We start from the raw sequence: 114284 nt of genomic DNA, 5'->3' as shown, positions 1-114284 counted from the left end.
CCTCCCCTGGTGCGACGGCGACGTGTCGAACCTCCAGGGCGCGCGCTTCTTCGAGCGCAGCCAGTACGTCAACGGCGAGAACCCCTTCCCCTCGATCCAGGTCTCGCACCTCGGCGCGAACCACAACTGGTACAACTCCGTGTGGTTCGCCGACGGCCAGGATGGCACGACGAGCGGCGACGCGGCGTGCGGCGACAGCCGGCCGACGAACGACCGCGCCGTGTCGGAGAACAACCTGCGCCTGTCGGGCGCGGCCAGCTATGACCCGTTCTCGTACCTCATCGACAACAGCGACACCTACAACCCCGAGGTCAACACGAAGATCTCGGGCGACGCCGACCGCATGGGCGCGCAGGAGACGCTGGGCCTCGCGACGATGTCGGCGTTCTTCCGCCGCTACGTCGGCGGCGAGGGCGCGTTCGAGCCATACATGACGGGCGAGCTGTCGACCACCGATTCCCACCTCCAGATCCCGGCCTCCGCCTGCCCCGACATCACGGCGGGCGACGCGGCCATCGACTGCGCCGAGCGCGTCTCGACGACGTACTTCGCCCCGGCGAGCGAGCGCATCGACGTCATCCGCCCCGAGGTGGAGAACCCCCTCACGCTCAACGCGCTCGGCGGATCCCTCAGCGGATCCGGGTTCGCGAACCCGTACCTCGCCGACGGCGGCGTGACCCCCGTGCCCGAGAGCACGATGGGCTACGACTGGTGCAACCCCGAGCCCGACCAGTTCGCGCCCGGCATCCTCGGCATCGACGGGAACCCCTCGGCCGAGAAGGCATGCCCGCTGCCCGCGGCGAGCGCCGTCGGCGGCCAGGACGGCACGCGCGAGAACTCCCCCATCAACCACTCGTACGGCCGCCAGCTGGCCCTCGCGTGGGAGGAGGGGCAGGCCGCGACCCTGACGGCCGAGATCCCCGACGCGTCGAAGGACGTCTCGGGCATGACGGCGCTCGCCCTGAGCGCCGACGTGAACTTCTTCGACCCCCGCAACCCCGGGTACGTCTCGCGCGAGCCGGGCGAGCCGCAGAGCGCGGTGATGTGGGATCCGGCGGCCTCGACGCAGGACTTCGAGATCGTCCTGACCGACACGACGGGCGCCAGCGCGGCGGTCGCGGCGGGCGACGAGCGGTGGGGCAACGCGCTCCACATGTCGACGGGCGACAAGACCCGCCACACGCACGTCGTGCTCGAGCAGATCCGCGTGCCCCTGACCGAGTTCGCGGGGGTCGACGTGTCGTCCCTCGCCTCGGTCGAGCTGCGCTTCGGCACGGACGGCATGCCCGCCTCCGGATCCATCCAGCTCGCCGACCTGCGCTTCCAGGAGGCGGCGACAGCGGATCCGCTCATCCTCTCCGACGGCACGACGCCGAACGCGGGCGCGGGCTTCGGCGCGCCGGCGGAGGGCCCGGATCCGGCCGCCTTCCTGGAGGAGACGGACGTCACGCCGGGCGAGCTGACGCTGCCCGACACCGTGGCGGACGCCGCCTCGAACGTCACGTGGGTCGTCGACGACGACCTGCTGCAGTGCCCGAACGCGAACTTCTCGAGCATCCAGGAGGCCGTGGACTACGCGTCGCCGTGGGACACGATCGTCGTGTGCGAGGGAACGTACGAGGAGTCCTCGACCCCCGTCGCCAGCCCCCGCGTGCCCGTCGCCGACGGCGCGATGAACGGCCTGACGATCGCCAAGCCCCTGAAGATCAAGGGCGCGGGCGCCGACAAGGTCACGATCATGCCCGACCAGAGCCTCGAGACCCTCGCGGGGTCGACGCCGTTCCTCCGCGACGGCGGCGGCAACGTCGTCACCGTGTCGCGGCAATCGCTCGGATCCACCGACACGAACGAGCTCTTCGTCGAGATCTCGGGCGTGACGGTGACGAGCGGATCCGTCGCCGCCGAGGCCGGCGTCGCCTACCTCAACACGGCGGGCCGCGTCTCGGAATCGGTCGTCGGGCCCATCGAGGCCGCCGGGCCGCACGGCTGGGGCGTCGTGAAGACGAACCACCTGCAGGGCGCCGGATCCGGCACCGTCGAGACCGAGCTGACGATCGCGCGCAGCACGGTCGCGGGCGGCGTGCTCTTCGACGGCGGCCGCGGCGCCGACGGCGACCCCGCGAACGACGCCCCGGCCGGTATCCGCCAGCTCGGGTACGTCTCGAACACCGCAGTGGAGGGGTCCGTCACCTTCACGCAGGGCGTCGGTGGCTTCGTGCGCGACAGCCGCGTCACCGAGGGCGTCTCGCTCGTCGAGGCGCCGGACGTCGAGGTCTCGGGCGTCGTCGCCGAGGGCGGGGACGCGGGCGTCGTGCCCGTCGCGGACGCGGCGCCAACGGCCGCGATCGTCGACCCGGGCGCGGGCCTCGTGCTCTCGCCGGGCGACGAGATCGCGCCGCTCGTGCGGGCGCGCGACGACTTCGCCGTCTCCTCCGTCGCGCTCTACGCGGACGGGGAGCTCGTCGGCAGCAGCACCGCGTCGCCGTACCGCTTCGCGTGGGCGGCGACCGAGGCCGACGCAGGCACCGAGGTCGCGCTGACCGCCGTCGTCACCGACGCGGCCGGTCAGCAGACCGAGTCCGAGGCGCTCGTCGTGTCGGTGGCGGGCTCCGGGTCCGGTTCCGACGCGGACGGGGGTGCGTCGGGTGCCTCGGGCGGATCTGACGGAACCTCGTCGGGCGGTTCGGACGGGGCCGCTTCGGGTGGGGCCTCCGCGGATGGGGCGTCCGCGGGCGGGTCGTCCGCGGGCGGGTCGGACGGATCCGGGGATTCCGGGTCCGACGACGAGGCCGCGGGCCCCGCGCTCGCGCTGTCGGCCTCGCGCGTGGCGGCGGGCGGATCCGTGACGATCGACGGATCCGGCTTCGCCGCGGGCGCCGACCTCACGATCGAGCTGCACTCGACGCCGCAGGTGATCGCGACGGTCACGACCGACGCGTCGGGGGCCTTCGAGGTCGCCGTCACGATCCCGGCGGGCACCCCGGCCGGGGACCACACGATCGTCGCGCTGTCGGGATCCGACGAGCTGGCCTCCGCGCCGCTCGAGGTGACCGAGCCGGGCGACCTGCTCGCGACGGGCGGATCCCCGTGGGTCCTCCTCGCCGGGCTCGGCGCCTTCGCGCTGCTCGCGGGCGCGGCCCTCGTGCTGGTGCGCCGCCGGACGCGGACCGTGTAGCGGGCTGCGGTTAGTCATGCGCCGGGGCCCGGTCCACTCTCGAGGTGGGCCGGGCCCTTGCGGCGTGCGGGCGCGGACCGTGTAGCGGGGCGCGCCTGCGGGTCCAGGGGCCCGGCTCACCCTCGCGGTGGGCCGGGCCCCTGCGGCGTGGGCGGGTGTGGGGCGCGGGGCCGAGGGTGGCGGGATCCGCGGCGCGTACGGCCGCGGGTACGGGATCCAGGGCGTGCCGGTACACGACGGGTCCCATCTCACCCTCGTGGCGGGCGAGGCCGCGCAGCGCGCAACACCGGTTGGCGTCGCGCGGAAAGCGGTCCGGGATCCGGTGCGCGCCGCGCCGGCCCCGCACCGCAGCGGCGAAGAGGCGGCGCGCATAAGCCCCGCGTCTCCGCGACTTTGTCCACAACCCAAGATCCAAAAAGTTCTCCCATCGGGCATTCACCCTCCCTCAAATGTCGTACCTCTGTTCTAATCTGGAGGCACGAATCGAGAGGAGGCGGGGAAGAAATGAGCGAACTACTGGCGTCGGTCGCAACGCGCGACGAGATCGCGCGGGCGGAGCGCATCATCTCGCGCCTCGCCGTCCTTTCAGAGCGAGAGGCGCGGATCCGCGGGGCCCGGGCGGCCCTCATGGCCGAGGCATACTCCATCACGCGCGCGCAGACCGAGCGCCTCGCGGGCGCAACGATGAAGGAGCGACAGATGCCGCTGCGGTCGATGGCGGCCGACATCGCGGCCCAAACGCGCGCGACCGATCGCACGGTGCAGAACGAGCTCGGGGCCGCGCACTTCCTCGTCACGTCCTTCCCCGAGACACACAAGGCGCTGGCGGCCGGCGAGATTCACGCGGAGCACGCCGAGACGATCGCGTCGGCCGGGGTGCGCCTCACCGATCCGGAGGAGCGCGCCGCGTTCGAGGGCGACACCCTCGGCGTCGCCCGACATACCACCCCGCACGCCACGCGCACCTACGCCCGCCAGGCCGCGGAACGCCTCGCGCCACTGACCCCGCCGCAGCAACGCGAGCACGCGGCCGGATCCCGACGCGTGTTCGTGGAGGACTACGACCAGGGCGCATCGATGCTCGGCATCATCGGGCCGTCGGCGGAGATCCACGGGGTGTTCGACCGCATCACCCGCCAGGCCCGGGTCCTCCGCGACGACGCCGCCCGCGCCGCGCGCGAGGCCAAGGCCACGCGGGAGCGCCGGGCCGCACAGGAGCGCCGCGCAGCGCAGCGGGGCCAGACCGGGCTGGCGGGCCCGGCCGCGCAGCAGAGCCACGCTGCGCAGGAACGCACGACCTCACGCCACGACCTGGCCGCACCGGCGGGCCCGGCCGCGCAGCCGACGTCGGGCGCCGCGCGCCGCGACGCCCCGCCGGCCCCTCCTGGCGAGTCACCGCCCGCCCCGATCTCCGACGAGCGCACGCTCGCGCAGACCCGCGCGGACCTCGCGCTCGACATGCTGCTCAGCGGCACGCCCGGCCTCGACCACGCGACCGACACGGCCCCGGGCGGGCTCGGCGCGATCCGCGCGCATGTGCAGGTCACGATCCCCGTCACGACAATCACGGGCGCGACCTCCACGAGCGCAGACCTCGATGGGGCCTGCCTCGTGGATCCGGATTCGGCCCGCCGCCTCGCCGGCGGCGCGACGGGGTGGGACCGGCTCCTGACGGATCCCGTCACCGGCACGGTGGTCGCCACCGACCGGTACACGCCAACCGCGGCGCAGCAGCGCCACCTGCGGGCGCGCGACCAGCATTGCCGGTTTCCCGGGTGCCGCCAGCCCGCGAGGCGCTGCGACATCGACCATACGATCGACCACGCGCGCGGCGGCCCCACGAGCCTGACGAACCTCGCCTGCCTCTGCAAGCGGCATCACACGCTCAAGCACGCCACCGAATGGCACGTGTCGCAGGGTCCGGGCGGCCACCTCACCTGGACCTCACCGACCGGCGCCTCCATCGCGGATCCCCCACCCCGCCGCGTCGCCTTTGTCCCCAACGACGGCGACGTCGACGGCGCGCCCGGCCAACGCCGCCGAGGCGGCGACCGCGATGGCCCGCCGCCGCCATCGGGGTGACGAGTGTGGCCGCGCGCCGCGACGCTGGATGCCTGTGAAGCCAGAAGCAGTCGCGCCGCGCGACGCAGCTCGGGCAACGGGAGCGCCGAGCGCCACACCACCGGAACCGGCAGCTCCGATGCGGAGCGCCACCGAAGGCGACAGCGCCAAGCCCAGCATCCCCCGAAGCGGGGGCGTCGAGCCCACACGCGGACTTGAGGCGGCACCTTGGCGCCGTCTCCCCGGCGCCGGCAGAGCGCGTCCCTTCACGCCACCGCCCGCGCCAATACAACGCCAGTCGCGTCCTCACACAGCGGGCCCGCGCCCGCAATGCCACGGCCACCGCGGCGCACCACACCCGACGGCCTGTCCAACCGTGTCCATTCCGTTCTCAGTGCCACGCCCGAAGGGGCCCGAAGCACCGTAAGCACCAGACCTCAGCGCCCGTTCCCATGCCGCGCCGACCGACCCAACCAACTGCGTCCATGCACGAGTCGCTGCCGCGTGCGATCGACGCAAGACACGACGCCCGTGCCCACTCCCGGCACCGCGCCCGACGGGCCCGACCATCACATCCGCGCCGTTCCCGTGCCACGCCCCCGGGCCCGGGGTAGTGCCTCATCCCGATACGGCTGCCGCGTGCGATGGGCTCCATCCACGACGCCCGTGCCCACTCCCGGCACCGCGCCCGACGGGCCCGACCATCACATCCGCGCCGTTCCCGTGCCACGCCCCCGGGCCCGGGGGTAGTGCCTCCCCCCGATACGGCTGTCGCGTGGGATGGGCTCCATCCACGACGTCAATGCAGGTGTCGGCATCCCCCGTCCGGCCTGGGCGGCGCCCCCACCGACGCGCGCGGGCCCTTCGGGGTCGCGCGTCAGACCCGCGCGAGCTCGTCCCCGGCCCACACGGCCACCGTCTCGCTGCCGGGCGCCCCGACGACGTCCAGCGCCACGGGGCCCGCGATCTCGCCCGCGGCCGACAGCGCGGCGCAGCCCACCGACGCGGCGAGGCCGTCGGGGCCGGCCGCCGAGACGGCGAGGCCCGCGCACGATGCGTCGCCGTGGGCGGCGTAAACGGTGCCGTCGACGATGTCGACCGCCACGACGTCCGAGAGGCCGCCGAGCGGGGCCCACGCGCCGTCGCGGAGGACCTGGGCGGATCCGTCACACACGACCGCGACCACCCCGTCGTCCGCGCGCAGCCCGAACGGCTCCGCGCACGGCGCCGACACGTCTACGCCCGCGGCGACGACGCCGGCCCGGCCCGGCGTCACGAAGGACGCGGACGCGAACAGCTCGACCTCGTCGCCCCAGAACTGGCCCTGGCTGAAGGTGCGGATCGCGCGCGTCTCGCACGGATCCGCCTCCGACTCCTCGTCGAGCAGCGACGCGACGATGTCGGCCTGTTCCTCCGCGAACGGATCCAGGCCCATGAGCTGCGTCACCCCGCGGTAGGTGGGCGTGACGTCGGTCCAGGTGCCGCCGCCGTCCGTCGAGCGCTCGAGCAGCGGGGCCACGCCCTCCTGGCAGGATCCGGCGGTGCCGCGCCAGACGATGTCCCCGGCTCCGAGGGCGAGGAAGCGCTCCTCCGCCACCGCCGGGGTGTCGGCCACGACCGTGACCGCGGGCTCGGCCGAGGCCCCGTCGCCCGAGGCCGCGTCGCCCGCGGGGGACGCGCTCGCCGTCGGCGTCGGGGAGGACGCCGACGAGCTCGCGATGGGCGACGCCGAGGGCGCCTGGCCCACGCGGTTCATGGCGTACAGCGAGAGACCGCCGACGGCGACCGCCAGCGCCACCACGCCGATGATCGCGAACACGCGGCCGGCGCCGCCCCTCGCCGCCCTAGCCATTGCCGCGCGCTCTCCTCCCGCGACCCTTCGGGGCTGCCTCCAGCTCGGGCCCATACCCGTACCCGTATCCGTAGCCGTAGTCGCCCGCGTCGGGGCCCGTCAGCGGGACCTTCGTCACGACGATGCCCGCGACCTGCGCGTGCACGGTCTCGAGCACGTCCAGCGCGCCCTGCACCTGGTCGCGCTTCGTGGATCCGGCCGCCACGACCACCATCGCGCCGCTCGTGAACTTCGCCAGCACGGCTGCGTCCGTGACGGGCAGCAGCGGCGGCGCGTCGAGGATGATGATGTCGAGGTCGTTCATGAGCATCTCGACGAGCGCGCGCATGCGCGACGAGCCGAGCAGCTCGCTCGGGTTCGGCGGCACCTTGCCCGACGGCAGCACGTACAGCGACCGCTTGCCCCACTTCTGCAGCACGTCCTGCAGCTCCGCGCGCCCGATGAGGACGTCCGTCAGGCCCACGCCGCCCTCGATGCCGAAGTACTCGGCGACCTTCGGCTTGCGCAGGTCGGCGTCGACGATCATGACGCGCTTGCCCGCGTCGGCCAGCGCGATCGCGAGGTTCACGGCGCTCGTCGACTTCCCCTCCCCCGGCACGCTCGAGGTGACGACGAAGCTGTGGCCCTTCGACTCCGACTCGAGGTCGAGGAACTGCAGGTTCGTGCGCAGGGCGCGGAACGCCTCGCTGCGGGGGTGCTGCGGATCCGCGTGCAGGATCAGCGGCCGCTCCGCCGACTTCGGGTCGAACGGGATCGCGCCGATGAGCGGCCGGTCGGTGATGGTCGCGATGTCGCGCGTCGAGCGCACCCGGGTGTCGAGCACCGTCCGCATGACCGCGAGGCCCACGCCGAGCGCGAGGCCCACGAGCAGCCCGAGCGCAAGGTTCAGCGGCACGTCCGGGCTCACCGGCGCCTCGGGCGCCGTCGCCGCCTGGATCTGCGTCACCTTCACGGGCACCGACGAGCTGTCCGGCAGCGTCTCGACGTCGGTGATCGCCTCCGTGAGGTTCTCCGTCACCGAGTTCGACACGTCGGCCGCCGCCTGCGGATCCGCGTCCGTCACCGTCACCCGGATGATCGTCGTCTCGAGCGCGCTCGAGACCTCCGTGCGCTCGGCGAGCTCGGTCGCCGACTCCGTCAGGCCGAGGTCGGCGATGACCGGATCCAGCACCCGCGGGCTCGTCGCGAGCTGCACGTAGGAGGCGACGCGCTGCTGCGTGTAGGTGTTGCCCTGCGCCTGCTCGCCGATCGTGTCGCCGGCCTGGCTCGAGACGAACACCTCGCTCGTCGCCTCGTACATCGGCGTGCGCGTCAGCGAGAACACGGCGGCCGCCCCGACCCCGACGAGCGCGATCACCGCGATGACGACCCAGTTCTTGCGCAGGATCCGGATGTAGTCGCTCAGTTCCACAGAATTCCCTCGGTACGCGGCGTATCGCTGTCGTGGCGCCGGAGCACCCTCGCACGAGCGTACCGGGCGGCCGCGCGTCGCCCGCGAACCCTCACGCCGCCGTGTCCCCGGGCGCGAGCACGGCCCGGCCCGTCTTCAGCACGATGATGAGGTCGCCCACGAGGCTCCAGTTGTCGACGTACGACAGGTCGAGGCGCACCGTCTCCTCCCACGACAGGGTCGACCGACCCGAGACCTGCCACAGGCCCGTGATGCCGGGCTGGACGAGGAAGCGCCGGTGCACGTGGTCGGCGTACTCGGCGACCTCGCTCGGCAGCGGCGGGCGCGGCCCTACGAGCGACATCTGCCCGCCGAGCACGTTGAACAGCTGGGGCAACTCGTCGAGGCTGTAGCGCCGCATCACGCGGCCCACGCGCGTTACGCGCGGGTCGTCGCGCATTTTGAACATGACGTCGTTGCCCGCGTCGGCCAGGGCCCTGAGCGCGGCGAGCTGCGCCTCCGCGTCGACGACCATCGACCGGAACTTCAGCATCTTGAATTCGCGGCCCTTGCGCCCCACGCGGGTCTGGCGGAAGAGGATCGGCCCCTTCGAGGTCGCCTTCACGATCACCGCGAGCGCGACGAGCAGCGGGCTGAGGCCCACGATCGCGAGCGCCGAGATGACGATGTCGGCCGCGCGCTTGACGAAGCGCTGCCCGTACGAGAAGCGCGGCGTCTCGACGTGGATGAGCGGCGCGCCCGCGGCGGGGCGCATGCGGATCCGCGGGCCCGCCACGTCGGCGATCGTCGGCGCGACGGCGAGGTGGCGACGGCCCTGCTCGAGCATCCAGGAGATCTCGCGCACCTTACCCGGGGGCATGAGGTCGGATCCCGTCACGAGCACCGTGTCGATGTCGCGCGCCTGCACGACCCGCTCGATGTCGTCGAATCCGCCGAGCACCTCGACGCCCTCCTCGGCGAGCGCGGCCGGGTCGGTGCCAACCGGCACGCACGCGCCCACGGGGAGATACCCGGCCCAGCGCACGCGCCCGAGCTCCCGTGCGAAGTGCGCCGACGCCTCCGGGGTCCCCACGAGCAGCACCCGCGAGAGGTAGAGCCCCTGCGCGCGCTGCACGTTGACCCACTGCCGCCACAGCCACCGCGTCGCGAGGAGCACGAGTATGCCGGCCGGCAGGGCGATGAGCAGGTATCCGCGGGAGAGGTTGATCTGGAAGATCACCGCGACGATCGCGACGATGCCGAAGAAGCGCACGCTCGACTCGACCACCCGGCGGTACTCCTCCCACCCGACCGTGATGATCCGCGGATCCCGCGTGTCGCGCAGGGCGAGCGCCGCGAGCCAGCCGAGGACGAGGAGGACCGAGAAGGTCGTGTACGACAGCATGACGTTGCCGCCCGCGACCGACACGTCGGCCTCCGAGTGCGCGCCGAGCCAGCCGATCTGGGTGCCGATGACGACCCAGACGAGCACGAGCGCGTCGGTGACGAACAGGCCGAGCGCGTAGCGGCGCTGCCAGGCGCGGGCGCCCCCGGAACGGCGTTTGGGCGTGACGTCCGCGCGCTCACTCGAGACGACGGTCACGAGGTCACCTTCCGAGGGGATCGAGGATAGGCCCGCCCGCTACCCGGGGTGCCCATGAAGTACCCGTGCAACATATCGCATACAGGTTTCCGGGTGATTCGCCGCACGTAACGAATCACCCCCGGTCACCTCAGGCGAGCGCCAGCCGCGCGACGCGCGCGACCTGCTCGACGCCCGGGAGGAGCTGGGCGAGCGCTTGGTCGTAGACGTCGCGGGAGCGCTGGTAGGGGTCGACGACGTCGTCGTCCGACGGATCCGCCGGCGGATCCACGTCGAACCGCGCCGAGGAGACGAGGTCGAGCGCCCGGCGCAGGCGGCGCGCCGGGTCGGCCTCCCCCGCCACCTCCTGCCGGACCTCGGCGTCGGTCAGGGTCTCGGCCAGGCGCGCGAACTCGCGCGCCGTGAAGGCGACCTTGAGCTTGGCCGGGGCGAGCTCGACGGCCGCGCGCCGGTGCTCGCGCGTCATCGCCAGCACGAGGTCGACCCCCGCGAGCACGCTCTCGTCGAGGTAGCGCGCGCGGTGCGCGGACGCCGCCGACGGGTCGGCCCCGGACTCTTCCGCGAGCCGCGCGGCGTCGGGGGTCATCTCGCGACCGACGGGGGCGCGCACCCCCGCGCTCGACACGTGGATGCCGGTGCCGGCAAGGCGCGCGCCGAGGATCAGTTCGGCCATGGGCGAGCGGCAGATGTTGCCCGTGCACACCGTCAGGATCTCCACCATCACTACCTCCGCGCCCCAGCGTAGGGGCCACGACCGACACGCGCGTGCCGGTACCGTGGTGCGCGTGACCGACGAGCCCGCCGCCCCCGCCCCGACACGCCGCCCGAGCGCGGGCAGCCGCGACGGCGCTCGTGGACGCCCGCGCGCCGACGATCGCCCGGCCCTCGGCAGCCGCACCTGGCTCGAGGGCAGCCGCACGGCGCGCCGGTGGAACGTCGAGCTGCTCGGCTGGGTCGCGATCGGCCTCGGCGTGGGCACGATCGGGTCGATCTTCGTCGGCCGCGCCGTCGTGGGGTTCGCGGGCGTGATCCTCGCCGACGTCGTGCTGTGGGCCGGCATGCTCGCGCCCGTCGTCGTCGCCTTCACGCGCGGCGTCCCGCGGGGTCTCCTGCGGATCCGCGCCCTCGACCTCCTGTGGGCCGTCGGATTCGGGCTCGTCCTACGGGTGGTGCAGGGATGGCTCGCCGTCGCCGCGGGCGATTCCGGCGCGCTGCCGACCTATCCGATGATCAACGGCGCGCTGCCCGACGGCTGGCTGTTCCTCTCCGTGATCTCCCCCATCGTCGTGGCGCCCGTCGTCGAGTCGCTCCTGTTCCACGGCGTCATCGTCGTGGCCGTGTACCGGATCGCGCGGCGCGGGCTCGAGGGCGCCCTGCTGGCGATCGTGTGCTCGACGGCCGCGTTCGTCGCGGTCCACGCCATCACGGTCGGCATCGCCGACTGGGGCCAGACCGCGGCCCTCGCCCTCGTGGGCGCGACGTGCGCGGGCGTCGTCGTCCTCACGGGCCGTGTCTGGACCGCCGTCGGCGTGCACGCCGTGTACAACGCCGCGGGCGTCGCCCTCGCGCTCGCGGGCACCGCGCTCGGATAGCGGACCGGCCCCTCACGTATCCTGTGCCGGTGCCTTCGACCTCCCGCCCCTCCGCCCGCCGCGTCGCCGGACGCTGGGTCGCCGGGGTCCTCGCCGCCCTCCTGCTGATCTTCCTCGCGGGCGCCGTGTGGGTCGGGATCCGCGCCACCGAGGCGATCGATCACGTCGAGCGCGCGCAGGAGATCGCGGGCGACATGGGCGGCTCCCTCGCCGCCGACCCCGCCGCGCTCGCCGACACGGTCGACGACATCGCCGCGGAGACGTCCCGGGCCCGCGAGCTGACGGCGGATCCCGTCTGGCGCGCGTACGGCGCGCTTCCGTGGATCGGCCCGCAGCTCGGCGCCGTCACGACCCTCACGGACGCCCTCGACACCGCGGTCTCCGGCGCCGTCGCCCCGCTCGCGACGACGTTCGCCGACGTCACCGGCGGGCTGTTCTCCCCCGACGGCGGCGCGATCGATCTCGCGCCGCTCGCCGGATCCGCCGAGACGGCCCGCACCGCGAACGCCGAGGCCCAGCGCGCCGCGGCGGCGGTCGCCGCGATCGATACGGCACCCCTCGTGAAGCCGCTGCGCGAGGCCACGGCCGAGGCGGGCGAGCAGCTGGACCGCGTCGCCGACGTCACGGAGGCGCTCGAGAACGCGACGAGCCTCCTGCCCTCGATGCTCGGATCCGACGGCCCGCGCGACTACCTCCTGCTCGCCCAGAACAACGCCGAGTGGCGCTCGCTCGGCGGCATCGCCGGCAACGTCATCCACCTCACGGCGGACGCCGGGCGCCTCGAGATCGCCGACCAGGTCGCGGGCGGATCCTTCGGCCGTGTCACGAGCGCCGCGGACGTCGCCACGGGTGAGCTGCGCGCGATCTTCGGCGACGACCCCGAGTCGTACATGCAGAACGTCACGCAGGTCCCCGATTTCGCCGTCTCGGCCCAGCTCGCGACCGCGATGTGGCAGGCCGAGCACGGCGGCGAGGTCGACGGCGTCATCGCGCTCGACCCCGTGGCGCTGTCCTACCTCGTCGGCGCGGTCGGCGGCGTGGAGCTCCCCACGGGCGGCACGGCGACCGAGGAGACGCTCGTGCCAATGCTCCTCAGCGACCTCTACGCCCAGATCACGGTCCCCGCGGAGCAGGACGCGGCTTTCGGCGCCGTGACCGCCGCCGTCTTCGACGCCGTGATGAGCGGATCCGGCGAGCCCGCCGCCATGATCGAGGCGCTCGCCCGGGCCGGATCCGAGCGCCGCGTCCTCGTCTGGAGCGCGCACGCCGACGAGCAGACCGTCCTCGCGGAGACGACGCTCGCGGGCGGGCTGCCCGAGACCGACACCGAGACGACGGGCGTCGGCGTGTACCTCAACGACGGCACCGGCTCGAAGATGGACTACTTCATGGAGGCGGCCGCGGGCGCCGCCTGGTGCAGCGCCACCGACCAGGCGCGGCTGTCGGTCGGCGTCGAGCTCACGAGCACCGCGCCCGCCGACGCCGCGACCGTGCTGCCCGACTACGTCCTCGGCTCCGCCGCGGGCACCGAGACGATCGGCGGGGTCGAGGCCGGGATGACGCGCACGGTCGCCTACGTGTACCTGCCCGAGGGATCCTCTCCCGGCGACATCGAGGCGAGGGCGGGAGACGCCTCGATCCTCGGTACGCACGAGGGCCGCAGCGTCGTCGCCTGGACGACGGTGCTCGCCCCCGGCGAGACCGCGCGGCTCGAGGTCGCCACGACGGCGCGACGCACGGGCGCGATCGACATCGTTTCGACACCCACCGTTCACCCCGGCGAAATATCACGACTTGACTCTCCTTGTGGATCTCCTGAATAATCAACAGGACTGAGATGTGCGTCGTTTCTGGTTCCCGGGGGCACGCGGACACCACAACGTGAGGATCCACACCACATGAAGACTTTCTCTCTCAAGAAGGCCACCGCGGCGCTTGTCGTCGCGGGCGCCCTCGCGATCGGCTCGCCGGTCGCCGCGAACGCCTACACCCCGTCGACCGACGGCGCCGTTGTCAGCGGTAGCTTCGTCCCCGGCGGTACCGTGACGCTCTCGTTCTCGGGCTTCATGCCCTTCGAGTCGGTCACCATCACGCTCACCGGCCTGTCGGGCGCGAGCCTCGCCTCGGCCGCGGGCGACTCCATCACCACGACCACCGACGCCGACGCCGACGGCGTCGCCACGGTCACGCTCACGCTGCCCGAGGGCGCGTCGGGCGACTTCACCGTCACGGCCGTCGGCCTGGAGAGCGGCGTCACGCAGTCGCAGACCTTCACGGTCGACACGGCGAGCGCGGCCGGCACCGGCACGGCGGGCGACGACTCGCTCCTCGCCACGGGCAACGACGTCACCTCGGGCCTCGGCCTGTGGGTCGGCGGCGGCGCGCTCGTCCTCGCGGGCGGCGCGATCGTCGTGGCCTCCGCGGTGCGCAAGCAGCGCGAGACGAACTAATCTCAGTACCCTGGAAGGGCCCGTCGGCATCTGGCCGCCGGGCCCTTTCTCTGTCCGCTCCTCGAACGAACGGCCCCGTATGACCCCGTCGCCGCTCGTCGTCGCCTTCGATCTCGACGACACGCTCGCCCCCTCGAAGTCCCCCGTCGCCGACCGCGTCGCCGAGCAGCTCGTCGCGCTCGCGCGGCGCGTGGAGGTCGCGATCATCTCGGGCGGGCAGATCGCCCAGTTCCGCGCGCAGGTCGTCGACCGCCTGCCCGACGCGCCCGACGCGCTCGCGCACATCCACCTCCTCCCGACCTGCGGCACGCAGTACTTCCGCCACGACGGCACCGCGTTCCGCGCACTCTACGCGCGCGACCTCACCGCCGACGAGAAGGCCCGCGCCCTCGCGGCGATCGAGGAGGAGGCCGTGCGGCTCGGCTACTGGGAGTCCGAGACCTGGGGCCCGATCCTCGAAGACCGCGGATCCCAGATCACCTTCTCCGCGCTCGGGCAGTCCGCGCCCGTCGACGCGAAGAAGGCGTGGGATCCGACGAGCGCGAAGAAGTCCGCGCTCCGCGACGCCATCGCCGCGCGGCTCCCCGACCTCGAGGTCCGCTCGGGCGGATCCACGTCCATCGACGTCACGCGCAAGGGCATCGACAAGGCCTACGGCATGGAGCAGCTCGCGGCCGAGACGGGCATCGCCCTGGACGACATGCTGTTCTACGGCGACCGGCTCGACCCCGACGGCAACGACTACCCCGTGAAGGCCATGGGGGTCGCGTGCGTCGCCGTCACGGGCTGGGAGCACACGGCCGAGCTGCTCGACGCGCTCATCCCCACCCTCCCCGAGCGGGGCTGAGCGCCCCGGCCCCTCTCGGGCGGCGCGGCGACCCGGCGGCGCGGCGGCTCAGCGCCCGTGGCGCCGGTACTCGGCCTCCACGAGGATCGGCAGGTGGTCGCTGGATCCCTGCGGGAGCGTCGTGACGTCGCCGATCGACAGGCCGCGCGAGGTCACGAAGTCGTAGTGGCCCTTGAAGAAGCGGTACCGCGTGTAGGTGCGCAGGTTGCTGAGGCTGAGGTCGTAGCCGTGCTCGCGCACCTGGTCGCCGAGGCGCTCCTTGAATACGGGGTAGTTGTAGTCGCCGACCATGAACGTCGGGGTCCCGGGGCCGAGCTGCTCGAGCGCCTGCAAGGCCGAGCGGATCTGCGTGCGCCGCAGCGAGTTCGGGGCCGTGAGCGGCGCCGCGTGAAACGAGGCCATCGTGATCTCGCGGGCCGCGTCGATGTCGAACAGCTGCACGCCGAGCAGGCGTTCGTGCGCGGGCTTGAGCACCATGTCGTGGAGCGACTTCTTCAGCCCGAGCGACACCGAGTCGACGAAGCGGAACGCGTTCTCGCGGAAGTACAGGGCGAGCCCGAGGCGGTTGCGATCGGTCGCCGCCGCGAGCCGGAGGCCGTCGATCCGCGTCGGCAGGTCCTCGACGTTCGCCTCCTGCAGGCAGAGAACGTCGGGCTCCCAGCGATCCACGAGCGCGCCCAGCTCGTCGGCCGCCGCGTGCTTGCGCAGGTTGTAGGAAATGACTCGCATCGTGCCCTCACACTAAGCCCCGCGGGTACGGGCCGGATAGCCCTTCGCTATGAGCTTCCCATGACCTCGTCGGCCCCGCGCCGCGCGCGCGTCTGATCGGCCCGCGCCGCGAGCTGATCGTCCACCGGATACCCCACCTCGGCGAGCGTCAGGCCGCGCGCGTCGAGCACCGCGAACGCGCTCGTGCGGGTCAGCTCGTCGCGCAGGCGCGCGACGTCGGCGACCTCGAGGCGGCCCTGGCCGACCGCGACGCACGCGCCCACGAGGGCCCGCACCATCGAGTGGCAGAAGGCGTCGGCGCGCACGTTCGCGACGAGCGCGCCGTCCTCGCCGCGCCGCCAGTCGAACTCGAGGAGGGTCCGGATCGTCGTGGCCTCCTCACGCGGCTTGCAGTAGGCCGCGAAGTCGTGGAGCCCGACGAGCGAGCGCGCCGCGGCGTCCATGGCGGCCACGTCGAGCCGCGCGCGCACGAGCGTCGTGTCGCGGCGGCGCAGCGGGTCGTATCCCGCCGTCTCGTCCGCGATCCGGTACGCGTACCGGCGCCACACGGCCGAGAACCGGGCGTCGAAGCCCGCGGGGGCCGAGCTCGTGCGCGCCACGGCAACGTCCGCGTACGGGCGCAGGACGCCCTGGACCCTCCGGGCGAGAGGTGCCACCGGATCCGCCGGTGCCGCCCCTCCCCGCCGCGGCGCCGCCGCGCGCCCGGCCTGCGCGGCGTCGAGGTCGAGGTGCGCGACCTGGCCGCTCGCGTGCACGCCCGCGTCCGTGCGGCCCGCGACCACGAGCCGGGGCTCGCCGCCGAGCACGCGGCCCAGCGCGTCCTCGAGCGTGCCCTGCACCGTGCGCAGCCCGGGCTGGCGGGCCCATCCGTGGAAACCGGATCCGTCGTACGCGATGTCGAGGCGGATCCGGCGCCCGCCCGCGTCGCCCGTCACGCCGTGAGCCGGGCGAGCGCGTCGATGACGACGCGGGCCGAGCGCTCGGCCGCGTCGTCGATGTGGGTGGCGAACTCGTCGCCGTCCGGCGCGCAGAGGTCGCTGATCGCGCGGCAGGCCGCGAAGCGCGCGCCGTGGTTGTGGGCGACCTGCGCGACGGCCGTTGTCTCCATGTCGACCGAGACGAGGCCGGGGAAGTCGGCGCGGAGGCGATCGGCGATGCCCGTCGTGACGAATTTCTCCCCCGCGCCCATGTCGCCCTCGCGCACATCGATGTCGCCCACGCGCGCGTCCGCGAGCGCCCGGCGGAGGGCCGGATCCGTGCCGTAGACCTCCGGCATCCCGGGCACCTGCCCGAGCGCGTAGCCGAAGGCCCGCGCGTCGGCCTCGACGTTGACCGCCGAGGCGCCCACGACGACCTCGCCCACCCCGACGCCGCGGGCGAGCCCGCCCGCGGATCCGGCGCTGATGAGGACGATGTCGTCGGGCCCGTAGCGGTGGATCGCGCCGGAGGCGGCGTCGGCGGCGTTGACCATGCCGATGCCCGAGCGCACGAGCACGACCGTCGCGTCGCCGAGGACGATGCCGCGGTGCACCGCGCGGCCGACCGCGATGGGGTCGCTCACCTCGCGCGCCGCGTCGAGGAAGGGCTGGGCCTCCTCGTCCATCGCGACCTGGATGACGATCGCGGTCATGCGCCCGATCCGTCCGCGAAGACCGTCAGCCACTCGTCGCGGCGGTCGAGGAAGGCGCGCGCGGCCTCCTGCGCGCCGGCGAGCGTGTGGTTCTCGCCCCAGCCGCACTGCGTCTCGTTCGCGGCGGGCACGCGGTCGGCATCCGCGACGTCGGCGAGCGTCGCGGCGACGAGGTCGGCCACCTCGGCCGGCGTGTGCTCGCCGGAGAGGATGAGGTAGAAGCCGGTCTGGCAGCCCATGGGCGAGAAGTCGATGACGCGGTCGGAGTGGTCGCGGCTCTTCTCGGCGAACAGGTGCTCGAGCGAGTGCACGACGGGCATCTCGAGGTGGGCGACGTTCGGCTGCGCGAAGCGCACGTCGTACTTCACGATGACGTCGCCCGCGGGCAGCGTTTTGCGGTCGGCGAGGCGCAGGTAGGGCGCGGCGACCCGGGTGTGGTCGAGGTTGAAGGATTCGACGTTCATGCGGGCGTTGTCGGTCACCCCTCCAGGCTACCGGGGTGCACTCAGCCGCCGTCGCGCACGCGGCGCACGAAGTCGCGCATGCGGCGGGCCGTATTGTCGATGCGGAAGTCGACGTTCGCGCGGAACTCGCCGGGCGCCAGCGGTAGCGCGAGGCGCACGTTCGTGTGGCAGGAGATGTCGGCGCACATGTAGGTGCCGATCGTCTCCTCTCGGGCGCCCGCCTCGCCGCCCTTGCGCGCGGCCATCATCGTCACCTGGTTGCCGGGCTGCATCGTGCGGCAGATGTTGCAGATGCCGTTGTAGGCGCGCGAGGGCTGCTGGGCCGCGCGCAGGATGATCGCCGTCGGCACGCCGTCCACCTCGGTGACGACGTAGCAGCGCGCGCGGGTCGACGGGTCCCGCCACCCCAGGAAGTCGACGTGGAACCAGTCCACGAGCGGCAGGTCGAGGGGGAGTTCCATGATCTCGAGGTCGCGCTCCGTCGCGTTGACGAAGGCCTCGCGGATGTCGTCGGCCGTCAGCTCCTGCATGATCCGGCCAGTCTAGAAGTAGGATCGCGGCATGGCCGACAGCAGTTTCGACATCGTCAGTGAGATCGACCGCCAGGAGGCGGACAACGCCCTCAACCAGGCCCGCAAGGAGGTCAGCCAGCGCTACGACTTCCGCGGCACCGACACCGACATCGAGTGGTCGGGCGAGCAGATCCTCATCACCGCGAACAGCGAAGACCGCGCGACGGCGGCCCTCGACGTCCTTCAGTCCAAGATGATCAAGCGCGGGATCTCCCTCAAGAGCCTCGACAGCGCGGATCCGTTCGAGAGCGGCAAGCAGGTCAAGATCGTCACGACCCTCAAGGAGGGCATCGCGCAGGACATGGCGAAGAAGATCGGCAAGATCATCCGGGACGAGGGCCCGAAGTCGGTCAAGAGCCAGATCCAGGGCGAGGAGATCCGCGTGAGCTCCAAGAGCCGCGACGACCTGCAAGAGGTCATCGCGCTCCTGAAGGGCAAGGACCTCGACGTGGCGCTGCAGTTCCAGAACTACCGGTAGGTCAGCGGGCGCGGAGGAGGGGCGGCCCCGGCCGCCCCTTTTTCGCACATGCAACGGTTGCACGCAGTGCAAGGGAATTGAACTCTGTTTGCTTTTTGGACGGAGTCCGGGTGAGAATCGCTCGATGGCACACACCGGTGACCACTCCCAGGAGAGAGCCCAGGGCATGTTCGACCCCATCGAGATCGACACCCCCCGCCTCAGCGACGCGGCCTTCCGACACATCGCACTGTCCATCGTCGACGGCCGCCTGCCCCAGGGCGAGCGCGTGCGCGACGAGCAGATCTCCTCCGAGCTCGGCGTCTCGCGCATGCCCGTCCGCGAGGCGATGCAGCACCTCGAGCGGCTTGGCCTGTTGGACGTGCGCGCGAACCGCTACACCCAGGTGTCGCGGGTCACGGACGCGCAGGTCACCGACACGCTCGAGTACGCCGGCCACTACGCGGCCATGACGCTGCGCATGGCGCTCGGCCGCATGGATGCCCGGAAGCGGAGCGTCCTCGCCTCGTCCCTCGCGGAGATCCGCGACCACTTTGCCACCGACGGCGACGCGCCCGCGGCGCGGCTGGCGGTCCTCCACTTGCTCCTGCAGCTGTCGAGCAACGAGGTCGCGCGCCGGTTCGCCGGCGACATCGACCTCGTCACGACGCGCAACCTGCACGGGCGCGGCCTGGAAACGCGAGACGGCGAGGAGCTCGCCGAGCTCCTCGCCGTCTTACCGGACGCGGTGGCCGAGGGAGACGCCGACACGAGCGAGGCGCTCGTGCGCCGGCACTTCGGGGCCTGACGCCCCTCCCGGCCGGACGCTTGCTACCGCCGGCTGCCGCTCACCCTCCGCAGCAGCCACGCGATCACCGCGATGACCGCGATGATGAGGCCGACCCACAGCAGGAACCGCAGCGCCTCGACGACACCACCGACGACGAGCAAGACGACCGCCGCGATGATGATGATCCACAGAAGAATGTTCATGGCCCCACCATAGGGGCCCGGTTTCGCTACCGCGAGAGGGCGTGCGATCTGCCCCCAATATCCGCTCCGCACCGGACGAACCGAGGGGATCCGGAGGGTGAGCACCGCCCGCGCCAACCGGAATCCCGATCGCGCACCATACCGATAACAAGTGTGTGAGCCTCTGTAGGAGCGTCCGATAGCTTCCAGGGGAAGACTTCGCGCGCCCCGCGCGCGACACCAGACGTGGACGTTTCATCCCAGGTTGCGCCCACGCGCCGCGCCTTTGGCGCGGTGGGCCCGCCACCAGCCACTCCCTTTGCCGGCCGGAGGCGGGCCATTTTCGTGCCTTACGCGACGAACACCACGGGAGTCCCGAGCGGAAGCTCGTTGACCGCGAGGAGCGCGTCGTACGCCAGCCGCACGCACCCGTGCGACACCGTCCCCGTGCTCGTCAGGTTGTAGTGGAGGCCGATGAGCCCCCCATCGCTCCCGCCGAACGGCTCGTCCGCGACGTCTGAGTGCAGCGTCGTGAGCTGGATCGTGTAGTCCGCCTGCGTGGGGTCGTCGTAGCGTGCCTGCAGGTACCCCACGGTCCCTACCGGCGTCGGAGTGTCCTCGGCCCCGACGCCCGCCGGGTAGGTGGCGTCCCCCTCGGGAGTCTCCACCGTCATGGATTGCGCAGACACGGAAACCGTCACGCGCGCGGGGAGATCGTGCGCCTCGATCAGCGCGTCGCGCGGCACCCATCCCGCCGACTGGGCCGGTGCACGACCGCCCGCCCGCGAAGGGAGTTCCTGGCGCGACGGCGTCAACACAAGAGCCCACTTGCCGTCGAAAGCGACGGGCACAACGATCGTTGGTTCGTCGAGAAAGTTGAGCGCGGGAATGCGCGCGACAGGATCCGCCCGGTCGGATCCGTAAACGGCGACATCGTCGTCCACCGTGTATGCCTTCTCGATCGAGTCCGCGTCGGCTCCTTCGAACGGGAGAAGCCCGGGGATCACGGCGTCATAGATGGCGGCGGGAAGGGCCGCCATCGCTGCATCGTCCAGTTCGGAAGGGTCGGGGACGCGTGACTCAGCCGGAGCTTCGGTCGGCTCCTCGACCGGCACCGGCGAGGGCGTCGCGCGGGCGCTCACAGGAGGCGTCGCGTCGGACTGAGTCGTGATGACGATGGCCGCCGCGGCGGCGACGACGCACGCGGTCGCTGCCGCGGCGATCATCCAGCCGCGGGCACGTCGCCCCGTGGCTCGGGTCGTAAGCTTCATGGGTTACTCCGCAGTCGTGGCGGCGGGGCGGCCGAAGCCGCCCCGCCTGTGTGAGGGGTGATTAGCCCGAGATCACGGGAAGGTGACGCTCAGGATCGCGCGCAGGCGCATCGTCACCCGCGGATCCACCGGCGGGGGTTCCCCCTGCAGGCGCCCCCTGGCCCGGCAGCGAGACATCGCCTTCGTTCTCCTGAGGGTTCTCGATGGGCTGCTCGGGCTCGGGCAGCACCGGGGCGGGCTCGACAGGCGTCGGGATCGCCGCGGGGTCGTAGTCCAGCGCCGGCGTAATCGTCGGCAGAATGCGGCCGTCGGCCACCTCCTCGAACGCGTACGCCATGCCCAGGAGCTCGGCGTCCTGGAACTCGCGGCCCAGGAGCTGGAAACCGACGGGCGAGCCGTTCTCGTTCGCGCCGGCCGGGAAAATCGCCGTCGGCGCCCCCGAGGCCGAGGACGGCGGGTCGATACGGCCGAAGCTGCGGCTGTTCGCGTCGTTCAGTCCGATGTCGCTGAGCTCCGTCGCGTAAAGGACCGCGTCGACGCCCTCGGCGTCCATCCAGGCGGCGAGCACGTCACGATACGCCGCGCGATAGTCCTCGAACGCCTGCAGCTCCTCGGGCGTCATGCGCTCGCCGAAGCCCCAGCTGACGAGCTGTTCCACGTCCGTCACCGGGCTGTCCGGGTGATCCGCGAGCCACTGCTCCCACCCCTCGACGGAGGTGCTGCCCGTCGTGGGCCGCGTGGGGGCCGCCGGCTCGGCGGAAATCTCCTTGATCGTCGCGCCCGCGGCCTCGAAGGTCGCGAACTGGGCGCGCAGCGCGTCGCTCACCGACGTCGTACCGAAGGGGTCGTCGAATGCGCCTTCGGGCACGCCGATGACCTTGCCCTCCAGTGCGTCCGCGCGGAGCGCCTCCGTCCAATCGGCGGGGCGGTGGCCGTTCGCCACGTCATCGAGGGCGTCCGTAGGGTTGTCCTCGCGCGCGACGGCGTTGAGCAGAATCGCCTGGTCCTCCGGGCTCTGCGAGATGAACCCGACGTAGTCCTGCACCACCGTGAGCGGCATCGTGCCCTGGCTGCTCTGTATGCCGTCGGTGCCGCGCAGGGAGGTCAGGCTCGCGGCGCCCGACGGGCCCCACAGCGAGTCACCCGTCTGCGTGCCGAGCGCCGCGGCCGCGAAGCTCGACGCGACCGAGACGGCGGATCCGCCGCTCGAACCGATCGGGCTCTTCGACATGTCGAAGGCGTTCCACACCTGGCCGTAGTCGCTCTCGCTGTAGAAGCCGCTCATCGCGAACTTCGACAGGTTGGCCTTGCCAAGGATGATGGCGCCGGCCTCGCGGAGCTGCTGCACCTGCCACGAGTCCGTCTCCGGCACGTAACCGTCGAACAAGAGCGAGCCGCCCGTGGTGGGCATGTCGGCCGTGTCGATGATGTCCTTGACCAGGATCGGGATTCCCAACAGAGGCCGATCGTCGCCGGCCGCGCGCGCGGCGTCGGCGTCGGCGGCCTGCTCCATAGCGTCGGGCGCAACGGCCAGGACGGAGTGCAGACCGAGCGGTCCCTGGTCGTACGCAGCGATGCGATCGAGGTAGGCGCGCACGATCTGCGTTGCGTTTGTCTCGCCGGACGCCATGTCGGCCTGAAGGTCCACGATGGTCTTCCCTACGACGTCGTAGGACGACGTCGTGACCGGAGTCGCGGCGGCGACGGCGCCCGTCGGCAGATCCGCGAGGGGCTCGCCCGCGAGGTCCTCGCAGGCCGCGGGGTCAACCCCCGGAAGCGACAACAGGTCGAAGTTCGCGATTGAGCACACCTCGGGGGCGCTCAGGCCGCTCAGATCGGGGGACGCGGCGAGCGCAGCCGCCGTCTCGCCGACGGCCGTGACCTGAGAGCCAGGCTCGACCCCGCCCGACCGCTCCGACAGGCCCGTGACGACGTAGTGCACGAGGGAGGAGGTCTGACCCGGTGCGATCTCGAGCGTCGTCACGAACCCCGGGTGGTTCGCGTCGTCGCCGCTCTCGGCCAGCGGCTCGGTGAACGGCCCCTGCTGGAAGTCGCCCATACGGTCGAGCCCGCCCGCGTATCCGGGGGTGCCGAAGACCGTCGCCGACGGCCCGTTCGCGCTCGCGGCGCCGGGCTCGGAGGAGGACGGCGTGAACCAGGATGCCCACCCGTCTGCCGCGGTCACGCTCGCGTCACCGTCGCCCGTCGTGGCGATCGCCGACTGGTTGGTGCCCGTGGCGTACCCGAGCTCGCCGCCGAAAGCGACCTCGAGCGAGATGGGCTCGCGGCTCGTGTTCGTAAACGTGTCGAAGAAGCGCCCGTAGCCGCCATCCGCGTCGAGGACGAGTTCGCGGCTGACCGCGACCTCGTCGATCTCCACGGCGTTCGTGCTCGTGAAGGCGCTCCGGCCGTCGTACCGGAGCCCGAATCCGCGGAGGAGGATGCCGTTCAGGCGGTCCGTGCTGCCCGCGACGTTCATCCGGATTCCGCCATAGCCGCCGAGAGCGTTGGAGGACGTGTTCCGCACGCTGCCGGTGTCCAAGCCAGGGATCGCGGCGTCGTTGACGTACCACACCTGGCCGTCGGAGAACGTGGAGGAGTTCAGCCCGAAGGCGCTAGCGGGGACGAGTGCTCCCGCGCATACGGCGAGGATGGTGGCGCCGCCGGCGGCGGCGAGGCGTCCTCTTCGCCGCAGGCGAGAAAGTTTGTGCTGTGTCATGTGTCGTTTCTTGTCGTCAGATGGGGAAGGGACCGGAGGTCCCGCCGCCGACGATAGGAACTGCAGAAGCCGCGCACAGTTCCGTGAAACGTCCACGCCATGTGCATGCACCGCACTTAAGCACCCGGTCATGTTTCAATTCCGGGCGGAACAGCCACACGACAGGCCTCCCGCGCGCATGCTCAGCCGGACAATCGCGCACGCTCAGCGTGGCGCGCTCGCCTCACCCCGCGAGCCGACGTAGGCCACGCCGAGGCCCCTGAACGCTCGGGCCGCGTCGTGCACGGCGCCCGACACCAGAGCGCGGAGAGGGAAGTCCGCGCCCCGCGCGGTGGCGAGAAAGATGCGCCGGAAGTCGTCCACCACGACCGAACGGCGCACGCCGGGCGCCGAATCCGAGATACCGAGCGCCGGGATCATGGAGATGACGATCCCGGCGGCGGCGTACGCCTTCGCGACGGCGTGGTCCGTGATCCAGTGCGTCACCGTCGGCGCGGGCAACCCGCGCGTGAGGAAGAGCTGGTCGACCAGGGGCGGGGACCCCACCGTGTTCGTCGGGTGCGACGAGAACGATTCGCGCGATAAGCGCGCGAAGTCTCGGGGGTTTTCGTGCAGGTCGTCGCGGTCCTGGGCAGTGAGCAGGAGGAGCGCATCGGCAAGGAGCGGCTCGACCGCGAGGCCGTCGGCATCGGGCTCCGGATGCCCCCACACCAGCCCGATGTCCGCCTCGCCGCGGCGCAGCGCGTCCGCCACCTCCTCGCCGACCGCATATTCGGACAGGGCCACCGTCACGGCAGGGCTGCGGCGCTTGATCTCGGAGAGTACGCCCGGAATGAGCGTCGCGGACGCGGCACGGAAGTATGCGAACCGCACGATGCCGTCGTCCGCGTGCGCGAGCGCCTCGATCGAACGGCGCAGATAGTCCGCCTCCTCGACGACGAGGCGGGCGCGGTCGGCGGTCATGCGCGCCATCGGCGAGGCGCGTATCGACCGCGCTGTGCGCTCGAACAGCGTCATGCCGAGAGACTTCTCGATCTGCGTCAGGTGCCGCGATACCGCCGTCGCGCTGTACCCGGTGTCGCGCGCGGCCTGCGCAATCGAACCAGCATCGACGACCGCAATGAGACTGCGGAGCGCCGTGAGGTCATCCGTCCACATCGCGAGTCTCCTGGATGTCGATCCGTCTCACCGCGACAACGCCCACGACGCCGATGGCGGCCCACACGACGAGACCGTACTCGAATCCGAGCACATTCCTCGCGGCGAGCGTCGTGGTCGCGACGAGGCTGCTCACGGCGGTCGCGAGGTTGAACGCGAGCCCGCCCGCGCTCGCCCTCACCCGCGCGGGGAAGGCACGACTCATCGCGACGTACACGGGGTTCGCGAAGAGCGCGACGGGGATCGCCAGGAGGACCACACCGCCAATGACGGCGGCGAGGACCCCCGTACGCGCCAGCGCGATCGCGGGAAGCGCCAACACGGCGAGTGCCACGGCGCCCCATCGAACCACGCGGGCTGGCGGGACGTCAGCGAGTGCGCGACCGGCCGCAAGGATAAACGCGATGAACGCGACGTACGCCGCCGCGGAGACCCAGATGGATCCCTCGTTCGGAAGCCCCGCGAGAAGGGCCTCGCTCGTCAGTCCGCCGAGGCACATGGCGATCGTCACGTTGAACGCCAGCGAGACGGCCGCGAGCCACACCATCGCCCGCGGCGCGATCCGGAGCGCCTCGCGCAGCGGCCGCGCGCTTGGCCCGCGCTGGCGAACGGCCTGCGACGCGTCGCTTTCTGGGGCCACAACGCGTAGGGCTATCGCCACGATCCCCAGCGGGAGAGCCAGGAGGAACGGGATCCGCCACCCCCACGCGACCATCTGCTCGGGCGACACGAAACGCGCGATAACGCCCGCGAGGAGCGCCCCCGCCAGCGCCGCCACCCACGGTCCCGTCGCGAGGACGCTCAAGGAGCGCGCCGGACGCGCACCGCCGCGTACCGTCTCTCCGAAGTACGGCACGGCGCTCGGCATCTCGCCTCCCACCGCGAAGCCCTGCGCCATGCGCAACGCGACGAACAGGACGGGCGCCAGCACACCGATCGCCGCGAAGTTCGGAACCAGCCCGATACCGACCGTCGCGGCGCTCATGATGACGATCGTCACGAGGAGCGCGCTGCGACGCCCGCGCCTGTCGGAAAACCTCGCGAGCACGACGCCTCCCACGGGCCTCACGAGAAAGGCAATAGAGAACGTTGCCCACGTCAGCGCGAGTGCGGCGGCGGGATCCTGGTCGGGGAATATGGCCGAGGCGAGGTAGGCGGACAGCACGCCGTAGATCGAGAATTCGTACCATTCGACGAGGTGGCCCGCGAACGCGGCGCGGCGAATTCGGCGGTGCCCCTGCTCGGACACCCCGACGAGAGCAGTCATGGCGACATTTTCTCGAGCCTGTGTTTCCGACGCGTGTCGCGATCGCGGCACCAGAAATTCACCTGCGCGTGACCATTTCGTTCACAACCTCGCCCTAGTCTGGACGCATCGTCCACGACCGCGAGGAGAACGCGTGACATCGACCATCGTCTTCGACTTCGACGGCACCCTCGCCGTCGGCCCCGGCCCCGTTCTGGCGTACGCCCGGGCGGTCGCGGAGTGCGCCGACCCCGAGCTGCTGGCCGAGATCGTCGAGGCGCTGGACACGTTCGAGGAGGACGGATCCGGCGGGTTCCGCGACGGCTACGACGTCGTCGGCACGCTCGCTCAGCGCCGCGGCATCCCCGCGGCCGAGGTGCAGGCCGCCTATCGCCGCAGCCGCGCCGCGCTCGGCACGGACGCGTGCCCCGTCGAGGCGGCGCCCGGGCTCGCCGTCCTGCTGGGGCGCCTCCCCGTGGACACCCGCGTCATCCTCGCGACGAACGCCCCGGCCGACGGCCTGGACCGCGTGCTGGCCGCCTGGGGGCTCGCGGGCCGGTTCGACGAGGTCCTCGCCGAGGTCGGCAAGCCCGCCGGCCTCACGCCGATCATCCGGCGCGCACTGAAGGACGGCCCCGTCCTCGCCGTCGGCGATATCGTCGAGAACGACCTCGCGCCCGCCGCCGCCGAGGGCGCCGCGACGGCGCTCGTCGGCGCCACGTGGCGCACCTCCCCCGCCCCCGCGACGATGCGCGGGCCGAGTATCGGCGACATCGCCGACGAGATCGCCGCCTGGGCGCTCTCCCCCGAGACCCCCGCGCCGTCCGGCGCGGCGACCCCTGCCGAAAGGTGACCCCCATGCGCAAGACCCTGCTCACACCCGTCGCCGCCGGGGCGCTCGTCCTCGGCCTCGCGGGCTGCGGATCCGCCAGCTCCGGAGACGAGGCCGCCGACGGCGCGTGGCCCGAGGAGATCACGATCTCGCTCGTCCCGTCCGTCGAGGGCGAGGACCTCGCCGAGGCACTCGACCCGCTCACCTCCTACCTCTCCGAGGGCCTCGGCATCGAGGTCACGGGCGTCGTCGCGAACGACTACACCGCCACGGTCGAGGCGCTCGGCGCCGACCAGGCGCAGGTCGTCATCACCGACGCCGGCTCGCTCTACAACGCCGTCGAGCGCTACGACGCCGAGCTGATCCTCCGCGACGTGCGCTTCGGGGCAACGAGCTACGCCGCCGTGGCGTACACGAACGACCCCGACACGTACTGCGAGGACGAGCCGGTCATGGCGACCTACGACGCCAGCGGCATCGAGCTGTCGTTCTGCAACGGCACGGAGGAGGCCGCCGCGTCCGCGACCGGCCAGGGCCCCGCCGGCCTCGAGGCACTCGCGAACGTCGACGGCGCCGCCGTCGCCCTGCAGGCCGCCACCTCGCCGGCCGGGTACCAGTACCCCGTCGTCGCGATGCGCGAGCAGGGCATCGACACCGACGCCGACATCGAGCAGGTCCCCGTCGAGGGCAACAACAACGCCGTCCTCGCGGTCGCGAACGGCGACGCCGAAGTCGGCTTCGCCTACTGGGACGCCCGCACCACCGTGACCGAGGAGGTCCCGGACATCGCGGACAAGGCCGTGGCCTTCGCCTACACCGAGATGATCCCGAACGGCGGCGTCGCCGCCTCGTCCACGCTCCCCGACGACCTCGTCGCCGAGCTGACGACCCTGATGGACGACTACGCCGACTCGTCCGAGGAGGCCGCCACGGTCATGTTCGACCTCGTGGGACTCTCGGACTGGACGAGCGAGACCGCCGACGAGGAGATCACCCGCTACGGCGAGATCCTCGAGCAGTTCGCCAACTAATCACGAAAGAGCGCTGCGTGAACGCGAACGATTCCGCGCCGGCGGAGGCCGGGGCTGCCCCGGCCTCCGCGTCGTGGCCCGTCACCCTCGACCGCGTCGCGGTCACCTACCCGGGAGGCACGGCCGCGCTGCGCGGGGTCTCGCTCGAGATCCCCGCGGGCGAGATGGTGTCGGTCGTCGGGCTGTCCGGATCCGGCAAATCCACTCTCATCCGGACGATCAACGGCCTCGTGCCCGCGACGAGCGGATCCGTTCGCGTCGGCCCGCACACCGTCACGGGCCTCACCGGCCGCCGCCTGCGCGAGCTGCGCGGCCACGTCGGGATGATCTTCCAGGGCTTCAATCTGGCCGAGCGCGTCGACGTCTACCGCAACACGCTCGTCGGCCGTTTCGCCCGCCAGGGGGCAGCCCGCGCGCTGTTCGGGATCGCCTCGGCCGAGGACCGCCGGATCGCGCTCGAGGCGCTGGAGGCCGTCGGCATGCTCGAGAAGGTCTGGACGCGCGCCGGATCCCTGTCGGGCGGCCAGAAGCAGCGCGTCGCGATCGCGCGCGCCCTCTCGCAGCAGCCGAGCGTCATGCTCGCGGACGAGCCGGTGGCGAGCCTGGATCCGCCCACGGCGCACGCCGTCATGGCGGAGCTCGAGCGCATCAACGTCGAGCGCGGGCTCACGGTGCTCACGAACCTGCACCTCATGGACCTCGCGCGCGACTACACGACCCGCATGATCGGCCTGCGCGCCGGCGAGATCGTCTACGACGGCCCGGCCGCGGACGCCACCGACGCCGACTTCGAGGAGATCTACGGGCGGCGGATCCAGCCGCAGGACCGCCTCGGGAGATCCGCGTGACGGCGCCCGCCCTCCCTCCCCGCCCGCGCACCTGGCCGCGCCGCGCCCTCGTCGCGGCGGCGCTCGCGGCGTTCACGGTGCTCACGTGCCTGTCCGCGATCGGCGGCGTCGAGCTCGATCTCGCGTCCATCGCGCGCAACTGGCGCAACGGCGCGGAGAATCTCGCGCGCTTCCTCCAGCCCGACTGGGCGTTCCTGCCGCGGACGATCGGCCCCATGCTCGAGACGCTGCAGATGGCGCTCGTGGGCGCCGCCGCCGCCGCGATCTGCTCCGTCCCGCTGACCCTGTGGGCCGCGCGGCCCACGAACCCCTCGGCGCCCGGCCGCGCCGTCGTCCGCGGGATCATCAACGTCGTCCGCGCCGTCCCGGACCTCGTCTACGCCACGATCCTCGTCGCGCTCGTGGGCGTCGGCGCCCTCCCCGGTATCCTGACGCTGTTCCTCTTCGACCTCGGCATCGTCGTCAAGCTCGTGTCCGAGGCGATCGACTCGTCCGAGCACCCCTACCTCGAGGCCGCGCGCGCTGCGGGCGCCACGCAGGGCCAGGCGAACCGGCGCCTCGCGCTGCCCGAGACGCTGCCTCTGTTCGCCAACCAGTGGCTCTACGCCCTCGAGCTGAACGTGCGCATCTCCGCCATCCTCGGCATCGTGGGCGCGGGCGGCATCGGCCGCCTCCTCGACGAGCGCTTCGGCTTCTACGCCTACGACGACGTGTCGATCATCATCCTCGAGATCCTCGTCGTCGTCATCGCCATCGAGTTCTGCTCGAACGCCCTGCGCCGGAGGCTCGCGTGAACGCCCCCGGATTCGCGCTCCCGCCGCGGCCGTCCCGCGCGCCCCAGCTGATCGCCGCCGGCGCCGCCGGGATCCTCATCCTCGCCGCCACCGCGGGCCTCGACGCCGACTGGGCCGAGCTGGCCGCGCTGCCCGGCGCGGCGTGGGAGTACGCGCAACTGATGTTCGCGCCGCCGAACCTCGAGAAGCTGCCCCGCGCGCTGTTCGAGACGTGGCGCTCGATCTCGATGGCGTGGCTCGGCGCGCTGCTCTGCGTCGTCGTCTCCGTGCCCCTCGGCATGCTCGCCGCCCACGGCACCGGCCCTGCGTGGCTCCGCGCGGGACTGCGCGGGCTGTTCGCCGTGATCCGCGCGTTCCCCGAGGTCATCATCGCGCTGATCCTCCTCACGGTCACGGGCCTCACGCCCTTCACGGGCGCGCTCGCCCTGGGGATCGCGGGCATCGGCACGCAGGGCAAGTGGGTCTACGAGACCGTCGAGTCGCTGCGCGCCGACGCTGCCGAGGCCGTCGCCGCAGCCGGCGGCGGGCGGGTCGCGATCATCCGCTGGGCGCTGTGGCCCGCCGCGCTGCCCGCGATCGCTTCCTTCGCGCTGTACCGGTTCGAGATCAACATCCGCATGTCGGCCGTGCTCGGCCTCGTCGGCGCGGGCGGCATCGGGAGCATGCTGGCGAACTACACGAACTATCGTGAGTGGGACACGGTGGGGATGCTCCTCATCGTCGTCATCGTCGCGACCATGCTCGTCGACGCCGTCTCCGGCGCCCTGCGCCGCCGCATCATGGAGGGGACCCGCTCCCGTGGCCTGGCAAGGATCCGCTGACGCACCGCCCACCGCGCGCATGACTGCGCTCGCCCCGTCCCTGCACGCGGGCGAGCTGCGCGTCGCCGAGGCGATCGCGGGCGACCTCGCCTGGACGGTCGAGCGCACGGCGCAGGAGATCGCCGACCACGTCGGCGTCGGGCGCTCCACCGTCGTCCGCCTCGCGCAGGCGCTCGGGTACGACGGCTACCCGCAGCTGCGGGTCGCGGCCGCGCGCGAGCTGGCCCTCGGATCCCCGGATCCGGACCCCTCCGACGGCACGCTCCTCGGCGGCCTGCGCGCGAGCGTCGACCGCTTCGCCGCGCGCGTCGTGCACACCGTCTCGGGCGTCACGGAGGAGTCGCTCGAGGCCGTCGTCTCGGCGCTCGACGAGGCCGGCCGCGTGCTCGTCGTCGCGAACGGGCTCTCCTCGCCCCTCGGCCTCGACGTCGTCCTGCGTCTCACCGCCGCGGGGCGGCCCGCCGAGCTCCTCCCCGACGCCCTCGCGCAGCGCATCGCCGCGCGCCAGCTCGGGCGGGCCGACGTCTGCCTCGTGATCTCCGGATCCGGCGCCAACGACCAGACCCTCCTGGCGCTCGCGGGCGCGCGGGAGGCGGGCGCCCGGGTCCTCGCCATCACCTCGTTCGCGCGATCCGCCGTCGCCGAGGCCTCGGACGCCGCGCTCATCGTGCCGCCCGTGAACGACTCGTTCCGCGACGAGCTCGTGCACACCTCGCGCGCCGCGCTCATGCTCGTGACCGAGGCGCTCGTGGATGCCGTCACGGCCCGCCGCGGCGACCGGGGCCGGGCCGCGCGCGCCGCCGTGCTCGCCGAGCTCGGCACCGCGATCCGGGAGTAGCGGCCCATCCGGTAGGATGAATGCGGGCCTTGGGCGCGAGACGCGTCCGCGCCCGTCGTCGCGGCTGACCTGAGCACCTCGCTCGGCCCGCAATCTTCCGTGGCGAACACGATTCGGCATCCGCCGCTTTCGCCCCCGCATCGTCGCCCTCGTCCCCTTCGCGCGCCCGCGCAGGAGGCGGATCCGCGGTGCCCATCGAGAGACACTCATGACATCTGCCTCCCCGTCCTTCGCCGACCTCGGCGTTCCCGGCTTCCTCTGCGACGCGCTCGTCGCCGAGGGCCGCCCGACCCCCTTCCCGATCCAGCAGGAGACGCTGCCCTCGACGCTCGCGGGCCGCGACGTCCTCGGCCGCGGCAAGACCGGATCCGGCAAGACCCTCGCCTTCGCGATCCCGCTCGTGGCGCGCCTCGCGGCGGGGTCGCTGACGGGCCGCCCCGGCTCCCCCGTCGCCCTCGTGCTCGCGCCGACGCGCGAGCTCGCGACGCAGATCGCGAACGTCGTCACGCCGCTCGCGGCCGCCGCGAACCTCACCGTCACGACCGTGTTCGGCGGCGTCTCGCAGAAGCCGCAGGAGGCCGCGTTCCGCCGCGGCGTCGACATCGTCGTGGCCTGCCCCGGCCGCCTCGAGGACCTCATCGGCCAGAAGGTCGTCTCGCTCTCCCGCGTCGCGATCACGGTGCTCGACGAGGCCGACCACATGGCCGACCTCGGGTTCCTGCCGGGCGTGACGCGCCTGCTGTCCCAGACGCCCGCGGGCGGGCAGCGCCTGCTGTTCTCCGCGACGCTGGACAACGGCGTCGACAAGCTCGCGAAGCGCTTCCTGTCGGATCCCGTGAGCCACTCGATCGACTCGGCCTCCTCGCCCGTGCCCGACATGACGCACCACGTCTACGAGGTCGAGACGGCGGAGGAGCGCACCGCGCTCATCCGCGCGCTCGCCTCGGGCACCTCGAAGCGGATCCTCTTCTCGCGCACGAAGCACCAGGCCAAGCGGCTCGCGAAGCAGCTGACGGCGTCGGGGATCCCGGCCGTCGACCTGCAGGGCAACCTCTCGCAGAACGCGCGCGACCGGAACCTCGCCGCGCTCGCCGACGGCAGCGTCAAGGTGCTCGTCGCGACCGACGTCGCGGCGCGCGGCGTGCACGTGGACGGCATCGACCTCGTCGTGCACATGGATCCGCCCGCCGACCACAAGGCGTACCTGCACCGCTCGGGCCGCACGGCCCGCGCCGGCGCGTCGGGCGACGTCGTCACGATCCTCCTGCCGTCGCAGCGCGCCGACGCGAAGCAGCTCCTGCGCCGCGCGGGCATCCAGGCGAAGCCCCGGGTGGTGACGGCGGAGAGCCCCGAGGTCGTCGAGCTCGTCGGCGAGCGCGCCGCGCACGTCGCGCCCGTCGCGGGCGGGCCCGGATCCGGCAACGCCCCCGCCGCGGGGCAGACCGGCGGCGGCCGCTCGCAGGGCGCCAACGCGCAGCGCAAGCGCGCCGCGCGCGAGGCCCGCGGCGCCGAGAACGGCCAGGGCGGCCGCGGCCAGGGCGGCGGACGCAGCGGCCAGGGCGGCGGACGCGGCCAGGGCGGCGGAGCGCAGGGCGCGTCGGGCTCCGGCGCGCGCCAGGGCGGCAGCGGTCGCCCCGGCAGCGGTCACGCGGGCGCCGGCCAGTCCGGCCAGCGCCAGGGCGCGGCCCCGGCGGGCGGCCAGCGCCGCCACCGCCGCGCGAGCGCCCGCTAACCCCGCCCGCGCTCCCGCGCCGCAAGTCCACAATTCTCCGGCAATTCTCCACGGTATACCGTGGAGAATTGCCGGAGAATTGTGGACTTAGGGGGTTACTCGCCCCGGGAGACCGCGATCATCTCGTCGCGGGGGACGACCTTGATGCGCTCGCGGCCCTCGGCCTCGCCGAGCGACATCTCGTGGGAGTCGAGGCGGTGCCAGCCCTCGAGGTCGGTCCAGGCCACGCCCCGCTCGGTGAGGAGCTGGTCGATCGCCTCCTCCGACGGATCCTCCGGCCGCCACCACGAGCCCTGGTCGTTTACGAGGTGCGTGACCGTCTCCATGGCGTCGCTCTTCGTGTGCCCGATGAGGCCCACGGGGCCGCGCTTGATCCAGCCCGTCGCGTAGACGCCCGGGAGGATGTCGTTCGAGTCCTCGGCGAGCACCTGGCCCTCGTGGTTCGGGATCACGCCGTGGCGCTCGTCGAACGGCACGCCGGGCAGCGGGGATCCGAAGTATCCGATCGCCCGGTAGAGCTGGCCGAGCGGGATCTCCCGCATCTCGCCCGTGCCCACGACGCCGCCAGCGCCGTCGGCCTTTGTGCGCTCGTAGACGAGCGACGCGACGTTGCCGTCGGCGTCCTTTTTCACCTCGACGGGCTTGGCCCAGAAGTGCAGGTGGAGGCGGCGCGACGCCTCGCCGCCCGCGCCGTTCGCGCTCGGCAGCTCGCGCCACTTCTGCAGCACGCGGTCGATGACCTTGACCTGCTTGTTCGTCGCGATCGCGTCCTTCGACGCCTCGTCGTAGTCGAAGTCCTCGTCGTAGACGACCATGTCGACGTCGTTCAGCTCGCCGAGCTCGCGCAGCTCGAGCGGCGTGAACTTCACCTGCGCGGGCCCGCGGCGGCCGAACACGTGCACGTCGGTGACGGGCGAGGCCTTGAGGATCTCGTAGACGTTGTCGGGGATCTCCGTCGGCAGCAGGTCGTCGGCGTGCTTGGCGAGGACCCGCGCCGCGTCGAGCGCGACGTTGCCGTTGCCGATCATGCCGACGTGCGCGGCCGTGAGCGGCCACGTGCGCGGCACGTCGGGGTGCCCGTCGTACCAGCTGACGAAGTCGGCCGCGCCGTAGGACTCGCCCGCATCGATGCCGGGGATGTCGAGCTCCGCGTCGCGCACGGCGCCCGTCGAGAAGATCACCGCGTGGTAGTGCTTCTTCAGGTCGTCCAGCGTGATGTCCTCGCCGAAGCGGACGTTGCCGAAGATCCGGATGTCGCCGCGGTCCAGCACGTCGCGCAGCGCGTTCACGACGCCCTTGATGCGCGGGTGGTCGGGGGCGACGCCGTAGCGCACGAGGCCGTAGGGAGCGGGGAGGTGCTCGAACAGGTCGATCGACACGTCGAAGCTGCGCTCGGTCTTGAGGAGGATGTCGGCCGCGTAGATTCCGGCGGGGCCGGCGCCGACGATGGCAAGACGAAGCTTGGTCATGTGGTGCGGAACTTTCTCTTCAGGGGCGGGTTCGAGCGTCAGCTCGAGCGATCGGCCAGCTGCCGCGCGAAGCGGGTCAGCGCCTCGCGCACCGTGCCGCGCGGCAGGTCGGACAGGGCGTCGACCGCCTCGTTCGTCCAGCTCATCGCGAGCTCGTGCGTCCGGGCCGTCACGGCGTGGTCCCGCAGCTCGGCGAGTTCGGCGTCGAGGATCGCCGGATCCGCGCCCTCGCGGATCCGCTCCACGCCCTCGTCGATGCGGCGCGTCAGGTCGCGGTCTCGCGGATCCGTGCTCGCCTGGAGCAGCAGGTACGGCATCGTCACGACGCCGGCGCGCAGGTCGGTGCCCGGCACCTTGCCCGTGTCTCCGGGGCTTGCCGAGAGGTCGATCACGTCGTCGGCGAGCTGGAACGCGACGCCGACCTTCTCGCCGTAGACCTTGAGCGCCTCGCGGTGGTCGCGCGTGGCGCCCGAGAAGTGGGCGCCGGCCTGCGCGGCGGCGGCGATGAGGGATCCGGTCTTGTCGGCGAGGACCTGGATGTAGAAGTCGATGGGGTCGTCGCCCTCGGCGGGCCCGACCGTCTCGTGGAGCTGGCCCATCACGAGGCGCTCGAACGTCTCGCTCTGCAGGTCGACGGCGTCGGCGCCGTGGCGCCCCATGACCCGACTGGCGCGCGCGAGCAGGAGGTCGCCCGCGAGGATCGCCGTGGAGTTGTCCCACACCTTGTGCGCGGCGGGGACGCCGCGGCGGCGGTCGGCGCCGTCCATGACGTCGTCGTGGTAGAGCGAGCCGATGTGCATGAGCTCGAGGGCCACGGCCGCATCGCGCACGGCGTCGGTCATGCCGTCCCCGAGCTCGGCCGTGAGGAGCACGAGCATGGGGCGCACGCGCTTGCCGCCCGCCTCGTACAGGTAGCGGCTCATGGCGTCGACGAGCGGATCTGCGGATCCGAGCTCGGCGGCGATCGCCGCCTCCACCGCCTCGAGGCCCGTTTCGAGGGTCTCCGCGAGGCGCCGGGCGCGGGGCCCGACGAATACGCGGTCGCTCAGACCGAATCGGCTCGCCAGTTGCGAGCCCGTCGCTGCGGGGCTCGAAGTCACCCGACCAGCCTACCCGCGGCCCGGGGTGCTGTGACGCCCCGTGTCACGCGGCGGCGTCGCCCGCCTTCCGCGCGCGGTGCAGCGCGACGATCCCGCCCGTGAGGTTGCGGTGCTCGACGCCCGTCCACCCCGCCTCGCGCATCCACGCGGCGAGCGTCGCCTGGTCGGGCCACGCCTGGATCGACTCGTTCAGGTAGTCGTACGCGTCGCCGTTGGAGCCCACGAGGCGCGCGACCCGCGGCAGCACGCGGTCGTTGTAGAAGCGGTACAGCGCACGGAAGGCCGCGTTCGGCGGGGTCGAGAACTCGTTGATCACGACGCGCCCGCCGGGCTTCGTCACGCGGAGGAGCTCCCGGAGCGCGCGCTTGGGGTCGTTCACGTTGCGGAGGCCGTACGACATCGTCACGGCGTCGAACTCCGCGTCGCCGAAGGGCAGGTCGGTCGCGTCGGCCTCGACGAAGCTCAGGCCGCGCACGTCGCCGTAGCGGCGGCGCCCCTCGGCGAGCATGCCGGGCGAGAAGTCGGCCGCGACGACCTCCGCGCCCGAGCGGGCGAGGGACAGCGACGAGCGGCACGTGCCGGCGGCGAGGTCCAGGATCCGCTCCCCCGGCTCCGGCGCGACCGCGGCGGTCGTGGCGCGGCGCCAGAGGGCGTCGAGCCCGAAGGTCATCGCCACGTTCGTCAGGTCGTACCGCTTCGCGACCTGGTCGAACATGCCGCTGACGGTCCGCGGATCCTTGCTGAGGTCTGCGCGCGAGGAAGTCACGTCTGGGATTCTACGGCGGCCGGCTGCCTCAGAGATCCAGCTGCGCGAGGACCTCGAACCACGGGTGCGTCGTCTCCTCGTTGAAGGGCGCCTCGCGGGCGATGACGCGGTCCCGGATCTCGGGGGTGATCTTCTCGAGGCGGTTGACGACATGCAGCGGGTAGCCGTACTCGACCCGGTGCTCCTCCCACTCGTCCTCGTCGTCGATGTAGACGCCGCGCGCGTCCGTGCGGCGCACGACGTCGAGGTCCATGTCGATCGCGGTGGGCTCCGCCCCGTCCCACCGCACGTCCCACGCGATGTCGATGTAGATGCGCGTGCGCTGCGGCGGCGCGTTGACCGTGAGCAGCCACTCCGCGCCGTGGTCGCTGCCCGGCGCAGGATCCGGCAGCAGCATGACGCACGACGCCTTCAGCAGCGTGTCGCGGCCGGGGCGGTGGCTGCGCCAGCCCGGGCGCTGCCCGAACCACGCGCCCCACTCGTCGCGACCGAGGTAGACCACGTCGTGCACCCAGTGCGGCCCGCCGTCCCACTTGCGCCAGTTGATGTGGAGCCGGGTTCCGGGAGGGGCCTGCGTGGTCATCCCTCGACCATATGCCGCCGCGCCCGCTCCCAGGCGGAATGAACCCGCTCCTCCCTAGGATCGGGGATGTGACCGAACCGCTCTCGCTCCCCCGCCTCGTCGCCACGACGCGCGAGATCGCCCCCGAGGACACGCTGCTGTACGCCGACCGGGCGGATCCGCTCGTGTGGGCCCGCCGGGGCGAGGGCATGGTCGCCGCGGGGCCGGACCTGCTCCACATCGACGTCGCCGAGGACGGCCGTATCGCGGCGCTCGCCGACCTGTGGCGCGCGATCTCCCAGGCCACGGACGTCGACGATGAGGTGCGCCTCGCGGGCACGGGCCTCGTGGGCTTCGCGGCGCTCGCGTTCGACGACGACTCGGCCGCGCCGTCCACCCTCATCGTGCCGTCGACGATCATCGGGCGACGGGCGGGGCGCGCCTGGATCACGCGGATCCGCATCGACGGGCGCGCGGGCGAGCTGGCGGATCCGCTCCCCCAGCCGCTCGGGCCGTCCTGGTCCGCGACGCTCGGGCCTGGCCGGATGGATCCCGAGGCGCACGAGCGCGCCGTCCGCGACGCGCTCGCGGCGATCCAGGAGGGCGAGGTGTCGAAGGTCGTCGTCGCGCGCGACCTGGTCGGGACGATCCCCGCGCACGCCGACCTGCGCCGCCTCGTGCGCGCGCTCGCGGCGGACTACCCCGACACGTGGACCTACGCGGTCGACGGGGTCGTCGGGGCGAGCCCCGAGACGCTCGTGACGGTGCGGGACGGATCCGTCACGGCGCGCGTGCTCGCCGGCACGCGGCCGCGCGGGGCCAACCCGGCCGAGGACGACTCCGTGCCGTTCGAGCTGTCCACGAGCCCCAAGGACCGCGCGGAGCACGCGTTCGCGGTCGAGAGCGTCCTGGCCGCGCTCGGGCCGCACACCTCGGCGCTCGAGGCGCCGCGGGATCCGTTCACCCTCGAGCTGCCGAACCTCTGGCACCTCGCGACCGACGTGCGCGGCGAGCTGTCGGGCGGCGCCTCCGCCCTCGACATGGTGCGGGCGCTGCACCCGACCGCGGCGGTGGCGGGGACACCGACCGCGGCCGCGCGCGCCGCGATCCGCCGCATCGAGCCGTTCGACCGCGGGCGCTACGCGGGGCCCGTCGGGTGGATCGACGGCGACGGGGACGGCGAGTGGGCCATCGCGCTGCGCGGGGCGCAGTTCGGGCCCGTGCCGGACGGCGGGCCGACCCGGTCCGTGACGGCGCACGCGGGCGGCGGCATCGTCGCCGGGTCCGTCCCCGAGGCGGAGCTGCTCGAGACGCGCGTGAAGTTCCGCCCCATCGTCGACGCGCTGGCGTAGCGCCGTCGGGTCGGGCTGGCGGCGACCTCCGCGGGGCACCCCGCCCCTTTCGGGCAACACAACGCAGTCAACTTTCGGCGCGGTGGGCCCGGATCCGCGGAAGTTCGTCGGCCGGGGTGGGTATTGACTGCGTTGTGTGGGTGCGGCGGCGGCGCCGGGCGGGCGAACGAACGGATCAGCCGGCGAGTCGGGCGGCGGCGGCGCGGAGCCAGCGGGCGGGATCGCCCATGGCGGCCGCGGCGCCGCCCGCGATCTCGGTGAGGGAGGCGGATCCGGCAAAGCCCGCCGTGTCGCCGTCGATCGCCCCCGCGATGAGGAGGGTCGGCACGCCCGCGGCGCGCGCGAGCTCGGCGACGTGGGCGGGCGCCTTGCCCGCGGCCGACTGCCCGTCGAAGCGCCCCTCCCCCGTGATGACGAGGTCGGCGGATCCGATGGCGTCGACAAGGCCCGTGAGGTCGGCGATCCAGGCGGATCCCGGCACGAGGCGCGCGCCCCACACCCGGAGCGCGAAACCCGCCCCGCCCGCGGCGCCGGCGCCGGGCTCGGCCGCGACGGCCTCGGCCCCGAGGATCCGCGCGAGGCGCCCGAGCGCCGCGTCCGCCGCGGCGATCTCGTCGCCCGCGAGGCCCTTCTGCGGCCCGAAGATGGCGGCCGCGCCCGAGGGCCCCGTGAGCGGGTTCGTGACGTCGCTGAGGACCGTCACCCCGCCCGCCGGGAGGGGGCGGAGGCCGTCGAGCTGCGCCCGGTCAATGTCCGCCAGGCCCGCCGCGCCGGGCGCGACCGGCGCACCGGAGGCCGCGAGGAAGCGCGCGCCGAGCGCGGTGAGGAGCCCCACGCCGCCGTCGGTCGAGGCGCTCGAGCCGATGCCCACGACAAGCCGCGACACCCCGGCGTCGAGGGCGGCCGCGATCGCCTGCCCGAATCCGAGCGTCGACGCCTCGAGCGGGCGGCGCGCGTCCCCGAGCAGCTCGATGCCCGACGTGCCCGCGAGCTCCACGACGCCCGTGCCGCCGGGATGCTCGTCGGTCGCGGGCAGCCGGAGCCAGGAGGCGGACACGGCGGATCCGGCCGGCCCCGTCACGCGCACGGGGATCCGCTCCGCCCCCGGCACCGCCTGGGCGAATGCGTCGAGCGTGCCCTCGCCCCCGTCGGCCATGGGGCGGAGGGTCAGGACGTCGCCCGGCGCGGCCGCGGCCCACCCCGCGGCGATCGCGGCGGCGGCGTCGGCGGCCGTGACGGATCCCTTGAAGCTGTCGGGGGCGACGACGATGCGGCGTGACGGGTGCATGGGAAAACGCTATCCCATTGTCTCGGCGAGCCGCGCCTTCTCGTGTGCGACGTCGAAGCGCGCCGGCGGCCAGGTGGGGGCGATGTCCTCCAGCGTCTCGAGCAGGAGCGCCTGCACCGCGAGCCGCGCGAACCACTTGCGGTCGGCCGGCACGACGTACCAGGGGGCGACGTCGGTCGAGGTGCGGCGGATCGCCACCTGGTACGCGTCCTGGTAGGGGGCCCACCGCTGGCGGGCATCGACGTCGCTCGGCGCGTACTTCCAGTACTTCTCGGGCCGCTCGAGCCGCTCCGAGAGCCGTTCGCCCTGCTCGTCGTAGGAGAGGTGGAGGAAGACCTTGACGATCCGCGTGCCGCGGTCGGCGAGCCGCCGCTCGAAGTCGACGATCGCACCGTAGCGCCGCTCGATCTCCTCCGGCGGGGCGAGCTGGCGCACGAGCCCGACCAGCACGTCCTCGTAGTGCGAGCGATCGAAGACCCCGATATAGCCCGGCCGCGGCACGCGCTTCTCCACCCGCCAGAGGAAGTCGTGGGCGCGCTCCTCGGCCGTCGGGGCCTGGAAAGACGCGAGCTCGACGCCCTGCGGGTCCACCCCGCCCACGACGTGGCGCACGATCCCGCCCTTGCCGGCCGAGTCCATGCCCTGGAGGACGAGGAGCACGCCGTCGCCGGATCCCTCCGTGCGCGCCGCGTAGAGGCGCTCCTGCAGGTCGGCGAGGTGGTGCAGGCCCGCGCGCAGGTCGGCCTGGCCGTCGCGCTTATCGCCGGCGTACCCGGGGGTGGACCGCGGGTCCCCGTTCGCGAGGACCACGTCGGCGCCGGCCCGCAGGCTCGTTCGGGCGTCGGCCGTCCACTTCACCTGGCTCTTCGCGGGCATGGGCCCATTCAAGCGGGCGCCCGCCCCCGGCACAACGCGGCCGCGGGCAGGCGGTGGGTGCGCGGCAGCCGGGGCCCGGCTCATCGCGGGAGCGGGACCTCCACGATCTGCGGGCCGTCGACGGGGGCGGTGAGCGCCTGGTCGAGCGCGGAGCGGGTCGTGGCGACGACGTGCCCCCACCCGTAGGCCCCCGCGAGCTGGGCGATGTCGGCGGACTGCGGCGTGTACTGCACCCGCGTCATGGCGTCGGCGCCCGCCGCGCGCGCGACCTCCAGCCCGTCGAAGATCGTCCCGCCGCCGTCGTTGCCGACGACGACCTGGATCCGCGGGCGCGCCTCCGCGTCCGGGAGGAGGAGGGATCCGACGTCGTGGAGGAACGCGAGGTCGCCGAGCAGCACGCGCGTCACGCCGGGGCCGCCGCCCGCGGCGAGGGCCAGCGCCACGCCGAGCCCCGTCGCGATCGTCCCGTCGATGCCCGCGAGCCCGCGGTTCGCGTGCACGCGCACGCGCTTGCCGGACAGGACGTCGTCGGCGACCCGCACGAGGCGACTCGAGCCGAACACGAGCCGGTCGTGCGGCCAGGTGGCGCGCCAGAGCCCCGCGACGAGCTGCGCGCGGTCGAGCGGCGTGCGCACGGCCGCGAGCTCGGCCCGCACGGCCCCGAGGCGCTCGCGCGGTTCGTACGAGGCGAGCCCCGCGATGTCGGGCGCCGGGGTGTCCAAGTCGGTCGTATGCGCGCGCGAGAACGCGGCCCATGCCTGAAGCCAGGCGCGGTCGGGCTCCCCGGTGGCCACCGCGACGGCGTCGGCCTGGCGGGTCGCGCCGTTGAGGTCGAACGCCACACCCGTGCCCCGCAGCGCGACGACCTCGACGTCGGGGCGCGAGAGCAGGCCGGTCGCCTCGCGGGTGAGCGTCGGGTGCCCGACGACGACCGCGCGCTCGACGCGCCCCCCGAGGGACGGATCCGCCAGCGCGGCCCGCGCGCCCTGCACGACGCGCCGCCCGAAGCGCGCGCCGCTGACGATCTCGGCCACGAGCGGCCAGCCGCCCTGCCGGGCGATGAGCTCGGCGTCCTCGCCCGCGCCCTCGCCGGCCACGACGATCGTGCGCGGGCCCTGCTCGAGCGTCACGGGGGCGGGCGGATCCGGGATCAGCGCCCGCGCTATCCGGAGCGCCTCCGCATTTCCCCCGCCGTCCGCGAACCACTCCGGGAGCGGGCCCGCGAGCGGCTCCACGAAGGGCAGGTTGAGGTGGGCCACGCCCTGCACGGACTCCCCCGCCGCCGCGACGAACGCGCGCGCCGCGAGCTCGACGAACGCGCCCTCGTCGCCGCCCGCGGGTACCGGGGCGTCGACCGCGAACCGCGCCGCCTCGCCGAAGATCCCGGGCTGGGCGGTGGTCTGGTTCGCCCCCACGCCGCGCAGCTCCGGCGGGCGGTCGGCCGTGAGCAGCAGCAGCGGGATCCCCGAGTGGTGCGCCTCGAGCGCGGCGGGCAGGAGGTTCGCGACCGCCGTGCCGGAGGTGCAGATGACGGCGGCGGGGACGCGGGTCTCGCGCCCGATGCCGAGGGCCGTGAACCCCGCCGAGCGCTCGTCGATGCGCACGTGCAGGCTCGCCCGCCCCTGACGCTCGAGCTCGGCGGCCGCGAGCGCGAGCGCCTGCGAGCGGGATCCGGGGCTGACGACGAGGTGTCGCACGCCGAGCGTGACGAGGGCGTCGAGCAGCGCGGCCGCCGCGGCCGAGGCCGGAGACGCGGGGGCGCCCTCAGGCGCGGTCATCGCGCCGATCGTCCGCGTCGTCTTCGCCCCGCTCGTCGCCGGGCTCCGAAGCGTCGCCGTCCGGGGCGTCGTCGTCCGAGGCCGCCGCGTCGCGCGCGTCCTCCTCGCCGCGCGCGGGCCCGTCGAACTGGGCCTCGAGGTCTGCGATATCGTCGGCGTCTTCGCCGCGCGCGGGGCGCTCGAACTGCTCCTCCGCGTCGAGCATCGCGAGCTCCTCCTCGAGCCGACGGATCCGCTCGTCCGCCGCCGACAGGAAGCCCTGGTCGTCGTCCGGTCCGACGGGACCCGTGGCGACGGGCCGTTCCTGGCCCGGGCGCGCGCGGCCGATCGTCCACCACAGGATCCCGCCGATCACGGGGACGAGGGTGATGACGACCCAGGCACCCTTGGAGACGCCGCGATGGCGGGTGTCGGGCTGGACGGCGCAGTCGACGATGCTGAACACCGTGAAGACGACCGCGGCCACCGCGAGGACGATGAGAAGACGGGCCACCCCCTCATCCTACGAGGCGTCGCGGGCGGGCGGATCCGGGCCCTACAGCTCCGCGTCGTGCTCGATCGGCGAGAAGGTCGCGGGCGCGTCGCTCGGGGCGGCGTCCACCGTCTCGGTGGCGTCGTCCTCGCCCGTGATGCGCGCGACGGCGTCGTCGAACTGGCGGCGCAGGGCGGCGCGCCCCGCCTCGCCGTCCCCCGCGCGGATGGCGTCGATGAGCGCCCGGTAGGTCGTCGAGACCGTGCGGCGCACGTGGTACCCGTCGGGGGCACTGAGGCTTGCGATGCGGGTCTCGGCGAGGAGCGTCTCCATCGTCCGGAGCAACCGCGGCGAGTCGATGAGCTCGACGAGCGTGCGGTGGAAGGCGATGTCGGCGTCGCCGATCACGATCGCCTCGTCCCCCGTCGACACGGCGACGAGGCGCGCGAGCGCGGCCTCGAGCTCGGCGACCGCGACGACCGCGGGCTCCGCGGCGAGCCGCGTGACGGCGTGCGCCTCGACCGCGTAGCGCGCCTCGTAGAGGTCGGGCACCTCGGCGACCGGGATGCGGCGCACGCGCAGGCCGCGCCCCGGGATCGACACGAGCAGCCCCTCCTGCACGAGGCGCTGCGCGGCCTCCCGGAGCGGCCCGCGGCTGACGCCGAGCTGCGACGCGATCTCGATCTCGCCGATGGGCCCGCCAACCGCGAGGTGCCCCTGGAGGATCGCCTTGCGCAGCTCGATGACGATGAGGTCGACCGTGGACATGCGCGCCACCGGGACGACCGAGCGCGCGGCGTGCGTGTGCGACAGCGAACCCCTCATGACAGGGCCTTTCTTGTGCGGACTGGAACCGTCGTGACATTCTCCCACGTCCGAAAGTCTGCATGATTGTCGACATTCCGACAATTGGATTGCCCTCACGTCGACACTGTGGCAGTGTGGCGACGTTCCTGCCGCGGCGCCCCGCACCGGCGCGCGGCTCCACAGCGAGAGGAATCTCATGACCCCCAGGCGCACGCTTACGACGACCAGCCTCGCCGGGCTCGGCATCCTTGCCCTCGGCCTCGCCGGCTGCACCTCGACCGCCCCCGACGGCGACGACGCCGGCAGCACGCTCGAGCGGCTGCAGGAGGACGGCACCATCACCCTCGCGATCGCGTCCGAGCGCCCCTACTCGTGGGTCGACTCCTCGGGCGAGCCCACGGGCGCCACGATCGCCATGCACGAGGCGATCTTCTCCGCCCTCGGCATCGACAACATCGAGGTCGAGGAGGTGGCCTGGGACAACCTCATCCCGGGCCTGAACGCGGGCCGGTGGGACGCCGTCAGCGCCGGGATGTCGATCCTCCCCGAGCGCTGCGAGCAGGCAGCCTTCAGCGACCCCGAGATCATGTACACGACGGCGCTCGCCGTGCCGACGGGCAACCCGCAGGGCCTCAGCGACCTCGATTCGGTCGCCGCGGCCGACGGCGTCACGCTCGCCGTGCAGTCCGGCGCGATCGAGGACGGCTACGCCGAGGAGCTCGGCATCACGGACGTCGTCGAGGTCGACTCGGCGACGAACGGCCTCGAGACCGTGCAGTCCGGGCGCGCCGACGCGTTCGCGCTGACGGCCGTCTCGCTCAACTGGATGACCGAGGACATGGACGACCTCGAGACGACGACCGCCTTCGTGCAGAGTCTCGACGGCGTGGAGCAGGTCGGCGCGGGCGCCACGGTCTTCCGGCCGGGCGACACCGAGCTGCTCGAGGCCTACAACGAGGAGCTCGCGAACATCACGGGCGACGAGGCGGCGTACCTCGACCTCGTCGAGCCGTTCGGCTTCACGGCGGAGAACCTGCCGCCCGCCGACCTGACGACCGAGCAGCTGTGCTCGGGCGACCTGTCCTGACGCGCGGGACCACCCCCTCGTGACCGACGACTTCGCTGCGCTGGGCGCCGCGCTGCCCCGGATCCTCGACGGCCTTCTCATCACCGTCGAGCTGACCCTGGGCGGCGCGGCCCTCGCGCTCGTCATCGCCATCGCGCTCGGGCTCGCCGCCCGGGCGCGCAACGTGGTGCTGCGCGGATCCGCCCGCACCGTCATCGAGTTCTTCCGCGGCACGTCGCTGCTCGTGCAGCTGTTCTTCCTCTTCTTCGTGCTGCCGCTGCCGCCGTTCTACCTCGAGCTCGAGCCCGTCGCGGTCGGCATCGTCGGCCTCGGGCTGAACTACGGCGCGTACGGCGCCGAGGTCGTGCGCGGATCCATCAACTCGGTCCCCGCGGGCCAGTGGGAGGCCACGACGGCGCTCAGCATGTCGCGCAGCCAGCGCATGCGCCGCGTGATCTTCCCGCAGGCGTGGGCGCTCATGCTGCCCTCGCTCAACAACCTCCTCATCCAGCTGCTGAAGGGGACGGCCGTCGTCTACCTCATCACGATCGTCGACCTCACCGCCGAGCTGAACCGACTGCGCGTGGACACCGACGTCTTCTTCGCCTACTCGTTCGGCCTCATCGTGTACTTCCTGCTCGCGTCCGTCCTGTCGTTCGGCATGTCGCTCCTCGAGCGCCGCGCAAAGCATCGGCTCGGTCGCGGGGACGCGCCCCGCGGGATCTTCGGATCCGCCCGCTCCGCGAAGGGGGCGAACGCCTGATGGCCGGCGACACCCAGCTCTGGAACTGGGAGCACGCGTGGGCCGCCCTGCCCGACATGCTGTGGGCCTTCCTCACCGTCACGCTCGTCGTGACGATCGCCGGCAGCGCGATCGCGGCGGTGCTCGGGCTCGTGATCGCGCTCGTGCGGCGCTCCGCTCCCCGCCCCGTCGCGGGCGTGGTCACCTTCGTCATGGACTTCATCCGCATGACGCCGCTCGTCGTGCAGCTGTTGTTCGTGTATTTCGCCTTCACGAGCCTGGATCCGCTCGTCATCGGGATCGCCGTGTTCGGGATCCACTACGCGACCTTCATGGCCGAGGTCTACCGCGCGGGCATCGAGTCGGTGCCTTCCGGGCAGTGGGAGGCGGCGACCGCGCTGTCCCTCCCCCGCCGGCGCACCTGGACGGCGGTCGTCATCCCGCAGGCGGTGCGGGCCACCGTCCCCGCGCTCGGCAACTACGTCATCTCGATGTTCAAGGAGACGCCGTTCCTCGCGGCGATCGCCGTCACCGACATGGTTCGCGCCGCGCAGCTCTACGGCGGCGAGAACTTCCGCTACGTCGAGGCCATCACGCTCGCGGGCGTGCTGTTCCTCGTCGCGAGCTATCCCACCTCGTTGCTCATCGCGCGATTGGAGAAGCGCCTTGCCTACTGACCTCCCCACCCACACGGGGGCGATAACGCTCGCGGACGGCGACGTCCCGGCCATCCGCTTCCAGAACGTCGTGAAGCGCTTCGGCGACAACACCGTGCTCGACGGGCTCGACTTCACGGTCCGCAAGGGCGACCGCGTGACGCTGATCGGCCCGTCCGGATCCGGCAAGACGACGATCCTGCGGCTCGTGATGACCCTCGAGGAGGCGACCGACGGCTACATCCTCATCGACGACCAGCCGCTCACGCACGTCCTGCGCGGCGGCCGCCGCGTCGCGCTCAAGGACAAGCACCGCACTCGCATGCGCACGCGCATCGGGATGGTCTTCCAGCAGTTCAACCTGTTCCCGAACATGACGGTGCTGGAGAACATTATCGAGGCGCCCGTGCACGTCCTCGGCCGTTCGAAGGCCGAGGCGACGGCGCGCGCGCACGAGCTGCTTGAGCAGGTCGGGCTCCCCGACAAGGCGAACGCGCACCCCACGTCGCTCTCGGGCGGTCAGCAGCAGCGCGTCGCGATCGCCCGCGCGCTCGCGATGGATCCGGAGATCCTGCTGCTTGACGAGGTCACGAGCGCGCTGGATCCGGAGGTCGTCGGCGAGGTCCTGCAGATCCTGCGCGACATCGCCGAGACGACCGACGTCACGATGCTCATCGTCACCCACGAGATGCAGTTCGCGCGCGACGTGTCGAACCGGGTGATGATGTTCGACGGCGGCCGCATCGTCGAGGAGGGCGAGCCCAACGAGATCTTCCAGAACCCCCAGGAGGAGCGCACCCGCGACTTCCTCTCAGCGGTGCTGTAGCCGCGGCTGGGACAATGGGCGCGTGAAGCTCCGGTCCGTTCTCTCCTACTCGCTCCTGCGCCTGGCGTTCTTCGCCGTGCCGCTCGGGGTCATGCTGTTGTTCCCCGTGTTCTGGGACCTGTGGTGGCTCGCGGTGATCTTCGCGACGCTCATCGGGCTGAGCCTGTCGATCATCTTCCTCGGCGGGAAGCGCGCGGAGGTGTCCGCGGGCCTCGCCGACCGGCAGGCGCGCCGGCAGACCCCGACCGCGCGCGAGGTCGACGACCAGGTCGAGGACGAGGCGAACGCCGAGGCGATGCGGGAGTCCGGATCCGAGGATCCGCGGGCGTAGCCCGGCTCAGCCGACGAACCCCCAGGCGAGGAAGACGCCCACGATCGGCGAGGAGATCGAGGTCAAGGCGAGCGCCGTGACGAGCTCGCGCGGGGTCTTGTAGCTCCACACGATCGCGATGGCGGGGCCGGCGGTCAACAGGCCGAAGAAGGCCAGCCAGGCGATGGGATAGAACACCGCCAGCCACGCCACGATGCCGAAGGCGCCGGCGAGGAGCACGGTGTAGAGAATCTGCGTGCCGCGGCGACCGATGACCACCGACAGCGTGCGCTTGCCGGCCGTGCGGTCCTGCTCGATGTCGCGCAGGTTGTTCGCCAGCAGCACCGCGCAGGCGAGGAGCCCCGCGACGACGGCGCCGAACCACGCCTCCTGCGGGAGGTCCTGGGCCTGGACCCACGTCGTTCCGAGCGTCGCGACGAGGCCGAAGAAGACGAAGACGAAGACCTCGCCGAGCGCGTTGTAGCCGTAGGGGCGCCGGCCGCCCGTGTAGAACCAGGCGGCGACGATGGAGGCGGCCCCGACCGCGAGCAGCCACCACTGGCCGGTGCGGATCACGATCGCGAGCCCCGCGATCGCGGCGAGGCCGAAGAAGGCGAGCGCCACGGCGAGGACCCGGCGCGCGGGGATCCGGCCCGAGGCCGTCAGGCGCGCGGGGCCGACGCGGAAGTTATCCGTGCCCTTGACCCCGTCCGAGTAGTCGTTCGCGAAGTTCACGCCGATCTGGAGGAAGACGGCGACCGCGAGGCACGCGAGCGCGATCATCCCGTGGAACAGGTGCTGCGGATCCGCGAGCACGGCGGCGCCGGATCCGATCACGACGGGCGTCACCGCGAGCGGCAGGGTGCGCAGGCGCGCGGCGCCGATCCAGTCGCCGAGCGTCACGGGCCCGGCGGGGCCGCCCTCGGCGCGGGCGCGCTTGGCCGGGTTACCGCTGACGTGCCAGGTGTTCTTCGCGTGTGCCACGAGGAGCCATGCTACGCGGCCAGCATGTCGGTCAGCGCGCGGCGGTCCGGCTTTCCGCTCGCGAGCCGCGGCATCGCGGCGACCGTCACGACGCGGTCGGGCCGGGCGGGCTTGCCGATCGCGCGCTCGGCGGCGGCGCGCGCCGCGGCCAGGGCGCCGTCCGGCGCCGCGCCCTCGACGACCACGACCGGGGTGGCGCCCCAGCGGGGGTGCGGCGCGCCCACGACCACGGCGGCAGACAGCCCCGGCACCTCGCGCACGGCGTGCTCGACGCGATCGAGCGAGACGTTCACGCCGCCCGAGACGATGACGTTGTCGATGCGCCCCGTCACCGTCACGACGCCGCCCGAGAACCCGCCCGCGTCGCCCGTGCGGTACCAGCGGACACCGGACGGATCCGTCACGAACGCCGCGGCGGTGCGCTCCGGGTCGCCGAGGTAGCCGTCGGCGAGGGTCGGGCCGGCGATGCGCAGCTCGCCGCCCACGGCCCCGGCCCGCACCCCGTCCAGGGGGACCCCGTCGTAGACGCACCCGCCGCTCGTCTCGGTCGAGCCGTAGGTGCGCACGACCCGCGCGCCAAGCGCGAGCGCGCGGTCCCGCAGCGCGTCGGGCAGGCGCTGCCCGCCGACGAGGATCGCCTCGAAGCCCGCCAGCGCGGCCGCCGCGCGCGGATCCCGCTCGGCCGCGTCGACGAGCGTGATCAGCTGCGCGGGCACGAGCGAGGTGAAGGTCGGCACGCGCGCGCCGCCCTCGAACGAACGCATGCCGCTCGCGGCATGGACGAACGCGTCGGCCGTGAACCGGCCGGCGAGGATCGCGGGATCCCGGCCCGCGACGAGCGCGCGGACCATGACCTGGACGCCGGCGATGTACCCGCCCGCGAGCGGAAGGAGCCACTGCCCCTCGCCGATGCGCCGGGCGGTCGCGAGTGCGGAGGAGGTCAGGGCCGCGCGCGAGAGCGCGACCGACTTCGGCACGCCCGTCGAGCCGGACGTCGTGAGCACGACGGCCGTTCCCGGCGGGACCTCGCGCGCGAGGCCCGCGGAGGCGCCGAGCGCGACCGCGGGGCCCGCCCCCAGCACGGCGCCGCGCAGCGCCCGCAGCACGACCCGCGGGTCGTCGGACGAGACCGGTTCGAGCCGCATCAGAAGTGGTACGGGAAGGCCGACCAGTCGGGGTCGCGCTTCTCGAGGAACGCGTCGCGCCCCTCGACGGCCTCGTCCGTGCCGTACGCGAGCCGCGTGGTCTCGCCGGCGAACAATTGCAGGCCCGCGAGGCCGTCGTCCGCGGCGTTGAAGGCGTACTTCAGCATGCGGATCGCGGTGGGCGACTTCGTCAGGACCGTCCGCGCCATCGCGATCGCCTCCCGCTCGAGGTCCGCGTGGGGCACGACCCGGTTGACCGCGCCCATCTCGTAGGCGCGCTGGGCCGAGTACTCCTCCGCGAGGAAGAACACCTCGCGCGCGAACTTCTGCCCGATCTGCTTGGCGTAGTAGGCGGATCCGTAGCCCGCGTCGAAGGATCCCACGTCGGCGTCAGTCTGCTTGAAGCGGCCGTGCTCGCGCGAGGCGATCGTCAGGTCGCACACCGCGTGCAGCGAGTGCCCGCCGCCCGCCGCCCAGCCCGGGACGACGGCGATGACGACCTTCGGCATGAAGCGGATGAGGCGCTGGACCTCAAGGATGTGAAGGCGCCCGGCCCGCGCCGGGTCCGTGACGGCCCGCTCGTCGTCGGAGTACTTGTAGCCGTCGCGCCCGCGGATCCGCTGGTCGCCGCCCGAGCAGAACGCCCAGCCGCCGTCCTTCGGGCTCGGGCCGTTGCCCGTCAGGAGCACGCACCCGATGCGCGGATCCGTGCGCGCCGATTCGAGGGCGCGGAACAGCTCGTCGACCGTGCCAGGGCGGAAGGCGTTACGCACCTCGGGCCGGTCGAACGCGATGCGGGCGATGCGGCCGTCGGGCGAGACGTGCGCCGTGATGTCGCGGAAGTTCTCGGATCCGGGCGCGGCCTGCCACGCGTCGGGGTCGAAGATGTCGGAGACGGTGCGGGAAGTCACGCCCTCCAGCCTATTCCCGCGGCCCGCTGCAGTCGCGTGAAGGGGATCGCGGCCACCCACACGCCGCCGCCGATCACGAGCGCCCCCACCGCCACCCCCGCGACGCGCACGGCCAGGCCGTCGGAGGATCCGAACACGAGCTGGGTGAACCGCGGGTCGATGACGCGGCCCGCGGACAGCGCCATCGACGCCGCGAGGCTCGTCGCGAGCACGACGCTCGCGTGCGCGAGCGCGGCGCGGCTCGTCCACCCGCCGCGGCGCGACGCGCGCGCCCACAGCCAGACCGCGAGGGCCATGCCGACGAGCCCCGCGCCGAGGCCGAACGGCCAGAGCGCCGGGTTCAGCACCCCGATGCGCTCCCCCGTGGCCGGATCGACGGCGACGCCCGCGGCGAGATCGACGAGGGTGAAGACCACGACGAGAGCCGTCGCGGCCGCAAGAACCGCGACGTCGCGCGGGCGCGCGGTCGCCTGTGCGGGCGCCGTGCGCCCCGAACTCCCCCGAGTCATTGGGAAGTAGTCTGACCCGCCCCGCGAGCCGAAGCCCGCCGGAACACCAGAATTTCACCCTCGTCTCACCCGGCGATCCCCCGCGGGGCCGCCCGCGCGCCATCATGGATCCATGACCCCGCTGCTGTCGCTCGCCGAGATCCTCGAGACCGTCCGGGTCGTGTCGCTGCCGCTGGCGCGCCGGTTCCGCGGCGTCACGGTGCGCGAGGCGGCGCTGTTCGAGGGGCCGGAGGGCTGGGGCGAGTTCTCGCCCTTCCTCGAGTACGGCCCGGCCGAGGCCGCGTCGTGGCTCGCCGCAGCGATCGACTTCGCCGCCGCGCCGCAGCCGGCCGCGCACCGCGACCGGATCCCCGTGAACGCGACGATGCCCGCGGTCGACGCCGCGGACGTGCCCGCCGTCCTCGCCCGCTACGACGGCTGCCGCACGGTCAAGGTCAAGGTCGCCGAGCGCGGGCAGGCGCTCGCGGACGACGTCGCCCGCGTCGCCGCGGTGCGCGAGGCCGTCGGCCCCGAGGGCCGCGTGCGCATCGACGCCAACGGCGGGTGGAACGTCGACGAGGCCGAGCGCGCCCTGCACGCCCTCGCGCCCTACGACCTCGAATACGTGGAACAGCCCTGCGGATCCGTCGCCGAGCTCGCCGAGATCCGCGAGCGCCTGGCGGACTGGGCGATCCCGGTCGCGGCCGACGAGTCGGTCCGCAAGGCCGAGGACCCGGTCGCGGTCGCCCGCGCGGGGGCGGCCGACATCGTCGTCGTCAAGGCGCAGCCGCTCGGCGGGGCGCGCCGCGCGCTCGACATCGTCGAGCGCGCGGGGCTGACCGCCGTCGTCTCCTCCGCGCTCGACACGAGCGTCGGCCTCGCGCAGGGCGCCCACCTCGCGGCCGCGCTGCCCGCGCTCCCCCACGACTGCGGGCTCGGCACGGCCAGCCTCCTCGCCGCCGACGTGACGGCGGATCCGCTACGCGCCGAGGCCGGATCCGTCCCGGTGCGGCGCGTGGAGCCGGATCCGGCGCTCCTGAACGACCACGCGGCGAGCGCGGACCGCGAGGAGTGGTGGCGCGGGCGGATCGCCCAGGCGTACGCGGTGCTCGCGGGTTAGCTGGCCCGGCCGTTGCGGGCGTCGCGCCAGGCGATCCAGCGCGCGACCGCGTCGAAGTCGAGGTCGGGGCCCGTGATGCCGAGCGTGAACAGCCGCACGCCGGCATCGAAGAGCGCCTGGGCGTCGCCCTCGTCGCGGCCTTTGAGCTCGTTGGAGATCACGAGGCCCGAGGCGTCGCCGCCGTCGGTCTCCGCCCATCGGTCGATGACCGCGAGCTTGTGCACAAGCTCCTCGGGCGAGACGAAGCTGTGCCAGATGTCGGCGTGGCGGGCGACGATGCGCAGCGTCTTCTTCTCGCCGGCGCCGCCGATGAGGACGGGGATCTCGCGGGTGGGCGCGGGGTTGAGCTTCTCCCACCGGCGCTCGATGCGCGGCAGGGCGTCCGCGAGCGCGTCCAGGCGCGCGCCCGCCGTGCCGAACTCGTAGCCGTACTCGTCGTAGTCGCGCTCGAACCAACCGGATCCCGTGCCGAAGATGAAGCGGCCCTCGCCGCCGCGCGCCGAGATGTGGTCGACGGTGCGGGCCATGTCGGCCTGCAGGTCCGCGTTCCGGTAGGAGTTGCAGTTGACGAGGCAGCCGAACTCGACGCGCTCGGTCTGCTCGGCCCAGGCGGAGAGCATTGTCCACGCCTCGAAGTGCAGGCCGTCGGGCTCGCCGCTCAGCGGGTAGAAGTGATCCCAGTTGAACAGGACGTCGACGCCCATGTCCTCGAGGCGGGCGACGGCGTCGCGGATGGTGGCGTAGGAGGAGTGCTGCGGCGCGATCTGCACGCCGAGCCGGACGGGGGTGTCGGTGAGGGCCATGCCGACAGGGTATGGCCCCGCGGGCGGGGCGGGGCGGATCCGGCTACACCTCGACGAGGAGGCGCACGACCCCCGCGACCGCGTCCGCGCGCACGCGGGTGCTCTCCGCCTCGCCCAGGCGCTCCACGACCACGCGCTCGCTCACGTCGCTCCACACGGCGAGGATGATGCGCGTCGCCTCGAGCGCGGGCACGCGCAGGCGCAGGCCGCCGCTGATCAGAATCTGCTCGACGATCTGCGCGATCTCGCGCGTCATGCCCGCGTTCCACTCGGCGAGCATCGCGCCGAGCCGCTCGTCCCGCATCGCCTGGGCGGTGATCTCCGCCGTCAGCTGCACGGTGAACGCGTCCTCCCCCGCGGCCCCGAGGAGCCGGACGAGGGTGTCCATGTCGTCGAGATCGAAGGGGCCCTGCACGGCCGCGGCGCGGGCGTGCACGGCGGCGAGCGCATCGTGGGCGCCGCGGCGCGCGAGCTCGAGGAAGAGCTCCTCCTTGCTCGCGAAGTTCGAGTAGAACGCCCCGCGCGTGAAGCCGGCGCGCTCGCAGACGGCCTCGACGGACGCGGATCCGAGCCCCACCTCCGCGAACACGGCGGCGGCCGCGTCGAGGAGCCGCGCCTTCGTCGCCTCGCGGCCGCGCATTTTCGGCGGATTCATAGCCGGCGGGGTGCGTTCGTCACTCACGCCGACTACGATACACACTTGTATCGGATACAACGGTGTATCGGACCTGTCCCTCGTTTCCCAGGACCGAAAGGCCTCTTCCGTGTCCACCCTGCTGTCGTCGCTCGGACGCTGGTCGTACCGCCACCCCTGGCGCGTCCTCACCACCTGGCTCCTCCTGCTCCTCGTCGTCGGCGCGGGCGCCGCGGGCCTCAACAAGGGATTCGACAACTCGTTCGAGATTCCCGGCACCGAATCGCAGGAGGGGCTCGAGCAGCTCACGCGCACCTTCCCGCAGATGGCCGGCACCTCCGCGCAGTTCATCGTCGTCGCGGCCGACGGCGACGAGATCACGGACGACGCCTACCGCGGCCCGATCGAGGACACGATCGACGCGCTCGGCGACGTCGACGGGATGTCCTCGGCGACCTCCCCCTACAGCGACCTCGTCGACGGCCTGATCTCCGACGACGGCGCGGCGGGCATCGCCCAAATCCAGCTGGAGGGCCAGGCGACCGCGATCACCGACGCGCAGAAGGACGCCATCACCGACGACGTGCACGCGCTCGCCGACGAGCTGCCGGACGGATCCGTCGTGAAGCTGGGCGGCGAGCTGTTCGCGACAGAGCTCCCCGCGCTGTCGATCATCGAGGCGCTCGGCGTCGTCGTCGCCCTCATCGTGCTCATCGTCACCTTCCGCGCCATCGCGCTCGCGGGCCTCCCGCTCGCCGTCGCCCTCATCGGCGTGGGCGTGTCGCTGCTCGCGATCGTGCTGTCGACACAGTTCGCGACGGTCAGCTCCACGACCCCCATGCTCGCGCTCATGCTGGGGCTCGCGGTCGGCATCGACTACGCCCTGTTCATCGCGGCACGCCACCAGGACCAGGTGCGCGACGGCGTGCCGCCCGAGGACGCGGCCGCCCGCGCCACCGGCACCGCCGGATCCGCCGTCGTGTTCGCGGGCGTCACGGTGCTGATCGCCCTCATCGGCCTCGGCTTCGCCGGGATCCCCTTCCTCACGACCATGGGCATCGCGGCCGCCGTCGCCGTCGCCGTCGCGGTCGCCATCGCCATCACGCTCACCCCCGCCCTCCTCGGGTTCGCGAAGGGCCGCGCCGTCGGGCGGCCGCGGAAGAAGCGGCTCCTCGCCGACGGATCCGTCGCCCCCGGCTTCGCCCGCCGCTGGGTCGAGACGGTCACGAAGCACCCCGTCGTGACGACGGTCGCGATCGTCCTCGGCCTCGGCATCGTGGCGATCCCCGCGACGCAGCTGCAGCTCGCGCTCCCGAACGCGGGCGTGCTCGCCGAGGACAGCGAGGCGCGTCAGGCCTTCGATCTCACGGGCGAGTACTTCGGCGACGGCGTCAACGGCCCGCTCATCCTCACCGGCACGATCGTCACCTCCGACGACCCGCTCACCCTTATGGAGGACCTGGGCGCCGAGGTCGAGGAGATCGACGGCGTCGCGGAGGTCGCGCTCGCGACCCCCAACGAGACCGCCGACACGGGCATCGTGCAGATCATCCCCGAAACGGGGCCCTCGGATCCCGCCACGAGCGACCTCGTGCGCGAGCTGCGCTCCCACCACGACGAGTGGCTCGACGAGTACGGCATCGACCTCGCCGTCACGGGCTTCACCGCGGTGGCGATCGACATCTCCGACCAGCTCGCGGGCGCGCTCGTGCCGTTCGGCGTCTTCGTCGTGGGGCTCTCCTTCATCCTCCTCACGATCGTCTTCCGCTCGATTTGGGTCCCGCTAAAGGCGACCCTCGGCTACCTCCTGTCCGTCCTCGCCGCGTTCGGCGTCGTCGCCGCGGTCTTCGAGTGGGGCTGGGGCGCGGATCTCCTCCACGTCGCGAAGACCGGCCCCGTCATCGCCTTCATGCCGATCGTCGTCATGGGCGTGCTGTTCGGCCTGGCCATGGACTACGAGGTCTTCCTCGTGTCCCGCATGCGCGAGGACTACGTGCACGCGTCCCGCCGCCTCGGCGCCACGCGCGAGGTCGCGGTCGAGGCCGTGCGCTCGGGATACACCGCCTCGGCGCGCGTGGTCACCGCGGCCGCCGTCATCATGTTCGCGGTGTTCGCCGCCTTCGTGCCCGAGGGCGACAGCAACCTCAAGCCGATCGCGCTGGCGCTCGCCGTCGGCATCGCCGTCGACGCCTTCGTCGTGCGGATGACGCTCGTTCCCGCCGTCATGGCGCTGCTCGGAACGAAGGCCTGGTGGATGCCGCGCTGGCTCGGCACGCGCCTGCCGGCGCTCGACATCGAGGGCGAGGCGGTCGAGCGCGAGGAACAGCTCGCCGAGTGGCCCGAGAACCGCGCCGGCGTCGAGGTGGCGGCCGACGACCTCGCCGTCTCGGGCGACGACGGCCCCCTCGCCGAGGGCGTGTCCCTGCGCGTGGCGCCCGGCGAGGCGCTCCTTCTCCGCTCCGAGGATCCGCGCGCCGGCCGCGCCGTGCTCCTCGCGATCGCGGGCCGGCTCGCGCCCGACGAGGGCACGCGCCTGCGCGTCGCCGGGCACCTGCTCCCCGGCCGCGGCGCCTGGGTCCGCGCCCACGTCGGCGTCGCGCGCTTCGGCTCGGGCGACGCGCGAGACGCCGTCCGCGGCGCGCTCGCGGGCGACGCGCGCCTCGTCGTGCTCGAGGGCCTCGACCGCCTCTCCGCCGACGACGCCCGAGGCGTGGCGGCGGCCCTATCCGGCGCGCGCACCGGATCCGCGGATCCGCTCACGGTCGTCGCCTCCGCCGCCGATCCCGCCCGCGGCCTCGCCCTCCTCGCCGACGCCGGTTGGCGCGGCGCCCCCGTTCTCGACGTCACGCCGCGCACCGCGGCCTCCGAGGTGATCTGATGACCACGCACATCGAACGCGCCGGCACGAAGCGCCCCGTCACGTGGGCGACGATCCTCGGCGTCCTCCTCCTCCCCGCCCTCATCGGCGGGATCCTCGTCGCGGCGCTCTACAACCCGACCGACCGGCTGGACAACATGTCCGCCGCGATCGTCAACCTCGACGAGGGCACCGAGATCGACGGTCAGCAGGTCCCGCTCGGGCGTCAGCTCGCGGGCGGCCTCGTCGAGGGCTCCGACGAGGTCGACAGCAACATCGACTGGGTCATCTCCAACGAGGAGGACGCCGCCGACGGCATCGCGGACGGCACCTATCAGGCCGTCGTCACGATCCCCGAGGACTTCAGCGAGGCGGCGATGTCGTCGGCGAACGCGCTGTCCGGATCCGCGGATCCCACGGAGGCGACCATCGAGGTCACCACCGCCGACGACGCGCGGATCGTCGACGGCGCGATCATGCAGCAGGTGTCGACGATCGCCGCCGACGCGATGGGATCCCAGCTGTCCTCCGCCACGCTCGAGAACGTGTTCGTGAGCTTCACGACGCTCGGCGACCAGCTCGGCAACGCCGCCGACGGCGCGACGCAGCTCGCCGACGGCGCGGGCGAGGCCGAGGACGGCGCCGATCAGCTGGCCGACGGCATGACCCAGCTCTCCGGCGGGATCGGCGAGCTCGCGGCCGGGATGACCCAGCTGGCCGACGCCGCCGCCGAGGCGGCATCCGGCGCGACGACGCTCGGCGACGGCACCGTCGAGATCTCCGACGGCGCCGCGCAGCTCGCCTCCGGCGCCGACCAGCTCACCGACGGCGCCGGGGCGCTCGCGGGCGGGCTGCAGCAGGTGGACGACGGCCTGAACGGCACCGCGGACCAGCCCGGGCTCGTCTCGGGCGCCGAGCAGGTCTCGGACGGCGTCGCCGCCCTCTCCGCGGGCCTGAACGGCACGGGCGAGACCCCCGGCGTGGCCGACGGCGTGGCGGGGATCGCGGACGCGCTGACCGCGCTCCTGGCCGGCCTCGACGGCGACGGCACGGCCGCAAACCCCGGCCTCGTCGCCGCGTCGGAGGGGGTCTCCGCGGGCGTCGCGGGGATCGACGACGCGCTCAACGCGGGCGGGCTCTCCGACGGCGCGGCCGGCGTCGCGGCGGGCACCGCCGGCCTCGCCGACGGGCTGTCGGGGCTCGACGAGGACGCGACGGCGCTCTCCGGATCCCTCGCGGACCTCGCCGCGTCCTGCGCGGCCGAGGGCGGCAGCGCCGACTTCTGCGCGCAGCTCGCCGACGCGCAGGACGCGGCCGGATCCGTCGCCGCATCGACCACCGCGCTCGCGGGCACCGCGAGCGACACGAACGCGGGCGCGCAGGAGGTCGCGACCGGCGTGGCCGGGATCGCGGGCATGACCGGCCAGCTCCGCACGGGCGCGACGGGCGTCGCGGACGGCACGGCCCAGCTGCGCGCGGGCGTCGCCGAGGCCGAGCCCGGCGCCTCCGAGCTCGCCGACGGCGTGAGCGCGCTCGCGGACGGCGCCGCTGAGCTCGCCCCCGGGGCGGCACAGGTGTCGGGCGGGCTCGCGCAGCTCGCCGCGAACATGCCGGCGCTCGTCGAGGGCGCCTCGGGGATCGCGACCGGGACGAGCGCGCTGTCGGAGGGCGCCTCGGGCCTCGCGACGGGCGCGGCGCAGGCCGCGGCCGGCACGTACTCGCTCGCCGACGGCATCGCGCAGCTCGGCACCGCGACCGGCGAGGCCGCGAGCGGCACCGGCGAGCTCCAGAGCGGCGCGGACGAGCTCGCCGACGGCACGAGCGAGCTGGGCGACGGCGTCGGCCAGCTGAGCGACGGCGCGGCCGAGCTCGGCGATGGCCTGACGCAGGCGACCGAGCAGCTGCCGAGCTTCACCGACGACGAGGCCGCCGACCTCGCCGGCGTCGTCGCGAGCCCCGTGAGCGCGGGCAGCTCCGGGCTGGCGCTGTTCGGCGCCTCCGCGATCCCGCTGCTCGCGGCGGTCGTGCTGTGGTTCGGATCCCTCGCCACCTTCGTCGCTCTGCGCCCCGTGACGGCGGGGGCCCTCGCCTCGCGCCGCAGCTCGTTCGCCCTCGCCGCGCGGGCGCTCCTCCCGGGCGCCGCGATCGGCGCCGTGCAGGGCGTCCTCGTCGCGGGCATCATCGTGCTCGTGAGCGACTACAGCCCCGGCGTCGCCTGGGCCGTGACCGGTCTGTCCGCGCTCATCGGCGTCTGCTTCGCGGCGATCCACCAGGCGCTCGTGGCCGTCCTCGGCGGCGCCGGGCGCTGGGTCGGCGCGCTCGTCGGCGCCGTCGCGGTCGCCGTCGCGATCGTGTCGACCGTGCCGGGGGCCCTCGCGGGCCTCGCGGGCGCTCTCCCCACGGCCCCCGCGATCGACGCCCTCCTCGGCGCCGTCACGTCCGGACCCGTCGGCGGATCCGTCGCCGCGCTCGTGACCTGGGCGGTGCTCGCGCTCGTGGCCACGATCGTAGCCGTGCAGGTGCGCCGCACCACCTCGGCCCGGGCGGTGCTCGCGGGCGCGTAGCGCCCCGACCCCCGGGGCCGGGGCCGGGGCCGGGGCGGGGGGCGGTGCGCCGTGCTCGGGTCGCGCAAACGCACCCCCGCGGGCCGGATCCGGGTGCATATGCGCGACCCGAACCGGGGGCGCCACGCTCGCGTCGCCCAAATGCACCTTCGCGGGGCGGATCCACGTGCATACGCGCGACCCACAGCGGGGCGCGGCGCCCCGCCGCCCCCACACCCCGCCAGGACAAACCGGCCCGCGCATGCCCGGCCCCCCGGCGGGGGTTCCGCGCTCAAGTCGCGCATATGGACCTTCGCGGGACGGATCCACGTGCGTATGCGCGATCCGGGACCAGGACGCCGTGCTCGGGTCGCCCGAATGCACCTTCGCGGGGCAAATCCACGTGCATATGCGCGACCCGAAGCGGGGTGCGACACCCCGCCGCCTCCACGCGCCGCCAGGACAAACCGACCCGCGCATGCCCGGCCTCCGGCGGGGGTTCCGCGTTCAAGTCGCGCAAATGCACCTTCGCGGGCCGGATCCGGGTGCATACGCGCGACCCGAAACCGGGACGCCGTGTTGAATTCGCACGAACGCACCCTCGCGGGGCGGATCCACGTGCATACGCGCGATACGGAGCGGGGTGCGACGCGCCGCCAGGACAAACCGCCGCCAGGACAAGCCGAGCCGCGCATGCCCATCCGAGGCGAGGGTTTCGCGCTCAAGTCGCACAAACGCACCTTGACGGGCCGGATCCAGGTGCATACGCGCGATCCGAAACCGGGCCGCGGTGCTCGGGCCTCCCAAATGCACCTTCGCGGGGCGGACCTCCGTGCATATGCGCGATCCGGAGCGGGGTGCGACCCCGCGTCGCCCGAGTGCACCTTCGCGGGCCGGATCCAGGTGCATACGTGCGATCCGTAGCCAAGGCGCCACACCCACGTCGCCCAAACGCACCTTCGCGGGGCCGGTCCACGTGCATATGCGCGACCCGAAGCGGGGTGCGACGCGCCGCCAGGACAAACCGACCCGCGCACGCCGGCCCGAGGCGCGGGTTCCGCGCTCAAGTCGCGCAAATGCACCTTCGCAGGCCGAATCCCCGTGCATACGCGCGATCCGAAGCTGCGGCACTGTGCTCGGGTCGCCCAAATGCACCTTCGCGGGGCGGATCCGGGTGCATATGCGCGATCCGACGCGGGCCGCCGTGATCGGGTCGCACAAACGCACCTCCGAAGGGCGGATCCAGGTGCATACGCGCGACCCGAAACCGGGGCGCCGTGCTCGGGTCGCGCAAACGCACCCTCGCAGGCCGGACCCGGGTGCATATGCGCGATCCGAAGCCAGGGCACCACACCCACGTCGCCCACACGCACCTCCGCGGGCCGGACCCCCGTGCATACGCGCGACCCGACACGCGGGACGCCCCCTCCCGCGGGCAGCGGGAGGGGGCGTCCGGACGAAACTACGCCGCGACGGGGGCCGTGCGGCGGGATCCGATGGCTTTGAACGCCGAGACGGCCACGCCGCCCACGATCGTGCCCGCGGCGAGCGCGACGAGGAAGCCCCAGATCGGCGTGATCGCGAAGAACACGAACACGCCGCCGTGCGGCGCCTGCGACTGGACGAGGAAGAGCATCGACAGGAAGCCGGTGACCGCCCCGCCGAGCATCGAGGCGGGGATGACGCGCAGGGGATCCGCGGCGGCGAAGGGGATGGCGCCCTCCGAGATGAAGGACAGGCCCATGAGCCAGGCGGCGACGCCGTTCTCGCGCTCGGCGGGCGAGAACCGGCCGCGCGCGAGCACGGTCGAGGCGAGCGCCATCGCGAGCGGCGGCACCATGCCCGCGGTCATGACCGCCGCCATGATGTAGTACGGCACGGGGTTGTCGGCCGACGCCTCCCCCAGGGAGGCGACCGCGAACGCGTACGCGACCTTGTTCACGGGGCCGCCGAGGTCGAAGCACATCATGAGGCCGAGGATGACCCCGACGAGCGGCAGCAGGCCCGACGCGGCGAGGGTGTTGAGGCCCTCCGTGAGAAGGTCCATGAGCGCGGCGATGGGCATGCCGAGCACGAGCAGCAGCAGGCCGGAGGCGAAGGCAGATCCGAGGAGCGGGATGATCGCGACGGGCATCAGCCCGCGCAGCCACCGGGGCACCGTGAGGGTGCCGAGCCACCACGCCGCGAGGCCCGCGAGGAGGCCGCCAGCGATGCCGCCGAGGAAGCCCGCGCCCATGAGGACGGCGACGGATCCCGCGACGAACCCGGGGGCGATGCCGGGGCGGTCGGCGATCGCGAACGCGATGTAGCCGGCCAGCGCCGGCACGAGGAACGCCATCGACGCGTTGCCGATCGCGAACGCGAGCGCGCCGAGGTACTCCGCCAGCCCGCCGTCCGGCAGGTTCCACAGGGCGTTGCCCACGGCGATCTCGTTCGCCGTTTCGTTGATCTGGAAACCGCCGAGGAGGAAGCCGAGCGCCATGAGGAGCCCGCCGCCCGCGACGAAGGGGATCATGTAGCTGACGCCGGTCATGAGGATCCGCTGGATCCGCTTGCCCCAGCTCTCCGGCTCGCCGGGCGCCGCGGCGGAGGTGGCGGCCTCGCCCGAGACGCGCTCGGCGGACGGATCCGTGGCCGCCTCGGTCGCGAGGCGGATAAGGTCGGCGGCGTGCTCGATTCCCGCCTTGACGGGCCGGCGCACCACGGGCTTCCCGGCGAAGCGCTCGGGCTCGCGCACGTCGACGTCGACCGCGAAGATCACGGCGTCCGCCTCCGCGATCTGCGCGGGGGTGAAGCGCGTGAACCCGCTGGATCCCTGCGGCTCGACGGCGAAGTCCACGCCCTGGTCGGCCGCGGCCTTCGTCAGCGCGTCGGCGGCCATGTACGTGTGCGCGATGCCGGTCGTGCAGGCCGTGACGGCGAGGATCCGCGGGGCCGAGGAGGCCGCCGCGCCCGGAGCGAGCGCCGGTTCGGCAGGGGCCTCGGGGGCCTCGGGGGCCTCGTCGGACGCGGCGGGGGCCTCGCCCTCGCCGATCGCCGCGCGCACGATGCGCACGGCCTCCTCCGGCGTGGCGGCGGCGCGCAGGGCCGCCGTGAAGTCGTCGTCCATGAGGTGGCGCGCCAGCTGCGACAGGACGGCGAGGTGCTCCTCCGCCGCGGTGTCCGGCGCGGCGATCATGAAGACGATGTCGCTCGGCCCGTCGAACGAGCCGAAGTCGACGGGCGGGTCCAGCCGCGCGAAGGCGAGGGAGGCCGCGGTGACGGTCGCGGCCTTGGCGTGCGGGATGGCGATGCCGCCGGGCAGGCCCGTGGCATCCTTCTCCTCGCGCGCCCAGGCCGCGGCGAACAGCGCGTCGGCGTCGCCCGCGCGGCCCTCTCGGACGAATCGGGCGGCCAGGGCGCGCAGCACCTGCTCCTTGTCGGCGCCGATCTCGTCGTCGAGGCTGACGAGCGCCGGGGTGATGGTTGACATCTCGGGGGTCCTTTCGGGGGCTAGGCCAGGGCGGCGACGGCCACGTCGCCGGTCGGGAGGTCGGCGGGCGCCGCGAGTTGCGTGCCCGGGAGGGAGGCGGTGGCGGATCCGTACCGCACCGCCGAGACGAGGCGGGCGGCGGCGGGGAGGCCGGCCGCGTCCGCGTGCAGGTAGCCCGCGAGCGCGCTGTCGCCCGCCCCCACGGTCGAGCGCACGGCGACACCTGGTGGGATCGGCGCGTGGAGCGCCTCGTCGGCCGTCACGAGCACCGCGCCTGCGCCGCCGAGCGTCACGAGCGCCGCGCCCACGCGGCCCGGCACGATCTCGCGCGCGAGGAGCGCGACCGCCTCGGGGAGCGCCGCGTCCGGCAGCGCCCGCCCGGCGAGCTCGGCGAGCTCGTCCTCGTTGGGCTTGATGAGGTCGGGGCGGCCCGCAGCGACGGCCCGCGCGAGCGCGGCGCCGGAGGTGTCGACCGCGATCCGCGGCGGCCGCGCGACGCGCTCGCGCACGGCCCGGATCACGTCCACGTAGAAGTCCTCCCCGGCGCCCGGCGGGAGGGATCCGCACAGCGCGAGCCAGCCCGCATCGTCCCGCGCGCACACGGCGACGACGGCGTCGATGAGCGCCCTGCGGGTCGCCTCGTCGAGGGGCGCGCCCGGCAGGTTGATCTTCGTCGTCGTGCCCTCGGGATCCGTCAGCGTGATGTTCGCGCGCGCGTTCCCCGAGACGGGGACGGCCACGGTCGGCAGGTCGCCGCCGAGCGCGGTCGCGTACGGATCCGCGGGCGAGAGCGGGAGCACGCCGCGCACGGCGTCGCCGGCGGCATCGAGCACGCGCGCGACGTTGATGCCCTTACCGGCGGCGTCCTCCCGCGCGCCGGAGGCGGGCTGCACCTCGCCGACCGCGAGCGGGCCGGGCAGCTCGACCGTGCGGTCGAGCGAGGGGTTGGCGGTCAGCGTGACGATCATGTCGTCGCCTCCTTCTCGGGGGCCGGGGCGGCCCACACCTCGACGTCGTGCTCCGCGAGCGCCGCGGCGAGCGCGCCCTCCGGCGCCTGATCGGTCGCGATGGCGTCGACCTCGTCGAGGCCCGCGAAGCGGTGCAGCGACTCGGAACCGAACTTCGACCGGTCGGCCACGACGATGACGCGGCGCGCGGCGCGCACGATCGCCCGCTTCACGGCGGCCTCGTCGCCGTCGGGGGTCGACAGCCCGAAGTCGGCCGAGATCCCGTTCACCCCCACGAGGGCGACGTCGGGCCGGATCCCCGCGATCTCGCGCACGGTCTGCGCCCCCACGGCGGCGCCGGTCAGCGCGCGGATCCGCCCGCCGAGGAGCGTGAGCGCGACCGCGCCGGTCTCCGCGAGCGCGGCCGCGTGCTGCACGGCGTGCGTGACGATCTCGGCGCGGCCGCCGGACAGCCGGCGGGCGAGCGGATCCAGGAGCGCGCCGGTCGTCGTGCCCGCGTCGAGGAACACGGACCCCGCGAACCCGTCGGGGATCCGGCTCGCCACGACCTCGGCGAGGCGGCGCTTGGCGTCGCCCGCGACCTGGCGGCGCTCCCCCACGGCACGCTCGACGAGGCTCGCGCGCTCGGGCGCGATGGCGCCGCCGTGCACGCGCCGCAGCGCCCCGGCCTCCTCGAGCGCCTGCAGGTCGCGGCGCACCGTCTCGGTCGTGATGTCGAATCGCGCGGCGATCTCGCGCACGGAGATGCGGCCGGCGTCGGTCACGGCGCGCGCGATGAGGCCCTGTCGCTCCTCTGGGTACATGCGTCCTCCTTTGGACGCCACCCAGATTACAACGCACTTCCACGCAAAACAACACATTCACAGAAATGCCGGCACGAAAAAGCCCGCGGCGGGGACCGCTCCGGTCCCCGCCGCGGGCGAGAGGGCGCCTTACTCGAGGCCGCTGTAGGCGTGCAGGCCCTCGAAGAACATGTTCACGATCGTGAAGTTGAACAGCACGGCGACGAAGCCGACGATCGACAGCCACGCCGACCGCGTGCCCTGCCAGCCGCGCGTCGCGCGGGCGTGGATGTACCCCGCGTACAGGACCCAGATGATGAAGGTCCACACTTCCTTCGTGTCGAAGCCCCAGTAGCGCCCCCACGCGTCCTGCGCCCAGATGGATCCGGCGATCAGGGTGAACGTCCAGAAGATGAACCCGACGATCGCGAACCGGTACGCGAGGCCCTCGAGCGCCTCGGCCGAGGGCAGCGTGCGCAAGAGGCTCTTCTTCGTCGCGAGGCTCTCGTCCTCGACCGCGCGGCGCTCGCGCCGGGCCTGCAGGAGCTGGAGCACGCTCAGCGCGAAGCCGAGCGCGAGGAAGGCGGTCGCGAGGGAGGCCACGAACACGTGGATGACGAGCCACACCGACTTCAGCGGATCCATCAGCGGCGTGATCTCGACGTAGAACATCGAGCTGGCGCCGAGCAGCACCGTCACGAGGCCCGTCATGAACGCCCCGAGGTAGCGCAGGTCCTTCCAGAACAGCACGCCGAGGTACACGCCCGTCACGAGGAGGGTGCCCATCATCGCGAACTCGTACATGTTCGACCACGGCACCCGGCCCGCGCCGATGCCGCGCATGACGGCGGCCGCGAGGTGCAGGAGGAAAGCGATCCAGGTGAGGGTCGTGCCGATGCGCGCCATCACGGGGTTGTGCGGCACCGCCGGATCCCCGCCCGCGGGCTCCTCCGCGAGGGCGGATCCGCCCCCGGCCGCGACGAGCTCCGCGCGGCGGTCCTTCATGCGCACCGACGCCTCGGAACGCCGGGCGAGGTCGACGGCGTACGCGATGAACGCGAGCGCGTAGACGGCGATCGCGGTCCACAGCGAGATGACGGACCAGGTGTCGAGGGCGACGGCGTGATCGGGGAGCATGCAACGATCCTAGGAAACGAGGGCGGGCGTGGGGGCGGGATCCGCGGCTATCCGGCGCGGAGGTCCCGGCCGTGCTGGTCGGCGAGGGCGTCGACGGCGCGGGCGATGGCGGGGTCCTCGCCGCGCGCGAGGCCGGCGTACTCGATCGTCGCCCCGGATCCGTGGGGCGTGACCTTGACCCAGATGCGGCGGCGCGGGATGAACAGGGCGGTGAGGAGCCCGAGCACCGCGAGGATCGCGAAGGTGAGCACCCAGATCGTCGAGGCGTCGTGGTGCACCTGGAGCGAGACGTAGCGCTTGACCGACTCGGTGTAGCCGACCTCGGCGGGGTCGGCGCCCTCCGGCGTCTCGTCGACGAACTCGACGGTCCCCTGCCCGTTCGGCAGGTCCATCGTCTCACCGGGCGACAGCTCGATGGAGTCGGTTCCCGTCTCGCCGCCCGTGAGCTGCTCCATGCCCGTCGGGTCGAGGGTGTACACCGAGCGCGGGGTGCCGTCGTCGATGCCGAGGTCCCCGACGTAGACATTGAGGGTGAGGACGGGGTTGACGAGGTCGCCGTAGGCCGAGGAGAACGCGCCCGAGGCGAGCTCGTACTGCGTCGGATAGAAGAAGCCGACGAGGCCCATCTGCTCGTCGAGCCCGTCGGGGATCTTCACGACGCCGAGGGAGGTCATGTTGCTGTCCTGGGGCAGGAAGGGCACCGACTCGTTGTAGATGATCTCGCCGTCGGCGTCGCGCACGACGATCGTCGGGGCGTAGCCGTTGCCGAGCAGGTAGATCGCGTCGCCGTAGACGTGCAGCGGGTGGTTCACCCGCACGGCGTCCTCGCTCTCCTCGCCCGAGGCGTCGCGCACCGTGACGTTGGCGGAGAAGTCCCCGGCCTGGCCGGCGCCGTTCTCGCCCGCGGGCACGTAGGTGACGTCGAACGAGTCGAGCGTCATGGCGTACGGCGCGAGGGCGTCGTCGGCGACCAGGCGGCCCTTGTTCATGGAGGAGTAGTTCAGCAGCGAGTTGACGAAGGTCGTGCCCTCCGTGATCACGCTCTGGCCCGTGTAGGCGAACTGGCCGCCCACGCCGACCGCGACGAGGATCCCCACGAGCGAGGCGTGGAAGACGAGGTTTCCCGTCTCGCGCAGGTAGCCGCGCTCGGCGGAGACGGAGAGGGATCCGCCCTGGTCGTATCGCTCGGTGCGGTACCCCTGGCGCTTCAGGCGCTTCTCGGCAAGCTCGATCGCGCGCGCCGGATCCGCGTCCTCGGCCTCCTCGACGCGGTGGTCCGCGAGGCGGGCCAGGCGCGCGGGGGTGCGCGGCGGGCGGGAGCGGAGGGCGCCGAGGTGGTGCTTCGTGCGCGGCAGGATGCAGCCGATCAGCGACACGAACAGCAGCAGGTAGATCGCGGAGAACCACGCCGAGGAGTAGACGTCGAACAGCTGCAGCGCGTCGAGGACGGGGAACAGGTCGGGGTTGTCCGACTCCCACTGCGTGACGCCGTTGGGGTTCGCCATGCGCTGCGGGAAGATCGACCCCGGGATCGCCGCGACCGCGAGCAGGAGGAGCAGCACGAGCGCGGTGCGCATGCTCGTCAGCTGGCGCCACGCCCAGCGCAGCCACCCGACGAGCGAGAGCTTCGGCTGCGTGACCGGCTGCGGCGACGCGTCGACGTGGTCGTCGGGCCGGCGCGGATCCGCGCTCGAATTCTGCGTGAGGTCAGAGCGGGAGTTCGACACCGCCGATCACCACCTGGAGTCGGGACATGAGCAGGGTCCACACGCCGGACACCATCAGCACGCCGAGGAGGATCAGGAGGGATCCGCCGATGACGTTGATGGCGCGCACGTGGCGGCGGAAGAACGTGACCGTTCGGGTCGCCCACCCGAAGCCGAGCGCCACGAGGAGGAAGGGGATCCCGAGGCCCAGCGAATACACGAGCCCGAGGATGCCGGCGCGCCACGGATCGCCCGTGTTCCAGGACAGGCTCATGATCACGGCGAGGGTCGGGCCGATGCAGGGCGCCCAGCCGATGCCGAGCGCGAGGCCGAGCAGCGGCGCCCCGACGAGGCCGAGGTCGCCCGAGAGGTTCGGCTTCACCTGGCGCTGCATGACGCGGAAGAGCCCGAGGAAGACGAGGCCCATGACGATGACGACCGCCCCGAGGATCCGCGTGATGAGGTCCTGATAGCGCAGGAAGAAGGCCGCCGCGCCGCCGCTGAAGATGTTGACGGCCATGAACACGACCGTGAAGCCGGCGATGAACAGCAGCACGCCGCCGACGAGGCGGCCCCGCGAGGCGGATCCGGGCTGCCTGTTCGGCGCCACGGCCCCCGAAATGAAGCCGAGATAGCCGGGGACGAGCGGCAGCACGCACGGCGAGAGGAACGACAGCAGGCCCGCGGCGAGCGCGATCGGGAGGGCCGCCCAGAGGGTCCCCGCCCCGATGATCTGCTCGACGCTCACGCGGTCTCTTCGAGCGTCTCGCGCACGAGCGTCGAGAGGATCGACGCCCCCTCGAGCTTGCCGATGATGCGCGCCGCGACGCGGCCCTCGCGGTCGAGCACGAGCGTCGTCGGCGTCGCCTGGATCGGCGTCGCGGCGGCGAAGGCGAGCTTCACGGATCCCGTGTTCACGTCGATGATGCTCGGGTAGGTCACGCCGTTGTCGGCCGCGAAGGCGCGGGCCGTGTCGGCCTGGTCGTAGGTGTTGACGCCCACGAAGGAGACCTCGTCACCCTGGTACTCCTGCCACACCGCCTCGAGGTCGGGCGCCTCGACGATGCACGGCCCGCACGCGGCGTACCAGAAGTTCACGACCGTGACCCCGCCCGCGGTGTCCGCGCTCGTGAGCTCCTCGCCGTGCTCGGTCTCGCCCGCCCACTCGACGGGCTCGCCGCGCTCGTCGGGCGCGATCTCGTCGACGCGGAAGTCGCCCGCGATGTAGCCCTTGTTGTCGCCCGAGAGGTACTGCTCGGCGACGGGATCGTTGCTGCAGGCCGCGAGGGAGGCGCCGAGCACGACGGCGACGACCGCCGCGGCGGCACGGCGAAGGGGGGCTGCGGGGGGCACGCGGCAATTCTACGTGCCGTAGTAAGAGTTGGCTGTGTGCCCGCTTACGCCCGGCGCGCGCGCCGGACGAGCGCCCAGATCGCCCGCCACCCGACGAGGAACGCGCCCAGCACGACGAGCGTGACGACGAGGAAGGACCACGCGAATCCGCCGCCCGTGGCCACGCGGAGGATCATCCCGCCACCCGCCGCGAGGATCCACACCACGACCCCCGTCGCGAGCGCCGTCGGCCGGCGCCAGCCCCGCGCGACGAGCCAGCCGAGAACGGCCGCCGCGAGGAACGGCCACGCCGTCTCGGCGAGCGCGACGAGCGAGAAGGAGCCGTGGTGGCTGCGCATGCCCACGGCGGCGAAGATCACGACGAGGACGAGGTCGGCCGCGAGGGCGGCGGGCCACAGGGCCGGGCGGGGGGAGGTCACCCGGGTAGCGTAGGCCCCATGCCCGCGCCCCGCCTGCACCTCGTCCGACACGGCGAGGTCCACAACCCCGACCGGATCCTGTACGAGCGGATCCCCGGGTACGGCCTGAGCCCGGCGGGCGCGGCGATGGCCGAGGCCGCCGCCGACCACGTCGCGGGGCTCGGGCGCGAGGTGTCCGCGCTCGTCACGTCGCCGCTGCAGCGCGCGCGGGAATCGGGCCGGCCGTTCGCCGAGAAGTTCGACCTCACCCCGACCCTCGACGAGCGCGTCATCGAGCCCTGGAACGCGTTCGCGGGCACGCGCATGAAGCGCGCCGTGCTCCGGCCGCGGTACTGGCGCTACCTCCTGCGCCCCTCCCGGCCGAGCTGGGGCGAGCCGTTCGCCGACATCGCCGAGCGCATGGTGGCGGGCATGCACGCCGCGTGGGACGCGGCGGACGGCGGCGACGTCGTGATCGTCTCCCACCAGGCGCCGATCTGGGTCGCGCACCTCGCGGTCGCGGGCGAGAAGCTCGCGCACTCCCCCACGACCCGCCGCTGCGCGCTCTCGAGCGTGACGAGCTTCGTGCGCGACGGATCCGGCCCCACGGGCTTCGCGGAGGTCGCCTACGCCGAGCCCGCGAGCGCGGGCGTGGACCTCGGCGCGGTCTGAGGCCCCTGCGCGGGGCGGGCGCTACCGCGCGGCGCGGCGCAGTGCGACGTGCTCGACGGCGATGAGCGCGAGGACGACCGCGGCGCCGAGAATCGCGAAGAGGACGGGGCCGAGCGGATCCGTCGGGGCCAGGAGCGTGCCGTGGCCGTCGGCCCCGCCCGCGCCGCCCTGCCACGGCCAAAGCGCCCGGAGGGATCCGAGCATGAGGCCCGCCATGACGAGCAGCGTGCCGCGGCGGAAGCGGTTCAGGAGCACCGTGATCACCTGGACGACGGTCGCGAGACCGACGAGGGCGCCCGCCGCGAACACCGCGATGTAGCCGAGCGCGCGCTCGTCGACGGCCTGCAGCGTGGGCGCGTACAGCCCGACGGCCAGGAGGAAGAAGGAGCCGGAGACGCCGGGCACGACGAGCGCGCACACGGCGATCGCGGCCGCGACGAACACGAACCACATCGGCGGGTCGTCGAGCGCGCCGTTCGAGGCGAAGCCGACGAGGAAGAACGCGACGACGGCGGGCACAGCGACGAGCGCGACGTCGCCCGCGCGCCGGCCGGCGCCGCCGCGAGCGCGCGGGAGGAGCTGGAAGGGCACGACGATGCTCGCGGCGACGAGCCCGAAGAACAGCCCGCGGGCGTTCTCGGGGTGCGCGGAGACGAGCTCCTCGACGACACCCGCCGCGAACAGGACGGCGATCGCCATGCCGACGAGGAGCGGCACGAGGAGCCACCCGTCGATCCCGGCCGCGGCGCGCTTCGCGGAGCGGATCCGGTCGGGGCCGAACACGAGGGCCTTCCCGGCCCGGCCGATCGCGTGCGCGGAGGCCAGGGCGCGCTCGTAGACGCCCGTGACGAGCGCGACCGTGCCGCCGGAGACGCCGGGGACGAGCTCCGCGAGCCCGATGAGAAAGCCCCGCAGGGCGTCGAGCGGGCTCCGGGCCAGACGGCGGGAGCGGGACACGACAGAAGTCATCGAAACGGGGCCTCTCGCGGGGAACGTGTGCCCCTGCACACTAGTGCGCGCGCGTGGGAGGATCCCCCTCGCCGCGCGCATGCGGGGGCCAGCCCCCGTCCATGTGACGGGAATACGCTGGCAGCGTGCCGCGCCAGCCCCTCACCGATGCCATCCGGATCCGCCCCGATCTGCGAGGCGCTGTGACGCTCCGCATGCAGCGCCTGCCGCACGACGCGTGGATCCTGCGATCCGCGAGCATCCTCGTCGCGGGGCTCATCCCGGTCGCGGCGCTGGGGGCGACCGGCCACATCGAGCTCGTCGTGTACACGCTCGCCGGGTCGATGACGGCGCTGTTCGGGCACGGCCTGCCCTACGCCCAGCGCGCCCGCACGCACGCGGGTCTCGTGGCGGCGATCGTGCTCGGCAGCGCCGTCGCGCTCGCGCTGTCAGCGGCGCTCACCTCGACGCTCGCGCTCATCGCCGCCGCGAGCGTGTTCGCCGCCGTGACGAAGGTCGCGGTCGAGGCCTCGCGGGTCGGCCCGCCCGGCGCGATCATCCCGACCTTCCTCTTCTCCGGTTTCCTCTTCGTGGGCGAGTCCTGGGCCGAGATCCCCGTGCACGTCGCGCTCATCGCGGGCGCGGGGGTCGTGGCCTGGCTCGTCGTCATGGCGCCCGCGCTGTGGAACCGGCGCGGCCCCGAGCGGCGCACCCTCGCGCGCATGCTCCTCGCGGCGGGCGCGCTGCACGAGGCGCCGCACGTCGCGCAGGCGCGGCGGACCCTCGCCGCCGCAATCCACGACGCGTGGGGCGCCGCGGCGATGTCGGGCGCGACGGGCGCCGAGCGGCGCGCCCTCGAGGCGCACATCGTCGCCGCCGAGCGCGTCCTGACGGACCCCACCGTCCGCGGGTCCGCCGGGAGCGCCCGCGCCGACGCGCGCGCGATCCGCCGCGGGCGCGGCCCCTTTCCGCCCGCGCCTCTCACGGCCGACGAGAGCGCCGAGATCGCCGGCGCCCACGCCGAGCGGGCCGCGCCCCGCGCGTTCGCGGACCGGCACCCGATCCTCGCCGCGTTCCGCCCGGGCTCGCCGCACGCGCCGTTCTTCTGGCGGGTGCTCCTCGGGTGCGCCGCGGCGGCCGTCATGGCCCACCTCGTGGGCGTCGGCCGCCCGTTCTGGGCGGTCGTCACGGCGGCCTCGCTCATCCAGCCCAACCTGCTTTTGACGTGGCGCCGCGCGCCGCAGCGGACGATCGGCGCGGTGCTCGGCGTGTGCCTGTTCGCGCTCGTCGCGCCCGTCGCGCTGACGGATCCGCTCGTCGCCGCCGTCCTCGTGCTCGTCTTCAACGCGACCGCGGAGTTCCTCATCCCGCGCAGCTACCTCGTCGGCCAGATCGTCGTCACGCCCATGGCGCTCATCATCAGCGAGTTCGGGCGCGCGGCCCCCGTCCCGGAGCTCGTCGTCGACCGGCTGCTGGACACCCTGATCGGATCCGCGCTCGGACTCGCCGCCGCGCTCGCGATCCGCAACGGCCACGTGCGCCGCCGCACGAAGGAGCTCGCCGACGACCTCGAGCGCGCGTCCGCGGGGGCGCGCTCCGCCGCCGACGGCGCGGACCCCGCCGCGCGCGAGGCGGCGCGCCGCGGGCTGATCTCGGGCCTCGCCCGGCTCCGGCGCTCGTTCCAGCAGTCCGACGGCGAGTGGTGGGCCCACGCGGTCGACGAGGCGCGCGTGATCGACGTCGAGCGCCAGGCCCATCGCGCGCTCGCGGCGCTCGAGGCCCCCGGCGGCCCCCGGTAGGAGCGCGGCGCCGGATCCGCGGCTTCAGTGTCCGCGCAGGCGGCGCGGGCCCGGCCGCCTAGGATGGGCGAAACACCGTTTTTTCGAGGAGGATCCTCCGTGCTGCGCACTCACCCGGCCGGCTCCCTGCGAGCCGCGCACATCGGCCAGACCATCACCCTCGCGGGATGGGTCGATCGGCGCCGCGATCACGGGGGCGTCGCGTTCATCGACCTCCGCGACGCCTCGGGCATCGCGCAGGTCGTCATCCGCGACGAGGAGATCGCGCACCCTCTGCGTAGCGAGTTCGTGCTGCTCGTGACCGGCGAGGTCTCGGCGCGACCGGACGGCAACGCCAACGACAACCTCCCCACGGGCGAGATCGAGGTCATCGCGACCACGGTCGAGGTGCTCAACGAGTCTGCGCCGCTGCCCTTCCAGGTCTCCACCGCGCTCGACGGGCAGGAGACGGTCGGCGAGGAGGCGCGCCTCAAGCACCGCTACCTCGACCTGCGCCGCCCGGCGCCCGCCGCCGCGATGCGCCTGCGTTCGAAGGCCAACCAGGCGGCCCGCGCCGTGCTCGACGGGCACGAGTTCATCGAGATCGAGACGCCGACGCTCACGCGCTCGACGCCCGAGGGCGCCCGCGACTTCCTCGTGCCGGCCCGCCTGAACCCGGGCTCCTGGTACGCCCTCCCCCAGTCGCCGCAGCTGTTCAAGCAGCTCCTCATGGTCGGCGGCATGGAGCGCTACTACCAGCTCGCCCGCAGCTACCGCGACGAGGACTTCCGGGCCGACCGCCAGCCCGAGTTCACGCAGCTCGACATCGAGATGAGCTTCGTGGACCAGGAGGACGTCATCGCGCTCGGCGAGGAGATCGTCCGCGCCCTGTGGAAGCTGATCGACGTCGAGATCGAGACCCCGATCCGCCGCATGACCTTCGCCGACGCGATGCGCCTGTACGGATCCGACAAGCCCGACCTGCGCTTCGGCAACGCGATCGTCGAGCTCGCCGAGTACTTCTCCGAGACCTCGTTCCGCGTCTTCCAGCAGGAGTACGTCGGATCCGTCGTCATGCCCGGCGGCGCCTCGCTCCCCCGTCGCCAGTTCGACGCGTGGCAGGACTGGGCCAAGTCCCGCGGCGCGAAGGGCCTCGCGTACGTCACGTTCGCGGAGGACGGCACCCTCGGCGGCCCCGTCGCGAAGAACCTCTCCGACGCCGAGCGCGCGGGCCTCGCCGAGATCACGGGCGCCCAGCCGGGCGACGCCGTGTTCTTCGCCGCGGGATCGACGAACGACGCGCGCGCGCTGCTCGGCGCGGCCCGCGTGGAGGTCGCCAAGCGCACCGGCCAGATCCGCGAGGGCGACTGGGCCTTCGTGTGGGTCGTCGACGCGCCGCTGTTCAAGCCGACGGGCGAGGACGACGACGTCGACCTGGGCAACTCCGCATGGACCGCCGTGCACCACGCGTTCACGTCGCCGAAGCCCGAGTGGCTCGACTCCTTCGAGTCGAACCCGGGCGAGGCGCTCGCGTACGCCTACGACATCGTGTGCAACGGCAACGAGATCGGCGGCGGATCCATCCGTATCCACCGCCGCGACGTGCAGGAGCGCGTGTTCGACGTCATGGGCATCGGCGAGGCCGAGGCACAGGAGAAGTTCGGCTTCCTCCTCGACGCGTTCGCCTTCGGCGCCCCGCCCCACGGCGGCATCGCCTTCGGGTGGGACCGCGTCGTGTCGCTCCTCGCGGGCGCCGACTCGATCCGCGAGGTCATCGCGTTCCCCAAGACCGGCAACGGCTTCGACCCGCTGACGGCCGCCCCGGCCCCGATCACGCCCGAGCAGCGCGCCGAGGCCGGCGTCGACTACGAGCCCGACGAGGACTGATCCGCCTCGCACGTCGCCCCTCCCGCGCAGGTGCATGTACGCGATCCGAGCACCACGCCCCCGCCCCAGATCGCGCATATGCACGTCGGCCCGCCCGCGCAGGTGGATGTGAGCGACCCGAGCGCCGCACCCCGGCTTCGGATCGCACAAAAGCACCCGGATCCGCCACCCCACGGTGCGTTTGAGCGACCTGGACTCGACGCCCCCGCTTCGAATCGGACATATGCACCCGGATCCGCAGCACCTCCGTGCATTTGAGCGACCCGGAGCCCACGCCCCCGCTTCGGATCGCACAAAAGCACGTCGGCCCGCCCGCGCAGGTGCTTTTGCGCGACCCGAACGCCGTACCTCGGCCCCAGATCGCGCATATGCACCTCGGCCCGCCCCGCAGGTGCTTTTGCGCGACCCGAGCGCCAATCCCCCGCTTCAGATCGCACATCAGCACCCGGATCCGCGGAACGGGGGCGACACCGCGGCCGTCAGCCGAACAGGCCGCGGCGCTTCTTCTTTTTCTTCGGGAGCTGCTTCTGCATGTGCACGACGCCGAGCCAGCGGCCGAACTTGAACCCGACGCGCCCCATCCGCCCGACCTCCTCGAAGCCGTACTTGCGGTGCAGCGCGATGGATCCCTCCGCGCCCTTGTCGCTGATGACCGCGACGATCTGGCGCAGGCCGAAGTCCTCGCTGGCCGCGATGAGCGCCTCCAACAGCGCCCCGCCGAGGCCCTTGCCGACGGCCGTCGGGCCGAGGTAGATCGAGTTCTCGGCGGTGTAGCGGTACGACGACTTGCCCGACCACGGCGACACGAGCGCGTAGCCGAGGATCTGGCCCGACGGCGACTCCGCGACGAGGAACGGGAGGCCGAGCTTGCGGATGTGGTCGAACTTCTCCACCCACTGCCGGTGCGTCCAGCGCTTCTCGTCGAAGGTGACGACCGAGTTCGTCACGTAGTAGTTGTAGATCTCCCGAATGTCGGGGATGTCGCGCTTCTCCGCGGGGCGGATCGCGTACGCGAACGGGCGCTCCGCCTCGGGGCTCTTCCGCAGGTGCCGCGGCAGGCGGCGGCGCTTCTGATATTCCTCCGGGAGCATGGGTGTCAGATTACCCGCCAGTCGACCGGATCCGCGCCCTGCTCGACGAGGTGCGCGTTGGCCCGGGAGAAGGGGCGGGATCCGAAGAAGCCGCGCCGGGCCGACAGCGGCGAGGGGTGCGCCGACTCGATCCGCGGCGTGTATCCGAGAAGCGGCGCGAGCCGGCGCGCGTCGGCGCCCCAGAGGATCGCGACGAGGGGGCGATCGCGCGCCACGAGCGCCTCGATCGCGCGCTCGGTGACCTCCTCCCAGCCCCGGCCGCGGTGGGATCCGGGCGCCCCGGGCGCGACCGTGAGCACGCGGTTGAGGAGCAGAACGCCCTGCGCCGCCCAGCTCGAGAGGTCGCCGTGGGCGGGCCGGGGGATCCCCAGGTCGTCCTCCAGCTCGCGGTAGATGTTCGCGAGGCTCCGCGGCACGGGCCGCACGTCGCGCGCGGTCGCGAAGGCGAGGCCGATCGCGTGGCCCGGCGTGGGGTACGGATCCTGCCCCACGATCAGCACCCGCACGTCGTCGAACGGCTCGCGAAACGCCCGCAGCACCCGCTCGGGCTCGGGGAGGACGGGATCCGCGCCGGCCGCCAGCCGCTCCCCGAGCGCCGCGATCCGCGGCGCGGCCGGGGCGAGCGCGCGGGCCCACCCCGCGTCCATGCGCCCGCCGTCTACGGGCCCGGCGAGGATCTCCGCGGTCATCGGGTCAGGCGCTCGCGGGCAGGCCCGCGTCCTCCTCGGCGACCGTGCCGTCGGCGGACCACGGGAAGTTGATCCACAGGTCCGTGTCCTTCCACGCGAAGTCGGGCTGGATGATCGTCGCGGGCTTCGTGTAGATCGTCACGGAGCGCACGTCGGCGCCCTTCTCGCGCAGGAGGTCGACGGCCATCTTCAGCGTGCGCCCCGAGTCGGCGACGTCGTCGACGAGCAGCACGCGCCGCCCGTCGAGATAGTTCATGTCGAGCTCGGGAGGCAGCACCTCGGGCGCGTCGAGCACGGTGCCGATGCCCGTGTAGAACTCCATGTTGATCGCGCCGCAGTTCTTCGCGCCGAGGCCGTACGCGATGGCGCCCGCGGGCAGGAGGCCGCCGCGCGCGATCGCGACGACGACCTCGGGCTCGAACCCGGCCGCGAGGATCGTCCGGGCGAGGTCGCGCGTGGCGCGGCCAAAGCCGTCCCACGTGAGGATCTCGCGCTCGAGGAAGTCGTCTGCCACGGTGATGTCCTTTGTGTGTCGGAAAGGGGCGGATCCGCTAGGCGCGCGGGGCGAGCGGGCCGCGGTGCACGAGGTGCTGGGCGGCCTGCGCGACGGGGCGCAGCGTCACGAGGTCGAGGTTGACGTGGCCGGGCGCGGTCAGCGCGTACGCGACGACGTCGGCGACGTCGTCGGCCGTGAGGGGGTTCTCGACGCCCTCGTAAACGCGGTCGGCCGCGTCGGCCGACCCGAGTCGGACGAGCGAGAACTCCTCCGTGTGGACCATGCCGGGCGCGATCTCGATGACGCGGATCGGCTCGCCCGCGAGCTCCTGGCGCAGGGCCGCCACGAGCATCGACTCGGCCGCCTTCGCGGCGTTGTAGCCCGCGCCGCCGGGGTAGGCGGTCTGCGCCGCGGTCGAGGTGAGGAACAGCGTGTCGGCGTGCGTGGGGCCCGCCGCGGCCGTCGCGCGCAGCTGCGGCAGGAGGGCGCGCACGAGGCGCTGGGCCGACAGCGCGTTCATCTCGTACATCCGCAGCCAGCCGTCGGGGTCGCCGTCCTCGACGCGGTCGGCGCCGAGCGCGCCGCCCGCGATGTGCACGAGGCTGTGGAGCGGCCCGCCGCCGAGGTACGCGGCGAGCGCGTCGATGTCGGCCTGCTGGGTGAGGTCGGCGGCGAACACGTCGGCGCCCGTCTCCTCGGCCAGCGCGGCGAGGCGGTCCGCGCGGCGCGCGACGCCCGTGACCTCCCAGCCGCGCTCCCGGAGGGCGACGACCGTCGCCCTGCCGATGCCCGAGCTTGCTCCCGTCACCACTGCGCGTCGCGTCATGGATCCAGCGTACTGGGGGCGTGTGACGCCGGGTTTCCGGAACCTTGGCGCCCCCCGGCCGGAGACGTACGCTCGAACCCGCCGGCATCGCCGCCGCCTGACCGACCCGTAGCGAGAGGGATCCCATGACCGACGCCGCCTCGTGGCACTTCGAGACCCAGCAGATCCACGCCGGCGCGCGCCCGGATCCCACCACGGGCGCCCGCGCGACGCCGCTGTACCAGACGACGGCGTACGTGTTCCGCGACTCCGATCACGCCGCGAACCTCTTCGCCCTCGCGGAGCCCGGCAACATCTACACCCGCATCATGAACCCGACGCAGGAGGTCGCGGAGCAGCGCATCGCGGCGCTCGAGGGTGGCACGGGCGCCCTGCTCGTCGCGAGCGGCCAGGCGGCGGAGACGTTCGCGGTGCTCAACATCGCGAGCGCGGGCGACCACATCGTCTCGTCGAGCTCGATCTACGGCGGCACCTACAACCTCTTCAAGTACACGCTCGCGAAGCTCGGCATCGAGGTCACGTTCGTCGAGAACCAGGACGACGCCGAGGAGTGGCGGCGCGCCGTCCGCCCGAACACGAAGCTGTTCTTCGCCGAGACGATCGGAAACCCGCAGGTCAACGTCCTCGACATCCGCCTCGTCTCGGACGTCGCGCACGAGAGCGGCCTCCCCCTCATCGTCGACAACACGATCGCGACGCCCTACCTCATCCGCCCGTTCGAGCACGGCGCCGACATCGTCGTGCACTCCGCGACGAAGTTCCTCGCGGGCCACGGCACGGTCGTCGCGGGCGTCGTCGTCGACGGCGGGCGGTTCGCGTGGTCGGAGCACGCCGAGCGCTTCCCCGAGCTCACGGATCCGGATCCCTCGTACCACGGCGTCAGCTACACCGGCGCGCTCGGCGACGGCGTCGCGTACATCACGAAGGCGCGCGTGCAGCTGCTGCGCGACCTCGGCGCCGCGATCGCCCCGAACAACGCCTGGCAGCTGATCCAGGGCATCGAGACGCTGTCGCTGCGCATCGAGCGCCACGTCGAGAACGCGCAGAAGATCGCGGAGTGGCTCGAGGCGCACCCCGACGTGGCGACCGTGAACTACTCGGGGCTTGCCTCGTCGCCCTGGTTCGGCGCCGCCCAGCGCTACGCGCCCGCGGGCGTCGGCGCCGTGCTGTCCTTCGAGCTCAAGGGCGGCGTGGACGCGGGCCGCGCGTTCGTCAACGCGCTTGAGCTGTTCAGCCACCTCGCGAACATCGGCGACGTCCGCTCGCTCGTCATCCACCCCGCCTCGACGACGCACTCGCAGCTCACGCCCGAGCAGCAGCTCACGGCCGGTGTCACGCCGGGGCTCGTGCGGCTCTCGATCGGCCTGGAGAACGTCGCCGACCTCACGGCCGACCTCGAGCAGGCCTTCGCCGCCGCGCGCGCCATCTCCGACGCGCGCTGACGGCCGCCGCCCGGCGCGCGGGCGGGTGTGTCCGGCCACCACGGCGGACACGGCAGAATGGATCCGATGGACTGGCAGATCTCCGAGGACACGGTGCCGTCGGCCCCCGTGACGGAGGCCGACACCCGACTCATGGCCGGGCGGCCGCCCGCGACCGGCGCCTGGCAGGACGGCGACCCCGCCGGGTCCCGCCAGTTCGCCTGGCTCGGGTCCTTCGCCACGGAGACGGGCGGCGTCCTCCCCCACATGCGGCTCGCCTACGAGACGTGGGGCGAGCTGAACGCCGACGCGTCGAACGCGATCCTCGTGCTGCACGCGTTCACGGGCGACAGCCACGTGCGCGGATCCGCCGGCCCCGGCCACCCGACCGCCGGCTGGTGGGAGGACATCGTCGGGCCCGGCGCGCCGCTCGACACCGACCGCTACTTCGTCGTCGCCCCCAACATGCTCGGCGGCTGCCAGGGATCCACGGGCCCCGCGAGCATCCACCCGGACGGCGACCACTGGGCGTCCCGCTTCCCGTACGTCACGATCCGCGACCAGGTGGCCGCGCAGGCGGCGCTCGCCGACCGGCTGGGGGTCGGATCCTGGGCCGCGGTCGTCGGCGGATCCATGGGCGGCATGCACGCGCTCGAGTGGGCCGCGACGCACCCGGACCGCGTCGAGCGGCTCGCCGTCATCGCGGCGCCGCCCGCAAACACGGCCGACCAGATCGCGCTGAACTCCACGCAGCTCGAGGCCATCGAGATCGACCCCGGCTTCGCGGGCGGCGAGTACTACGAGGCGGCCGCGGGCGACGGCCCGCACCGCGGGCTCGCGCTCGCGCGCCGCATGGCCATGCTGAACTACCGCGGCATCGTCGAGCTCAACCAGCGCTTCCAGCGCTCGTGGCAGTCGGACGTGAGCCCCCTGGGCCACGGCGGCCGATTCGCCGTCGAGTCCTACCTCGACTTCCACGGCAACAAGTTCACGCGCCGGTTCGACGCGAACACGTACATCCGGCTCGTCGAGGCGATGGACTCGCACGACGTCGGCCGGGACCGCGGCGGCATCGAGGACGCGCTCGGCCGCGTCACCGCCCGCACCCTCGTGGTCGGCATCGACACCGACCGCCTCTTCCCGCTCGAGGGCCAGCACCGGATCGCGCGCGGGATCGGATCCACGATCCACGGAGACGACGCGATCGTGATCTCGAGCGACTTCGGGCACGACGGGTTCCTCATCGAGACCGACGTCCTCGGCCACCACCTCCGCGCCCTGCTCGCGTGAGAGCTGGACGCCGGCTGGCCGCCGGGCCCGCCGGCGACCGGTAGTCTGTCCCCGTGACTTCCTCGACCCTCGCGTCGAGGGGTGCGGCGACGATGGCGCTCCTCTCCATGGCCATCGGCGCATTCGGCATCGGCATGACGGAGTTCGTCTCGATGGGGCTCCTGCCCGACATCGCGAGCGATCTCCTCCCCGCCGCCTACCAGGCGAGCCCGGAAGAGGCCATCGGCCAGGCGGGGATCCTCATCAGCCTGTACGCGCTGGGCGTCGTCCTTGGCGCGCCGACGATCGCGGCGGTGGTCTCGCGGTTCCCCCGCAACCGCGTCATGATCGCGCTCGCCGCCGCGCTCCTCGTCTTCAACGCCCTCACGGTGCTCGCGCCGACGTTCGAGCTGGTCGCGCTGTGCCGCTTCCTCGCGGGCCTGCCGCACGGGGCGTACTTCGGCATGGCCGCGGTCGTGGCGAGCGAGCTGCTCGGCCCGACCAAGCGCGGGTGGGGCGTGGCGATGGTCATGTCGGGCCTCACGGTCGCGAACGTCGTGGGCGTTCCCGCCGGCACCTTCCTCGGCCAGGTCTTCGGGTGGCGCGCGGCGTACGTCGTCGTCGCGGTGGTCTTCGCCGTCGCGCTCGTGATGTGCTGGCGCTTCGTCCCGCCGCACCCCGGCGACGTGGGGCGCACGTTCCGCCAGGAGCTCGGGGTGTTCCGGATCCCCCAGGTGTGGCTCACGATCGCGATCGGCGCCATCGGTTTCGGCGCGTTCTTCGCCGTCTACAGCTACGTCTCGACGCTCGTGACCGAGGCGGCGGGCGCCCCCGAGTGGGTCGTGCCGATCGCGCTCGTCGCGCTCGGCAGCGGCATGTTCGTCGGCAACTTCCTCGGCGGCCGGCTCGCGGACATCAGCGTGCGCCGCACGCTCCTCGTGAGCCTCGGATCCCTCGCCGCGACCTCCGCCCTCGTCGCCGTGCTCGCGCCCTTCACGGTCGCGCTCGTCGCGGCGCTGTTCGTGTTCGGCGTGGCGGGTCAGGTCGTCACGCCCGCGATCCAGCTGCGGCTGCTCGACGTCGCCGCCGAGCACCAGGCGATCGGGGCGGCGCTGAACCACTCCGCGCTCAACATCGGCAACAGCCTCGGCGCGGCGCTCGGCGGCGCCGTCATCGCGGCGGGCTTCGGCTACGTCGCGCCGGCCTGGCTCGGCATCGGCCTCGCGCTCGCGGGCCTCGTCATCGCCGCCGTCGCGTTCGCGGCGGAGCGGCGCGTGCGGATCCCCGCCGCGGCCTGACCGCAGGCGGGCGCTACGCCTCGTCGATCGCCTGTTCGAGGCGCTCGAGCTTGCCGTCGATCTCCCCCGCGTATCCGGGGCGGATGTCGGCCTTCAGCACGAGCGAGACGCGGGATCCGAAGGGAGCGACGGCCTCCGTCGCGCGCTTGACGACGCCCATCACCGTGTCCCAGTCGGGCCCCTCGATCTCCGTGAACATGCTCGAGGTGCGGTTCGGCAGGCCCGACTCGCGCACGACCTTCACGGCCGCGGCGACGGCGTCGTGGACGGAGGCGTCGGCGCGGCCGGTTCCGGACGGGGCGACGGAGAAGGCGACGAGCATGAGACTCCCGGGGCTGGGGTGCGGATCAGGCGGACCACGGCCCACACCCCGAGCGCGACCACGAGGACGTTGCGCAGGGCGAGGACCGCGAGCCCCACGCTATCGCCCCCGAGCACGAGGTGATACGCGATCGGGTACAAGAGCTGCGTGAGACCGGCGATCGCGAGCGCCAGCGCGGCGGGAGTGCGCGCGGCGCGCCGGTCCCACAGGATCCACAGCACGACCGGCGCGACGAGCCACGTCTGGAACTGCGGGGATCCGACCTTGTTCGTCGCGATGAGCGCGACGACGAGCGCGAGCGCGAGCGGCGGGAGCACGGCGCGCGCGTCCGCGCCCGCGCGGATCCGCCACGCCCCGAGCGCCGCGATCGCGGCGACGACGATCGCCATGAGCGGCGTGAGGGCCGCGGCGACGGCGCCGACGCCCGGCGCGTACACCTGGTAGGTCAGGATCTCCGTGTCGTAGGCGACGACGGCTCCCCCCGCGCCCAGCGCGAAGGGCGTCGCCGCGATCGCCTCGACCTGCAGGCCGCGCTCCCCCTGCGTCGTGACGAAGCTGGCGAGGTGCGCCCCGCCGCCCGCGAGGAGCACGACCCCGGCCACCGCGGCCGAGACCGCGACGGCCCCGAGTGCGACCCGACCCCGGGAGCGCAGCGCGACGACGGCGGCCAGGCCGAGGGCCGCGGGCCACACCTTGATCCACGCGCCCGCGGCGACGAGCGCGCCGGCGACGGCGGGGCGGGATCCGAGCCACAGCGCCGCGAGGACCGCGAGCGGCACCGTCACCGCGTCGATGCGGAAGAGACCCACGGGGCCGAGGAGCAGGACGAACGCGGCCCAGAACGCGCCCGCGGCGACGCGGCCCCGCGAACGCCCGCGGCCGACGAGCAGCGCGAACGCGACGACGTCGAGCGCCGTCGCGAGCGCGGCCCACGCGGCCGCGTACGACGAGAACCACACGAGCGTATGGGCGAGGAGCATGGGAGCCAGCGCCAGGGGCGGGTAGACCCAGTCCTCGGTGAGGCCGGGGACGTACGCGCCCTCGAGCGCGGCCCGGCTCCACGGCTCGTAGACGAGGTAGGTGTCGCCCATGGGCTGGTTCGGCCACAGCCAGCCGGCGGCGATCGCGAGAGCGTGCGCCGCGAGGAACGCGGCCCAGCAGGTGAGAAGGCGCACGCGGCGCCCGTGGGTCACGCGAACGCCTCCGCGAAGGCGGCCGGGAGCGCCTCGGCCACGTCGAGCGCCGCGATCGGCCGGCCGGGTCCCGCCGCGATGCGGCCCGCCGTTCCGTGCAGCCAGGCGGCCGTCGCGGCGATCGGGCCGAGCTCCTCGACGTCGACCTCGCGGGCGCGATCGCGCGCGGCGGCGCCCGCGAGGATCGCGCCGATCGCGCCCGCGAGCACGTCGCCCGTGCCCGCCGTCGCCAGCCACGGCGTGCCGGTGCGCACGACGGTCCACCAGCCGCCCGGCGTCGCGACGATCGTCTCGGCACCCTTGAGCAGCACGACCCCGCCGACGCCGACGGCCGTCTCGCGCGCCACGAGCACGCGCTCGCGGAAGCCGCCGTCGAGCCGGTCCTGCAGCGGATCCACGTCGATGTCGTCGACGCCGAGGCCGAGCGGGATCCGCACCTCCCGCAGCTCGCGATCGTGCGGGGTCACGACGAACGGGCCCACGGCGCGCGGGGCGAGATCGAGCGCGCCGGCGTCGATGACGACGGGCGCGCCCAGCGCGAACATGCCCAGGATCGTGCGGGTCGCGGCCTCGTCGCGCGTGCGGCCGTCGATGCCGGATCCGACGACGATCGCGTCCGTGCGCCCCGCCTCCGTGACGGTCTCGGGGCGGCGCTGCAGGACGAGCTGGCCCACGGGATCCGGGCCGAACCAGCGCACCATCCCCACGCCCGCCCGCGTGGCGCCCTCGACCGAGAGGACGGCGGCGCCCGGGAACTCCTCGGACCCGGTCAGCAGCGAGACGACGCCGCGGGAATACTTGTGATCGCCGTGCGTTGGCACGCGAAGAACGCTCGCGGCATCGGATGCCACCCACTCGTTGTCGCCCCACTCGAATCCGCCCGGCATGCCGCCAGACTATCGGCGTCTCGCGGAGCGGATCCTCCACGTCGAAAGGCCCCCATGAGCCAGCTCTTCACGCCCCTCGAGATCCGCGACGTCACCTTCCGGAACCGGCTCTGGGTCGCGCCGATGTGCCAGTACAGCGCCGTCGACGGGGTCGTAAACGACTGGCACCACGTGCACCTCGCGCAGTTCGCGTCCGGCGGCGCCGGGCTCGTGATCGCCGAGGCGACGGCGGTCGTGCCCGCGGGGCGCATCTCCCCCGAGGACGCGGGGCTCTGGAACGCCGCGCAGGTCGACGCGTGGCGGCCCGTCACGCGCGCGATCGCGGAGCGCGGATCCGTCGCGGGCGTCCAGCTCGCGCACGCCGGGCGCAAGGCCTCGACGTTCTCGCCGTTCGCCGAGGGATCCGGATCCGTCCCCGCGGCCGAGGGCGGCTGGACGACGGAGGCCCCGTCGGCCGTCGCGTACGACGGGTTCGCGGCGCCCGAGGCGATGTCCGCCGGCCGCGTGGGCGAGGTGATCGAGGCCTTCCGCCAGGCCGCGGGGCGCGCGATCGAGGCGGGCTTCCGGGCGATCGAGATCCACGCCGCGCACGGCTACCTCCTCCACGAGTTCCTGTCGCCTCTCACGAACGACCGCACCGACATCTACGGCGGGGCGCTCGAGAACCGCGCGCGCCTGACGCTCGACGTCGTGCGTGCGGTGCGCGACGAGGTCGGCGCGGGCGTGCCGCTCCTCGTGCGCTTCTCGGCGACGGACGCCGCCGACGGCGGGCTCGTGACCGACGACGTCGCGCAGGTGGCCGCGTGGGCGCGTGAGGCCGGCGCCGACTTCATCGACGTCTCCACGAGCGGCCTCGTCGCGCACCAGCAGATCGACGTCTTCCCCGGCTACCAGGTGCCGCACGCGGCCCGGGTCCGCGAGGTCACGGGCGCGCCCGTCGGCGCGGTCGGCATCATCACCTCGGGCGAGCAGGCCGAGCGGATCCTTCAGGAGGGATCCGCCGACGTCATCCTCGCGGGCCGCGAGTGGCTGCGCGACCCCCACTTCGGCCTCCGCGCGGCGGCGGAGCTCGGCGAGGACCCCGCGGCGCTGTGGCCCGCGCAGTACCTCCGCGCCCACCGCGCGCCCGCCCTGGCCCGCGCCTAACACCCACAAGTCCACAATTCTCCGACAAGTCTCCGCGGGAACCGCGGAGACTTGTCGGAGAATTGTGGACTTAGGTAGCCGGGGTGCCGGGCGGCGGACGCCGGATCCGGTTAGCGGGCGAAGGCCCGGCGCATGAGCTCCGTGTGCTCGACCGCGTGGACCTTGGAGGATCCGGTCGAGGGCGCGGCCGCCGCCGGCCGCGACACGACGGAGAAGCTCCGGCCGACCGCCTGTTGCACCCACTGCTGGATGAACGGCCAGGCGCCCTGGTTCTCCGGCTCATCCTGCACCCAGACGACCTCGGCGTTCGGGTACTCCCCGAGCACGCGCGTGAGCTCCTCGACGGGCGCCGGGTAGAACTGCTCGAGGCGCACAAGGGCGACCTGCGGGTCGTCCTTCTTCTGCACCTCGGCCGCGAGGTCCCAGTGGATCTTGCCCGCGTGCACGAGCACGCGGGTCACGGCGGCCTTGTCGATCGGGCGCTCGTCGTCGATCACGGGGCGGAACGCGCCGTCTGCGAAGTCGGCAACCTCGCTCGTCGCGCCGCGCAGGCGCAGCATCGCCTTGGGCGTGAAGACCACGAGCGGGCGGCGCGGGCGCGAGTACGCGTGGCGGCGCAGCAGGTGGAAGTACGACGCGGGCGTCGAGGGGCGCGCCACCGTCATGTTGTTCTGCCCGCACAGCTGCAGGAAGCGCTCGATGCGCGCGGACGAGTGGTCGGGGCCCTGGCCCTCGTAGCCGTGCGGCAGGAGGAGGACGACGCCCGATTCCTGGCCCCACTTCTGGTCGGCCGAGGAGATGAACTCGTCGATGATCGACTGCGCGCCGTTGACGAAGTCGCCGAACTGCGCCTCCCACAGCACGAGCGCCTCGGTGTCCTCGACCGAGTAGCCGTACTCGAAGCCGAGCGCGGCGTATTCGCTGAGGAGCGAGTCGTACACGCTGAAGCGCGCCTGGCCCTCGGCGAGGTTCGCGAGCGGCAGCCACTCCTGGCCATTGACGCGGTCGTGGAAGACGGCGTGGCGCTGCACGAACGTGCCGCGGCGCGAGTCCTGGCCGACGAGGCGCACGGGCGTGCCCTCGAGGAGGAGGGACCCGAAGGCCAGCAGCTCGCCGAAGCCCCAGTCGATCTTGCCCTCGCGGCTCATCTGCGTGCGCTTGTCCAGCAGCTGCTGGAGCTTCGTGTGCACCGTGAAGCCCTCGGGCTTGTTGCTGTGCGCGTCGCCGATCTGCGCGACGACGCCGGCGCCGACGCCCGTCTCCTCGGGCTCCGTCTCGACCTCGGGGCGCATCTGCTCCGGCGTGACCACGGGGATCGCGCCGGTCTCGGCCGCGTGCGTCTCGGCGAAGGCGACCTCGAGGCGGTTCTGGAAGTCGGCCTTGGCCGCCTCGTACTCCTCCTCGGTGATGTCGCCGCGCCCGACGAGCGCCTCGGTGTAGAGCCGGCGCACGGAGCGCTTCGCCTCGATCAGGCCGTACATCAGCGGCTGCGTCATCGACGGGTCGTCGCCCTCGTTGTGACCGCGGCGGCGGTAGCAGACGAGGTCGATGACGACGTCGCGCTGGAAGGTCTGGCGGTACTCGAACGCGAGCTCCGCCGCGCGCACGACGGCCTCGGGGTCGTCCCCGTTGACGTGCAGCACGGGGGCCGCGATCGTCTTGGCGACGTCGGTCGCGTAGCGCGAGGTGCGGGCGTCCTGCGGGAGCGTCGTGAAGCCCACCTGGTTGTTCACCACGATGTGGACCGTGCCGCCCGTGCGGTAGGCACGGAGGTTCGACATCTGCAGCGTCTCGACGACGACGCCCTGGCCCGCGAACGCCGCGTCGCCGTGCACGAGGATCGGCAGCCACGGGAAGGTGCCCTTCTCGTACCGGTCCTGCTTGGCGCGAACGATGCCCTCGAGCACGCCGTCGACCGTCTCGAGGTGCGACGGGTTGGCCGCGAGATACACGTCGATCTCGTTGCCGTCGGTGCCCGTGAAGGTGCCCTCCGTGCCGATGTGGTACTTCACGTCGCCGGATCCGCGCTTGTTGCCGGGCAGGGCGCCCTCGAACTCGCTGAAGACGTCGCCGTAGGTCTTGCCCGCGATGTTCGTCAGCACGTTGAGGCGACCGCGGTGCGCCATCGCGACGGCCGCGCCAGCGAGGCCCGCCGAGGCCGCGCCGTCGATAACGCGGTCGAGCAGCGGGATGAGCGACTCGCCGCCCTCAAGGGAGAAGCGCTTCTGGCCGACGTACTTCGTCTGCAGGAAGGTCTCGAACGCCTCGGCCTGGTTGAGCTTGCCGAGGATCCGGAGCTGCTCGTCGTGGTCGGGCTTCTCGTAGGGCCGCTCGAGCTTGGCCTGGAACCACTCGCGCTGCTCGTGGTCGGCGATGTGCATGTACTCGATGCCGGTCGTGCGGCAGTACGTGTCGCGCAGCACGCCGAGGATGTCGCGCAGCTTCGCCTGGCGCTTGCCCCCGAAGCCGCCCGTGACGAACTCGCGCTCGAGGTCCCAGAAGGTCAGGCCGTGCGACTCGATCTCGAGGTCGTGGTGCTCGCGCTGCGAGTAGGCCAGCGGGTCGATGTCGGCCATGAGGTGGCCGCGCACGCGGTAGGCGTTGATGAGCTCCTGTACGCGGGCGGTCTTGTCGACGCGCTCCGCGATGTCGACCGAGACGTCGGCGTTCCAACGGATCGGGGCGTAGGGGATCCGGAGGGCCGCGAAGATGTCCTCGTAGAAGCCGTTGCCGCCGATGAGGAGCTGGTGCACGACCTTCAGGAACTCGCCGGATCCGGCGCCCTGGATGACGCGGTGGTCGTAGGTCGAGGTGAGCGTGATCGTCTTGCCGATCGCGAGCTCGTTGAGCGTCTTCTGGCTCGCGCCCGAGAACTCGGCCGGGTAGTCGAGGGCGCCGGCGCCGATGATGCAGCCCTGGCCCTTCATGAGGCGCGGAACGGAGTGGACCGTGCCGATGCCGCCCGGGTTCGTGAGCGACACGGTCGTCCCGGCGAAGTCGTTCGCGGTGAGCTTGTTCGCCCGCGCGCGCTTGACGAGGTCCTCGTAGGCCGAGAGGTACTCGCTGAAGGTCAGCGCCTCGGCGTTCTTGATGCTCGGCACCATGAGCGCGCGGGTGCCGTCGGGCTTCGGCAGGTCGATCGCGATGCCGAGGTTCACGTGCGCCGGGGCGACGACGCTCGGCTTGCCGTCGATCTCGGCGTAGTACACGTTCTGGCTCGGGAAGGCCTTGAGCGCCTGGATGAGCGCCCAGCCGATGATGTGCGTGAACGAGACCTTGCCGCCGCGGGTGCGGGACATGTGGTTGTTGATGACGATGCGGTTGTCGATCATCAGCTTCGCCGGCACGGTGCGCACCGACGTCGCCGTGGGCACCGAGATCGACTGGTCCATGTTCTTGGCCAGCGTCTTCGTCATGCCCTTCATGACGGTGACCGTGTCCTCCGCCGGCTCTGCGTCGCCCGCCGACTTCTTCGCCTCGGGCTCCGCGGGGATCGGCGCGGCCGCCGCGGGCTTCGCCGTCGTCTTGGCGACGGGCGGGGCGGCGGGGGCCGCCTGCGGCTTCGGCGCCGGGGTCGGCTGCGGCTTGGCGGGGGCCGCCGATGCCGGGGCTGCGCCGCCCTGCTCCTCAGCGAGCCTCTCCATCACCGGCCACCACTCCCTGTCGACGGTGTCCTTGTTCACCTTGTACTGACGAAAGAGCTCGTTAATCAGCCACTGATTGGCCCCGAACTCCTCGTCGCTCGACGTTCCGGTACCCGTCACCTGACTCGACACGGTCAGATCGCCCACTTTCATCGAAGAATGATGGTCGTCGCACGCCGCGATTAACGCGTGCGTCCCTCCCGCCAGCCTATCCCACGCACCCTGGTCCATACCCCTCGGATCCCTCCCGGATCCCGGTGTTCCGGATCCGCCGGGACCGCCCGATTCCCGGGCGGAGGCACCCGGGCGGTGGACTAAGATGACGACATCATGGACGACCCTCCCAGTAGCCGACCCGCGCCCCGAGATCCGCGCCACGACGCCCCCTCCCCCGATCGATCGGGCGGTGACCTGCGGCCGTGATGGATTGGATCATGCTGGGCGTGGGCCTCGTCCTCATCGTCGGCACCGGCGTCTTCGTCGCCAGCGAATTCTCTCTCGTCAATCTCGATCGCGCGGATCTCGAGGCGCGCCAGGCCCGGGGAGAGACCCGCCTGGCCCTCACGATCCAGGCGCTGCGTCACACCTCGACGCACCTCTCGTCGGCGCAGCTCGGCATCACCCTCACGACCCTCCTCACGGGGTACACGATGGAGCCCGCGATGTCGCGGCTGCTCGAGCCGTTGCTCGCGGAGTGGCTCCCGGAGGCGGCCGTGTCGGCCATCGCGACCGTCGTGGGAATGGCCGTCGCGACGATCCTGTCGATGATCCTCGGCGAGCTCATCCCGAAGAACTTCGCGCTCGCGCTCCCGCTCGCGACCGCGAAGGTGGTCGCGCCGCTGCAGATCGCGTTCACGACCGTGTTCCGCCCGGCGGTATCGGCGCTGAACGGCAGCGCGAACGGCATCCTGCGCGCGATCGGCATCGAGCCCCAGGAGGAGCTCTCGGGCGCGCGCACGGCCGAGGAGCTCTCCAGCCTCGTGCGGCGCTCCGCCACGGCCGGCGTGCTCGAGAAGGACACCGCGACGCTGCTCGATCGCACACTGACGTTCTCGCGCCTGTCCGCCGCCGACGTCATGACCCCGCGCCCCCGCATGCACGCGGTCGCCGTGGGCGAGGTCGCCGACGACGTCGTGCGCCTCGCGCGCGAGACGGGCCACTCGCGCTTCCCCGTCTTCGACGACGACCTCGACGACATCGTCGGCGTCGTGCACGTCAAGGCGGCCGTGAGCGTGCCGCGCGAGCGTCGCCTGGACGTGCCCGTCGGCGCGCTGCGCACGGAGCCGCTGCGCGTGCCCGAGACGGTCCACCTCGACCAGCTCCTCGCGGACCTGCGCGGCAGCGGGTACCAGATGGCCATCGTCGTCGACGAATACGGCGGCACGGCCGGCGTCGTGACCCTCGAGGACCTCGTGGAGGAGATCGTCGGCGAGGTGGCCGACGAGCACGACCGGCGCCGCGCCGGCGTCGTGCGCCACCGCGACGGCATCACGCTCCCGGCGCAGCTTCGTCCCGACGAGGCGCGCGAGCGCGCGGGCGTCGAGGTGCCCGAGTCGGACGACTACGACACGATCGGCGGGTTCATCATGAGCACGCTCGAGCGGATCCCCGCCGTCGGCGACACCGTCAGGGTGGAGGACGGATCCCTCGTCGTGCAGCGCATGGACGGCCGGCGCGTCGATCGCGTGCGCTTCACGCCCGACCCGTCGCCGCTCGCGACGGAAGAGCCCGCCCGCGGCGAGGGGAGCCTGACATGAGTGACTGGGCAGGAATCGCCTGGCTCGTCGTGCTGCTGATCGGCAACGCGTTCTTCGTCGGCGCCGAGTTCGCGGTCATCTCCGCGCGGCGCTCCCAGATCGAGCCGCGCGCCGAGAAGGGGTCGCGCGCCGCGAAGACCGCGCTGTACGCGATGGAGCACGCGACGGCGATGCTCGCGACGAGCCAGCTCGGCATCACGATCTGTTCGCTGCTGATCCTCAACGTCTCCGAGCCCGCGCTGCACCACCTGCTGGAGGGCCCCCTCGGCCTCACGGGGCTCCCCGAGGCCGCGATCGGCACGATCGCCTTCATCATCGCGCTCGTGCTCGTGTCGTACCTCCACGTCGTGTTCGGCGAGATGGTCGCGAAGAACCTCGCCTTCTCGGTCCCGGACCGCGCCGTGCTGATCCTCGCGCCGCCGCTCGTGTGGGTCTCGCGGGTGTTCCGCCCCGTGATCTGGGCGCTCAACGGCATCGCCAACGCGGCGCTGCGCGCCGTGGGCGTCGAGCCGAAGAACGAGGCCGCCTCCACCTTCACGCTCGACGAGGTGGCGACGATCGTGAGCCAGTCGCACCGCGAGGGCGTCCTGGACGACGCGTCCGGCACGATCGCCGCCGCGGTCGAGTTCACGGACAAGACCGCGGGCGACGTCGCGGTCCCGCTCTCGCGCATCGTGACGCTGCCGGAGGGCACGACGCCCGCCGACATCGAGAAGGCCGTGCAGACCCACGGGTACTCGCGCTACGTGATCGCGGATGCGGGCGGCGAGCCCGTCGGGTACGTGCACCTCAAGGACGTCCTGCGCGCCGCGAGTCCCGAAGCCGACGCGAAGGTCACAGAGCCCGTGCCGCCCAAGCGGATCCACCACCTCGTGCCCGTGCACACCTCGACCGACCTCGAGGACGCGCTCGCGCTCATGCGCCAGCAGGGCCGGCACCTCGCGCGCGTGCGCGACTCGGAGGGGCGCACCGTGTCGGTGTTGTTCCTCGAGGACGTGATCGAGGAGCTGATCGGCGAGGTGCACGACGCGACGGAGCGCTCGCGCCGGCGCTGACGCCTCAGTCCGAGGAGCGCCCCGGCCCGCCCAGCAGGTCGCGGGCCGTGGGCGCCCCCGTCGGAACGTAGACGCGCTCGATCGCGTCGCCGGCCGCGAGGCGCCCCTTCTCGAGCACGCGGAAATACGTGCCGAGGCGCCGCTCGGAGGCGAAGCGCTTCACCCAGCCGTCCTTCTCCAGGCCCATGCGGCGCGCGAACGTCATGCAGGGGTTACGGGGCCGGGTCGCCTCGAGGAGCACGGATCCGATGCGCCACCTTTCGCCGACCAGGGCGCGCGAGACGTCCATCCCCTGCGTGCGGAGGTTCTCGCCGAACAGGGTGCCGAACGGGATCTCGCGGCCGAGCGCCTCCGCCCACCACTCGGCGTCCTCCTGCGCGTAGGCGTAGACGGCCTGCTCCTCGCTGCCGTGGTGCACCCGGTCGGCCTGGATGTCGCCGTAGATGCCGAGCGGCCCGACCCGGACCGGGCCGTCGACGGGGCGCTTGTCGATCGCCGTCGTGCCGACGGTGCCGGAGTCCGGGAGCAGCTGGTGCACGGCGCAGACGGCCAAGAGGGTACCCATGAGGAGAGTCAATACCAGATCGACAGGTGCGGTGCGCGCCTGGCGGACAGCGCGTCGGAGAGCGCGCGGATCTTCGCCGGGTCGCCCGTCACGTGCCCCGCGGCCTGCAGCGTCTCGAGGCGGACGCCGCCGAGGTACGCGGCCGACAGCGCGCCGACGTCCAGCGTGACCTCCGCCGTCTGCCCCTCGGCCAGGGGCTCGATCCGCGCCCCCTCCGCGCCGAGCCGCGCGACGGTCCACGCGCCGTCCGCGAGGCCCAGCGGATCCGTCACCGCCAGGCGCACGCCGAAGGCGCCGACCAGCTCGCGCGCGGCGAGCGCGCGGGGCACGTCGAGGATCCGGAGCCAGCCGTGGTCGTGCACGCGGCGCGTGATGGCGCGGCGATCGCGCACGAGCCAGCCGAGCGCGTCGTCGACGGGCTGGAGCGGGGCCTCGACGGTGCCCACGAGGTCATAGCTCAGCGCGAAGCGCCAGAGCGCGGCGTGGGCGTCGGGGGTCGCCGCCACGAGGTGCTCGATCCTGAGCGTGTGGTTGTGGTACTCCGCCGTCTCGACGACGCGGAAGGCGAGGGCGCCGACGAGCGCGCCCGTCGCGTCGAGCGCCCGCACGCCGCGCACCTGGCGGGGCTTGTCGACGTCGGGCGTGAGCCCCGCCTTCTGCTCCCAGCGGCGCGGCCAGGCGCCGACGTCCCCGGCGCGCGCGGTGCGCGTGCGCTCATGCAGCTCGCTGAGGTCGCGGGCGAGCTCGGCGCGCTCGACGAACTCGAGGCTGGCGGCCGGATCCGTTGTCCCCCACCCCGCGCGGCGGGCGTCCACGCTCACGTGCGCGACCGGCGCGGCGGGCGCGAAGCCGTAGCGGCCGTAGATGGTCGCCTCGGTCGCCGTGAGCCCCGCGATCGCGAGCCCCGCGTCCTTCGCGGCGCGGAGGTCGCCCTCGAGCATGCCGCGCGCGATGCCGCGGCGCCGATGCGTCGCGGCCACGGTCACGCCGCTGATGGCCCACATGTCGATCTCGCCGCCCGGCACGCTGAGCGGGGTCACCCAGGCGCACTCGGTCGCGACGGGGTAGGGCTGCGGGCTCGCCGCGTCGTACACGCCGATCACGCGCCGCTCGGCGTGGGTGCGCAGGTCATCGGCGACCTCGGCCTCGGTCGGCTCGTCGCCGAGGAACCCGCGGTGCTCGGCGCGCAGGTGGTCGGCGAGGTCGTCGGCCTCCACGACCCGGTAGTCGAGGCCGCGCGCGGCGAGCGCGTCGCGGGAGGTCGGGTCGGCGGGCACGGTGCGGGCGTCGAGAGCGGTCACCCGACCACCATACGCACCCGCGCGTCGCGTCAGTGAGGGCGCGACTGCACGTCGAGGAGCGACGCGATGACCTGCGCCTTCAGCTCCTCCGGTGCCGCCTCGTCGATGCACGCGCGCTGCACCGCGACCGTCAGGGTGCGCTGAACGGTCGCCTCGTCCTGGCAGCCGGGGCAGTTCTCGATGTGCTCCCGGATCTCGCTGTGCTGGGTGCGGCAACACTCCAGCTCTCCGCGCACGAACGCTTCGAGGTCCGCGCGGGCCTTCTCGCAGCCGCAGTCGCTCACTTCTTCGCTCCTGTCTGGGCGGCCGTGATCCCTCGCTCGGCCGCGTAGTCCCTCAGCTTGTCGCGCAGGAGCCGACGGCCGCGGTGCAGCCGGCTCATGACCGTGCCGATGGGGGTTTTCATGATGTCGGCGATCTCCTGGTAGGCGAAGCCCTCGACGTCGGCGAGGTACACCGCCATCCGGAAATCATCGGGAATCTCCTGCAGCGCGTCCTTGACGACGGACGCGGGCATGTGATCGATGGCCTCGGCCTCGGCGGATCGCCGGCTCGTCGCGGTGGTGGACTCCGCCCCGCCGAGCTGCCAATCCTCCAGGTCGTCGATCGCGCCCTGATAGGGCTCCCGCTGCTTCTTGCGGTAGCCGTTGATATAGGTGTTCGTGAGGATCCGGTAGAGCCACGCCTTGAGGTTCGTGCCCTGTTCGAAGCGCGACCACGAGGCGTAGGCCTTGACGAACGTGTCCTGCACGAGGTCGGCCGCGTCCTGCGGGTTGCGGGTCATCCGCATCGCCGCGCCGTAGAGCTGGTCCATGAAGGGCAGCGCCTGGTCCGCGAACTGCGCACGCGCGTCCGCGGGGGCCGGGGTCGTCTCGGGGGCGTCCATGGCGTCCCAGCGTACGCCGGGATCCGCGATATCCCCTGTTCGCGGCCGTTCAGCCGTGATACACGCCGAAGCGGTCATCCGTCACCTCGTCTCGTTTCCTCACTAGGGTGGAACGCGATGACCACGCGAGGGTATTCCCCCACGTCCACCGCCCCGGCCGACGCGCCGCGCGGGCAATTCGACGCGCCCACGGCGCCCGGCCCCCTGGCCGCGACCGTCACGGTGCCCGGGTCCAAGTCGCTGACGAACCGCGAGCTGATCCTCGCGGCCCTCGCCGACGGCCCGAGCCGCATCGAGGCGCCGCTGCACTCGGCCGATTCGTACCGCATGGGCGACGCGCTGCGCGCGCTCGGCGTGACGATCGAACGGGTTCCGGGATCCAGCCCCTTCGGCGAGGACGTCGAGGTCACGCCGCCGCGCGCACTGACCGGCGGGTGCGAGGTCGACAGCGGCCAGGCCGGCACGGTCATGCGCTTCGTCGCGCCGCTCCTCGGCCTCGCCGAGGGCGACGTGCGGATGACCGCCGACGCCACCGCGCTCCACCGCCCCATGGGCGCCATGATCAAGGCGCTGCGCGACCTGGGCATCGACATCGACGACGGCGGATCCTGGAGCCTCCCGTTCACGGTGCACGGCCACGGGCACATCCGCGGCGGCGAGCTCGAGATCGACGCGTCCGAGTCGAGCCAGTTCGTCTCCGGCCTGCTGCTCGCGGCCCCGCGCTTCGACGTCGGCCTCCACCTCAAGCACACGGGCCGCACCCTGCCGAGCCTGCCGCACATCGAGATGACGCTCGAGACGCTCGCCCACCGCGGCGTGCACGTCGAGCGCCCGTCGGCCCACGAGTGGATCGTGCCGGCGAGCCCCCCGCGCGGCAAGACCATCCACATCGAGCCCGACCTGTCGAACGCCGCGCCGTTCCTCGCGGCCGCGATGGTGGCGGGCGGATCCGTGACGATCCCGGCCTGGCCCGCGCACTCGACGCAGCCCGGCAGCCAGCTCACCGAGATCCTCTCGCTCCTCGGCGCGCGCGTGACGCGCCGCGGCGGCGCCGTCACGGTCACGGGCGGCAAGACGATTCATGGCGTCGACCTCGACCTGTCGGCCGTCAGCGAGCTGACGCCGACGCTCGTGGGACTAGCCGCCTTCGCCGACGGGCCCTCGACGTTCACGGGCATCGGCCACATCCGGCGCCACGAGACCGACCGGATCGCGGCGCTCGCCGCCAACCTCGCCGCGCTCGGCGGGCACGCGGAGGAGCTGCCGGACGGGATCCGGGTGCACCCCGCCCCGCTCACGGGCGGCACCTGGCGCGCGTTCCACGATCACCGCATGGCGACGACCGGCGCGCTCGTGGGGCTCGCCGTCCCCGGCGTCGTCATCGACGACATCGGCACGACGGCCAAGACCATGCCGCAGTTCGCGGGCCTCTGGCAACACATGCTCGCGGCCGACTGACGGGGGCGCGCGTGAGCTGGTGGGAGGCCGACGACGACGAGGACGACGTCTTCGACGAGGCCGACGTGCGCGTGCGCCCGAACCCCAAGGCCAACCGCCCCCGCACGAAGCGGCGCCCCGCGCACGAGGACGCCGTGATCGGCCGCGTCCTCGGCGTCGATCGCGGGCGCTACCGCGTGCTCATCGACGAGGACGGACCCGAGGAGCGCGAGACGACCGCCGCGCGCGCCCGTGAGCTGCGCAAGACGGCGATCGTCACGGGCGACCGCGCGCGCGTGGTCGGCGACACCTCGGGCGACGACGGCACGCTCGGCCGGATCGTCGGGATCGAGGAGCGCACGAGCCTCCTCCGGCGCTCCGCCGACGACACCGACCAGGTCGAGCGGGTGATCGTCGCGAACGCCGACCAGATGCTCGTCGTCGTCGCCGCCGCGGACCCGCCGCCGCGCCCCCGGCTCGTCGACCGCTACCTCGTCGCCGCGCTGGACGCGGGGATCCGCCCTCTCATGGTCGTGACGAAGACCGACCTCGCGGATCCGGGCGAGTTCCTCGCGCACTTCGACGGGCTGGACGACCTGCGCGTGTTCCGCTCGGCCCACGGCGCGGCTCCCACGGCGGAGATCGGCCGCGCGCTGGCGGGGCACTCGACCGTGTTCGTGGGGCACTCGGGCGTCGGCAAGTCCACGCTCGTCAACGCGCTCGTGCCCGACGCGGGGCGCGCGACGGGCCACGTCAACACCGTTACGGGCCGCGGCCGGCACACCTCGTCGTCCACCGTGTCGCTGCGCTACCGCGGCGCGGCCGGATCCGGCTGGGTGATCGACACCCCGGGCGTGCGCTCGTTCGGGCTCGGTCACGTCGACCCCGCGAACGTCCTCGGCGCCTACCCCGACCTCGCGGAGGCCGCGGAGGACTGCCCGCGCGGCTGCACCCACCTGCCGGGCGCGCCGGAGTGCGCGATCCAGGCCGCCGCCGACGCAGGGCGGATCGGCTCGTCGCGCGTCGACTCGCTGCAGCGCCTCCTGGAGACCTTCGCGGCGCGCGAGGACTACTGACTCGCGCGCCCTACGGCGCCGCGAGGAACTCCGCGCCCGCGCGGCGGAACTCGCGCGCGCCCGGCGTGTTGAAGTGGTGCCGCCCGGGGATCTCGACGAACGTCCCCGTCGGGACGGCGGCCGCGAGGCGCCGCGAGTCCTCCAGCACGCGGTCCTCGGATCCCGTCGCGAACAGGACGGGCTGCGTCGGCGGATCCCCGAGATCCGGATCCGCGTCCCCGAAGCGCATGCCGCCCGCGAGCGCGACGAGCGCGTTCAGGTCGTTGCCCGCGACCCGCTCGGCGAGCGCGACGTAGTTGCGCGTGACCGGATCCGTCACCTCCGCGCCGCTCGCGGCGAACTCCCGCGCCTGCGTCAGGTCGAGGCGGCCGAGGGGACGCCCGTCCGGGATCCCGCCGAGGACGGCGCGCTCGATGCGCTCGGGGAGCGCGGCGGCCGCGTGCCAGCCGACGCGCGCGCCCAGCGAATACCCGAGGTAGCGCACGGGGTCGATCATGTGCGTGTCGATGACGGCCTCGATGTCCGCGACCAGCGCGTCCATCGTGCAGTCCGTCGGCTCGTGGGGCTTCTCGCTCTGGCCGTGGCCGCGCTGGTCGATGCCGACCACCCGCAGCCCCTGGCGGAGCAGCTCGCGCACCCACCCCGTCTGGACCCAGTTGTCGCGGCAGCTGGAGGCGAACCCGTGCACGGCGAGCACGGTGGGCGCCTGTTCGTCGCCCCACGCGTAGGTCGCGATGCGGAATCCCTCCCGCGACATCACGAACTGCGGGTCGGGCATCTCGGTCACGAGGGGGATCGCCATGCGTTCCATCATGCCGCCGCGGATACCCTGGAGGGATGACCGACATCCGCCTGGCCGCCGGCGACCCCGCGCCCGATTTCACGCTCCCCGACCAGGACGGCCGGCCCGTCTCCCTCGCGAGCTTCCGAGGCCGCCGCGTCGTGGCCTTCTTCTACCCCGCCGCCATGACGCCCGGGTGCACGACCGAGGCGTGCGACTTCCGCGACGCGCTGGAGCCCCTTCGTGCGGCCGGGTACGACATCGTGGGCATCTCGCGCGACGAGCCGGAGAAGCTGCGCCGCTTCGCCGATCGCGACGGCCTGACGTACCCCCTCCTCAGCGACCCGGACGCCGCGGTGCACCGCGCCTACGGCGCCTGGGGCGAGAAGATGAACTACGGCAAGAAGATCGAGGGCGTCATCCGCTCGACCTTCGCGATCGACGAGGAGGGCCGCGTCGCCCTCGCGGCCTACAACGTCAAGGCCACGGGCCACGTCGGGCGGATCCGCCGGGACCTCGGCATCGCCTGATCCGGGCGGGCGCTTGTGCCGGCGCCCGCGCGGTGGTTCGATCGCGACCATGGTGAGCGCGATCGACGTCCGCGGGCTCGTCAAGCGCTTCGGGCGCCAGGCGGCGCTCGACGGGCTGGACCTCCGCGTGGAGCCGGGCGAGACCCGCGGCTTCCTGGGCCCGAACGGATCCGGCAAGTCCACGACGATCCGGATCCTCCTCGGCCTCCTGCGCCCCTCGGGCGGATCCGCGCGCGTGTTCGGGTCCGACCCGTGGCGCGACGCCGTCCCGCTCCACCGGCGGATCGCGTACGTGCCGGGCGACGTCGCGCTCTGGCCGAACCTCACGGGCGGCGAGGCGATCGACTACCTCTCCCGGCTGCGCGGCGGGGTCGACGCGGCCCGGATCGCCGAGTTGACGGAGGCGTTCGGCCTGGACCCCCGCGTGCGCTGCCGCGCGTATTCGAAGGGCAACCGCCAGAAGGTCGCGCTCGTCTCGGCCCTCGCGAGCGACGCCGAGCTATTCGTCCTCGACGAGCCCACGAGCGGCCTCGACCCCCTCATGGAGGCCGTGTTCACGCGGGAGGTCGGGGCCCTGGCGGGCCGCGGCCGCGCCATCCTGCTCAGCAGCCACATCCTGAGCGAGGTCGAGAAGGTCTGCGACACCGTCAGCATCATCCGCCGCGGGCGCGTGGTCGAGGAGGGCACGCTCTCCGAGCTGCGACACCTCACGCGCTCGCGCGTCGCCGCGACGGTGCAGACGGACCCGGGCGGCCTCCTCGCGCACGCGGACATGCACGAGGGGCACGCCGAGGCCGTCCCGGGCGGCACCCGCGTGACGTGCGCGGTGGACGACGCGGCGCTTCCCGGCGTGCTCGCGGCCCTCACGTCGCGCGGCGCGTCCGAGCTCACGGTGCAGCCGGCCTCGCTCGAGGACCTCTTCCTCCGGCACTACGGCGGCCACGCGTGAGCCTCGTCGCGAACCGCCTGGCGCGCACCGCGCGGATCCGGCGGGCCAGCCCGCTCACGGGGGCCGCGGCGCTCGCGCGCCACATCGTCCGCGCCGACCGGCGCCGGATGCTCGTCTGGGCGGCGTCGATCGCCGCGTTCACGGCGTATTTTTCCGTCGCGCTGCGCACCGTCTTCGACGACGCCGCGCTGGCCGCGCGCGCCGAGATCATGCGCACCCCGACGGGCATCGTCATGGGCGGTCCGGGGTACGGGCTCAACGACTACTCGCCCGACGTCGCGCTCGCGAACGAGGGCACCCTGTGGATCGCGGCCGCGCTCGCCGTCCTCGCCTCCTCCCACGTCGTGCGCCACACGCGCGCCGCCGAGGACGACGGACGGGCCGAGCTCGTTCGGGCGCAGCCGGTCGGGCGCCTCGCCCCCGCCGCCGCGGCGCTCGGCACCCTCGCGGCGCTCCTGGCGGCGATCGCGGGAGTCGGCGCGGGCGTGTTCCTCGCGACGGGGGCGACCGACGCCGCCTCCGCGATCGCGATGATGCTCGCGTGCTCCGCGAGCGCGTTCGTCTTCGGCGCGATCGCGCTCGTGTGCGCGCAGGTCGCCTCCTCCGCGCGGGGAGCGCTCGGCCTGTCCCTCGCGGCGCTCGCGGCGGCCGTCGTCGTGCGGGCCGCGGGCGATCTGCAGGCGGAGGGCGGATCCGCCCTGTCCTGGCTCTCTCCGATCGCGTGGGCGCAACAGATCCGCGCCTTCGTCGACCTGCGGTGGTGGCCGATCGCGCTCGCGCCGCTGGCCGCGGCCGGTCTCGTCGCCCTCGCCGCGGCGCTCGCCGGCCGGCGGGACCTTGGCGCGGGGCTCCTCCCCGAGCGGCCGGGGCGGGCGCGCGCCGGGTGGGGCCTGCGCGGCACGGCCGCCCTCGCGCTCCGCCAGCACCGGGGCGCGATCGCGGGGACGGTGATCGGATCCGCGCTCGTCCTGTACGCGTCCGGGACGATGATGGGCTCGCTCGAGGAGATGGTGGCGGACCTCGTGGCCACCAACGCGGTCCTCGGGCGGCTGTTCGGGACGGACCCGAACGCGTTCCGCGACGGCTTCCTCGGGATCCTCGCCCTGTACGCCGCGGGGGCGTCCGCGGCGCTCGGCATCGCCGTCGCGCTCCGGGCGCGCCGGGAGGAGGAGTCCGGGCGCCTTGAGCTGCTGCTGTCCCACCCCGTGGGGCGGGCGCGCTGGTTCGCGGGCGAGATGCTCGTGGCCGGCGCCGGCGCGCTCGCCGTTCTCGCCGCCTCGCTCGCCGCGCTCTGGGCCGGGGCGCTCCAGGCGGGAGTGGTGGATCCGCCCCTCGCCGCCTACGCCCGGGTCGCGCTGTCCTACGGTTCCGCCGCGCTCGTGTTCCCGGCCCTCGCGGCGGCGCTCGTCGGCGTGTGGCCGCGGGGCGCCGGGCTCGCGTGGGCGGGCCTCGCGGCGGCCTTCGTGCTCGAGTTCTTCGGCCCCGTGTTCGACGTGCCCGAGGCCGTCGCCGCGCTCTCGCCGTTCCACGGCGTGCCCGAGCCCTTCGCGAACGCGTACGACGCCGCCGGCCCCGCGACGCTCCTCGGCGTGGCCGCCGCCCTCGCCGCCGCGGGGATCGTGGGGCTCCGGGCGCGGGACCTGAGGTCGGGCTAGGTTCCGGCGGCGAGATACTGCCATGATGAGCGGGCGGGGCGCGGATGGCGCGCGCCGGCAGAAGGGGACCCCGTGAGCGAGATCGACGACCTCCGCGCGCGCATCGCCGCGCTCGAATCCGAGAACACGGCGCTGAAATCGCCGCGACGGGCGGGGCGCGGGCGCTCCATCCTCGCAACCATCCTCATCACCGCGGCCGTCCTAACCGCGCCGCTCGCGGTCGTCGCCTCGTGGACGCGGGCGCAGCTGGTCGACACGGGACGGTTTGTCGCGACGCTCGCGCCGCTGGCGGACAGCCCCGCGGTCCAGGACGCGATCGCCGACGAGATCAGCGCGGCGATCGACGCGCAGGTCGACATCGAGGGGATCGTCTCGGACGCGGCGGACGGGCTGCGCTCGCTCGACCTGCCACCGCGGGCCGACACCGCGCTCGTGCTCGTGGAGGGCTTCGCCGCCCGCGGCATCTCCTCGCTCGTGGACGACGCCGTGCACGGGGCCGTGGCCTCGGACGCGTTCTCCGACGCGTGGGCGGGCACGCTGCGCCTCACGCACACGGAGGCCGTCGCGGCAATCACGGGCGACGAGACGGGCGCCCTCGCGATCGACGACTCGGGCGTCGTGTCGTTGCAGCTCGGCGTCGTGATCGATCGCGCCACCGAGGCGCTGTCGGAGAGCGGTTTCGCGCTCGCCGACCAGATCCCCTCGATCGACCAGGAGATCCCGCTCGTCCAGGCGGACGAGCTTCTCCTCGTACGCGCGGTGTACCTCCTCGCGGTCGCCGCCGGCCTGTGGCTCCCGTGGGTCGCGCTCGGCCTCCTCGTGGCGGGCGTCCTCGTAGCGCGCGACCGCCGCCGGACCACGGGGCGGGCGGGTTTCGCGCTCGCGGTCGTCTTCGCGCTGCTCGGCGCGGGCCTCGCCGTCGGGCGACACCTGGTCACGGCGGCGCTCAGCCCCGCGACGCTCCCCGCGGGCGCGACGCACGACATCTTCGATCAGCTGACGGCGACGATCACGGGCACGGTGTGGGCGCTCGCGCTCGCCGGCGCCCTCATCGCCCTCGTGACATGGTTCTCCGCCCCGGCCGGATCCGGCGCGCGGGTGCGGGGATCCGTCGACGCCGTCGCCGGATCCGTGCGCGCCGCGCGCGACCGGCACGGCCTGTCGACCGGGCGCTTCGGCGCCGTCGTGGACCGCTATCACGCGCCGATCCTCCTCGCCGCGGCGCTCGGCGCGGGCGCGCTGGTGTTCTTCACGCGCCCGCTCACGACCGGCGTCGTGGTCGCCGCGATCGCGGCGCTCGCGGCCGTGGCCCTCGTCGTCGAGCTCGTCCGGCGCTCGGCGGACGCGGAGGATCCGGCGGAGGACCCGGCGCCCGCCGCTGCCGAGGACGCCCCGCTCGAGGCGGCCCCCGCGGCGCGGTAGCGCGCCCGGCCTCAGCCGCGGCGGGGCAGCACGACGGGGGCGCCCGTGGCCGGGTCCGGCAGGATCCGCACGGCGGCGCCGTAGACCGCCTCGATCCGCTCGGCCGTGAGCACGGCTCGCGGCGCGCCGCGCGCGACGAGGCGCCCCCGGCCGAGCATCGCGATCTCGTCGGCGTAGGCGGCCGCGAGCGACAGGTCGTGCAGCACCGCGACGACGGCGCGGCCGCGCGCCGCGAGCCCGCGGGCAAGGGAGAGGACCTGCTCCTGGTGGGCGATGTCGAGGGCGGCGGTCGGCTCGTCGAGGAGCACGATGCCCGTGTCCTGCGCGATCACGCGCGCGAGCGAGACCCGCGCCTTCTCGCCGCCCGAGAGGGAGAAGAAGGCGCGGTCCGCCAGATGGGCCGTGTCGGTGGCGGCCACGGCGGCGTCGATCGCGCGGTCGCCGGCCGCCTCGCGATCCGTGCCGCGCCAGGGCGCGCGCCCCATCTCGATGACCTGCCGCGCCGTGAAGGAGAACGCGACCTGGTTGGCCTGGAGGAGCACGGCCCGGCGGCGCGCGAGGTCGGCGTGGCCGCGGCGGGACACCGGAGCGCCGTCGATCGTCACGGATCCGCCCGAGGGCGCGACGTCGCCGGCGAGCATGCCGAGGAGCGTCGATTTGCCCGCGCCGTTGGGGCCGACGAGCGCGAGCACCTCGCCGTAGCGCACGTCGAGGTCGACACCGTCGAGGATCCGCGCCCCGCCCCGGGAGACGCCGACGCCCGCGGCCGCGATCGCGGTCCGCGCCCTCACGCCCATCCCCCAGCCTGGCGGCGCCCGCGCCGGATGAGCGCGTAGAAGAACGGCCCGCCGACGAGCGAGGTGAGCATGCCGATCGGCAGGTCGGACGCCGGCACCAGCGTCCGCGCCAGGAGGTCGGCGATCACGAGGAGAGCGGCTCCGCCGATCGCCGAGGCGACGAGCAGCAGGCGGTGCGCGGGCCCCAGCAGCATCCGCACGACGTGCGGAACGACGAGCCCGACGAACGCGATGATGCCGACGAAGGCGACCGCGACGCCCGTCATGAGCGCGACGAGGACGACGGACCCGACGCGCAGGCGCTCCACCCGCACCCCGACGTGCGCCGCCGTGCGGTCGCCCAGCGCGAGCAGGTCGTACTGCGGCCCGAGGCGCAGCGCGACGGCGACGGCGGCGCCGCCGAGCACGGCGACGACGAGCACCTCGCCCCAGCGCGCGCCGGCGAGGGATCCGAGCTGCCAAAACGTGATCTGCTCGCGGCTCTGCGTGTCGCCGACGAACATCATGAGCGCGAGCCCCGCCCCCGCGAACGCGTTCACGGCGATCCCGGTGAGGAGGAGCGTGACCATCTCGGTGCGACCGGCGGAGCGCGCGGTCGCGTACACCACGAGGGTCGCGGCCAGGCCACCGGCGAACGCGGCGCCCGCGATCTGGAGCCCGCCGAGCGCGCCAAAGGTGATGGCCGCCGCGGCGCCGAGGGCCGCCCCGGAGGAGACCCCGACGACGCCCGGCTCGGCGAGGGGGTTACCGAAAATCGCCTGCATGACCCCGCCCGCGACCGCGAGCAGCGCGCCGACGAGGAGCGACATCGCCACGCGCGGGAAGCGGATCTGCCACAGGGTCTGGTCGACGAGCGCCTCGGCGGGCGCGCCGACGCCGCCGATCCCGAGGCCCCGCGCGAGCGCGCCGAGCACCTGCGACGGCGTCACGGCCAGCTGCCCGACGCACGCGGACACGAGCGCGCCGGCGACGACGAGGACGATGCCGGCCGCGAGCACGACGACGGCCCTCCGGGCGGGGGCGGATCCGGCCCGCCGCGGGGGCGCGGCGGTCGCGGTCACGGCGCGTCCCCCGGCGCGTAGACGGCGCGGGCGAGGGCGTCGAGGACGTCGGCGGAGCGCGGCCCGAAGGAGAGCACGGCGCCGTCGTCCATGTCGACAATGCGGCGGTGCTGGCCCGCGGCCGTCAGCGCGATCGCGGGCTTGGCCTCGAGGAGCCCGTCGACCCCGCCCACCGACGCGATCCCGCCCGTCATCGTGAGGATGAGGTCCGGATCCGCCGCGACGAGCGCCTCGTCGGTCATGGGGCGCATGCCCTCCCAGCCGAGCTCGCCGGCCACGTCGACGCCGCCGAGGGCGTCGATGAGCTCATCGGCGCCCGACTCCTCGCCGAAGAGGTAGTACACGCCCGCAGAACCGCGGAGATAGAGGAAGAGCATCCGCACGCGGTCGCCCTCGGCCTCCGGGGCGAGGCGGGCGACGACGTCGGTCGTCTCCGCGACGTCGTCGGCGATCCGGTCGGCGAGATCCTCCCCCGCCTCCGGGGCGCCGAGCGCCGCGGCGACGTCCCGCGCGAGCTGACCCGCCCCCGCGTACGACGCCTCGTTGTCGACGAAGACGACGGGGATCCCGACGTCGGCCAGCTGCTCGACGACGTCGCGCGGGCCGACCGTGCCGTCGGTGATCACGACGTCGGGCGCAAGCGCGATGATCGACTCGGCGTTGACGCTGTGCCCGCCCGAGGTGACCGTCTCCAGGCCCTCCGTGCCGGGGAAGGTGGCCGCCTGGTCGACGCCGACGAGGGTGTCGCCGAGGCCGAGCGCCCAGACCGTCGCGGCGATGGAGCCGGAAAGGTCCATTGCGACGACGCGGTCCGCGCGGCGCACCTCCACCGGCTCGGAGGACCCATCCGCCTCCCGCGACGGCGCCGTGGCGGGCAGATCCTGCTCCGGGCGGGGGCCCACGGGCTCGATCGCCTCATCGGCGAGCGTTGCGGTCGAGGGCCCCTCGTACGCGCGCGGATCTACCACGGGCGACACCTCGGCGAGGTCGGTGCGCGGCGCGGCGGCGGGCTCCGCCGCGGGGGACGCGGCGCACGCCGCGGCGAGCGCGACCACGGCGCAGGCGCCGGCGAGCGCGCGGGCGAGGCGCCCGGGCCTCACGAGGCGGCCCCCTCGCGGGGGCGCCGGCGGCCGAGGAGGAACCCGGCGCCGAGCCCCGCGACAAGCAGCGCGGCGCCGCCGAGGCCGAGCGGGAGCCACGGCAGCGGGGCCTCGGGAGCCGCGCCGGCGGCGCCCGCGGCCGAGGCCTCCGCGCCCGCCGCGGCGGCCGGGGCGCAGTCGGCGACCTCGAACGTGGCGGACACGGGGTCCAGCGTTTCGCCGGCCGCGTAGAACCCGGCGAAAGCATCGGCGCCCGCGGCCGTGAGGGTGACCGCGGCGTCCGTCACGTCGTCGCCGGGCGCGGCGCCGCCGAGGTTCACGTCGGCGACCGCCGCCTGGCGCTCGTCGACGGCGGTCTCGCCGTCCATCCCCGTGCTCCGCGCGTCGACGAGGAGCGTCGCGGTGCCGGGTCCGTCGAACGCGAGGGTGGGGTTCGCGAGCGTGAGGTCGAGGACCCCGTCGTGCCCCGTGAAGTGGATCTCGCCGGGGAAGCTGACGGTCCCGGCACCGGTGTCGGGATCCACGGATCCCGTGCCGCCGGTGAAGGAGAATGTCGGGGTGTCGTAGGTCGCCCCCGCGGAGGTCTCCCAGGACCCGTTCGCGATCGTGCCGCTGATGTACGCACGGAAGCTCTCCTTGACGCCCCAGTCGAGCGTGGCGTCGGTCACGACACAGGCCGAGGCGTCGAGGGCCCGGACGGCCGGGTCCTCTTCGGGCGCCTCGTTGTCCTCCTCCTCGTCTTCGGTCGCGCCCGCCGCGGTCGCGGCGTAGCTCGCGGTGCTCGCGGAACCGACCGTGAAGGTGACGTCGTCGAAGCCGACGGCGTTGTCGGCGCTCGGGCCACCCGTCAGCGAGCCGCCGACACGCGCGCCCGCGAAGGTCACCTCGCCCGCATCGCCCGTCGTGCGCGTCGCGCCCGAGAGATCGAGGGGGTAGGACGCGGAGCCGAAGCCCGCCGTGTTGCCCGTGTAAAGCGTCGCGGACCCGTCGGCGCCGACGGTGATCGACGGGTTCGCCACCTCGAACATCGTCATGCCGTACCCGGAGAAGCGGACGACGCCCGAGTACTGGACGGTGCCCGTGCCGGTCTCCGGATCCCAGTCGCCGCCGGTGGCCTGCGGGAACACGTAGCCCGCGCCGACGCCGCTCGTCGAGACGGTACCGTTCGCGCAGTGCGCGTAGCCGAACGCGTCCGCGCCCTCGCACGTCGTGTACGCGACGAAGGCGCTCGAGACGCCCCATTCGAGCGCGCCCGCCGCGGGGCCGGAGGTCGCGGCGGCCGGCTCGGGCGCCGCCGCGGCCGGGGCGGTCGGAGCGGGCGCCGGGGACGCCGCGGGGGGATCCGCCACCTCGGCGGTGCCGTCCGCGCCCACCGTGAAGCTGATCCGGTCGAGCTCCTGGCCCGCGGGGTAGAAGGCGCTGCCGTCGTACGAGAACAGTCCCGCGCCTGCGGCTGTGAGGGTCGTGCGCGCGCTCGTGACCCGGATCCCGTCGTCCCCGGTGCGCGTCGCCCGGCCCGAAGCCAGGTCGATCGCGGCGATCGTCACGCGATCGCCACCTGCGACGGCGACGACCAAGTCGGCCCGCGAGGCGCTCGTCACGCGCACCGTGGGGTTCGCGAGCGTGACGTCGAGGACCCCATCGTGACCCCGGAAGCGCACCTGACCGGCGTACTGTGCCGATCCGGTGGATCCGTCCCACGCCGTGCCGCTCGATGCTTGCGGGAACGTGAACGCGCCGTTGCCCGAGGCCTGGGAGGCGCCCTGGGTCGCGGCGATGTCGCCGTGCGCGATCGCGCCGACGACGTAGTCGCGGAAGCTCGCCTTCACCCCCCACTCGAGGCTGCCGGTACGGGCCGCGGGCTCCTCCGCGCAGTCCAGGACGACGATCGCGGCGGCGGACGCCGCAGACGCCGCGAAGGCGTCGTCGTCCGGGGTGAAGCGCGCGGTGGGCGCGTGCTCGCCCGTCGCGAGCGTCGTGGTGCCCAGCGTCGCGGCGCCGGTCGCGTCCACCCGCGCCTCGCCGACCACGGTGGATCCGGCCGAGAAGCGGATCGTCCCGGCGACGGCCGGAGCCACGCGCGCCGTGAGGGTGACGGCGTCGCCGGCGCAGGCCGTCGCGGGCGCCGCGGACAGCGCGAGCGCCGTGGGGGTCGCGGGCTCGGGCACGGGCGCCGCGGCGTCGATGCCGAAGGACACGTCATCGAGCCGCGCGCCCGGTTGGAAATCGGCGTTCGTGCGGGCGTAGACGTCGGCGCCCGCGTCGGTGAGCGTCGCGGTCGCCGTGACCGCGCCGTCGAGCAGGTCGCCGTCCGCGAAGACGAGGTCGGCCATCTCGACGCGCTCACCCGCGTAGGTCGGGAAGCCGGCCGCGCCCGGCTGGGTCACCTCGGCGGAGAGGACCGCCGTCGTCGGGGAGGTGAGCTCGACGCGCACAGCGGCGAGCGTCTGGTCGAGCGCGTACCCGCCGTCCGGGCCGAGGCCCGCGTGGCCCTGGAAGGTGAGACCGCCCGCGTAGGTCACGGATCCCGTGCCCGCGGCGAGATCGACCTCGCCCGCGGCGCCCGTCCAGGTGCCCTGGCCGTCGGCGGCAACCGTCGCGGGCTCCTGGGCGAGGATCTGCCCGTTCGCGATGGGGCCCGTGATGTACGCGCGCCACGGGGAGCTGACGCCCCACGTGAGCTCCCCCGAGGCCACCGCGACGGGAGCCGTCGGGGCAGGCTCGGCGGCGTGCGCGGGGGCGGCGAATAGGGCGCCGACGGCGGCGGTCAGGGCGATGATCGCCGAGGCGATCGTGGATCGGCGGGTCGACGTGCGCTCGGACACGTGTCCTCACTTCCCGAGGGTGGTCGTGCGGAAAGGGGCGTCCCGCAAACGGGACGCCCCGCAGAGATCGGGGTCCGGCCGCCCGCTCCCCCCGAGCGGGCGGCCGGAAGCAGGGTCAGCGCCCCGCGGGGGTGCGGCGGCGCGTGGCGGCGAGGAGCGCGGCACCGAGGAGCGCGAGCATCGCGGCCCCGGCGGCCAGGCCGCCGGCGACCGGCGCGCCCGTCGCAAGCAGCGCGTCGGCGTCGTCCGATCCGGACGCGGCCGTGCCGGACGTGCCCGAGGTGCCGGACGTGGCCGCCGGCGCCTCGCCCGCGCCCGTGGACGAGTCGCCGCCCGCGGCGGTGTCGTCGCCCGCGGCGCCGTCATCGGTGGCGGCCGCCGCCACCGTGAACGCGGCGCGGTAGGTGACCTCGCCCGCGACGAACGTGATCTCGTGCGCGCCCGCGGCGAAGTCCTCCGGGACGGTCCACGATACGGTCGCGACGCCGGATCCGTCGGCCGTCGCGGCCGGAAGGGTCACGGGATCCGAGAACACCGTGACGTCGAAGACGGTGCCGGGCTCGGCGCCGGCCACCGAGAAGGTCACGGTGTCGCCCGGGCGGATGACCTCGAGCGCGGCGCCGTCGGCACCAGCGATCGCAACCGTACGGTCCTCGGGCTCGGGCTCCGGCTCCGGCTCGGGCGCGACCTCGGCGAACGCGAGGGTCGCCTTCGCGTCCTGGGCGCGCGAGGTCGGGGCGGTGTGGTTGGCCGCCGTGTACACGGCGGTGGCGCCCTCGCCCACGGGGACGACGTCGAGGGCGATCTCGAAGGATCCGTCCTCGTCGAACGTCACGCGACCCTCGGTGGTGTCGGTCGAGGCGTAGACGACCTTTGCGCCCGTGCGGCATCCGAGCGCGAGCGACCACAGGTCGGCCGGAAGCTCCACGTCGCCGCAGACGAAAACGTAGATCGGCTGGGCAGGGTTGTACCCGGTACCGGAGACCGTCACAACCTGGCCCTCGGGGTCGAGTTCCGTGGCCGGGGAAACGCCCAGCTGCGGGTCAAAGACCGGCTCCTCGGCGGGGAACAGGACGGTCCAGTCGATGTCGACATCGGCGCGCGCATAGATGTTCGCCTCGGTCGGGAACGACCGCGACGGCCAGGAGATGACCTCGTAATCGGTCCCCTCCGCGAGCTCCTCCACGGGCACGGACAGCGTCTCGCTCACCGTGCCGTCGTCCGCGACCGTCGCGGAGACCGCCGTGTCGGCCTGGCCGACGCCGGAAAGATCCGCGCCCTTCTCGATCATCGTGAAGTACACGTGCGGCTCGGCCTGGCCGGGCAGAGCCACGACATCGTCGAAGCCCTCCCCCTCGATCGCGACGTCGATACCGACGCCCTCGCTCTCCGTCGCCTCGGCCGTAAACGCCGGCGTCGCCGCGGGGAACAGGACGGTCCAGTCGATGTCGACATCCGCGCGCGCATAGATGTTCGCCTCGGTCGGGAACGACCGCGACGGCCAGGAGATGACCTCGTAATCGGTCCCCTCCGCGAGCTCCTCCACGGGCACGGACAGCGTCTCGCTCACCGTGCCGTCGTCCGCGACCGTCGCGGAGACCGCCGTGTCGGCCTGGCCGACGCCGGAAAGATCCGCGCCCTTCTCGATCATCGTGAAGTACACGTGCGGCTCGGCCTGGCCGGGCAGAGCCACGACATCGTCGAAGCCCTCCCCCTCGATCGCGACGTCGATACCGACGCCCTCGGTCTCCGTCGCCTCGGCCGAAAACGCCGGCGTCGCCGCGGCGTACGCGGCCGGGGCGACGAGCGCGCCGCCCAGGGCGATCGCCGCCACGGTCAGGGCGCCGAGCGCCGCCTTCCTCTGCGCCCGCGCGGGCCGCGGGCGCTCCACTGTTTCTGCCATGTGATTCCGTTTTCTGCGAGAGATAGAATCAGCGTGGCCGCTCGGCCGCGCTGTTTTCCGGCGCGCTCAAGGCGCGTATCAGCCCGAGGCCGGCGGTCGGGGGCGGGCGCTGCTTCTTGGTAGGGAGGGCGCTCGCTCCGCACACTCATCGGGACATTTCCCGACCTCGGGCGGTCGTGCATCCGGATCCGCCCGCGGCGCGAGCGTGGATCAGGCATGCCTAACTAAGGGAACCCTAAGGCATCAGACGCGCGGTGTGCAACCAGGATCGCGGGATCCCGTAAGGTATGGCTCACCTACATTGCGCGACGCCTGGTCGCGAGAGGAGCCCCGCATGCCCCACCCGTTTCCCGACGACACCGTCGCCGCGATCCTCCGCCACATGAACGCGGATCACGCGGACGACAACACGCTCATTGCCCGCGCGTTCGCGGATCCGTCCGCCACGAGCGCCGCCATGACAGGGTTCGACGGCGCGGGCGGCGAGTGGGACGTCGCCGGTGCGGGCGGCGTGCGCGCGGTCCGCGTCCCCTGGCCGGGCGGCGAGATCACCGAACGCACCGAGGTGCGCCGCGAGATCGTCGCCCTCTACGACCGCGCCTGCGCCGTGCTCGGCGTGACCCCGCGCCCGCACTGACCCCACCCCCACACCCGCAAGGACACCCGACATGACGAGCCCTGCCCCGATCCCCCTGTCCGCCCTGATCCGCGAGCGGTCCGCCGGCGCGCACTCGACGAGCGAGGGCGCGGGCTTCATGGCGTCGCTGCTGCGCGGTGAGCGGTCGCGCGAGGACTACATCGCCCTCGTCGCGCAGCACCACGCGATCTACTCCGCGCTGGAGGGCGGCGCGCGCCGCATGCGCCGCGACCCCATCGCCGCACGATTCCTCTCGGAGCGCCTCACGCGCCTGCCCGCGCTCGAGGCCGACCTGGCGTTCCTCCTCGGCCCGTCCTGGCGCGACGAGATCACCCCGCTCCCGGCGACCGCGCGCTACGTGCGGCGGATCGAGGAGGTCGCGGCCACGTGGCCCGGCGGGTTCGTCGCCCACCACTACACGCGCTACCTCGGCGACCTCTCGGGCGGGCTGCACATCGGCCGGGTCGTCGCGCGCCAGTTCGGGTTCGAGACGAACGGCATCGGGTTCTACATCTTCGGCGACATCGCCGACCCGGCCGCCTTCAAGGATCACTACCGCGCCGAGCTCGACGCAGCCCCGTGGGACGACGCGGAGCGCGAGCGGGTCGTCGCCGAGGTCCTGGACGCCTACCGCTTCAACACCGAGGTGTTCGTCGAGCTCGCCGCCGACCGCGGCCAGGATTCCTCAGCGGCGTAACCCCGGACACACGAAGGCCCGGATCCGCGGGGCGGATCCGGGCCTTCGGCCTGTCTCAACACAGGAACGAAAAATCCCCGCCGAGCGGGGATTTTGTCGTGGACCCAGGGGGATTCGAACCCCCGACCTTCTCATTGCGAACGAGACGCGCTACCAACTGCGCCATGGGCCCGTGCAACCAGATAGACATTACCAGACGCCCCGGCGCGCGGAAAAATCGGCGCTACCCGACGGCGCGTCGCGCCAGGAGCTCGCGCACGTGCTGCTCGATCTCGGCGTCGTCCACGACGCCCACGCCGACGAATCGGTCGGCCTCGACAGCGCGGATCGGGGCGGGGCGGTCGCGCTCGGCGATGCGCTTGCGCGCCGCCGCCTGCTCGGCCGACCGCCGGGCCTCCTCGCGCGCCGCGCGCGCGATGACCTCGTCGGACGCGCGGGATCCGGCGGTCGCCGTGAGGGGCGCGGGGAGGCGCCGCGGTGTCCACCCGCGATCCTCCGGGTCGATGAGCTCGGACACCGTGCGCCGGCGCGGGCGCGCGACGGCCGCGGCGACGTGTGCGCGGGCGCGGCGCGCCACCCCCGCCATCCGGCGCAGGGTCACGAGCCCGGCGACGAGCGCCGCGAGACCGATTCCGGCGACGAGCGCCTGGCCGGTCGTGGCGAACAGCCACGCGCCGACGCCCGCGGCCGCGAGCCCGAGCGCCGACAGGGTCGTGGCCGCGAGGCGCAGCTGCCGCCGGGCGCGCGCCTGGCGCACCCGCGGATCCGCCCGCAGCTCGGCCAGCCGCCGCCGCTCGTCCTCGACGGCGATCGCGCGGCGCATCCGCTCCGCCTCGAGCTCGCGCTTCTTGGCCTCGACCTGGGCGCGATCGTTCTCCTCGCGGATCCGGTCCTCCTCCGCCTGCAGCCGGCGCACGAGGCGCTGCTGCTTGGCCGCCTCGCGGCGGGAGAGCTCGACCCGCAGCTCCTCGGGCGCCTCGCTCGTGTGGGCGAGGACGCGGAGGGCCTGGTTCAGCCGCACCGCGTTCTTCTCGGCCGCGTTGTAGCGCACGCTGGCCTGCCACGACGGGAGCAGGTAGGCGAGCCACAACAGCGCGACGACGAGCGCGATCGCTCCGCCTCCGAGAATCTGCCCGCCCATGCGCTCCACGGTAGGGGAACACCCGGCCCGGCCCCGCGAGCCGTCGGCGTGTCGCGCCCGGACCGGGCGTTTTGGCCTCCGCCGCCTACCGCAGCTGCCGCAGGTTCGTGCGCGCGAGGTCCACGAGCTCGTCGCCGCGGCCCGAGAGGACCGTGCGGATCGCGTAGAGCGCGAAGCCCTTCGCTTGCTCCGCCGTGATCGTCGGCGGCATCGACAGCTCCTGCCGTTCCGTGACGACGTCGAGGACGGCGGGCCCGTCGTGCGCGAGGAACTCGCGCACCGCGTCCTCCAGGTCCGCGGAGTCCGTCACGCGGATCCCGCGGATCCCCATCGCCTCCGCGATCTTCGCAAAGTCGGGGTTGTCGAGGCCCGTGGCGTAGTTCACGAAGCCGGCGGCCTTCATCTCGAGCTCGACGAAATTCAGCGACGCGTTGTCGAAGACGACCGTCTTGACCGGCAGGTCGTTCTGCGTCAGCGTGATGAGCTCGCCGAGCAGCATCGAGAGGCCGCCGTCGCCCGCCATCGCGATGACCTGGCGCGACCGATCGACCGCCTGCACGCCGATCGCCTGCGAGAGGGCGTTCGCCATGGATCCGTGGGTGAAGGATCCGATGAGCCGGCGCCGACCGTTCATCGTGAGATACCGCGCGGCCCAGACGACCGGCGAGCCCACGTCGGGGAGGAACACCGCGTCGTCCGACGCCGCCTCGTCGAGCAGGCGCGCGAGGTACTGCGGGTGGATCGTGCGCTTCGACGGGGTCGCGAGGTCGTCGAGCCCCTTGCGGGAGCGCCGGTAGTGCTTCCGGGCCGCGTCGAGGTGACCGGAATCGGCGGCGGCCTCGAGGCGCGGCAGCAGCTCGGCGATCGTCTCCGCGACGCCGCCGACGAGCGGGATGTCCACCCGCGTGCGCCGCCCGATCTGCCCACCCCGGACGTCCACCTGGATGATCGTCGCGTCCTCGGGGAAGAACTGGGGGTAGGGGAAGTCGGTGCCGAGCATGACGAGCGTGTCGCACTCGCGCATGGCGTGGTAGCCCGAGGCGAAGCCGATCAGGCCCGTCATGCCCACGTCGAACGGGTTGTCGTACTCGACGAACTCCTTGCCGCGCAGCGCGTGCACGACGGGCGCCTGGAGACGCTCGGCGAAGGAGACGAGCTCCTCGTGCGCCCCCGCGACGCCCGCGCCGGCGAGGATCGTGACCTTCTTCCCCGCGTTCAGCGCCTCGGCCGCCCGGTCGATCTCGGCCTCCGCGGGGATCACCCGCGGCTCCTGGCCCCGAATCTCCTCCGCGGCCGCCTCGATCTCGGCGAGCCCCACGTCCCCCGGGACGACGAGCACGGCGACGCCGCGCTGCGAGACGGCCTCGCGCATCGCGATCCGCAACAGGCGCGGCATCTGCTCGGGCGTGGCGACGTGCTCGGCGTACACGCTGCACTCGCGGAACAGCTCCTGCGGGTGCGTCTCCTGGAAGTAGCCCGTGCCGATCTCGTCGCTCGGGATGTGGGCGGCGATGGCGAGCACGGGAACCCGCGATCGCTGCGCGTCGAAGAGCCCGTTGATGAGGTGGAGGTTGCCCGGCCCGCAGCTGCCCGCGCAGACGGCGAGCTCGCCCGTGACGGCGGCCTCCGCGCTCGCGGCGAAAGCGGCCGCCTCCTCGTGGCGCACGTGCACCCACTCGACCTCGCCGTTCGTGCGCAGGGCGTCGGTGAACCCGTTCAGCGAGTCCCCCGGGATGCCGTAGACCCGCCTCACCCCGCTGGCGGCAAGCGTCTCGACGATGTTCGCGGCCACAGTGACCATAACCGGCCCCCTCCCGATCGGTGATGCCCCCGACCCTACGCCCGGTGTCGGGGCGAAGGGGCGGTCGGGGTCATCAGCCGGCCAGGAAGGAGGCGGACCAGCCGTCGCCGGCGCGGGTGTACCGCGCGCGGCGGCTGGGGGCCGCATCCGACCCCTCCCAGAACGTCACCTCGTGCGGCACGAGGGCGTATCCGGTCCACGAGTCCGGCTGCGGCGGGTCGGGCGTCTCCGCGTCGATCCGCGCGTACACGCGCTCCCGCGTCGCGCGGTCCTCCGCCGCGAGCGCGTCGGTGTTGATGCCCGCGAGGAGCTGGAGGTAGCGACTGCGGCGCGCGAACGCGAGCGCCTCGTCGGCCGGATCCGTGCGCTCCACGCGGCCACGGAGGACAACCTGGCGCGCGAGCTCCGGCCATCGAACGACGAGCGCGGCCACCGGGTGCGCGGCGAGCTGCTGGGCCTTGCGGCTGGATCCCTCCGTGTGGAAGGTGATCCCGGCCTCGCGGCGGCCCGACACGAGGACGGTCCGCGCGTCCGGAACCCCCTCCTCGTCGACGGTCGCGAGCGTGCACAGGGGACGTTCCGGGTCGTCGTCGCCGGGCAGCCACGCGGCGAGCAGGTCGGCCGGATCCGCGGGGACCCGCCCGTCCTGCACGGGCCGATCGAGCCCCTCGGGCGGCACGTTGCCGGCGGCGCCCGGCGTGCGCGGTGCGCTCATCGGGCGAACTCGAATCGCGCGATCTCGCCGAGCGCCTGCGCGACGAACGCCGTACCGGCCTCCGCGAGCTTCTCGCCGTAGGCCGCGGTGGCGCCGGTGGCGTCGCCGATCACGCCGCTCGGGCCGAAGTCGTCCGACGTCCACCCGAAGCTCACGGGGTAGCCGTTGAAC

The 114284-nt window shown here is 73.4% G+C and carries 101 protein-coding genes and 1 tRNA gene (2 of these 102 running past the window's edge); 41 read left to right on the top strand and 61 right to left on the bottom strand.

Going from position 1 to position 114284, the window contains the following annotated elements; all coding sequences use genetic code 11:
• On the top strand, positions 1-3175 hold the 3' portion of the coding sequence (locus tag G8E01_RS13105; protein WP_166320340.1) for an Ig-like domain-containing protein. It extends 839 nt beyond the left edge of the window; only the last 3175 of its 4014 coding nucleotides appear in the window; the start codon falls outside the window, past its left edge; the stop codon is at positions 3173-3175.
• 504 nt (positions 3176-3679) lie between these two features.
• Positions 3680-5257 carry an HNH endonuclease signature motif containing protein gene (locus G8E01_RS12505; RefSeq protein WP_166320338.1) on the top strand — a complete coding sequence of 526 codons (1578 nt, stop codon included), beginning with the start codon at positions 3680-3682 and terminating at the stop codon, positions 5255-5257.
• An 856-nt stretch (positions 5258-6113) separates the two neighbouring features.
• On the opposite strand, the gene G8E01_RS12500 is transcribed toward G8E01_RS12505, so the two are convergent.
• The 4 genes from G8E01_RS12500 to G8E01_RS12485 form a co-directional block, all read right to left on the bottom strand.
• Positions 6114-7088 (bottom strand): hypothetical protein, encoded by a 975-nt coding sequence (locus tag G8E01_RS12500; protein WP_166320336.1) that lies wholly within the window; start codon positions 7086-7088, stop codon positions 6114-6116.
• Positions 7081-8499, bottom strand: coding sequence for a polysaccharide biosynthesis tyrosine autokinase (locus tag G8E01_RS12495; protein ID WP_166320334.1), 1419 nt, complete (start codon positions 8497-8499; stop codon positions 7081-7083). Before G8E01_RS12495 ends, G8E01_RS12500 begins: the two co-directional genes overlap by 8 nt.
• A gap of 91 nt (positions 8500-8590) precedes the next feature.
• The gene (locus G8E01_RS12490; protein WP_166320332.1) at positions 8591-10081 is read right to left on the bottom strand and encodes an exopolysaccharide biosynthesis polyprenyl glycosylphosphotransferase; all 1491 of its coding nucleotides are present in this window, start codon (positions 10079-10081) and stop codon (positions 8591-8593) included.
• A gap of 130 nt (positions 10082-10211) precedes the next feature.
• Positions 10212-10802: an arsenate reductase/protein-tyrosine-phosphatase family protein gene (locus tag G8E01_RS12485; protein ID WP_166320330.1), complete on the bottom strand. Its 591-nt coding sequence runs from the start codon at positions 10800-10802 to the stop codon at positions 10212-10214.
• 64 nt (positions 10803-10866) lie between these two features.
• On the opposite strand from G8E01_RS12485, the gene G8E01_RS13100 reads away from it, so the two are divergent.
• The 4 genes from G8E01_RS13100 (at position 10867) to G8E01_RS12465 (ending at position 14970) form a co-directional block, all read left to right on the top strand.
• Complete coding sequence (locus G8E01_RS13100; protein ID WP_166320328.1) at positions 10867-11673, top strand: CPBP family glutamic-type intramembrane protease; 807 nt, start codon at positions 10867-10869, stop codon at positions 11671-11673.
• 29 nt (positions 11674-11702) lie between these two features.
• A complete protein-coding gene (locus G8E01_RS13095) occupies positions 11703-13496 on the top strand; it encodes a DUF4012 domain-containing protein (RefSeq protein WP_166320326.1) in 1794 nt (597 codons plus the stop codon).
• Positions 13497-13571: 75 nt separating this feature from the next.
• Complete coding sequence (locus G8E01_RS12470) at positions 13572-14123, top strand: hypothetical protein (protein ID WP_166320324.1); 552 nt, start codon at positions 13572-13574, stop codon at positions 14121-14123.
• A 79-nt stretch (positions 14124-14202) separates the two neighbouring features.
• Entirely contained in the window at positions 14203-14970 is a 768-nt protein-coding gene (locus G8E01_RS12465; protein WP_166320322.1) for an HAD-IIB family hydrolase, read from the top strand.
• A 48-nt stretch (positions 14971-15018) separates the two neighbouring features.
• Here the strand turns inward: G8E01_RS12465 and G8E01_RS12460 are convergent, their stop codons facing one another.
• Genes G8E01_RS12460 through G8E01_RS12440 form a run of 5 tightly spaced genes read right to left on the bottom strand, consistent with a single transcriptional unit; the run spans position 15019 to position 18323 of the window.
• Positions 15019-15699: an endonuclease/exonuclease/phosphatase family protein gene (locus tag G8E01_RS12460; protein ID WP_155047969.1), complete on the bottom strand. Its 681-nt coding sequence runs from the start codon at positions 15697-15699 to the stop codon at positions 15019-15021.
• 47 nt (positions 15700-15746) lie between these two features.
• Entirely contained in the window at positions 15747-16634 is an 888-nt protein-coding gene (gene truA / locus G8E01_RS12455) for a tRNA pseudouridine(38-40) synthase TruA (RefSeq protein WP_166320320.1), read from the bottom strand.
• Positions 16631-17329 (bottom strand): 5'-methylthioadenosine/S-adenosylhomocysteine nucleosidase, encoded by a 699-nt coding sequence (gene mtnN / locus G8E01_RS12450; RefSeq protein ID WP_166320318.1) that lies wholly within the window; start codon positions 17327-17329, stop codon positions 16631-16633. The genes truA and mtnN overlap by 4 nt, the downstream gene beginning before the upstream one ends.
• Positions 17326-17793, bottom strand: coding sequence for an S-ribosylhomocysteine lyase (locus G8E01_RS12445; RefSeq protein ID WP_166320378.1), 468 nt, complete (start codon positions 17791-17793; stop codon positions 17326-17328). The genes mtnN and G8E01_RS12445 overlap by 4 nt, the downstream gene beginning before the upstream one ends.
• Positions 17794-17834: 41 nt before the next feature.
• Complete coding sequence (locus G8E01_RS12440) at positions 17835-18323, bottom strand: FBP domain-containing protein (protein ID WP_166320316.1); 489 nt, start codon at positions 18321-18323, stop codon at positions 17835-17837.
• 31 nt (positions 18324-18354) lie between these two features.
• On the opposite strand from G8E01_RS12440, the gene G8E01_RS12435 reads away from it, so the two are divergent.
• Positions 18355-18843, top strand: a complete 489-nt coding sequence (locus G8E01_RS12435; protein ID WP_155047971.1) for a YajQ family cyclic di-GMP-binding protein — start codon at positions 18355-18357, stop codon at positions 18841-18843.
• Between the two features lie 124 nt (positions 18844-18967).
• Positions 18968-19630, top strand: coding sequence for a GntR family transcriptional regulator (locus tag G8E01_RS12430; RefSeq protein ID WP_166320314.1), 663 nt, complete (start codon positions 18968-18970; stop codon positions 19628-19630).
• Positions 19631-19653: 23 nt separating this feature from the next.
• Here the strand turns inward: G8E01_RS12430 and G8E01_RS12425 are convergent, their stop codons facing one another.
• The 5 genes from G8E01_RS12425 to G8E01_RS12405 form a co-directional block, all read right to left on the bottom strand.
• Positions 19654-19815, bottom strand: a complete 162-nt coding sequence (locus G8E01_RS12425) for a hypothetical protein (protein WP_166320312.1) — start codon at positions 19813-19815, stop codon at positions 19654-19656.
• Between the two features lie 329 nt (positions 19816-20144).
• Positions 20145-21065 (bottom strand): L,D-transpeptidase, encoded by a 921-nt coding sequence (locus G8E01_RS12420; protein ID WP_166320310.1) that lies wholly within the window; start codon positions 21063-21065, stop codon positions 20145-20147.
• A gap of 61 nt (positions 21066-21126) precedes the next feature.
• A complete protein-coding gene (locus G8E01_RS12415; protein ID WP_166320308.1) occupies positions 21127-23784 on the bottom strand; it encodes an amidase in 2658 nt (885 codons plus the stop codon).
• Between the two features lie 204 nt (positions 23785-23988).
• Entirely contained in the window at positions 23989-24942 is a 954-nt protein-coding gene (locus G8E01_RS12410) for a LysR family transcriptional regulator (RefSeq protein WP_166320306.1), read from the bottom strand.
• Positions 24929-26209 carry an MFS transporter gene (locus G8E01_RS12405; RefSeq protein ID WP_166320304.1) on the bottom strand — a complete coding sequence of 427 codons (1281 nt, stop codon included), beginning with the start codon at positions 26207-26209 and terminating at the stop codon, positions 24929-24931. Before G8E01_RS12405 ends, G8E01_RS12410 begins: the two co-directional genes overlap by 14 nt.
• A gap of 133 nt (positions 26210-26342) precedes the next feature.
• On the opposite strand from G8E01_RS12405, the gene G8E01_RS12400 reads away from it, so the two are divergent.
• The 7 genes from G8E01_RS12400 (at position 26343) to G8E01_RS12370 (ending at position 33084) form a co-directional block, all read left to right on the top strand.
• Complete coding sequence (locus tag G8E01_RS12400; protein WP_338100823.1) at positions 26343-27041, top strand: HAD family hydrolase; 699 nt, start codon at positions 26343-26345, stop codon at positions 27039-27041.
• Positions 27042-27046: 5 nt separating this feature from the next.
• Entirely contained in the window at positions 27047-28051 is a 1005-nt protein-coding gene (locus G8E01_RS12395; protein WP_166320303.1) for a PhnD/SsuA/transferrin family substrate-binding protein, read from the top strand.
• 17 nt (positions 28052-28068) lie between these two features.
• Complete coding sequence (phnC, locus tag G8E01_RS12390; RefSeq protein WP_166320301.1) at positions 28069-28899, top strand: phosphonate ABC transporter ATP-binding protein; 831 nt, start codon at positions 28069-28071, stop codon at positions 28897-28899.
• Complete coding sequence (phnE, locus tag G8E01_RS12385) at positions 28896-29693, top strand: phosphonate ABC transporter, permease protein PhnE (RefSeq protein ID WP_338100822.1); 798 nt, start codon at positions 28896-28898, stop codon at positions 29691-29693. Before phnC ends, phnE (G8E01_RS12385) begins: the two co-directional genes overlap by 4 nt.
• The gene (phnE, locus tag G8E01_RS12380; protein ID WP_166320299.1) at positions 29690-30514 is read left to right on the top strand and encodes a phosphonate ABC transporter, permease protein PhnE; all 825 of its coding nucleotides are present in this window, start codon (positions 29690-29692) and stop codon (positions 30512-30514) included. The genes phnE (G8E01_RS12385) and phnE (G8E01_RS12380) overlap by 4 nt, the downstream gene beginning before the upstream one ends.
• Before the next feature lie 19 nt (positions 30515-30533).
• Complete coding sequence (locus G8E01_RS12375; RefSeq protein WP_166320297.1) at positions 30534-31352, top strand: MurR/RpiR family transcriptional regulator; 819 nt, start codon at positions 30534-30536, stop codon at positions 31350-31352.
• Between the two features lie 208 nt (positions 31353-31560).
• On the top strand, positions 31561-33084 hold the full coding sequence (locus G8E01_RS12370; RefSeq protein ID WP_166320295.1) for a DEAD/DEAH box helicase: 1524 nt from the start codon (positions 31561-31563) through the stop codon (positions 33082-33084).
• Between the two features lie 95 nt (positions 33085-33179).
• On the opposite strand, the gene G8E01_RS12365 is transcribed toward G8E01_RS12370, so the two are convergent.
• The 4 genes from G8E01_RS12365 to G8E01_RS12350 are packed head-to-tail and all read right to left on the bottom strand — an operon-like array spanning position 33180 to position 37002.
• The gene (locus tag G8E01_RS12365; protein WP_166320293.1) at positions 33180-34553 is read right to left on the bottom strand and encodes a ferredoxin--NADP reductase domain-containing protein; all 1374 of its coding nucleotides are present in this window, start codon (positions 34551-34553) and stop codon (positions 33180-33182) included.
• A 38-nt stretch (positions 34554-34591) separates the two neighbouring features.
• Entirely contained in the window at positions 34592-35653 is a 1062-nt protein-coding gene (locus tag G8E01_RS12360) for a polyprenyl synthetase family protein (protein ID WP_166320291.1), read from the bottom strand.
• 43 nt (positions 35654-35696) lie between these two features.
• Positions 35697-36419 (bottom strand): demethylmenaquinone methyltransferase, encoded by a 723-nt coding sequence (locus G8E01_RS12355; RefSeq protein WP_166320289.1) that lies wholly within the window; start codon positions 36417-36419, stop codon positions 35697-35699.
• A gap of 28 nt (positions 36420-36447) precedes the next feature.
• Complete coding sequence (locus tag G8E01_RS12350) at positions 36448-37002, bottom strand: DUF402 domain-containing protein (RefSeq protein ID WP_166320287.1); 555 nt, start codon at positions 37000-37002, stop codon at positions 36448-36450.
• A 68-nt stretch (positions 37003-37070) separates the two neighbouring features.
• Between G8E01_RS12350 and G8E01_RS12345 the strand changes: the two genes are divergently transcribed.
• Positions 37071-38333: an isochorismate synthase gene (locus G8E01_RS12345; protein ID WP_338100821.1), complete on the top strand. Its 1263-nt coding sequence runs from the start codon at positions 37071-37073 to the stop codon at positions 38331-38333.
• A 175-nt stretch (positions 38334-38508) separates the two neighbouring features.
• On the opposite strand, the gene G8E01_RS12340 is transcribed toward G8E01_RS12345, so the two are convergent.
• From G8E01_RS12340 to G8E01_RS12320, 5 genes are all read right to left on the bottom strand, one after another.
• Positions 38509-39621 (bottom strand): glycerate kinase, encoded by a 1113-nt coding sequence (locus G8E01_RS12340; protein WP_166320283.1) that lies wholly within the window; start codon positions 39619-39621, stop codon positions 38509-38511.
• 9 nt (positions 39622-39630) lie between these two features.
• Positions 39631-40497, bottom strand: coding sequence for a PPK2 family polyphosphate kinase (locus G8E01_RS12335; protein ID WP_166320281.1), 867 nt, complete (start codon positions 40495-40497; stop codon positions 39631-39633).
• Between the two features lie 80 nt (positions 40498-40577).
• Positions 40578-42275 carry a 2-succinyl-5-enolpyruvyl-6-hydroxy-3-cyclohexene-1-carboxylic-acid synthase gene (menD, locus tag G8E01_RS12330; protein WP_166320279.1) on the bottom strand — a complete coding sequence of 566 codons (1698 nt, stop codon included), beginning with the start codon at positions 42273-42275 and terminating at the stop codon, positions 40578-40580.
• Complete coding sequence (locus G8E01_RS12325) at positions 42262-42768, bottom strand: PLDc N-terminal domain-containing protein (protein WP_166320277.1); 507 nt, start codon at positions 42766-42768, stop codon at positions 42262-42264. Before G8E01_RS12325 ends, menD begins: the two co-directional genes overlap by 14 nt.
• Before the next feature lie 42 nt (positions 42769-42810).
• Positions 42811-43572 carry a GntR family transcriptional regulator gene (locus G8E01_RS12320; RefSeq protein ID WP_166320275.1) on the bottom strand — a complete coding sequence of 254 codons (762 nt, stop codon included), beginning with the start codon at positions 43570-43572 and terminating at the stop codon, positions 42811-42813.
• A gap of 178 nt (positions 43573-43750) precedes the next feature.
• Here G8E01_RS12320 and G8E01_RS12315 point away from each other — a divergent pair, with 178 nt between their 5' ends.
• The 5 genes from G8E01_RS12315 to G8E01_RS12295 are packed head-to-tail and all read left to right on the top strand — an operon-like array spanning position 43751 to position 47175.
• The gene (locus G8E01_RS12315; protein WP_166320273.1) at positions 43751-44641 is read left to right on the top strand and encodes a transporter substrate-binding domain-containing protein; all 891 of its coding nucleotides are present in this window, start codon (positions 43751-43753) and stop codon (positions 44639-44641) included.
• Between the two features lie 19 nt (positions 44642-44660).
• On the top strand, positions 44661-45383 hold the full coding sequence (ehuC, locus tag G8E01_RS12310) for an ectoine/hydroxyectoine ABC transporter permease subunit EhuC (RefSeq protein WP_166320271.1): 723 nt from the start codon (positions 44661-44663) through the stop codon (positions 45381-45383).
• On the top strand, positions 45383-46039 hold the full coding sequence (ehuD, locus tag G8E01_RS12305) for an ectoine/hydroxyectoine ABC transporter permease subunit EhuD (protein WP_155047985.1): 657 nt from the start codon (positions 45383-45385) through the stop codon (positions 46037-46039). Before ehuC ends, ehuD begins: the two co-directional genes overlap by 1 nt.
• A gap of 22 nt (positions 46040-46061) precedes the next feature.
• On the top strand, positions 46062-46844 hold the full coding sequence (gene ehuA, locus G8E01_RS12300) for an ectoine/hydroxyectoine ABC transporter ATP-binding protein EhuA (protein ID WP_338100827.1): 783 nt from the start codon (positions 46062-46064) through the stop codon (positions 46842-46844).
• 22 nt (positions 46845-46866) lie between these two features.
• The gene (locus tag G8E01_RS12295; protein WP_166320269.1) at positions 46867-47175 is read left to right on the top strand and encodes a DUF4229 domain-containing protein; all 309 of its coding nucleotides are present in this window, start codon (positions 46867-46869) and stop codon (positions 47173-47175) included.
• 6 nt (positions 47176-47181) lie between these two features.
• Here the strand turns inward: G8E01_RS12295 and G8E01_RS12290 are convergent, their stop codons facing one another.
• From G8E01_RS12290 to G8E01_RS12275, 4 genes are read right to left on the bottom strand one after another with little or no spacing between them, the layout of a single operon-like run.
• Complete coding sequence (locus tag G8E01_RS12290; protein ID WP_166320267.1) at positions 47182-48138, bottom strand: 1,4-dihydroxy-2-naphthoate polyprenyltransferase; 957 nt, start codon at positions 48136-48138, stop codon at positions 47182-47184.
• An 11-nt stretch (positions 48139-48149) separates the two neighbouring features.
• Positions 48150-49283 carry an AMP-binding protein gene (locus G8E01_RS12285; protein WP_166320265.1) on the bottom strand — a complete coding sequence of 378 codons (1134 nt, stop codon included), beginning with the start codon at positions 49281-49283 and terminating at the stop codon, positions 48150-48152.
• Complete coding sequence (locus G8E01_RS12280) at positions 49283-50194, bottom strand: 1,4-dihydroxy-2-naphthoyl-CoA synthase (RefSeq protein WP_338100820.1); 912 nt, start codon at positions 50192-50194, stop codon at positions 49283-49285. Before G8E01_RS12280 ends, G8E01_RS12285 begins: the two co-directional genes overlap by 1 nt.
• Positions 50191-50703 (bottom strand): hypothetical protein, encoded by a 513-nt coding sequence (locus G8E01_RS12275; protein WP_166320261.1) that lies wholly within the window; start codon positions 50701-50703, stop codon positions 50191-50193. The genes G8E01_RS12280 and G8E01_RS12275 overlap by 4 nt, the downstream gene beginning before the upstream one ends.
• 112 nt (positions 50704-50815) lie before the next feature.
• On the opposite strand from G8E01_RS12275, the gene G8E01_RS12270 reads away from it, so the two are divergent.
• The gene (locus tag G8E01_RS12270; protein WP_166320259.1) at positions 50816-51802 is read left to right on the top strand and encodes an o-succinylbenzoate synthase; all 987 of its coding nucleotides are present in this window, start codon (positions 50816-50818) and stop codon (positions 51800-51802) included.
• Here the strand turns inward: G8E01_RS12270 and G8E01_RS12265 are convergent.
• Both G8E01_RS12265 and G8E01_RS12610 read right to left on the bottom strand, forming a co-directional pair.
• Positions 51799-52605 carry an LLM class F420-dependent oxidoreductase gene (locus G8E01_RS12265; RefSeq protein WP_166320257.1) on the bottom strand — a complete coding sequence of 269 codons (807 nt, stop codon included), beginning with the start codon at positions 52603-52605 and terminating at the stop codon, positions 51799-51801. The two genes, G8E01_RS12270 and G8E01_RS12265, sit on opposite strands and share 4 nt — an antisense overlap.
• 43 nt (positions 52606-52648) lie before the next feature.
• Positions 52649-53287: a TetR/AcrR family transcriptional regulator gene (locus G8E01_RS12610; protein WP_338100819.1), complete on the bottom strand. Its 639-nt coding sequence runs from the start codon at positions 53285-53287 to the stop codon at positions 52649-52651.
• An 82-nt stretch (positions 53288-53369) separates the two neighbouring features.
• Between G8E01_RS12610 and G8E01_RS12255 the strand changes: the two genes are divergently transcribed.
• Positions 53370-56117 carry an MMPL family transporter gene (locus tag G8E01_RS12255; RefSeq protein ID WP_166320255.1) on the top strand — a complete coding sequence of 916 codons (2748 nt, stop codon included), beginning with the start codon at positions 53370-53372 and terminating at the stop codon, positions 56115-56117.
• Positions 56117-58660: a YhgE/Pip domain-containing protein gene (locus tag G8E01_RS12250; RefSeq protein ID WP_166320253.1), complete on the top strand. Its 2544-nt coding sequence runs from the start codon at positions 56117-56119 to the stop codon at positions 58658-58660. Before G8E01_RS12255 ends, G8E01_RS12250 begins: the two co-directional genes overlap by 1 nt.
• Before the next feature lie 1441 nt (positions 58661-60101).
• Here G8E01_RS12250 and G8E01_RS12245 read toward each other — a convergent pair.
• The 8 genes from G8E01_RS12245 to G8E01_RS12210 all read right to left on the bottom strand — a co-directional run bounded on the left by G8E01_RS12245 (position 60102) and on the right by G8E01_RS12210 (position 68476).
• Positions 60102-62111, bottom strand: coding sequence for a PTS fructose transporter subunit IIABC (locus G8E01_RS12245; RefSeq protein ID WP_166320251.1), 2010 nt, complete (start codon positions 62109-62111; stop codon positions 60102-60104).
• Between the two features lie 20 nt (positions 62112-62131).
• Positions 62132-63079, bottom strand: coding sequence for a 1-phosphofructokinase family hexose kinase (locus tag G8E01_RS12240; RefSeq protein ID WP_166320249.1), 948 nt, complete (start codon positions 63077-63079; stop codon positions 62132-62134).
• Positions 63076-63882: a DeoR/GlpR family DNA-binding transcription regulator gene (locus tag G8E01_RS12235; RefSeq protein WP_166320247.1), complete on the bottom strand. Its 807-nt coding sequence runs from the start codon at positions 63880-63882 to the stop codon at positions 63076-63078. The genes G8E01_RS12240 and G8E01_RS12235 overlap by 4 nt, the downstream gene beginning before the upstream one ends.
• 129 nt (positions 63883-64011) lie before the next feature.
• Positions 64012-64998, bottom strand: a complete 987-nt coding sequence (ccsB, locus tag G8E01_RS12230) for a c-type cytochrome biogenesis protein CcsB (RefSeq protein WP_166320245.1) — start codon at positions 64996-64998, stop codon at positions 64012-64014.
• 47 nt (positions 64999-65045) lie between these two features.
• Entirely contained in the window at positions 65046-66725 is a 1680-nt protein-coding gene (resB, locus tag G8E01_RS12225; RefSeq protein ID WP_166320243.1) for a cytochrome c biogenesis ResB family protein, read from the bottom strand.
• On the bottom strand, positions 66706-67452 hold the full coding sequence (locus G8E01_RS12220; protein ID WP_166320241.1) for a cytochrome c biogenesis protein CcdA: 747 nt from the start codon (positions 67450-67452) through the stop codon (positions 66706-66708). Before G8E01_RS12220 ends, resB begins: the two co-directional genes overlap by 20 nt.
• Entirely contained in the window at positions 67449-68057 is a 609-nt protein-coding gene (locus tag G8E01_RS12215) for a redoxin family protein (RefSeq protein ID WP_166320239.1), read from the bottom strand. Before G8E01_RS12215 ends, G8E01_RS12220 begins: the two co-directional genes overlap by 4 nt.
• Positions 68058-68101: 44 nt before the next feature.
• Entirely contained in the window at positions 68102-68476 is a 375-nt protein-coding gene (locus G8E01_RS12210; RefSeq protein WP_338100818.1) for a DUF3054 domain-containing protein, read from the bottom strand.
• Positions 68477-68494: 18 nt separating this feature from the next.
• Here G8E01_RS12210 and G8E01_RS12205 point away from each other — a divergent pair, with 18 nt between their 5' ends.
• A complete protein-coding gene (locus G8E01_RS12205) occupies positions 68495-69127 on the top strand; it encodes a histidine phosphatase family protein (RefSeq protein ID WP_166320237.1) in 633 nt (210 codons plus the stop codon).
• A gap of 21 nt (positions 69128-69148) precedes the next feature.
• On the opposite strand, the gene G8E01_RS12200 is transcribed toward G8E01_RS12205, so the two are convergent.
• On the bottom strand, positions 69149-70096 hold the full coding sequence (locus G8E01_RS12200) for a DUF368 domain-containing protein (protein ID WP_166320235.1): 948 nt from the start codon (positions 70094-70096) through the stop codon (positions 69149-69151).
• A gap of 125 nt (positions 70097-70221) precedes the next feature.
• On the opposite strand from G8E01_RS12200, the gene G8E01_RS13090 reads away from it, so the two are divergent.
• Together G8E01_RS13090 and aspS are read left to right on the top strand one after the other, a co-directional pair.
• A complete protein-coding gene (locus G8E01_RS13090; RefSeq protein WP_166320233.1) occupies positions 70222-71874 on the top strand; it encodes an FUSC family protein in 1653 nt (550 codons plus the stop codon).
• A 99-nt stretch (positions 71875-71973) separates the two neighbouring features.
• Positions 71974-73740 carry an aspartate--tRNA ligase gene (aspS, locus tag G8E01_RS12190; RefSeq protein WP_338100817.1) on the top strand — a complete coding sequence of 589 codons (1767 nt, stop codon included), beginning with the start codon at positions 71974-71976 and terminating at the stop codon, positions 73738-73740.
• Between the two features lie 479 nt (positions 73741-74219).
• Here the strand turns inward: aspS and G8E01_RS12185 are convergent, their stop codons facing one another.
• From G8E01_RS12185 to G8E01_RS12170, 4 genes are read right to left on the bottom strand one after another with little or no spacing between them, the layout of a single operon-like run.
• The gene (locus G8E01_RS12185) at positions 74220-74831 is read right to left on the bottom strand and encodes a GNAT family N-acetyltransferase (RefSeq protein WP_166320229.1); all 612 of its coding nucleotides are present in this window, start codon (positions 74829-74831) and stop codon (positions 74220-74222) included.
• Between the two features lie 5 nt (positions 74832-74836).
• Positions 74837-75520, bottom strand: a complete 684-nt coding sequence (locus G8E01_RS12180; protein WP_166320227.1) for a uracil-DNA glycosylase — start codon at positions 75518-75520, stop codon at positions 74837-74839.
• 4 nt (positions 75521-75524) lie between these two features.
• Entirely contained in the window at positions 75525-76034 is a 510-nt protein-coding gene (locus G8E01_RS12175; protein WP_166320225.1) for a phosphoribosyltransferase family protein, read from the bottom strand.
• A 37-nt stretch (positions 76035-76071) separates the two neighbouring features.
• Entirely contained in the window at positions 76072-76842 is a 771-nt protein-coding gene (locus G8E01_RS12170) for an SDR family oxidoreductase (protein ID WP_166320223.1), read from the bottom strand.
• A 125-nt stretch (positions 76843-76967) separates the two neighbouring features.
• Here G8E01_RS12170 and G8E01_RS12165 point away from each other — a divergent pair, with 125 nt between their 5' ends.
• The 3 genes from G8E01_RS12165 to G8E01_RS12155 all read left to right on the top strand — a co-directional run bounded on the left by G8E01_RS12165 (position 76968) and on the right by G8E01_RS12155 (position 80830).
• Positions 76968-78284 (top strand): bifunctional o-acetylhomoserine/o-acetylserine sulfhydrylase, encoded by a 1317-nt coding sequence (locus G8E01_RS12165; RefSeq protein ID WP_166320221.1) that lies wholly within the window; start codon positions 76968-76970, stop codon positions 78282-78284.
• Positions 78285-78350: 66 nt separating this feature from the next.
• Positions 78351-79553, top strand: a complete 1203-nt coding sequence (metX, locus tag G8E01_RS12160) for a homoserine O-acetyltransferase MetX (protein WP_166320219.1) — start codon at positions 78351-78353, stop codon at positions 79551-79553.
• A gap of 92 nt (positions 79554-79645) precedes the next feature.
• Positions 79646-80830 carry an MFS transporter gene (locus G8E01_RS12155; protein WP_166320370.1) on the top strand — a complete coding sequence of 395 codons (1185 nt, stop codon included), beginning with the start codon at positions 79646-79648 and terminating at the stop codon, positions 80828-80830.
• Positions 80831-80843: 13 nt separating this feature from the next.
• Here the strand turns inward: G8E01_RS12155 and G8E01_RS12150 are convergent, their stop codons facing one another.
• Genes G8E01_RS12150 through G8E01_RS12140 form a run of 3 tightly spaced genes read right to left on the bottom strand, consistent with a single transcriptional unit; the run spans position 80844 to position 83232 of the window.
• Positions 80844-81152 (bottom strand): thiamine-binding protein, encoded by a 309-nt coding sequence (locus tag G8E01_RS12150; protein ID WP_166320217.1) that lies wholly within the window; start codon positions 81150-81152, stop codon positions 80844-80846.
• Entirely contained in the window at positions 81071-82345 is a 1275-nt protein-coding gene (locus G8E01_RS12145; protein ID WP_166320215.1) for a glycosyltransferase 87 family protein, read from the bottom strand. The genes G8E01_RS12150 and G8E01_RS12145 overlap by 82 nt, the downstream gene beginning before the upstream one ends.
• Positions 82342-83232: an ADP-dependent NAD(P)H-hydrate dehydratase gene (locus tag G8E01_RS12140; RefSeq protein ID WP_166320213.1), complete on the bottom strand. Its 891-nt coding sequence runs from the start codon at positions 83230-83232 to the stop codon at positions 82342-82344. The genes G8E01_RS12145 and G8E01_RS12140 overlap by 4 nt, the downstream gene beginning before the upstream one ends.
• A gap of 54 nt (positions 83233-83286) precedes the next feature.
• Between G8E01_RS12140 and G8E01_RS12135 the strand changes: the two genes are divergently transcribed.
• Positions 83287-84378 carry an NADH:flavin oxidoreductase/NADH oxidase gene (locus G8E01_RS12135; protein ID WP_166320211.1) on the top strand — a complete coding sequence of 364 codons (1092 nt, stop codon included), beginning with the start codon at positions 83287-83289 and terminating at the stop codon, positions 84376-84378.
• A 110-nt stretch (positions 84379-84488) separates the two neighbouring features.
• Here G8E01_RS12135 and G8E01_RS12130 read toward each other — a convergent pair whose 3' ends face one another.
• Entirely contained in the window at positions 84489-88154 is a 3666-nt protein-coding gene (locus tag G8E01_RS12130) for a multifunctional oxoglutarate decarboxylase/oxoglutarate dehydrogenase thiamine pyrophosphate-binding subunit/dihydrolipoyllysine-residue succinyltransferase subunit (RefSeq protein ID WP_338100825.1), read from the bottom strand.
• 290 nt (positions 88155-88444) lie between these two features.
• Between G8E01_RS12130 and G8E01_RS12125 the strand changes: the two genes are divergently transcribed.
• Both G8E01_RS12125 and G8E01_RS12120 read left to right on the top strand, forming a co-directional pair.
• The gene (locus G8E01_RS12125) at positions 88445-89779 is read left to right on the top strand and encodes a hemolysin family protein (RefSeq protein ID WP_205827603.1); all 1335 of its coding nucleotides are present in this window, start codon (positions 88445-88447) and stop codon (positions 89777-89779) included.
• On the top strand, positions 89776-90834 hold the full coding sequence (locus G8E01_RS12120; RefSeq protein ID WP_166320205.1) for a hemolysin family protein: 1059 nt from the start codon (positions 89776-89778) through the stop codon (positions 90832-90834). Before G8E01_RS12125 ends, G8E01_RS12120 begins: the two co-directional genes overlap by 4 nt.
• Positions 90835-90838: 4 nt before the next feature.
• Here G8E01_RS12120 and G8E01_RS12115 read toward each other — a convergent pair whose 3' ends face one another.
• The 4 genes from G8E01_RS12115 to G8E01_RS12100 are packed head-to-tail and all read right to left on the bottom strand — an operon-like array spanning position 90839 to position 93586.
• Positions 90839-91399, bottom strand: coding sequence for an MOSC domain-containing protein (locus G8E01_RS12115; protein ID WP_166320203.1), 561 nt, complete (start codon positions 91397-91399; stop codon positions 90839-90841).
• 8 nt (positions 91400-91407) lie between these two features.
• Positions 91408-92700 (bottom strand): GNAT family N-acetyltransferase, encoded by a 1293-nt coding sequence (locus G8E01_RS12110; RefSeq protein WP_166320201.1) that lies wholly within the window; start codon positions 92698-92700, stop codon positions 91408-91410.
• 29 nt (positions 92701-92729) lie between these two features.
• The gene (locus G8E01_RS12105; protein ID WP_166320200.1) at positions 92730-92984 is read right to left on the bottom strand and encodes an anti-sigma factor; all 255 of its coding nucleotides are present in this window, start codon (positions 92982-92984) and stop codon (positions 92730-92732) included.
• A complete protein-coding gene (locus G8E01_RS12100) occupies positions 92981-93586 on the bottom strand; it encodes a sigma-70 family RNA polymerase sigma factor (RefSeq protein ID WP_205827577.1) in 606 nt (201 codons plus the stop codon). Before G8E01_RS12100 ends, G8E01_RS12105 begins: the two co-directional genes overlap by 4 nt.
• A 117-nt stretch (positions 93587-93703) precedes the next feature.
• Between G8E01_RS12100 and aroA the strand changes: the two genes are divergently transcribed.
• Both aroA and rsgA read left to right on the top strand, forming a co-directional pair.
• Positions 93704-95044: a 3-phosphoshikimate 1-carboxyvinyltransferase gene (aroA, locus tag G8E01_RS12095; protein ID WP_166320198.1), complete on the top strand. Its 1341-nt coding sequence runs from the start codon at positions 93704-93706 to the stop codon at positions 95042-95044.
• 11 nt (positions 95045-95055) lie between these two features.
• Positions 95056-96099: a ribosome small subunit-dependent GTPase A gene (rsgA, locus tag G8E01_RS12090; protein ID WP_166320197.1), complete on the top strand. Its 1044-nt coding sequence runs from the start codon at positions 95056-95058 to the stop codon at positions 96097-96099.
• Between the two features lie 10 nt (positions 96100-96109).
• On the opposite strand, the gene G8E01_RS12085 is transcribed toward rsgA, so the two are convergent.
• Positions 96110-96901 (bottom strand): alpha/beta fold hydrolase, encoded by a 792-nt coding sequence (locus G8E01_RS12085; protein WP_166320196.1) that lies wholly within the window; start codon positions 96899-96901, stop codon positions 96110-96112.
• Between the two features lie 35 nt (positions 96902-96936).
• Here G8E01_RS12085 and bcp point away from each other — a divergent pair, with 35 nt between their 5' ends.
• From bcp to G8E01_RS12065, 4 genes are all read left to right on the top strand, one after another.
• Entirely contained in the window at positions 96937-97410 is a 474-nt protein-coding gene (gene bcp / locus G8E01_RS12080; RefSeq protein ID WP_155048026.1) for a thioredoxin-dependent thiol peroxidase, read from the top strand.
• A 49-nt stretch (positions 97411-97459) separates the two neighbouring features.
• Positions 97460-98359, top strand: a complete 900-nt coding sequence (locus G8E01_RS12075) for an ABC transporter ATP-binding protein (RefSeq protein ID WP_166320195.1) — start codon at positions 97460-97462, stop codon at positions 98357-98359.
• The gene (locus tag G8E01_RS12070; protein WP_166320194.1) at positions 98356-100014 is read left to right on the top strand and encodes a hypothetical protein; all 1659 of its coding nucleotides are present in this window, start codon (positions 98356-98358) and stop codon (positions 100012-100014) included. The genes G8E01_RS12075 and G8E01_RS12070 overlap by 4 nt, the downstream gene beginning before the upstream one ends.
• A gap of 72 nt (positions 100015-100086) precedes the next feature.
• Positions 100087-101436, top strand: coding sequence for a hypothetical protein (locus tag G8E01_RS12065; RefSeq protein WP_166320193.1), 1350 nt, complete (start codon positions 100087-100089; stop codon positions 101434-101436).
• Positions 101437-101447: 11 nt separating this feature from the next.
• On the opposite strand, the gene G8E01_RS12060 is transcribed toward G8E01_RS12065, so the two are convergent.
• From G8E01_RS12060 to G8E01_RS12040, 5 genes are all read right to left on the bottom strand, one after another.
• Positions 101448-102233: a heme ABC transporter ATP-binding protein gene (locus G8E01_RS12060; RefSeq protein WP_205827576.1), complete on the bottom strand. Its 786-nt coding sequence runs from the start codon at positions 102231-102233 to the stop codon at positions 101448-101450.
• The gene (locus G8E01_RS12055; RefSeq protein ID WP_166320189.1) at positions 102224-103294 is read right to left on the bottom strand and encodes an iron chelate uptake ABC transporter family permease subunit; all 1071 of its coding nucleotides are present in this window, start codon (positions 103292-103294) and stop codon (positions 102224-102226) included. Before G8E01_RS12055 ends, G8E01_RS12060 begins: the two co-directional genes overlap by 10 nt.
• On the bottom strand, positions 103291-104394 hold the full coding sequence (locus tag G8E01_RS12875) for a heme/hemin ABC transporter substrate-binding protein (RefSeq protein ID WP_338100815.1): 1104 nt from the start codon (positions 104392-104394) through the stop codon (positions 103291-103293). The genes G8E01_RS12055 and G8E01_RS12875 overlap by 4 nt, the downstream gene beginning before the upstream one ends.
• Entirely contained in the window at positions 104391-107219 is a 2829-nt protein-coding gene (locus tag G8E01_RS12045; protein WP_166320187.1) for an HtaA domain-containing protein, read from the bottom strand. The genes G8E01_RS12875 and G8E01_RS12045 overlap by 4 nt, the downstream gene beginning before the upstream one ends.
• A 115-nt stretch (positions 107220-107334) precedes the next feature.
• Positions 107335-109122, bottom strand: a complete 1788-nt coding sequence (locus tag G8E01_RS12040) for a hypothetical protein (protein WP_166320185.1) — start codon at positions 109120-109122, stop codon at positions 107335-107337.
• A 334-nt stretch (positions 109123-109456) separates the two neighbouring features.
• Here G8E01_RS12040 and G8E01_RS12035 point away from each other — a divergent pair, with 334 nt between their 5' ends.
• Together G8E01_RS12035 and G8E01_RS12030 are read left to right on the top strand one after the other, a co-directional pair.
• Positions 109457-109759, top strand: coding sequence for a DUF2470 domain-containing protein (locus tag G8E01_RS12035; protein WP_166320183.1), 303 nt, complete (start codon positions 109457-109459; stop codon positions 109757-109759).
• Positions 109760-109790: 31 nt separating this feature from the next.
• Positions 109791-110456 carry a biliverdin-producing heme oxygenase gene (locus tag G8E01_RS12030; RefSeq protein WP_166320181.1) on the top strand — a complete coding sequence of 222 codons (666 nt, stop codon included), beginning with the start codon at positions 109791-109793 and terminating at the stop codon, positions 110454-110456.
• 99 nt (positions 110457-110555) lie between these two features.
• Here the strand turns inward: G8E01_RS12030 and G8E01_RS12025 are convergent.
• The 5 genes from G8E01_RS12025 to G8E01_RS12005 all read right to left on the bottom strand — a co-directional run.
• A tRNA-Ala gene (locus G8E01_RS12025) sits at positions 110556-110628 on the bottom strand.
• Between the two features lie 51 nt (positions 110629-110679).
• The gene (locus G8E01_RS12020) at positions 110680-111597 is read right to left on the bottom strand and encodes a large exoprotein (RefSeq protein ID WP_166320179.1); all 918 of its coding nucleotides are present in this window, start codon (positions 111595-111597) and stop codon (positions 110680-110682) included.
• A gap of 85 nt (positions 111598-111682) precedes the next feature.
• Entirely contained in the window at positions 111683-113398 is a 1716-nt protein-coding gene (poxB, locus tag G8E01_RS12015) for a ubiquinone-dependent pyruvate dehydrogenase (protein WP_166320177.1), read from the bottom strand.
• Between the two features lie 73 nt (positions 113399-113471).
• On the bottom strand, positions 113472-114113 hold the full coding sequence (locus tag G8E01_RS12010) for a pyridoxine/pyridoxamine 5'-phosphate oxidase (protein ID WP_166320175.1): 642 nt from the start codon (positions 114111-114113) through the stop codon (positions 113472-113474).
• On the bottom strand, positions 114110-114284 hold the final stretch of the coding sequence (locus G8E01_RS12005; protein WP_166320173.1) for a creatininase family protein. It continues 605 nt past the right edge of the window; the window shows 175 of its 780 coding nt (coding positions 606-780); its start codon lies off the right edge, out of view; its stop codon occupies positions 114110-114112. Before G8E01_RS12005 ends, G8E01_RS12010 begins: the two co-directional genes overlap by 4 nt.

This window comes from Microbacterium excoecariae, from assembly GCF_011326725.1.
GTDB lineage: Bacteria > Actinomycetota > Actinomycetes > Actinomycetales > Microbacteriaceae > Microbacterium > Microbacterium excoecariae.
The sequence above is the reverse complement of the archived record's forward strand: the minus strand, read 5'-3'. Positions and strand labels throughout refer to the sequence as shown.

Bases quoted from the DNA above. Each gene is read 5' to 3' on its own strand.
- G8E01_RS12340 (WP_166320283.1), bottom strand. From the start codon at position 39,621: ATGCACCCGTCACGCCGCATCGTCGTCGCCCCCGACAGCTTCAAGGGA.
- G8E01_RS12405 (WP_166320304.1), bottom strand. From the start codon at position 26,209: ATGACTGCTCTCGTCGGGGTGTCCGAGCAGGGGCACCGCCGAATTCGC.
- G8E01_RS12505 (WP_166320338.1), top strand. From the start codon at position 3,680: ATGAGCGAACTACTGGCGTCGGTCGCAACGCGCGACGAGATCGCGCGG.
- menD (WP_166320279.1), bottom strand. From the start codon at position 42,275: ATGACCGCGCCTGAGGGCGCCCCCGCGTCTCCGGCCTCGGCCGCGGCG.
- G8E01_RS12185 (WP_166320229.1), bottom strand. From the start codon at position 74,831: ATGCTCCCGGAGGAATATCAGAAGCGCCGCCGCCTGCCGCGGCACCTG.
- G8E01_RS12350 (WP_166320287.1), bottom strand. From the start codon at position 37,002: ATGACCACGCAGGCCCCTCCCGGAACCCGGCTCCACATCAACTGGCGC.
- G8E01_RS12500 (WP_166320336.1), bottom strand. From the start codon at position 7,088: ATGGCTAGGGCGGCGAGGGGCGGCGCCGGCCGCGTGTTCGCGATCATC.
- G8E01_RS12040 (WP_166320185.1), bottom strand. From the start codon at position 109,122: ATGGCAGAAACAGTGGAGCGCCCGCGGCCCGCGCGGGCGCAGAGGAAG.
- G8E01_RS12075 (WP_166320195.1), top strand. From the start codon at position 97,460: ATGGTGAGCGCGATCGACGTCCGCGGGCTCGTCAAGCGCTTCGGGCGC.
- ehuD (WP_155047985.1), top strand. From the start codon at position 45,383: ATGGCCGGCGACACCCAGCTCTGGAACTGGGAGCACGCGTGGGCCGCC.
- G8E01_RS12430 (WP_166320314.1), top strand. From the start codon at position 18,968: ATGGCACACACCGGTGACCACTCCCAGGAGAGAGCCCAGGGCATGTTC.
- G8E01_RS12250 (WP_166320253.1), top strand. From the start codon at position 56,117: ATGACCACGCACATCGAACGCGCCGGCACGAAGCGCCCCGTCACGTGG.
- aroA (WP_166320198.1), top strand. From the start codon at position 93,704: ATGACCACGCGAGGGTATTCCCCCACGTCCACCGCCCCGGCCGACGCG.
- metX (WP_166320219.1), top strand. From the start codon at position 78,351: ATGGACTGGCAGATCTCCGAGGACACGGTGCCGTCGGCCCCCGTGACG.
- G8E01_RS12425 (WP_166320312.1), bottom strand. From the start codon at position 19,815: ATGAACATTCTTCTGTGGATCATCATCATCGCGGCGGTCGTCTTGCTC.
- G8E01_RS12100 (WP_205827577.1), bottom strand. From the start codon at position 93,586: ATGGACGCCCCCGAGACGACCCCGGCCCCCGCGGACGCGCGTGCGCAG.
- G8E01_RS12285 (WP_166320265.1), bottom strand. From the start codon at position 49,283: ATGCGGCTCGAACCGGTCTCGTCCGACGACCCGCGGGTCGTGCTGCGG.
- G8E01_RS12240 (WP_166320249.1), bottom strand. From the start codon at position 63,079: ATGATCGTCACGCTGACCGCCAACCCCTCGCTCGACCGCACGGTCGAG.
- G8E01_RS12315 (WP_166320273.1), top strand. From the start codon at position 43,751: ATGACCCCCAGGCGCACGCTTACGACGACCAGCCTCGCCGGGCTCGGC.
- G8E01_RS12150 (WP_166320217.1), bottom strand. From the start codon at position 81,152: ATGCTCGTCGCCTTCTCCGTCGCCCCGTCCGGAACCGGCCGCGCCGAC.
- G8E01_RS12060 (WP_205827576.1), bottom strand. From the start codon at position 102,233: ATGGGCGTGAGGGCGCGGACCGCGATCGCGGCCGCGGGCGTCGGCGTC.
- G8E01_RS12445 (WP_166320378.1), bottom strand. From the start codon at position 17,793: ATGAACGTCGAATCCTTCAACCTCGACCACACCCGGGTCGCCGCGCCC.
- G8E01_RS12035 (WP_166320183.1), top strand. From the start codon at position 109,457: ATGCCCCACCCGTTTCCCGACGACACCGTCGCCGCGATCCTCCGCCAC.
- G8E01_RS12115 (WP_166320203.1), bottom strand. From the start codon at position 91,399: ATGGGTACCCTCTTGGCCGTCTGCGCCGTGCACCAGCTGCTCCCGGAC.
- G8E01_RS12235 (WP_166320247.1), bottom strand. From the start codon at position 63,882: ATGTACCCAGAGGAGCGACAGGGCCTCATCGCGCGCGCCGTGACCGAC.
- G8E01_RS12200 (WP_166320235.1), bottom strand. From the start codon at position 70,096: ATGACTTCTGTCGTGTCCCGCTCCCGCCGTCTGGCCCGGAGCCCGCTC.
- G8E01_RS12485 (WP_166320330.1), bottom strand. From the start codon at position 10,802: ATGGTGGAGATCCTGACGGTGTGCACGGGCAACATCTGCCGCTCGCCC.
- G8E01_RS12245 (WP_166320251.1), bottom strand. From the start codon at position 62,111: ATGTCAACCATCACCCCGGCGCTCGTCAGCCTCGACGACGAGATCGGC.
- poxB (WP_166320177.1), bottom strand. From the start codon at position 113,398: ATGGTCACTGTGGCCGCGAACATCGTCGAGACGCTTGCCGCCAGCGGG.
- G8E01_RS12155 (WP_166320370.1), top strand. From the start codon at position 79,646: ATGGCGCTCCTCTCCATGGCCATCGGCGCATTCGGCATCGGCATGACG.
- G8E01_RS12085 (WP_166320196.1), bottom strand. From the start codon at position 96,901: ATGGCGATCCCCCTCGTGACCGAGATGCCCGACCCGCAGTTCGTGATG.
- G8E01_RS12010 (WP_166320175.1), bottom strand. From the start codon at position 114,113: ATGAGCGCACCGCGCACGCCGGGCGCCGCCGGCAACGTGCCGCCCGAG.
- G8E01_RS12265 (WP_166320257.1), bottom strand. From the start codon at position 52,605: ATGGCCCTCACCGACACCCCCGTCCGGCTCGGCGTGCAGATCGCGCCG.
- G8E01_RS12140 (WP_166320213.1), bottom strand. From the start codon at position 83,232: ATGCCGGGCGGATTCGAGTGGGGCGACAACGAGTGGGTGGCATCCGAT.
- G8E01_RS12170 (WP_166320223.1), bottom strand. From the start codon at position 76,842: ATGACGCGACGCGCAGTGGTGACGGGAGCAAGCTCGGGCATCGGCAGG.
- G8E01_RS12370 (WP_166320295.1), top strand. From the start codon at position 31,561: ATGACATCTGCCTCCCCGTCCTTCGCCGACCTCGGCGTTCCCGGCTTC.
- G8E01_RS12275 (WP_166320261.1), bottom strand. From the start codon at position 50,703: ATGACTCGGGGGAGTTCGGGGCGCACGGCGCCCGCACAGGCGACCGCG.
- G8E01_RS12135 (WP_166320211.1), top strand. From the start codon at position 83,287: ATGAGCCAGCTCTTCACGCCCCTCGAGATCCGCGACGTCACCTTCCGG.
- G8E01_RS12125 (WP_205827603.1), top strand. From the start codon at position 88,445: ATGGATTGGATCATGCTGGGCGTGGGCCTCGTCCTCATCGTCGGCACC.
- G8E01_RS12270 (WP_166320259.1), top strand. From the start codon at position 50,816: ATGACCCCGCTGCTGTCGCTCGCCGAGATCCTCGAGACCGTCCGGGTC.
- ccsB (WP_166320245.1), bottom strand. From the start codon at position 64,998: ATGCTCCCCGATCACGCCGTCGCCCTCGACACCTGGTCCGTCATCTCG.
- mtnN (WP_166320318.1), bottom strand. From the start codon at position 17,329: ATGACCGCGATCGTCATCCAGGTCGCGATGGACGAGGAGGCCCAGCCC.
- G8E01_RS12460 (WP_155047969.1), bottom strand. From the start codon at position 15,699: ATGCGAGTCATTTCCTACAACCTGCGCAAGCACGCGGCGGCCGACGAG.
- G8E01_RS12180 (WP_166320227.1), bottom strand. From the start codon at position 75,520: ATGACCGCGGAGATCCTCGCCGGGCCCGTAGACGGCGGGCGCATGGAC.
- G8E01_RS12470 (WP_166320324.1), top strand. From the start codon at position 13,572: ATGAAGACTTTCTCTCTCAAGAAGGCCACCGCGGCGCTTGTCGTCGCG.
- G8E01_RS12465 (WP_166320322.1), top strand. From the start codon at position 14,203: ATGACCCCGTCGCCGCTCGTCGTCGCCTTCGATCTCGACGACACGCTC.
- bcp (WP_155048026.1), top strand. From the start codon at position 96,937: ATGACCGACATCCGCCTGGCCGCCGGCGACCCCGCGCCCGATTTCACG.
- G8E01_RS12440 (WP_166320316.1), bottom strand. From the start codon at position 18,323: ATGCAGGAGCTGACGGCCGACGACATCCGCGAGGCCTTCGTCAACGCG.
- G8E01_RS12030 (WP_166320181.1), top strand. From the start codon at position 109,791: ATGACGAGCCCTGCCCCGATCCCCCTGTCCGCCCTGATCCGCGAGCGG.
- G8E01_RS12020 (WP_166320179.1), bottom strand. From the start codon at position 111,597: ATGGGCGGGCAGATTCTCGGAGGCGGAGCGATCGCGCTCGTCGTCGCG.
- G8E01_RS12165 (WP_166320221.1), top strand. From the start codon at position 76,968: ATGACCGACGCCGCCTCGTGGCACTTCGAGACCCAGCAGATCCACGCC.
- G8E01_RS12420 (WP_166320310.1), bottom strand. From the start codon at position 21,065: ATGAAGCTTACGACCCGAGCCACGGGGCGACGTGCCCGCGGCTGGATG.
- G8E01_RS12120 (WP_166320205.1), top strand. From the start codon at position 89,776: ATGAGTGACTGGGCAGGAATCGCCTGGCTCGTCGTGCTGCTGATCGGC.
- G8E01_RS12320 (WP_166320275.1), bottom strand. From the start codon at position 43,572: ATGAGGGGTTCGCTGTCGCACACGCACGCCGCGCGCTCGGTCGTCCCG.
- G8E01_RS12205 (WP_166320237.1), top strand. From the start codon at position 68,495: ATGCCCGCGCCCCGCCTGCACCTCGTCCGACACGGCGAGGTCCACAAC.
- G8E01_RS12395 (WP_166320303.1), top strand. From the start codon at position 27,047: ATGCGCAAGACCCTGCTCACACCCGTCGCCGCCGGGGCGCTCGTCCTC.
- G8E01_RS12375 (WP_166320297.1), top strand. From the start codon at position 30,534: ATGACTGCGCTCGCCCCGTCCCTGCACGCGGGCGAGCTGCGCGTCGCC.
- G8E01_RS12365 (WP_166320293.1), bottom strand. From the start codon at position 34,553: ATGACCAAGCTTCGTCTTGCCATCGTCGGCGCCGGCCCCGCCGGAATC.
- G8E01_RS12335 (WP_166320281.1), bottom strand. From the start codon at position 40,497: ATGCCCGCGAAGAGCCAGGTGAAGTGGACGGCCGACGCCCGAACGAGC.
- G8E01_RS12415 (WP_166320308.1), bottom strand. From the start codon at position 23,784: ATGACACAGCACAAACTTTCTCGCCTGCGGCGAAGAGGACGCCTCGCC.
- G8E01_RS12435 (WP_155047971.1), top strand. From the start codon at position 18,355: ATGGCCGACAGCAGTTTCGACATCGTCAGTGAGATCGACCGCCAGGAG.
- G8E01_RS12410 (WP_166320306.1), bottom strand. From the start codon at position 24,942: ATGTGGACGGATGACCTCACGGCGCTCCGCAGTCTCATTGCGGTCGTC.